Below are 111,055 nucleotides of genomic sequence, written 5' to 3'. Positions count from 1 at the left end.
AGGCGATCGTGATCGTCGGCAAGAAGCAGAAGGGGGATGACGGGCTCACGTCCAACATGACCGTCATCACCGGTGGCGGCGCGTTCGTCAACAAGCTGACCCAGCGCTCCGACCGCATCTCGCTGCGGTCGCGGCAGATCAAGATGGAGCCGGTCGCGCAGACCAAGAACGGCGTGACCATCCACCTCGCCGGCGTCGCGCTCGTGAAGATCGGATCCACGGCCGACCAGGTGCGCGCCGCCGCCGAGCGCTTCGCCTCGCAGGACCAGTCGATCGACGTCTTCACGACCGAGCAGCTCGAGGGCGCCCTCCGCGGCGTCGTCGCGAAGCTCAGCGTCGAGGAGGTCATGCAGGACCGGCAGAAGCTGGGCGACGAGATCGCCGAGGGCATCAAGGGCGACCTGCTCGCGCAGGGACTCGTCCTCGACTCGTTCGCGATCCAGGGGGTCACCGACCGCAACGGCTACATCGAGGCTCTCGGCGCGCAGGAGATCGAGCGCGTCCGCCGCGAGGCCGACGTCGCCCGGATCAACGCGGCGCGCGAGGTCAAGGCCCGCCAGCTCGCGACCGACGAGGCGAACCTGATCGAGCAGACCGCCTACGACAAGAACACCGCCGCCGCGAAGTCCGAGGTCGGCCGCGCGAACGCCGAGGCCGAGCAGGCCGAGAACCTGGCCCGCGCCGAGCGCGAGCAGGCCGTTTTGGTGCAGCGCGCCGAGAACCGCCAGGCCGAGCTCGACGCCGACGTCAAGCGCGTCGCCGACGCCGAGAAGTACCGCCGCCAGACCGAGGCCGACGCCGACGCCTACGGCCGCGCCAAGAAGGCCGAGACCGACCGCCAGGTCGCGCAGCAGGTGTCCGACGCCGAGGCCTACGCCGTTCAGCGCCAGGCCGAGGCCCGCCAGGCGTCCGCAGCAGCCGAGGCTGCAGCCGTGAGCGCCCGTGCCGAGGCCGAGGCGCACGCTCTGCGGGCCAAGGCCGGCGCCGAGGCCGAGGCCCTGCGTGCGAACGCGACCGCCGAGGCGGAGGCCATCCGCGCCAAGGGCGAGGCGAGCGCGGCGGCCATCGCGGCCGAGGCGGAGGCGCTCCGCGAGAACCAGGAGGCGATCCTGGGTCGCGAGCTCATCGGGCAGCTGCCCTCGCTCATGTCCGAGTTCGCCAAGGGCTATCAGAACGTCGGCACCATCACGCTGATCGGCGGCGACACCGCCGGCACGCACATCGCCCGCGAGCAGGCGGCGAGCCTCGCCGCGACCTTCGACAGCGTCAAGTCCGCGACCGGCGTCGACCTGGGGGCGATCCTTCAGGGCCAGGCGTTCGGCCGCGGCGTCGGTGCAGCTGCTCAGGGGTCGGGCCAGTCCGACCCGACCGCGGTGCCCTCCACGAGCTGAGCTCCGGTGGCAGGCCGCCCGACCCGGTGCCCGATGGTGGTGCCGGGTCGGGTTGCCGCGAGGACTCCGGGTCCGACCAGCCGCGGCGTCGTACGTCCGGGCACGTTCTGCGACGATCCATCTTCTTCGGCGCTTTCTGTCATACGATATTCGCCATGAACGACCGAGAGACGATCGAGGGCCGACCCGTGACCGAGCAGCAGATCGCGGACTGGGCGGCGGAGGCCGAGCGCGGCTACGATGTCGACGCCCTTCGCGCCCGCGGACGGGGTCGCCCAGGACGTGGCGCCGAGCCGTCGCAGGTCGTCGCCCTGCGCCTCACCGCCGAAGAGCTCGCGGCACTCGACGAGCGCGCTGCCCGGGAGCACAAGTCGCGCTCCGAGGTCATACGCGAGGCTCTCGCCGCTTCTGCGGCGTGAAGGTCCACGACGCCGCGCTCAAGCATGGAGTCGCGCCCGAGGATGCGGTCCTGGCGGCGAGCCAGGCGGTGTGGGTCGGAGACCTGGACGACGACTCGCCGGCGCGCCAGCTGCGGCTCGGTTTCGATTCGAGCGGCCGCCTGCTCGAGACCGTCGTCCTGACTTTCGACAGCGGCAACGAACTCGTCATCCATGCGATGAAGGCGCGGCCGGGGATGATCGACCTGCTGCCCTGACGGAGATGCTTCCGTTCACGGCCTCGGTACGAGGACCTGATTCCCGCACATGCGGGACGGTCATCGCGGAATCAGAGAGTGCCCAGCTCCTTCCGCATCTGCACCGCCGTCGTCTCGTAGCCGAGTGACTCGTACAGTCCGCGCGCGGTCGTGTTGAAGCCGAAGACGTTGAGGGCGAGCGCGCGGTAGCCGCGCGCGAGCGCATGCTCCTCCGCCAGGAGCATCGCGGCGCGACCGGACCCGCGCCCGCGGAACGGCCCGTCCACCTCGACGTCCCAGATCCACGCCACGCCCTCGAGCTCCTGCGGGTGCGGCCCCACCTATACCACGCCGACCGGGACGCCGTCGTCGAGGATCCGCAGCACGTCGTGGCCGGGTGCGAGGCGGCCCTCCGCGAAGAGGCGGTCGTGCGAGGCGTCCGCGTTCCGCTCCGCCGCTGCAGCGTCGTCGCCCGCGCGCAGGCGGTCGGCGACGTAGGACGCACGCTGCACCTTCATCCAGGCGGCGAGATCGGAGGAAGGGAACGGGGCGAGGGAGACGGACACCCCTCCACGCTCCCACGATGCGGATCGATCAGTCGCGCACAGACCCTGCGCGCGATCGATCCGTCACTGCCGGCATGAGGTCACTACTGATCCGTCACGGACGGCCGCTCATCCCGAGCAGGGACGACCGTCCGCGACGGATCGGATTACACCGCGTCGCCGTTGGACACGATCTGCGGTTCTAAGCAGCTCAGAGCCGCGGAAAGCGCCCAACGGCGGCGATCACGAGCGGTCCGCGTCCTCGCGCGCCGACACCTGGTCGGCGTGACGCTTCTTCCCGAAGCGCGTCGCCAGGAACAGCAGCGACCCGACCACGACGTAGCCCGCGGTGCCGAGCCATACCACTCCGGTCTGCTGGGTCAGGAGCACGATGCTCGCGATCGTCGCCAGGATCGGGACGACCCGCGGCACCGAGAAGTGCGGGTGGTCGACGCGGTCCTTCTTCAGCACGAGCACCGAGACGTTCGCCGAGATGAAGACCAGGAGCAGGAGGAGCACGGTGGTCTCGGACAGCGTGCCGACGTCGCCGAGGACGCTCAGCACCATCGTCACGCCGCCGACGACGATGATCGACACCCACGGGGTGCGGCGGTTCGGCAGGACGCGTCCGAAGGCGCTCGGCAGCAGGCCCGCCGTGGCCAGGCCGAAGCCGACCCGGCTCGCCATCACCATGAAGAGCAGGGCGCCGTTCGCGATCGCGACGAGCGCGATCAAGCCGAACAGCCACGGCGGCACCGCCACTCCGCTGGCCGCGACGACGTCGAGCAGGGGACCGGTCGACTCGGCGAGCTCGTCGATCGGCAGCACGATCACCGCGCCGAGGGCGATCAGGAGGTAGACGACGGCGGCCGTGAACAGGGCCGCGAAGAGGGCGCGCGGGTAGACCTTCGAGGGGTTCCGCACCTCCTCGGCCATGTTGGCCGCGGCCTCGAAGCCGAGGAAGGAGAAGAAGGCGACGATGGAGGCGGCGAACGCGCCCTGCAGCGGGGCGACCTCGGGGTTGAACTCGAGCACTCGCGAGAAGTCGCCGTTGCCGCCGCCGAAGAAGATCGCCGCGCAGACGATCACGATCACGAGGCCGCTGACCTCGATGACCGAGGCGACGAGGTTCGCGGTCAGCGACTCCTTCACTCCCCGCAGGTTCACGAGGGTGAGGATCGCGATGAAGACGAGGGCCGTGGGCACGGGAGGCACGTCCAGCAGAGCGCCCAGGTAGTCGCCCGCGAACGCGTTGGCGAGGGCGGCGGCGGTCGTGATGCCCGACGCCATCATCAGGAAGCCGACCAGGAACGAGAGGTACGGCTTGCCGAAGGCCCGGTCGACGTAGCGGGCGGCGCCGCCGGCGTGCGGGTACTTCGTGATCAGCTCGGCGTAGGTGCCCGCGGTCAGCAGCGCGATCACCAGAGCGATCAGCAGCGGGAGCCAGATCACGCCGCCCACGTCGTTCGCCATGGTGCCGACGAGGGTGTAGATGCCCGCGCCGAGGGTGTCGCCGACGATGAAGGCGAACAGGAGCGGGCCGGTGATGACCTTCTTGAGGGATCCCTTCTCGGATCCCTTGCCGGTCCCCGGGGAGCTCTCGCCGGTCGTGCTCGTCGTATCCGTCATCCGGTAACTCCACCCATGTGGGGGCACTCCGCGCAAGCCCTGGTGGTCGATCACTGCGAGATTTCTCACGGTCGAAACATTGCTCCGTCCTGTACCTCATTCGGGCTCGGCACCGTCGAGACGGACGGAATCCAGGGCGTGAGTACGTCGAGATCGGGAGAATTCAGGCAAGGCGAGCGCTCCATCCGATTCGTCCGGTGACGACACCGCGCGGTGGCGGCGGCGCACGGCGGCGTCGGTTCCGGGCGTTCCCTTAGTCTGAAGCGGCGTGCGGCGCTCCACGCAGAAGGCAGGTACGCGGTGCGGATCACCCATGTGACGGCGAGCAATTGGCGGAACTTCAAGACGCTCGACTTCCCCGTCGAGAACCGGCTCTTCGTCGTAGGACCGAACGCGTCGGGCAAATCGAACCTCCTCGACCTGTTCCGCTTCCTCGGCGACATCGCAGCGGCGGGCGGCGGTCTGGCCTCTGCCATCGAGCGGCGCGGGGGGATCAGCAAAGTGCGCAGCCTCTTCGCGCGCAACAATCAGGGCGGACGACTCGTCGTCGACCTTCAGCTCTCCGACGGGGACGATCGATGGAGGTACCGACTGTCCATCCGAGGTGAGAAGGGCGGGTTCAACCGACCGATCGTCGATGAGGAACTCGTCGAGAAGAACGGCGAACTCGTCCTGCAACGGCCTGATCCGGAGGACAAGTCCGACACGGTCCGGCTGACGCAGACACATCTCGAGCAGATCGCTGCCAACCAGAAGTTCCGGGTGCTCGCCGACTACTTCGCGAAAGTGCAGTACTTCCACCTCGTCCCGCAGATCATCCGCGATCCCTCTCGCATCGGTCTTGCGCCGGGAGATCCTTACGGTGGTGACTTCATTGCGCAGATGAACGCGGTCCCCACCGGCACGAGGAACGCCTGGCTTCGTCGGATGGAGTCCGCTTTACGATCCGCGGTCCCCGAGTTCCAATCGCTGAAGCTCGAGGTCGATCCTGCAGGACGTCCGCATCTCATCGCCGGGTACCAGAACTGGCGAGAGACGCCCGCGAGGCAGAGCGAAGCCGACTTCTCCGACGGAACGCTCCGTCTGATCGGTCTGCTCTGGACATTGATCAGCGCTCCGTCGAACGGAGGGGTGCTCCTCCTCGAGGAACCGGAACTGTCCCTCAACTCGGCGATCGTCCGCACTCTCCCGACCGTTCTGGCCGCGACCCAGAGGGACCGCGCCCTGCAGGTCGTCCTCTCCACGCACGCCCCCGAACTACTCGACGATGAGGGCGTAGGGGCGGGAGAGGTTCTCGTCCTCCGAGTGACTCGAGACGGCACGGTCGCCCAACTCCTGTCGACGATCGATGAGGTGAGTGGAGAAGTCGAAGCGGACCTTCCGAAATCGGACATCGTCGACGGTCTGATCGCACCTCAGAACCTGGCGGGCCTCGTCGCGGTCGGACAGGGCAAGAAGCGCTCGTGATCAACGTCGCTGTCGAAGGCGAGTCGGATCGGGGTGTCGCCGGCTCCGTTGTCCGCGCCGCGGGAAGGTCCGTGAGACTGATCCGTGTTGCAGGAGGAAAGTCGAGGCTCGACCCGTTGATCCCCAAGTACAACGCCGCCTCGATCCAGAATCCCTGGGTAGTGTTCCGCGACTCCGATTCCGACTGCCCCGTCGCACTCCGAACCCGCTTGACGTCGGGGATAGCGGTCCCGAGTCCTTCCTTCTGCCTGCGCATCGCGCATTCCATGTCGGAGGCATGGCTTCTGTCCGACCCTGATGCCTTCACCCGCTACTTCAAGGTCGCCCGCAGTCGGATTCCGTCCGCTCCGGAGTCGCTTCTCCATGCGAAGCGCACCCTGCTCGCTCTGTGCGCCGACTCGCGGTCGAGGGCGATACGCGAAGAAGTCACCGCGAGCGGAGGCGGTCCAGGACCCCTCTTCGTGGCCCACATGAACGACTTCGCGTCCGATCACTGGGATGCGAATCGTGCATCCGAGCGCAGCGAGAGTCTTCGCCGAGCTATCTGGGCCATCAGCACGCTTCCCGAAGCCGGATCCTGAGGCGGCGCGCCGCCTGAGTCCGGGCCTCACTGAGCGCCGCACGAGCGGATCGGTCGAGCGGATCGCCCTCTGCCACTTCGTTCCGGTTCAGGCATCCACCGCCGGCAGCTGCGCCCCGATCACCCGCAGCAGCTCGAGCTTCTCGTGGCTCGGTGAGCCGGGTGCCGCGGTGTACACGAGCAGCGCGTGGGAGTCGACCGGGTCGATCAGGGTCTGGCAGGCGAGGTCGAGCCGCCCGAGCTCGGGATGCTCGAACCGCTTGGTCTCGCCGGGCCGCACACCCACCTCGTGCAGTGCCCAGAGCCGGCGGAACTCGTCGCTGCGCTCGAGGAGCAGCTCGACGTAGCGGGCGGCGCGGGAACCGGGTCCGCGGCGGCTCAGCACTTCGCGCAGGCCCGACGCCCAGACGCGCGATAGCTGCTCGTGCCCCTCCTCGGCGTAGATCGCCCGGCTCGCCGGGTCCGTGAACCAGCGGTAGCCGATGCTGCGCTCGGGCCCGGTGAAGCGGGTGAGGTCGCCGGTGAGGGCGACGCCGAGCGGAGTCTGCCGCAGCGTCTCGCCGAGCTCCGTCACGATCTCGGCGGGCGTGTCCTGCAGGCGGTCGAGGATCCGGAGCAACCCCGGGCCGACGTGGCCGTCCGACGCTCCGCGCTCGGGCGGCCGGTGCCCGGCGAGGTGGAAGAGGTGGTCGCGCTCGGCGAGGGTCAGGTGCAGTCCCTGCGCGATCGACGCGAGCATCTGCTCGGACGGCTGGGGGCTGCGTCCGCGCTCGATGCGCGCGTAGTAATCGGCCGACATGCTGCAGCGGGCGGCGACCTCCTCGCGCCGGAGCCCGGCGGTGCGGCGGCGCGCCGTGCGCGGCATCCCCACGTCCTCGGGCTGCAGCGCCTCGCGTCGCGCGCGCAGGAACTCGGCGAGCCCCTCCCGGTCCATCGTGCGCATCGGTCCTCCTGACGTCGCTCCCTTTCTACCGGCGGCCGACGTGCTCAGCCACGGTCCGCCGATCCACGGTTGAGCGGGACGTTCCTCCGAATCGCCGTCGGCCGCACGCTGGCAGCGCTGCACCCGGCAGCCACGAGTCAGGAGCCCGCCATGCCACGCCGACCGATCGACCTCGACCTCCCCGACCTCTCGGGCCGCCGCGCCCTCGTCACCGGGGGCAGCGACGGCCTCGGGCTCGTCCTCGCCCGGCGCCTCGCCGCGGCGGGAGCCGAGGTGCTGCTGCCCGTCCGCAACCGAGCGAAGGGAGAGGCGGCGCTCGCCCGCATCCGGGAGCATCGCCCGGGAGCCGCGGTCTCGCTCCGCGACCTCGACCTCTCGTCGCTCGAGTCGGTCCGGGCCCTCGCCGACACGCTCCTCGCCGAGGGACGGCCGCTGCACCTCCTCGTCGCCAACGCCGGAGTGATGACCCCTCCCACGCGCTTGAGCACGACGGACGGCTTCGAGCTGCAGTTCGGCACGAACCACCTCGGGCACTTCGCCCTGATCGGTCGGCTGATGCCGCTCCTGCGCGAGGGGCGGGCGCGCGTCGTGTCGCAGGTGAGCGTCGCGGCGAACCGGAACGCTGTGCACTGGGAGGACCCGGACTGGGAGCGCGGGTACCACGCCTTCCGCGCATACAGCTCGTCGAAGATCGCGGTCGGGCTGTTCGGCCTCGAGCTCGAGCGCCGCAGCGCGGCGCACAGCTGGGGCGTCACGAGCAACCTGTCGCACCCCGGAGTGGCACCCACCAGCCTCCTCGCCGCCCGTCCCGAGACGGGTCGCGCCCGCGACGGAGTCGACGTGCGGCTGATCCGGGCGCTGTCGCGCCGAGGACTCCTGGTCGGCACCGTCGAGACCGCTCCGCTGCCGGCGCTGCTCGCCTCCGTCCTCGAGGGCGCGGGCGGCCGCTTCGTCGGACCGGGCGGCCCCGGTGGGCTCGGGGGAGCGCCGACGGAGCAGCGTCCGTTCTCGCGCCTCGTCGACCCCGAGGATGCGCAGCGCCTGTGGCGGCTGTCGGAGGAGCGCACCGGAGTGACCTTCCCGTGACGGCCGCGTTCACCTCGCCGTCACCTGCGCGGGTGATCCTCGAGGGCATGTCGATGGCAGAGCCGTTCCTCCCGTCCTCCCGACCCACCCGCGACGCCGAGCAGGCCGAGCGCGATCTCGACGTCGAGGCCGCCCCCGAGACCGCCGACCCCGAGGTGGAGCTCCCGCCCGCCGGGCCGTTCCGGACGCCTGCGCCCGGCGATCGGTTGAGCGCCGACGAGCTCGCCGCCGAGATCGGCGACGGCGAGCCCGCCGACTGCGACTGAGTCAGGAGCGCGTGTCGACCGCCACCACGACGGCGAGAGCGGCCGCGACGGCACAGATGCTGTTCCACGCCGTCCAGGTGCGGGCGTACGAGGTCCAGGAGCCGGGTTCGCGCTCGAGCCGGCGGTTCAGCGGCACGTTCACCGCCACCGTGATCGCGGTGCTCGCGAGGGACGCGGCCGCGACCGCTCCGTCAGCGGGGTCGGAGCGGACGAGCGCCGAGACTCCGAGCGCTGCCGCGGCGACGGCCGCCCCGCCGAAGAGCAGCAGGAACGGCCCGCGCTCGGCGACCCGGTTGATCCCGATCATGACGGCCGCGGCATCGCGCGGATCCTGTCGGCGCAGCGCGGGGATCACCATCGTGCTGAAGGCGGTGTAGACGCCGGCGAGCAGTCCTGCTCCGACGGCGGCGGTGGTGGCGAGGGCGTGAGCGGTTCCGGTCATGTCTTCATCCCACCGCGGGAGGCGTGGACGGAAAAGGGGCGCGACGCTCGCATCCCTCGGTGATCGTCTACGGTGAGGCCGTGGATCCGCTCGATCACCTCCTCGCCGGCCCTCGCGCGACACGGGCGTTCGCCCTGCTCGTGCAGATGGGCTCGCCGTGGGCGCTCGACGTCCGCGACGGCGCGGCCCTGACCGTGATCGCGGTGACGGCGGGAGCGGCGCGGATCGACGGCCGGCTGCTCGAGGCGGGCGACGTCGCCCTCGTGATCGGGCCCGAGCCGTACGTCGTCAGCGATGCGGACGGGAGTGCCCCCACCGTCGTGATCGAGCCCGGCCAGCTCTGCCGCAGCCTCGACGGCCGCGACCTCACCGACGAGTTCCGGCGCGGGATCCGCCGCTGGGGCAACCGGGTCGACGGCGGGACGACGGTGCTGGTCGGCGCCTACGACCGGGCGGACGACCTCGGCGGACTCGTTCTGCGAGCACTGCCGCGACTGGTCGTGGTGCCCTCCGCCGACGACGCGGTCGTCCCTCTGCTCGCCCGCGAGCTGCAGGGCAGCGGAGCCGCGGCCGGGGTCGTCGTCGACCGGCTGCTCGACGTCCTGGTGGTCTCGACGGTCCGCCGCTGGGCGGCGGAGGCCGACGTCGAGGCCTGGCTCTCGTGCCGCGATCCGGTCGTCGCCGCCGCTCTCGAGCTCCTGCACGCGGAACCCGCCGCACCGTGGACGGTCGCCGAGCTGGCCCGGCGCGTGAGCGTCTCGCGCGCGTCCCTCGCCGCTCGGTTCCGCACTGCGGCGGGGACGCCTCCGATGACCTACCTCACGCGCTGGCGGCTGACGCTCGCGGGGGATCTGCTGCTGGATCCGACCGCGACGGTGGCGGAGGTGGCGCGGGCCGTCGGCTACGAGGACCCGTTCGCCTTCAGCTCGGCGTTCCGGCGCCGCACGGGAGCGACGCCCACCGAGTACCGCAGGCGTTCGCCGCGGCTCGCGTGAGGGGCGACGGGCGCGTCAGCCGTCGATCCGCTCGGCCAGGGCGACGATGATCCCCTCGGGACCCCGGACGTAGGCCATCCGCCAGACGCCCTCGTGCTCGCCGACGCCGCCGACGAGCCCGTGGCCGTCATCGGCGAGCCGTGCGAGCACCGCCGCCAGGTCCTCGACCACGAACGCGAGACTCCGGAGCCCGGGCTCGGTCGCTCCGACCGGCGGCGGGACGGGAGGCGACGGGGGCCGGACGAAGCGCGAGAGCTCGACGGCCGTCCCACCGCCCGGAGGCCGGAGCATCACGATCTCGGTCCGCGCGCCGCTCAGGCCGATGACCGTGTCGAGGAACTCGCCCTCGACGGGAGTGCTGCCCTCGATCTCGAGGCCGAGTCCGACGAAGAACGCCGTCGCCGCCTCGAGATCGACGACCGTCACTCCGATGTGGTCGAACCCCGTGATCCCCGCCATGAGCGCCTCCTCGCGTCGGACCCAGTCAGGCACCGCCGCGGCGCCGTGTCAACGCACGAGGTCGTCGCTCCTGGTCGTTCCGAGATGCCGCCCGCCCCATCGCGAGGCGCCTTCGGCTCGCGGGAACTCGTTCGGCTCGCGAGAACCGCCTGATCCTGCGAGCCGAACCGACTCTCACGAGCCGGAGGTCGCCCTGGCGGATCGAAAGGATCCGAGGCCGCGCTCCTGACCCATCGCGGGGCGCCGCCGCCCCCGCGCGACGAGCCAGAACAGGTACGCCCCGCCGACCGCCCCCGTCACCAGCCCGACCGGCAGCTGGAGCGGAGCGAGCACCCGCTGCGCGAGCACGTCCGACGCCAGCAGGAGAGTCGCCCCGATCGCCGCCGACGCGGTCAGCGGGATGCCCGCCGAGCCGGTCGCTCGGCGGGCGAGCTGCGGCGCCGCGAGCGCGACGAAGCCGATCGGACCGCTGACCGCGGTCGCCGTCCCGGTCAGCCCCGCGGCGAGCAGGAGCAGCACCAGCCGGGTCCGCCGCACCGGCACTCCGAGCCCCGTCGCCAGTTCGTCGCCCAGCTCGAGCAGGCGCAGCCGCTCGCGCTGCGTCGCGAGCAGCAGTGCGAGCACTCCGCCGGCGACCGCGAGCAGCGCGGTGTCTCCCCAGTCGGTCGCCGAGAGCGATCCGAAGAGCCAGATCGTCGCCGATCGCGCCACCTCGGTCGGCGCCCGGGTGAGGAGGAACTCGTTCGCCGCCGCGAGCAGGGCCGCGAGGGCGACCCCCGCCAGGATCGTCCGCTCGCTCGCCAGGCCCGCTCCGCGGGTGAGGAAGAGGACGACGAGCACCGCGCCGACCCCGCCGGCCCACGCGCCGAGGGCCGGGTCGGCGGGCGGGGTCAGGAGCACCAGGCAGACCAGGGCGCCCGAGGCGGAGCCGGCGCTGAACCCCACGATGTCCGGACTGCCGAGCGGGTTCCGCGAGAGGGTCTGGAAGACGGCGCCCGCGACTCCGAGCGCCGCACCGACGAGGAGCCCGGCGAGGACGCGGGGCAGGCGCATGTCGACGACGATCACGCTGGTCCGCGCCGACGCCGTGCCGAGGACGGCGTCGCGCACGTCGGCGAGCGTCGTCTCGTAGGAGCCTCCGACGATGCCCGCGACGGCCGCCGCGAGCGCCAGCACCGCGGTGACGGCGATCACGCGGGTGCGGCGCGCAGACCGCCGCTCGGCGAGCGTCACCGCGCGTTTCTCCGCGTCGCCAGGTGGAACAGGAGGGGCGCTCCCAGCAGGGCCGTCACGATGCCGACCTCCACCTCGCCCGGAGCGGCGATCAGCCGGCCGAGCACGTCGCCGACGACGACCAGCACGGCCCCGCCCAGTGCCGCCAGGGGGAGTCCCGAGCGCAGATCCGGACCGGCGAGGCGCAGCACGAGGTGCGCGACCAGGAGCCCCACGAAGGCGAGCGGTCCGGCGGCGGCGGTCGCGGCTCCGCAGAGCAGCGTGATCGCGGCGCCCGCGCCGAGGATCACGGCGCCGGGGCGCACCCCGAGGGAGCGCGCGACGTCGTGCCCGAGCGCCAGCTGGTTCAACCCCGGCGCGACGAGCGCGGCGACGACGAGCCCGAGCGCGACGAACGGAGCGAGCTGCGCCGCGGTGCCGAGCTCGCGCCGCTCGAGGGAGCCCACGACCCAGAACCGGTACGACTCGAACGTCTCGGTGTCGAGCAGCGTGACGATGCCGATCAGCGCGCTCAGGCACGCCCCCAGCGCCACTCCGGCGAGCACGGTGCCGATCGGGTCGCGGCCGTCGCCGCCGCCGACGAGGTGGACGAGCACCGCGGCGACCGCCGCACCGCCGAAGGCGAACCAGACGTACTCGCCCGCGCTCGAGACGCCGAGGAACCCGATCGCGACGACGACCGCCGCGGAGGCGCCCGCGTTCACCCCGAGCAGCCCCGGGTCGGCGAGGCGGTTGCGCGTCACCGCCTGCATCAGCAGCCCGGCCGCTCCGAGAGCGGCGCCGACGAGCAGGCCGGTAGCGGTGCGGGGGATCCGCAGCTCCCGCACGATCAGCGCGTCGGCGGTGGCGCCGCCGTGCAGCAGCGCGTCGAGCGCGGCATCGACCGGGACGGGTCGGGAACCGACCGCGAGGCTCGCGGTGCAGGCGAGCACGAGCAGCACGGCGAGCAGCAGTCCGGCGCTGAGCGTCCGCCCGAGCGGTCGCCGAGGGGCGACGGGAGCCGTGGCGGGCTCCGGAGCTGCGGAAGGCGCAGGGGCGCGGTCGATCATTCAGGCAAGGCTATCCTTACCGGCGTGAACTCCTCGACCCGCACCGTCCTCGTCCGTCCGTCCCGCCTCCGGCTCGCCGTGCCGGCGCTCGCCGGAGCCGCTCTGCTCGCCCTGGCCGGCTGCTCGGGCTCCGCCTCGACCGCCGAGCTGCCCGACGCCGAGGCCGCCGCCGTCGGCGACTGGACCGTCTCGCGCACGATGGGCGAGGGCATGGGCGCCCCGGAGGAGGACGGCGTGTTCCCGCGCACCGTGGCGCACTACGCCGGGTCGACCGAGCTCGCCGCGGCCCCGGAGCGAGTCGCCGTCGTCTCGACGGGTCAGCTCGACGCCCTGCTCGCGCTCGACGTCGTCCCCGCCGCCGCCACCCGCGCCGAGAACAGCGGCCTCGTGCCGGAGTACCTCGCCGACCGTGTCGGCACCAGCGCCCAGATCGCCGACATCGGCGAGCGCACCGAGCCCGACATCGAGGCGATCGCCCAGGCCGATCTCGACCTCATCCTGATCAACTCCGTCCGCGGAACCGAGCTCTACGACCAGCTCAGCGCGATCGCCCCCACCGTGGTGACGCTCGGCAACGGCGTGAACTGGAAGAGCGACCTCCTCCTGCTCGCCGACGCCCTGGGCCGCGAGGGCGACGCGCAGGAGATGCTCGACGAGCTGCACGAGGACGCCGACGCATTCGCGACGACACTGCCCGATCCGGCGCCGACGGTCTCGTTCCTCCAGTCCACCGGGGACCGCACGCGGATCCAGGGCGTCCCGTCCTTCGTCGGAGGTCTCGCCGAGGACCTGGGGCTCGACCGGCCCGAGTCCCAGCGCTTCGACGACACCGCCCAGGAGATCAGCGCGGAGCAGCTCGAGCTCGCCGACGCCGACGTCGTGTTCTACGCCGGGCTCGGCGACGGCCTCTCACTGATCGAGGACGCGGCGCTCTGGCCCACGCTGACCGCGGTCGAGGGAGGCACGGCCGTCGAGGTCCCGATGGAGCCGTTCTTCCTGAACGCGGGGCCCCTCGCCGCCCGCCTCGTGGTCGACTCCGTCACCTCGACGATCGGCTGACACCGCACCGCTCTCCCTCGGCGGGCTCCGGTAGACTGGAGCGCTTCGCAGTCGAGAGTGGAGCGGTCGCGGAGGAACCATGGGCAAGAAGCGCAATCAGGGACGATCCGGCGGCGGCCGATCGGGTGGTCAGGGCGGATCCGGCGGCGGGCGCACCGCCGAGACGGCGATGATGGTGCGGTTCCGCAGCTGGTACCGCGCGCACCTCGCCGAGGTCGGCGTCCTCCACGAGCACCTCGACGTCGACGAGGCCATCGAGGTCCTCACCGACCTCTTCGCCATGACGCGCGATCTGCGCCCCCGCGGCTCCTTCGCCCAGCCCGACGCAGAGCTCCTCGAGGCGGTCTTCGACCAGATCGAGACCGACCTGTCGGGGGAGGAGAGCGAGGCCGATCTCGACGACACGCTCTTCACCGTCGCCGAGGTCATCGAGCACTTCCTCGACTTCCTGACCGACGAGGACCTCTGGACGGGCACCGACGAGGAGCTCGACGACTGCCAGGCGGTCCTCGACGAGGTCCTCGACCTCGCCGGCTCGTTCGTCGAGGCCGTCCTCGAGGATCTGACCGCCGTCGAGGACGTCCCCGCCTCCGAGCAGCTCGCCGCCGTGCGGGCCACCGCTCTCGTGCACGCCGCCGACGTCGTGGTCGAGCACCTCGCCGGTGCCGACGACGCGTCCCTCTCCGAGCGCGCGGCGCGCGAGATCGCGGTCGAGGCGGGCATCGCCTCCGCCGGGTCGACGCCCAGCGACGACGCCGTGCGGATCCCGGTCTCGGCCTGGTGGGACGCGCTGGTCGCCTCCTCCGTCCTCGAGACCGAGGGGTCCGTCGCGGTCCTCGGCGAGGCGGCTCCGCTCTGGCGCAGCTCCGACGCCCTCGAAGCCGCCGCCGAGCGCGTCGCGTACGTGGCCCGCTTCCTCGAGCAGTGGATCGTCAGCGCGCAGGCCGCGCTCGCCGCCGCCGACACCGAGAACGGGGCGTTCTCGCCCCGCGAGCGCGCCGTGACCACGACCGACGCCGTGCTCCTGCGCATCGCCGTCGCCTGCCAGTCGCAGATCCACCCCGGCCTCGTGGTCGGCGAGCTGGTCGACGAACTCGCGGCCGACGCCGACGTGGCCCTCGAGGAGGCGCTCGACGAGCGCGAGCGCATGGTGGGCTCGGCCGAGCGGATGCTCGACGACGCCGCCGAGCTCGGACTGCTCCTGCACTCGCCCGAGTTCGGCTACGTGGTGCCCGAGGGCCTGCAGCCGGTGCTCGCCTCCGTCGTCCGCGCGAGCATCGTGCTGCTCGGAGAGCGCGACGCCTCGCGCCTCGAGATCCTCGACGAGGCGACCCAGGACACCGCCTCGGCCTACACCCTCAAGGTGGCGCTGCTGGGCACCAAGCCCGTGGTCTGGCGCCGCCTCGAGCTGTCGTCGGAGTCGTCGCTGCGCGATCTGCACCTCGCGCTCCAGCTCTCGCTGGGCTGGACCGACGCGCAGCCGCACTACTTCAGTGTGGGGGTGCCCGACGAGGACGGCACCCGCATCGGCTCGCCCGCCGACGCCGAAGAGCTCGGGGCCGATCTGGTCGACGAGGCCTCCGTCGCGCTGGCCGAGGTGCTCGAGAACGTCCAGGACGAGCTGTTCTACGTCTACGACCTCGAGGACGAGTGGCGCCACGTCATCCGGCTCGAGGCCGTCTCGCCGCTCGGCGCGGCGCTGCCACGGTGCGTCGGAGCCCGTGGTGCGGCTCCGATCGATGCGCCCGGCGGCCCGGCGGCCTGGGCCGACACGGTCCGCGCGGCCACCGATGCGTCCTCGGCCGACCACGCCGAAGCGCTCGAGGCGCTCGGCCTCGCGGAGGGCGCCTCGTTCGACCCGGCCTCGGTCGACGTCGACGGCATCAACCGCTCGCTCGGGCTGCTCCGCTCCGGAGTCTGAGCCCGGGTCCCCTGCATCGGCCGGGAGTGCCCGTCAGCCGCGACTGACGGGCACTCCCGGCAGGGTTCCTGCGCGCCGCCGACCGGTCACGGCGTGAGCAGCAGCTTGCCGATGTGGCCCGACTCCCGCATCCGCTCGTGCGCCCGCTCGGCCTCGGCCAGGGGCACGACCTCGTCGATCACGGGCCTGATTCTGCCGTCGGCCACCAGCGGCCAGAGCTTCTCGCGCACCTGGGCGATGATCGCCCGCCGCTCCTCGAGCGGCCTCGCCCGCAGTGTCGTCGCGTGCACCGCGCCGCGCTTGCGCATCAGCAGCCCGATGTCGAGCGCGCCCTCCGTCCCGGACTGGTTGCCGATGAACACGATGCGCCCGCCCGTCGCCAGAGCCTCCACGTCGCGCGCGAGGTAGTCGCCGCCGATCGGATCCAGGATCACGTCGACCCCGCGGCCGCCGGTCTCCTCGCGGATCCGGGCGACGAAGTCCTCCTCGCGGTAGTCGATCAGGACGTCCGCTCCCAGCGCCCGGCACGCGTCGAGCTTGCGCGGGCTCCCGGCGGTGACGGCGACCCGCGCGCCGACCGCGAGCGCGATCTGGATCGCCGCGGTGCCGATGCCGCTCCCTCCGCCGTGGATCAGGACCGTCTCTCCCGCGCGCAGGCCCGCCACCATCACGAGGTTCGACCACACCGTCGCGGTCGCCTCGGGCAGCGCCGCCGCCAAGACGAGCCCGACCGAGGCGGGCACCGGCAGGAGGAGTCCCGCGTCGACCGCGACGTACTCGGCGTAGCCCCCGCCCGAGAGCAGCGCGCAGACCTCGTCGCCCACCGCGACGCCCGAGACGCCGGGCCCCACCTCGACGACCGAGCCCGACACCTCCATGCCGAGGATCTCGGAGGCGCCGGGCGGCGGCGGGTAGACCCCGGCCCGCTGGCCGAGATCGGCGCGGTTCACACCGGCGGCCGCGACGTGCAGCAGCACCTCGCCCTCACGGGGAGTCGGGGTCGGCACCTCCTCGAGCACGAGACGGGAGTCTGGTCCTGGTGCGACGACGCGGAGGGCATGCATGGCGCGATGCTACGCCTGCACCCCGCGAGCGGTCAGGGATGCTCCGCGAGGAACGCGAGCACCGCCTCCTTGAACGCGCGCGCGGGCACCGTGCTGGTGTGATCGCGGCCGGGCACCTCGACGAAGCGGGCGCCGGCCGCGGCGGCGAGCCGGGCGCCGTCGGGGGCGATCGGATCGGCTCCGCCCGTCACCAGGAGCATCGGGGCCGCCGGGTGCTCGCCCGCCACCGGGTGCGCACCGCCGCGCACGCCGTCGGCCACGGCGACGAGCGCTGCGAGGTCGTTGCCGGCGACGCCCTCGGCCATGCCGATGAACGCGCGGGTGAAGCGGTCGTCGATCTCCCCTCCGCTCGCCACCCGCGCCCGGGCCGCCTCGGCGTCGAAGCGGGAGAGCGGCTCGCCGACGGTGAGCCCGCCGAGGCTGAGCGTCGCGATGAGCCCGGGGTGTCGGAGGCCCAGCACCCAGCTCATCCGCGACCCGAGCGAGTAGCCGAGCACGTGAGGTGCGACCAGGTCGTACGACTCGATCACCCGCGCGAGGTCCTCCACCATGACGTCGACCCCGTACGCCCCGGTGCGGTGCGGCTTCTCGCTCGCGCCGTGCCCGCGCTGGTCGAGCGCGACCACGCGGTACCCGGCGCGGACGAGCGTGCGGAGCCAGCCCGCCGTCTCCCAGTTGAGGACGGCGTTCGACGCGAAGCCGTGCACCGCGAGAACGGTCGGCGCGCCCTCGTCGCCGACGGAGTAGGTGGCCAGTCGGGTGCCGTCGTCCGCGACGACGAAGACGGGGGAGGGGAAGGCGATCGGGGTCACCGCTCCACCCTGCCGCATCCGCTGCGGAGCTCAGCGCGGCGGGCGGGAGGAGCGGACGAACGGCACCGCGATCGGAAGGCGAACGGGCTTCCCGCGTCCGGAGCGGATCCCGAGCACGATGCACAGCACGAGGTTGAGCACCGCGAGCGCCAGTATCGCCGTGATCGTGACGACCGGCCAGTCGGCGCTGAGGGTGTCGCGCACCGAGACCAGCGCCAGGTGGAGGGGCACCAGCATCAGCTGCAGGGCGAGGTAGGTGAGCTGCCAGTTCACGGCGACGACGCCGTTGCGGTCGCTGAGGGCGCCGATCCGCCGCTTCGCGCCCCAGGTCATCACCGTCGCGGTGAGCGAGATCAGCGGAGAGAGGAGCACGAAGCCGGCGATCGCGCTCAGCCCGGCGAACCACACCGCGCGGGCGCCGCGGCTGTCGCGGGTCCGGTGCCGGATCTCGTCGTCGGTCATGGGTCACCGCCTCCTCGCGCGACCGGCGGAGCACCGGCGGTCCCAGTCTCGCACCCGCCCCCTCCCGCGTGCGGGGGCTTCCCCCCGTCGGCGGGGGGTTCACCGGATGGGGCCGTGCGAGCCGCGTCCGTAGCGTGGAGGCATCGCCGGAGACACCGGCCCACCCACGACGACCAGGAGCATCAGCCATGTCCAGCGACGAGACCACCCCCCGCAGCAGCACCGCCTCCGAGCAGCCGACCGAGGACCTCGGGATGCGCGCCACGGCCGTGCTCCCGGACCCGGTGGTCGAGGAGCGCGACACGCTCCGCATCGAAGGGTCGTCGCAGCACGACGAGCAGGTGCGCGCCGAGGACGTGCGCGCCGAGCACGTCCGCGCGTCCTACCCCGCGCCGTACGGGACCCCGAGCGTTCCGCCGCAGACCGTCCCCGCCGCTCCGTCGACGCCGTTCTCGCTCACCAGCCTGATCCTCGGCGTCACCTCGGTCTTCTTCGGCCTGACGGTGATCGCCCCGGTCGCCGGCCTCGTCTTCGGCCTCCTGGGGCTCCGTCGCGAGCCCACCGGGCGCACCCTGGCCATCTGGGGCATCGTCCTCAACGCGGTGATGATCGGGCTCGTCGGCCTGTTCCTCGCGTTCCTGATCGTCGCCGGGCTGCTGCTGCCGCTCGTCGCGGTCGCGACCGGCGACTACCGCTGATCCGGCGGCGCCGACCGGTCGCCTGACGGGTCCCGCACCTGTCCCGAAGCCCGGTTCGCGTCCACTCGCCGCGCGACTCCGCACCGAGTGGACCCGAGCCGGGCTTCGGCGTGCCCTTAGAAACCGGTCCGCGCCGACTCGCGGGAGCAGCGGCCGCGCCGACGGCTCAGCTCTCGGCCGCCCTGTCGCGGTGCCCGCGGGCCGCGGCGACGAGGCCGCTGAAGAGGCGGTCGTCGGCGGAGTCCTCCTCCGGGTGCCACTGCACGCCGAGGGCGAAGCGCCGGCCCGGCAGCTCGACGGCCTCGATCGTGCCGTCGGCCGTCCGCGCGGTGACGAGGAGGCCCTCCGCCACCCGGTCGACCGCCTGGTGGTGGTGCACCTTCGCGACGAGCGACCGGACGCCGAGCAGGTCCTCCAGTCGTGACTGCGGAGCGATGGCGACGTCGACGTGCGAGAAGACGCCGCCGGCCGCCTGGTAGCGGGTGTCGCCGACGACCTCGGGCAGGTGCTGGTGCAACGTGCCGCCGAGGGCGACGTTGAGCAGCTGGGCTCCGCGGCAGACCCCCAGCAGCGGCAGGTCGGCCTCGAGGGCGGCCGTCAGCAGGGCGTCCTCCCACGCGTCCCGGTCCGGGCGGGGGAGGTCGGTCTCGGGATGCGGCTCCTGACCGTAGAGGGCCGGATCGATGTCGAGGCCGCCCGTGATCACCAGGGCGTCGAGGCGGTCCACGACGGCGCGGGCCACGTCGGGAGAGGCGGGCTGCGGCGGCAGGAGGAGCGCGACTCCGCCGGCCCGGGTGACGGAGTCGAGGTAGCTCGCGGGGAGGTACGGCGCCTCGAGGTCCCAGACGTCCGACACGATGCGCTCGCGGTAGGTGGTCAGGCCGATCATCGGGCCGGGCGCGGTCGTCTGCTGCATGGGATCCTCCGATCGCGGCTCCCGTCGCGGCCGTGCGGGAGCCCTGGCGACGATGAAACCACGCCGCGGGGACGGCCGACGGACGGTTCCCGGGTGATCCGCCGCGAGTCCGGGGCGGGCGGGCGCACGATCTGCAGGGGATCTGCGAGCGAGGTGCGCACGATCTGCAGGGGATCTGAGGGGAAAAGCGCATTCCTTTCTATGACGCCCGTGCGGAGACCCCGGATCCCCTGCAGATCGCACAGGTACCCGCAGACCTTGCGGACCCCTGCAGGCCGTGCGGACCCCTGCAGACCGTGCGCGCCGCCGCGGCCGCTCCGCTCCTGCAGCCGCGACCCGCCTCCGGCGTAGGCTGGCGGCGCAGACCGCGGACCCCCTGCACCCCCGGGGCCGCACGACGACAGCAACGGAGCTGACGTGACCCTCTCATCGAGCACCCTCCCCGAGAGCGACCAGGAAGGACCGGCCGTGACCCGCACCGAGAGCGACTCCCTCGGCTCGCTCGAGATCCCGGACGACGCCTACTGGGGCATCCACACCGCCCGGGCCCTCGAGAACTTCCCCATCTCGAAGCGCCCGATCTCGATCTACCCGGATCTGGTCAGGGCGCTGGCGACCGTCAAGCTCGCCGCCGCGCGCGCGAACACCGAGCTCGGCACCCTCCCCGCGCACAAGGCCGAGCTGATCGAGGCCGCGTGCCGTCGGATCATCGACGGCGAGTTCCACGACCAGTTCGTGGTCGGAGTGATCCAGGGCGGTGCCGGCACGTCCACGAACATGAACGCGAACGAGGTCGTCGCGAACGTGGCGCTCGAGATCGCCGGGCGCCCCAAGGGCGACTACGGCACCCTCCATCCGCTCGACGACGTCAACCGGAGCCAGTCGACGAACGACGTCTACCCGACGGCGATCAAGATGGCCATGACCTGGTCGCTGCGTCGGCTGCTGGACGAGCTGGCGCTGCTCCGCGGGTCGTTCTCGCAGAAGGCGGTCGAGTTCGGCGGCGTGCTGAAGGTCGGGCGCACGCAGCTGCAGGACGCGGTGCCGATGACGCTCGGCCAGGAGTTCCACGGCTTCGCCACGACCCTCGGTGAGGACCACGCGCGCCTGTCCGAGACGATCTGGCTCCTCGCCGAGGTCAACATCGGAGCGACCGCCATCGGCACCGGCATCACCGCCGATCCCCGCTACGGCGCCGCGGCGGTGCGCCACCTCAACGACATCACCGACCTCGATCTCGAGATGGCGCAGGACCTCGTCGAGGCGACGAGCGACACCGGCGTCTTCATGTCGTTCTCGAGCGCGCTGAAGCGCTCGGCGATCAAGCTGTCGAAGATCTGCAACGACCTGCGCCTGCTCTCCTCCGGGCCCCAGGCGGGCTTCGGCGAGATCAACCTGCCGCCGCGGCAGGCCGGCTCGAGCATCATGCCCGGCAAGGTCAACCCGGTGATCCCCGAGGTGGTGAACCAGGTGGCGTACTCGGTCGCGGGCGCCGACGTCACCGTGACCATGGCGGCCGAGGCGGGGCAGCTCCAGCTCAACGCCTTCGAGCCCGTCATCGCCCACTCGCTCCTGCAGAGCATCACCTGGATGACCCAGGCCTGCCTCACCCTCCGCGTCAACTGCATCGACGGCATCACCGCGAACACCGCGAGGCTGGAGGCGATGGTGGCCTCGAGTGTGGGCGTCGTGACCGCGCTCACGCCGAGCATCGGCTACACGGCGTCGGCGGCGATCGCCAAGGCGGCCCTCGCGACCGGGCGCAACGTCGCCGATCTCGTCGTCGAGGCGGGGCTGATGTCGCGGGAGGAGGTGCTGCGGCTGATCTCGCCCGCGCGCCTGTCCGGCATCGAGGCGATGACGGCGGCCCTGCCGATCATCCCGCCCGCCGCGGACCAGTAGCCCGCCGCGGATCGTCGGCCGCGCGCCGCAGGTGCTCTCCGGCGTAGCTGCGCCAGGGAGCCCAGCGGCGTCCGGCCGCGGCGAGCGCGAGAGGAGCGGCAGCGAGGCCGAGCGCGGCGACTCCGCGTCGGACGCCGCGGTCCCCGGTCTGCAGGACGTCGGGATCGCCGGTGACGCGCATGGCCACGGCCACGGCGGTCCTGGCCGAGACGCCGGGGACCGCGAGCAGTCGCTCCGACAGCTCCTCGCGGCTCGCTCCGGCGTCGAGCCCCAGAGAACCGTCGGCGAGCAGGCCGCAGACCCGGCGGACGGTCTCGGCCGCTCGACCCAGCGCCGCGGCTCCCTCGGCCGCGATCACGGCGGAGGAGGGGAAGATGCGCGAGACGCCCGCGCCGGCGAGCGCCGGGGGCAGCGGATCGCCCAGGAGCGCGACCAGCCGGGCCAGCACGGTGGGGCGCCCGTCGAGCAGGACGCGCACCAGGGTCTCGGCGGGGTCGACGGAGCCGGGCAGCCGAATCCCGGGGGTCGCCGCGACGAGCGGGGCGAGCACCGGATCGGCACCGAGTGCCTCGTCGATCGCGCGCGCGTCGGCGTCGAGGTCGAGCAGTCGGCGCACCCGCGAGACGAGCGGAGCGATGTCGGCGACGGAGGCGAGGGTCGCCGTGCAGCGCACCGCGCCGCCGTCGACCTCCAGCCGGACGACGGCCGGCCCGCCCGGCAGCAGGAGCGAGCGCGTGTGACGGCCGCGGCCCCCCTCCTCCAGCCCCGGGATCGCCGACGCCGCGAGCGCGTCGAGGACGCCGGAGTCGAACGGAGCTCGGACGGGCAGCCGCAGCTCGAGCGTCGTCGCGCCGGGCTGCACGGCGACCCCGGTGCGGCCGCCGCGGGCCGAGGCGCGCAGCTCGCTCGGCGTCCGCTCGTACACCTCGGCGATCGTCGCGTTGAACTGGCGGATGCTCGCGAAGCCGGCCGCGAAGGCCACCTCCGACACGGGCAGCTCCGTCCCGGTGAGCAGCAGTCGCGCGGTCTGCGCACGCTGGGCCCGGGCGAGGGCGAGCGGAGGTGCTCCGAGCTCCTCGCGCAGGATCCGGCCGAGGTGACGCGCTCCGTAGCCGAGTCGCGACGCCAGGCCCTCGACGCCCTCCCGGTCGACGACGCCGTCGGCGATGAGGCGCATGGCGCGGGCGGCCGTGTCGTCGCGCAGGTTCCACTCCGGCGACCCGGGTACGGCGTCGGGCAGGCAGCGCTTGCAGGCGCGCAGCCCGGCCTCGTGCGCGGCGGCCGCGGTGGGGTAGAAGCGCACGTTCGCTGCGCGGGGCGTCGTGGCGGGGCAGCTCGGCCGGCAGTAGATGCCGGTCGAGTGCACCCCGGTGATGAAGCGGCCGTCGAAGCGGGCGTCGCGGGAGGCGACGGCGCGGTAGCGCTCCTCGAAGAGCGGATCGGAGACGGGCACGACCCGAGCCTGTCACGCGGACGGCCTCCGTGGTCGCGGGAATCGGACACGGCAGGCCGGCGCCGTCCTGTCAACCGCCGGAGGCGCTCGCCGCCGGTGCCCTACTGTCGGTCCCCATGAGCGCCTATCCGCCGCCGGCTCCCGGCCGCCCCTCGATCGTCCCGACCGTGCTCGGCGCCCTCGGAGTCGCGCTGCTGGGGGTCCTGCTGCTGCTCGTGCTCGCCTACGTGGTGCTGGGGCTCGGAGTGAGCGCCGCGGCGGTCTGCGCGGTCGTCGCGCTGGTGCCGCTGCTCGTCGTGCTGTCGGGAGTGCGCTGGGTCGACCGCTGGGAGCCGGAGGCGCCCCTGGGGCTGTGGTTCGCGTTCCTGTGGGGCGCGGCGGGATCGGTCGCGATCTCGCTGCTGGTCGACCTGGGCGTGCAGATCGCGGTCTACGCCTCGGGGGAGCAGCCGAGCGGATCCGACTTCGTCGGCGCCGTGGTCCAGGCGCCGCTCGTCGAGGAGAGCGCCAAGGGACTGGGCGTGCTGCTGATCCTGCTGATCTGGCGCCGCACCTTCGATGGACCCGTCGACGGCATCGTCTACGCGGCGGTCGTGGCCTCGGGCTTCGCCTTCGTCGAGAACATCCTCTACTTCGGCAGCGCTCTGGTGGAGGGCGGGCTCGGCTCGCTCGCGGTCACGTTCTTCCTCCGCGGGGTGCTCTCGCCGTTCGCCCACGTGCTCTTCACCTCGTGCACCGGAGCGGCGCTGGGCTTCGCCGTGTCGCGGCACGCGGGTGCGGCCGTGCCGATCGCGCTGCTCGGCCTCGCCGCTGCGGTGTTCCTGCACGCGCTGTGGAACGGCTCGTCGTTCCTGGTCGCCGACTGGTTCGGCTTCTACGGAGTGGTGCAGGTGCCGCTGTTCGTCGTCGCGGTCGTGGTCGTCGTGCTGCTGCGGCGGCAGGAGCGCCGGGTCACCCTCGAGCGCCTCGGCGACTACGCCGCGGCCGGCTGGCTCTCGCCCGCCGAGGTGCGCATGATCGGCACGGCGGAGGGGCGCCGGACGGCGATGCGCTGGGCGCGGACCGCGGGCGGCGACCGGCCGCGGGCGATGAGCGCGTTCCTCCGCTCGGCCACCCGGCTGGCCCACCTGCGTCAGCAGCAGGTGGCGGGGCGCGGCGGTCGTACGGGAGCGGTCGACGAGCGCGTGCTGCTCGAGGAGCTCGTGGCGCGTCGGACTGCCCTGACCGGGCGCTAGGCGCTCGCGGGCCGCACCGCGATCCGGCGGCGTCGCAGGTCGAGCAACGCGACCACTCCGGCCGCCACGCACAGCAGGGCGACCACGGGGGCGACGAGGTCCAGAGCGAGCTCGAGCCCCAGCGACGTCGCCAGCGCTCCGGCGGCGACCGCCGTGACGGCCTGGCCGAGGTAGCTGACGAGGTACACGGCCGAGATCATCGAACCGCGGTGCTCGGCCGGCGCCGCCCGGCCGACGAGGGAGAGCCCGCCCGAGAAGCTCAGGGAGTAGCCGACTCCGCTGACGACGCTGAAGGCGAGGAAGAGGGCGAAGGAGCCGCTCGACGCGGCCCACTCCATCAGCGCGAGCCCGGCGATCGCCGCGCCGGCGCCGGTGACGATCAGCGTGTGCGCGGGGACGCGCTGGATCGCGAGGGCCGTCACTCCGATCACGACCGAGGACAGGGCGAGGGCGGAGCCGATCACGAGCAGGTCGGTCGCACCGGTCAGCTCCCGGGCCATCTGCGCGCCCAGCGAGAGGACGAGAGCCCCGGTGGCGTAGGCGACCGAGACGGCGAGCGTGGCGCCGACGTAGACCGTGCGGAGCCCTGGAGCGACGTGCGGGAGCCGCGGGCGCCAGCGGGCCGCGCCCTCGGGGCGGTCGTCGCGGCTGAGGGCGAGCATCACGATCGTGAGCAGTCCCACCAGGGCGAGCACCCAGTAGCTCAGCTGCAGGGGCAGCGGCGCGTACTGCGCCAGCGCGCCCGAGACCAGGAGCGAGAGGGTGAGTCCTGTCGAGGTCGAGACCGTGGTCAGCGAGGACGGCAGCCGCGGGTTCGCCGAGACGTTGTTGTCGACGAGGGAGGCGCTCGCCGCACTGAGCGCGAGGGCCGTGCCGACGCCCTGCAGTGCCCGACCCGCGTAGAGCAGTGCGACTCCGCCCGCCAGCGAGAAGACGATCGCGGAGACCGCGATCAGCGCGATCCCCAGCAGCATCGTGCGCCGGCGGCCGATGACGTCCGACAGGTCGCCGACGACCAGGAGGCTCAGGAGCAGCGCCGCGGGGTATGCCGCGAAGACCGAGGTGACGACGACCGACGACAGGCCCCACTCCTGCGCGTAGGTCGGGTACAGCACCGACGGGGCACCGCTGGACCAGAGGCACAGCGCCAGCACCAGGGTGGACACCCAGAAGCTGCCACGACGGCCGAAGCGGCTCATCGGGGCGCGCGTCGTCGCGGGCGGCTCACGCGGCGGCCGCGCGCAGCACCCGGCGCTCGCCGGCGGTCACCGGCACGCCGAGGCGGTTCTGCGCCGGTGGCAGCGGGCAGTTGTAGTGCGGCGAGAAGCCGCAGGGCGGGATGTACGCGCGGTTGAAGTCGAGCAGGACCGGGCCGGGCGTGCCGGCGTCGGCCGCGCCGCCCAGGCGCTGCACCACGAGGAAGCGGCCGACGGGGTAGCTCTGCAGATCCGGGTCGTCCGAGCGGTTCGTCGGGTCGCCGAACGGCACCAGCAGCGTGCCTCCGTCGTCGAACGCGGCGACGGTGTACTCGTGCGCGCGCCCGTCGTCGACCAGCGAGAAGGTGATGTCGCCGGGCACGACGAGCTCGCGGCTCGCCCCGTTGTCCCGCAGGTGCTCGAACGGGATGGTCCGCTCCCCGTCGACCGGCTCGAACCAGGCCTCGAGCACCCATGCGGCGTCGAAGGGGAAGGTCTCGATGGCGTCGAACGTGCGGACGCCCTCCGAGGCGGCGTCCCAGACGCGGTAGCCGTACTCCTCCTCGCCGGTCTCGAGGTTCGGTCGGCGCATCCGCGAGAGGGTCGCGGTGGGTCCGTACCCGGCGAGCGCCGTCTCGTCGTCGACGCTCTCGCCGGACTCGAGCCAGCGGGTCTCGACCAGGGCGAGGTCGCCGCGGGGGCCGGTGACCCGCTCGGCGCGGCGCGCGAGCCACGACTCCCAGCCGGCTCGCGCCGACTCGGTGGTGTCGATCGAGGCGCGGGAGGGGGCGGTGGTGCTGCTGCTCGTCGAAGGCATGCAGCGTGCAACGCGGGAGGCGTCCGAACTGTTCCCGGCGAGGAGCGCGCAGATGAGACGCCTCTCATCCTCGTCTCACACCCGCTTTACGCCGCGTCACGAGGCTGTGAGCACGGGTCGAGGATCCGCCGCGGCCCCGGCCGCGACCGCCGCTGAGGGGAACGCCATGGTCATCCGCATCGCCCTGTACTCGCACGACTCCGTGGGGCTGGGACACGTCCGGCGCAACGTCGCTCTCGCGCACGCCCTGAACACCGCGCTGCCCGAGCTGCTCGGCGAGGAGGTGACCGGCCTCCTCGTGACGGGTCAGTCCTCCGCCACCGCGTTCGCCGCTCCGGACGGCTGGGACTGGCTCGCGCTGCCGGGCGTCACCACCGGCGAGCAGGGCTACCGCTCGCGGCACCTCGACGTCGAGCTGCGCACCCTGACGAGCCTGCGCGGAGGAGTGGTCCGGGCCGGGCTCGCGGCCTTCGCCCCCGACATGGTGATCGTCGACCGGCACGCGTTCGGCGTGCACGGCGAGCTCGAGCCGGCGCTGCGGGCGGTCCGCGCGGCGAACCCCGCCGCCGTCGTGGTGCTGGGGCTGCGCGACGTGCTCGACCGCCGCTCGGCGACCGCGGCCGAGTGGAAGGCCGTCGGGGGAGCGGCCGCCGTCCGCGAGCTCTACGACGCGGTCTGGGTCTACGGCGACCCGAGCGTCCACGACCTCGCGGCCACGGGGGAGATCCCGCCCGGGCTGCACGACCTCGTCGCCCACACCGGCTTCCTCGCGAACGGGCGCCTGGGCACCGGCCACTCCGTCGTCGACGAGCCCTTCGTGCTCACCACGGTCGGCGGAGGATCGGACGGGCGCGCGATCGCCGAGGCGGCCGTCGCGGCCGAGCTGCCGGCCGGCTACCGCCACGTCGTCGTCACCGGCCCGCAGATGCCCGCGGAGCACCGGCGCGCCATCCGCGCCGCCGCCGGCCCCGCGACCACCGTCGTCCGCTCGGTGCCGGATGCGCTCGCGCTGCTGCGCCGCGCCTCCGCCGTCGTCAGCATGGGCGGCTACAACACCGTCTGCGAGGTGATGAGCACCACCGTCCCCTCGCTCGTCGTGCCCCGCACGCACCGCCGCCAAGAGCAGCGGCTGCGCGCCGACGCGCTCGCCGCCCGGGGAGCCGTCGAGGTGCTCGACCCCGCCGACGTCACCGCCGAGCGGCTCGGCGCCTGGTTCGCCGCGAGCGTCGGCACCGAGGTGCACCGCACGGGGATCGACCTCGACGGCCTCGCCGCCGTCGGCCCGCTCGCCGCCCGCCTCGTCGCCGCGGCCCGCGGCACCGCTCAGGAGCAGGCCGACCGTGCCGTCTGACCCGCCCCCGTCCGTGACCGCGCCCACCGGAGGAATCCCGATGCCCCGCACCGCCTACGTCCTGAAGGTCTACCCCCGCTTCTCCGAGACCTTCGTCGTCTCCGAGATCCTGGCCCGCGAGGCCGCCGGCGAGGACCTCGTGATCTTCTCGCTCCGAGCGCCCGACGACCCCCGCTTCCACCCCGAGCTCGCCCGGGTGAGCGCGCCCGTGCGCTATCTCGGCAAGCCGCTGAAGGCATCCGCTCTCTGGCAGGGGCTGCGGACCGCGGAGCAGTCGCCGGAGCTCCTGGCCGCGGTCGGCCGCCTGCTGCCCGAGCTGCTGCGCGCGAGCCCCGAGGACGCCGTGCAGGCCGTGCAGCTGGCCGCCGCCGTGCAGCGCGAGGGAGTGACGCACCTGCACGCGCACTTCGCCTCCAGCGCCACGACCGTCGCCCGGCTCGCGTCGCTGCTGACCGGGGTGCCCTACTCCTTCACCGCCCACGCGAAGGACCTGTTCCACGAGTCGGTCGACTCCGCCGACCTGGCCCGCAAGCTCGCCGACGCGAGCTTCGCCGCGACCGTCAGCGACTACAACGTGCTGCACCTCGCGGCGCGCTTCCCCGAGGCCTCCGACCGGGTCCGCCGCGTCTACAACGGGCTCGAGCTCGAGCGGTTCGCCTTCTCGCCGCGCCCCGAGCGCACCGGCGCGCTGCGCGTCGCCGCCGTCGGCCGTCTCGTCGAGAAGAAGGGCTTCGCGCTGCTCGTCGAAGCGGTCGCGATGCTCGCCGCGGGCGGCCAGGACGTCGAGGTCGAGATCGCGGGCGGCGGCGAGCTGCACGGCTCCCTCGCCGAGCGGATCCGCTCCGCGGGCCTCCAGTCGCGCGTCCGGCTGCTCGGGCCGGTGCCGCAGAACGAGGTGGCCGCCCTGCTGCGCCGTTCCGACGTCTTCGTCGCACCCTGCATCGTCGGTGCCGACGGCAACGCGGACGGGCTGCCGACCGTGCTGCTGGAGGCCATGGCCACCGGGGTGCCGTGCATCTCGACGGCCGTCACCGGGATCCCGGAGGTGGTCCGCGACGGCGACACCGGTCTGCTCTGCCGGCCGGGCCGCGTCGACGACCTGGCCCGAGCGCTCCAGCGCGTGGCCGACCCGGCCTTCGACACCGCCGGAGTCACCGCCCGCGCCCGCGCGCTCGTCGAGCGCGAGTTCGACTCCCGCGTGCAGGCGCGGACCCTCGCGGGGCTCACCCGCGAGGCCGCCCGGACGGCGGTGGCGTGATGCGCGTCGCCGTCGTCTGCGCCGACCCCGGCGTGCCCGTCTTCGGGAGCAAGGGCTCCTCCGTCCACGTCCAGGAGATCCTCCGGGCCCTCCGCTCCCGCGGCGACGAGGTGCGCGTCTACTGCGCCCGTGCCGGCGACAGCGTCCCGTCCGATCTCGCCGACGTCCCGGTGCTCGAGCACCGCACTCGAGTGCAGGCCCCGGCCGAGCGCGAGCGCGCGGTCGCCGAGGCCGCCGTGCACCTCGCCGAGGCGGTGGTGCTCGACGGCTGCGACCTCGTCTACGAGCGCTACTCCCTCTTCAGCCGCGCCTCCGCTCTCGTCTCGCGCGCCCTCGGCGTGCCCGCGGTGCTCGAGGTGAACTCGCCGCTCGTCGAGGAGCAGCGCGAGCACCGCGTGCTCCTCGACGAGCAGGGGGCACTCGACGCGACCCGCGCGGTCCTGGCCTCGGCGGCGGTCGTCGCGTGCGTCTCCGCTCCCGTCGCGTGCTGGGCGTCGGAGCACGGCGCCGTCGCTCCGCTCGTGGTGCCCAACGGGGTCAACACCCGCCGCATCGTGCCGGGAGCCGTGCGCGGCGACGGCCCGCTCACCGTCGGCTTCGTCGGCACGCTCAAGCCGTGGCACGGAGTCGGCGCCCTGCTCGACGCGGTCGCCCGGCTCGATCCCGCGGTCGCTCGGCTCCTCGTGGTGGGCGACGGACCGGAGGGCCCCGCGCTCCGCGAGCAGGCCCGGCGCCTCGGCCTCGACGTCGAGTTCACCGGGGCCGTCGCGCCCGAGGACATGCCCGCGCAGCTCGCCCGCCTCGACATCGGAGTCGCCCCCTACCCGGCGCGCGCCGCCGAGGACTACTTCTCGCCGCTGAAGGTCTACGAGTACCTGGCCGCGGGGCTCCCGGTCGTCGCGACGGGCGTCGGGCAGATCCCGTCGATCCTCCGCCACGGCGTCACCGGTCTCGTCGTCGAACCGGGTCGGCCGGAGGCGCTCGCCGCGGCGATCGCGTCCCTCGCCGCCGATCCCGCCCGCCGACGCGCGATGGGGGAGGCCGCCCGGTCCGCCGCCGTGGCCGAGCACGACTGGGCGCAGGTGCTCGAGCGGATCCTCGCGGCCCTGCCCCGACCCGAGGAGGCCGCCGCGTGAGCCGCACCAGCCGCACCACCCCCGACCCCGGCGCCCTGCGCCGCAGCCTCCACATCGTCCGCCCGCACCTGCGCGAGCACCGGCTGCTGATGCTCGGCGGCCTCGTCGCGCTGCTGGCCGAGGTGATCCTCCGGGTCCTCGAGCCGTGGCCGCTCAAGATCGTGATCGACAGCGTCAGCGCGAGCCTGGGCGCGACCGCGGGTGCGAACGCCGGCACCCCGCCGGCGACGATCGGCCTGCTCGTGGCGTGCGGAGCGATCCTGCTGGGCCTCGTGGGCCTGCGCGCGATCACCGCCTACCTCTCCACGATCGCCTTCGCCCTGGTCGGCTCACGGGTCGCGACCTCGCTCCGGGCCCGCGTCTTCGCCCACGTGCAGGCCCTGTCGCTCCGGTACCACACGGTGTCCTCGGCGGGCGACACGGTGCAGCGCCTGGTCGGCGACATCGGCCGCCTCCAGGAGGTCGCGGTCACGGCGGGCCTGCCGCTGGTCGGCAACATCATCACCCTGGTCGTGCTGACCGTCGTGATGCTGTGGCTGGATCCGCTGCTCACGCTCGTCGTGGTCGCCGCCGCGGTCGTCTACTTCGTCTCGTCCCGGCGCAGCTCGACCTCGATCACGAGCGCGTCGCGGTCCACCCGCAAGGGCGAGGGCGCCCTGGCCGACACCGCCCAGCAGACCCTCGGCGCGATTCGCGTCGTGCAGGCCTACGGACTCGAGAAGGAGGTCGGCGGAGCGTTCGACCGCGGCAACGCGACCGCCCTGCACCAGGGCGTGAAGGCCCGCCGCCTCGCCGCCGCGCTCGAGCGCCGCACCGACGTCATCGTCGGAGCCGCGACCGCGCTGGTCCTCGTCGGCGGCGGCTGGCGCGTGCTCGAGGGCGTCATGACTCCGGGCGACCTCGTCGTCTTCACGATGTACCTCAAGATCGCCATGCGCCCGCTGAAGGACCTCGCGAAGTACACCGGCCGCATCGCGCGCGCGGCCGCCTCGGGCGAGCGCGTCGCCGATCTGCTCGACGAGCGGATCGAGGTGCAGGACCGCCCGGACGCGCGCGACCTGGTCACGACGGTCGGCGCCGTCTCGTTCCGGTCGATCGGAGTCGACGACGGCTACGGCCGTCCCCTCTTCTCCGGTCTCTCGCTCGAGATCCGCGGGGGCGAGAACGTCTGCCTCCTGGGTGCGTCCGGCGCGGGCAAGTCGACGCTCGTGAGCCTGCTCGTGCGCGCCTCCGACCCGCGCAGCGGCTCCCTCGCGATCGACGGCACGGATCTGCGCGACGCCACGCTGTCGAGCCTGCGCTCGAGCATCTCGCTGCTGCTGCAGGACTCGGTGCTGTTCGCCACGACGGTGCGCGAGAACATCCGTTACGGCCGGCTCGACGCGACCGACGCCGAGGTCGAGGAGGCGGCGCGCCGCGCGAACGCGCTCGAGTTCGTCGTCGCGCTGCCCGACGGCTTCGAGACCGTGCTCGGCGAGCGCGGCGGCACCCTCTCGGGCGGACAGCGCCAGCGCATCGCCATCGCCCGCGCTCTCCTGCGCAACGCCCCGGTCGTCGTGCTCGACGAGGCGACGACGGGGCTGGATCCGGAGGCGCGCGCGCAGGTCGCGCAGTCGCTCGCCGAGCTCACCCGCGGGCGCACCACGATCTCGATCACGCACGACCCGGCCGCGATCGCGGGCGCCGACCGCCTGCTCTGGCTCGAGGACGGCCGCATCGTCGAGGACGGCAGCCCCCAGGAGCTGCTGGGCAGCGACTCCCGTGTCGCCGCCTGGTTCCGCCGGGCCGAGGTCTCCTCGACCGCGGCGGAGGTGCGCGCATGACCGTCGCCACCGCTGCCGCCGTCGCCGATCTCGCCCGACGCGATCCGTCGCTCCCCGCGCTCGCCTCCCTCCTCGACCCGACCCGGCTCGCCGAGGCGCTCGACCACCCCGCCCTCGTCACCCGCCGCCGCTGGAAGCGGGGAGCGGACGTGGTCGTCGCCTTCGACGCGCCCGACGGCCCCGCGTGGATCGCCGCCTACGCCGATCCGGCCAAGCTCGAGAAGACCCGCGAGCGCGCCGCCCGCATCGGCGTCGTCCTGCGGGAGCACCCCGAGCTCGGCGCGGTCAGCGGTCCCGTGCGCGCCGACCGCGAGCTCTCGCCCACCCTCCGCCGCCTCGCCCGCCGCGAGCCGGCCCTGCTCGACGGCGCCCGCGTGCTCCGGCACAACCCGCACCGCCGCCTGGTGCTCGCCGACGGCTCCCGCGTCGTCAAGATCGTGGCTCCCGGAGCCGCGTCCCGCGTCGCGGACGTCGCCCGCGTGCAGGCCGCCCTGGCCGCGCGCGGCGTGCCGGTCCTCGTGCCGACGGTGATCGGCGACGGAGCGTCCGCCACCGAGTGGTGGGGCGACGGCGACCTCGCCGAGCGCCCCTCCGAGGACGCCGCGGCGGCCGCTGGAGTCGCGCTCGCCCGGCTCCACGCCGTGCACGACGTGCCCGTGGCGGACGGCTCGGTCGACGAGACGGCCGTCGCGGTCCGCGCTCTCGCCGACCTCGTCCCCGCCCTCGCCGTGCGCCTCCAGCGCCTCGCCGCGGCGCTGCCGGTGGTCGGACGGCGCCGCTGCGTCGTGCACGGCGACTTCTCCGCCGATCAGGTCCTCGTCGGCGACGGCGTCCGCCTGATCGACTTCGACCGCGTCCGGATCGACGAGCCCGAGCGCGACCTCGGCGGCCTCCTCGCCGCCGAGCCCCGCGGATCCGCCCTCGGCCCCGCGCTGCTCGACGCCTACCGCCGCGCCGGGGGAGTGGTCGACCCCGAGGCTCTCCGCCGCCGCACCGCCTCGAGCCTGCTGCTGCGCGCCGTCGAGCCCTTCCGCACCGCCCGGCCGGACTGGCGCGAGAGCGTCGAGGCCGCCGTCGCCCGCGCCGAAGGGGTGCTCGCATGCTGAGCGGCGTGCCGTCCGCGGTGATCGAGGACGGAGTGACGTGGACCGTGTCGCGCGCGTGGCCCGCTCCCGACGGCGCCGATCTCGAGGCGTCCGCCGAGGGGTCCGCCGATGTCCGCGGCGGCCACTGGAGCGCCGACCGCGGAGTCGAGCTGCTGCCCGCGGGGACCGACCGCCGCCTCCCCGCCCTCGCGCACGCCCGCCGCGAGGGAGCGGTCGTCGTCCACCGGCCGCGGCGGCGCGCCGTGATCCGGGCGGCCGACGGCCGCAGCTTCCTGAAGGTGCTCCGCCCGCACGCCGCCCCCGCGGTCGTGGCGGCCCACGCGAGCGCCGAGGCGTTCGCCGCCGGGTTCGACCTGCCCCGGGTGCTCCACCGCGACGACGATCCCGAGGGTCTCGTCCGCTTCTCGGCGCTGCCCGGCCGCACCGTGCTCGAGGTCGGCGCCGACCCCCGCACCGCGCCGGAGCAGTGGCGCGCGGTCTGGCAGCGCTGGGCCGAGGGCTGGGCGCTCCTGCCGGAGGCCGGCTCCGACCTGCCGGTGCACGGCCCGGAGGCGGAGGCCGCGGTCGTCGCGACCTGGGCGGCGCACGCCGCGACCCTCCTCCCGCCGGAGCGACGGGCCGACGTCCTCGCCGCCGCCGACCGCGCCGCCGGCTCCCTCCTCGCCGGCTCCGCCGAGCCGCTGGTCCTCGCGCACCGCGACCTGCACGACAAGCAGCTGCTCGCCTCCGACGACGGGCGCCTGGCACTGCTCGACCTCGACACCGCGGCGCGGGCCGAGGCCGCCCTCGACCTCGGCAACCTGCGCGCGCATCTGCGGCTGCGCACCGCCCAGGGGCTGCTGCCGGCCGCGTCCGCCGCGGCGGCGACCGCGATCGTCGACCGCGCCGCCGAGCGGGCCGGAGTGCCTCCGCACCGCCTCGAGGCGTACGAGAGCGCCGCACGCCTCCGCCTCGCCTGCCTCTACCTCTTCCGACCGGCGTGGCGCTCGCTCGCCGCCCGGTCGCTCGCCCGCACCACCGAGAGGATCCTCGCCCCGTGAGACGATCGATCACGTCCCTGTTCCGTCCGACGACCGACACCGGCCCCACCGGTCAGGAGAAGCCCATGACCCGACGCGGTCCCGTCCTGCTCGCCGTCGGCGCGGCCGTCTGCCTCGCCGCGATCGCCGGGGGCGTCGTGACGGTCGCCGGCGCGATGCAGCAGCCGCAGCAGGTGACCGAGATCGGCTCGACGCCGGTCATCGGCCCGAGCCGTGCGCCGGGCTCCGAGGAGACCCCCGGGAGCACGGCGCCCGCCACGGATCCTGCGGCCACGGACCCCGCGGCGCCTCCCGCGGCGCCGACGGCACCCACCGAGCAGGTCCCGCCGGCCGAGCAGAGCGGAGGCACCGCGCCCGTCCCGGTCGTCCCCGTCCCGGCGCCCGCACCCGCCGATCCCGACGACGACGACGGCGACGACGAGGACACCGACGACCCGGACGACGACGTCGACGACGACCTCGACGACTAGGACCCGACCTCTCAGCCCACCATCCGGTAGCCCATGCCGCGCACCGTCTCGATCCGGTCGGCGCCGATCTTGCCGCGCAGGTAGCGCACGTACACGTCGACGACGTTCGAGCCGGGGTCGAAGTCGTACCCCCACACGCGGCTGAGCAGCTGCTCGCGGCTGAGCACCTGCTCGGGGTGACGGAGGAACTCCTCGGCCAGGGCGAACTCGCGCGCCGAGAGATCCACGGTCCCGCCCTCCACAGTGGCGCGGCGCGAGCGCAGGTCCAGCGCCACTCCGCCGTGCACGAGGGTGCCGTCGTCCGCTCCCGATCCTGCCGCGGCGGACTCGCGCAGCCGCAGTCGGATCCGCGCGAGCAGCTCGTCGAAGCGGAACGGCTTCGCGAGGTAGTCGTTGGCGCCGAGGTCGAGCCCCTCGACCGTGTCGGTCACCGAGCTCCGCGCCGTCAGCATGATCACGGGGAGCGACTCGCCCTCGGCGCGGAGGGCGCGCAGCACCGCGAAGCCGTCCATCCCCGGCAGGCCCACGTCCAGCAGCACCAGGTCGAACCCGCCGCTGCGGAGGTAGGCGAGCGCGTCGTCACCGCGGGTGGCGCGCGTCGTGGTGTAGCCCGCGGAGCGCAGGCCCTTCTCGACGAAGGCGGCGATGCGCTCCTCGTCCTCGGCGATGAGGATGGTGCTCACTCGGCGCCTCCTGTCCTGTCGTGGTCGTCGGTGTCGTCGTGCGCGGGGGGCCGGAGGGGGAGCGAGAGGGCGAAGCGGGTTCCGCGGCCGGGGACGGAGTCGAGCTCCACCCGTCCGCCGTGCGCCCGGGCGATGGCCGAGACGATCGCGAGGCCGAGCCCGGAGCCGCGGATGCCGCGCCCGTCGTCGACGCGCCCGAACCGCTCGAAGATCCGCTCCCGCGCCGCGGCCGGGATCCCCGGGCCCTCGTCGGTCACGAACAGCTCCACCCGGTCGCCGCGCCGCTCGCTGCCCACGACGATGCCCGACCCCTCCGGGCTGTACTTCGCCGCGTTGTCGGCGAGCTGCAGCCAGGCCTGGGTGAGCCGGGCCGGATCCGCGTGCACCCGGACCTCGGCCACCGGCCCCGCCTGCCACTCGCGTCCCGGGATCACGGACACCTTCGCGACCACCTGGCGCGTGAGCTCGCCGACGTCGGTCGGTTGGGGGTCGAGCCGGTCCTCGCGCTCCGCCTCCGACAGCTCGGCGATGTCGCCCAGCAGGTGCCCCATGCGGTCCAGCTCGTCGAGGGCGATCGCGCGCGTCGACTCGACGTCGGCGGGGTCGTGCGGATCCACGAGTTCGAGGTGCCCGCGAACGATCGTGATCGGCGTGCCGAGCTCGTGCCGCACGTCGGCCAGCAGCCGACGCTGGGCTTCGAACGAGCCCTCCAGCCGGCCGATCATGTCGTTGACCGTGCGGGTGAGGTCCGAGACGTCGTCGTCGCCGCCGACCGGGATCCGCTCGCCGAGGTCGGTCGCCGTGATGCGCGAGGCGGTCCGCCGCAGCTCGCGGATGGGGGCGAGGAGGCGGCCGGCGACGAACCAGCCGACGAGCCCGGTCGCCGCCAGGGCCACGAGCGCGATCACCGCGTAGCTGAGCGACACGTCGCCGAGGTCCGCGAGGCGCGCGTCGGTGTCGATCGCCGTCACGTACACGCCCTCGGCGTCCGAGCCCTCGACGCGGAGGGGCACCGCGGCGTAGCGGAGGGTGCCGTCGTCGGTCTCGCCCCAGCCCAGCACCGTCGCTCCGGCGCCGGTCTCCTCCGACACTCGTGTCAGGAACTCGGGGTCGTCGTCCAGCAGGAAGCTGAGCGCGTACGGCTGCGGCTCCCACCGGGCGACCCCGTCGACGAGCCCGACGGTGCTGCCGTCCAGCCGGGGGAGCACCTGACCGAGCACCGTCCGCAGCAGCGCGTCGATGTCCGAGAAGCCGGAGCCGTCGGTCGGAGCCGCGGTGAGCGGGGCGCCGTCCGGTTCCACGATCGCCGCCTCCCCGGGCGACTCGACGATCGTGCGCACGCTCTCGACCTGCTGCCGCAGCTCCTCGTCGATCGACGCCAGGATCCGGTCGCGCTGCAACAGGAACGACGCACCGCCCGAGACGAGCAGCCCGAGCGCCGTCACGACCAGGATCGCCGCGAGGATCCGCACCCGCACCGAGCGCAGCCGCCGCACGGGCGCGGACGCGGGCGTCGGAGTCATGGGGGCTCCCGGAGGACGGGGCCGATCGACGGCCGGTCGGGCGGGAGCGCGGCTGGTCCCTCCGCCATCATCGCAGGAGCGCGCCGCCCAGTTCCTGGAGGGTGAGAGTCCTGACGGGCCCGGACAGAGATCGACCCCCGACGGCAGGGGCGGGGCCGCCTGCTCGGACCGGGGGTCGAACTCTTCTTGGGCAGAAGCCTCCTCCCGGAGCCGCCGTTCGTCAAGACCCCCGGGATCGCCGCCCGCGCCGACCGGACCCTGCGCGGTCGTTAGACTGGACCGCCTGTTTTTCTGCGGCCCCCGGAGTGCGATCCGCCTCCCGGCCGCGACGGCGATGCACGGGAAGGGCGCACGATGACGGACCAGAACACGATCCTCGAGTCCGAGCTCTCGCGCGAGCGCGAGTACGTGGCGGGCCTCTACGCCCGGCTGGACGAGCTGGTCGCGCAGGCGCGCGAGGCGCTGGACCGGGTCCGGATCCAGAGCGTGGGCGGCAACCACCAGAGCCGCTCCGAGCGCGACGCGTACGCCCGCCTCTACGAGGACCGCATCCAGACGCTCTCCGGAGCGGACGACCGTCTCGCCTTCGGGCGGCTCACCCTCGCCGATCAGGAGGCGGAGCACCGCTACATCGGCCGCATCGGCCTCCGCGACGAGGAGCAGGACACCCTGCTGCTCGACTGGCGCGCCCCGCAGTCCGCCGCCTTCTACCAGGCGACCGCCGCCCGCCCGATGGGCACGCGCGCCCGCCGCCATCTCACCACCCGCGGCCGCGAGGTCGTCCGCTTCGAGGACGAGGTCTTCGACGAGGAGCTGCTGCGCGAGGGCACGGCGCTCCAGGGCGAGGGCGCGCTGATGGCGGCGCTGGGCGCCGAGCGCACGGGTCGGATGCACGACATCGTCGCCACGATCCAGGGCGAGCAGGACCGCATCATCCGCTCCGACCTCCGCGGGGTCCTCGTCGTCCAGGGCGGCCCCGGGACGGGCAAGACCGCGGTGGCGCTGCACCGCGCCGCCTACCTCCTCTACTCCTACCGCGACCGCATCGCCTCCTCCGGCGTGCTGGTCGTGGGTCCGTCCCGCTCGTTCCTGCGCTACATCGAGGCGGTCCTGCCCTCCCTCGGCGAGACGGGCGTCGTGCTCTCGACCCTCGGGCAGCTCTACCCGGGGCTCGACCTCGTCGACGAGGACGACCCGGCCGTCGCCCGTGTGAAGGGCTCCGCCCGCATGGCGGAGCTGCTGCGCCGGGCCGTCCGCTCGCGTCAGATCGTGCCGGCCGAGACGCAGATCCTCGACGTCAACGGCGAGAAGCTGCGCCTCGAGCCGCACGACGTCGAGCGCGCGATCACCCGCGCCCGGGAGTCGCGCAAGCCGCACAACGAGGCGCGCGTGGGCTTCGTGAAGACCATGATCCGTGACCTCACGAAGCAGCTCGCCGATCAGCTCCGCAGCCACGGCAACACGGTCGACGAGGCCGACGAGGCGGTGCTCCGGGAGGACGTCCGCACCGCGAACGACGTGCGCATCGCCCTGAACACCGCGTGGATCCCGCTCACCCCCGAGAAGCTGATCCAGGACCTCTACGCCCGGCCGAACTGGTTCGCCGGCCTCACGCCGCGCTGGACCCCCGAGCAGCGCGCGCTGCTGCGGCGGGGGCGCGACGAGCCCTTCACGGTCTCGGACGTGCCGCTGCTCGACGAGGCCGCCGAGCTCCTCGGCGCCTACGACGACCACGCCGACGCGCAGAAGAAGGCCGAGAAGGAGCAGCGCCGCCGCGACGTCGAGAACGCCGAGCAGGCCATCCGCAACATGGGCGTCGACGGCCTCGTCAACGCGAAGGACCTCGCCGCCGGATTCGCGGAGCGCACGAGCCAGGGCACGACGGCCGAGCGCGCCGCCGCCGACCGCTCGTGGACCTACGGCCACGTCGTGGTCGACGAGGCGCAGGAGCTCTCGCCGATGCAGTGGCGCGTGCTCATCCGCCGCTGCCCGATGCGCTCGTTCACCATCGTGGGCGACACCGCGCAGGCGTCCGGAGCCTCGGCCGCGTCGAGCTGGGACGCCGCGCTGAGAGACGCCTTCGGCCGCCAGGGCCGGGACGGCGAGCCGCCGGTGTGGCGCATCGAGGAGCTGACGGTCAACTACCGCACGCCCGCGCAGATCGTGGCGTTCGCCGAGCGGACGGCGCGCGGGAACGGACTCGAGATCACCCCGAGCCGCTCGGTCCGGTCGACGGAGTGGCCCGTCCGCACGATCCGCGACCGCGGCGACGCGGCGCTGCCCGACCGCGTGCTCGGCGCGATCCGCGAGGACCGCGCCATCTCGACGGAGGGGACCCTCGCCGTCATCGCGCCCGACGCCGACCTCGACGCCGTCACCGCCCGCCTCGAGGACGAGTTCGGCCGCGCCGTCGGCCGAGGCTCCACGGGGCTCGACCGCGCGATCGCCGTCCTCTCGACCACCGAGGCCAAGGGGCTCGAGTTCGACTCCGTCGTCATCGCCCGCCCCCGCCTGATCGCCGCCGCCGGCGAGCGCGGCGCCGCCGCCCTCTACGTCGCGATGACCCGCCCCACCCAGCGCCTCACCCTCGTCGAGTGACCGCCGAGGGAACCCCGACCCGTCGAGGGAGCCGGCAGCACCGGGCTCCCTCGACGTCCCCGGGCTCCCTCACCCGCCCGCGCCCACCCGTGCTGATCGAGTAGCCCGCGCAGCGGGCGTATCGAGATCCACCGTCTCCCGGCCCACCCCTCCCCGCACACCCCGCTCCCGGCCGCCCCGCTCTAAGATCGATGACCATGAGCAGCGAGAACCTGACCAAGCCCGAGGTCGACGCCCCCGACGGCCCGGCCCCCGACTCCCTCGTCGTCGAGGACGTCGTCGTCGGCGACGGCGCCGAGGCGCAGCCCGGCTCGACCGTCGAGGTGCACTACCTCGGCGTCGAGTACGACACCGGCGAGGAGTTCGACTCCTCCTGGAGCCGCAACCAGTCGATCAACTTCCCCCTGAACAACCTGATCCGCGCCTGGCAGCAGGGCATCCCCGGCATGAAGGTCGGCGGACGTCGCAAGCTGATCTGCCCGCCGGCCCTGGCCTACGGTCCCGCGGGTGGCGGGCACCCGCTGTCCGGCAAGACCCTGATCTTCGTGATCGATCTGCTCGGCACGAAGTAGTCCCTCCGCACCGACGACGAAGGCGCAGCTCCCGTGCGGGGCTGCGCCTTCGTCGTGTCCGGGGCCGGGGAGTCGTCAGCTCGGCTGCGCCTTGCGCACCCGGTCGACCAGCTCCCGCCAGGCCCCGTCGAGCTCGGTCTCGCCGAGCCGCACGTGGTGGGTCTGCACCTGGATCTCGTACACGAAGCGATCCGGTCGGCCCGGGGCGGCAGCGGAGGCGGAGCGGCCGGCGGAGGCCTGCGGTTCGTCGTCCGCCTCCCACGGCAGGGACCCCAGCAGCTCCCGCCACGCGCGCTCGTCCGGCTGCTCCTCCACGTCGACCCGCCACACGCGCCGGAGTCCGGCGAATCCTCCGCTGCGCGACACGATGACGTCCATGCGCGCGATGGTACTCGCCCGCCCTCCGAAGGGGAGGGCGCGGCGCCCGCTCAGGCGGGGACGTCGACCCCCACCGTGCTCCAGCCGGTGCGCACCGCCGATTCGACGTCCGACCCGGCTCCGTAGCGCTCGGCCGCCGCGGCGACCGTGAGCCTCGCGAATCCCGCGAAGTCGGCGGTCGCCGTGAGCACTCCGCCGGTCAGCACGTCGTACCAGACCTGGCCTGCGCGCTCCCACGCCTTCCCGCCGAGCTCGATCGCGGCCACCGCGAAGGCCCGGTTCGGGATCCCGGAGTTGATGTGCACGCCGCCGTTGTCGTCCTCGGTGTCGACGTAGTCGTCCATCGAACCCGGCTGCGGATCCTTGCCGAGCACGTCGTCGTCGTAGGCGGTGCCGGGTGCGATCATCGAGCGCAGTGCCGTGCCCTCGACCTCGTCGGTGAAGAGCCCCTCGCCGATCAGCCAGCTCGCCTCCTCGGCGCTCTGCCCGGCTCCGAACTGCTCGAGCAGCGCGCCGAAGACGTCCGAGATCGACTCGTTGAGCGCGCCCGACTGCCCGCGGTAGACGAGATTCGCGGTGTACTCGGTCATCCCGTGCGCGAGCTCGTGCCCGATCACGCTCGGCGAGATCGTGAAGCGGCGGAACACCTGCCCGTCGCCGTCGCCGAAGACCATCCGGGAGCCGTCCCAGAACGCGTTGTCGTAGTCGTCGCCGAAGTGCACGGTCGCGTCCAGCGGCAGCCAGGCGTCGTCGATGGAGTCGCGGCCGTAGGCCTGCTGGAGGAACGCGGACATCGCTCCCAGCCCGTCGTACGCCTCGTCCACCGTGACGTCGCCGTTCGAGGGCTGCCCCTCGGTGCGGACGGTGACGCCGGGGAGCGACTCGGTCGTCTGCGCGTCCGAGATGGTGCGCTGCAGGGCGGCGACCCGGTTGCGGGGCGTCGGAGCGGCGGTGGCGGTCGGGCCCGGCGTCCCGCGGCCGGGAGACGGCTCGCCCGGGCGCACGCGCCGGAACGGCACGTCCTGCTCGAGGGAGCGGCTCGCGGCCCGGGCGGCCCGCGCGAACGCGGGGTCGTCGAGTCGGGCGATGCGGACGAGGAGGTACGGCGGCACGACGGTTCGTCTCATGCGCCGATCCTCGCACTCACCGCCGACACCGGCTCGGGCTCGCCCGAGGGCCCGCGATGGAGTAGCGCCGCGCCGCCGCGATAGCCTGACGATCGACGAGCGGTTTCCACCGAGCCGGGGCGCTGCCCCGAGGACGACGAGGGCGGACATGGGCATCATCACGCGGGGCTTCTTCGGCAAGCGCGCCGAGAATCCGGACATCCCGCCCGGGCAGTACCTCGAGACGGGCTTCCCCGTCCTCTCCATCGGGCCGACGCCGAACATCCACGAGTGGAGCTTCTCGATCGACGCGGGCCCCGCCGGCGTCCGGAGCTGGACCTGGGACGAGTTCCAGGCCCTGCCGCAGGAGGACGTGCACACCGACATCCACTGCGTCACCCGCTGGTCCAAGCTCGGCACCACCTGGCGCGGCGTCTCGGTCGACACCCTCCTCGAGGGCGTCGAGACCGACGCCGGCTACGTCATGGCGCAGAGCTTCGGCGGGTACACCACCAACCTGCCCCTGGCTGAGATCCGCGGAGGCAAGGCCTGGGTGGCGACCACGTTCGAGGGTGAGCCCCTCGCCGCCGAGCACGGCGGACCTGCGCGACTGCTGGTACCGCACCTCTACTTCTGGAAGAGCGCCAAGTGGGTGAGGAGCCTCCGTTTGATGCCCGGCGACGAGCCCGGCTTCTGGGAGCAGAACGGGTACCACATGCACGGGGACCCGTGGAAAGAGGAGCGCTACCGGTGATCTGGCAGGAGTCGACCGCCGAGGCGGTCGCCCCGCTCACTCCGACCTCCCGACTGATCACTCTGCGCGTGCCCGGCTGGCCCGGTCACCTCGCCGGGCAGCACCTCGACGTCCGGCTCACGGCCCCCGACGGCTACCAGGCCAGCCGCTCCTACTCGATCGGCGCGCCCGCCGACGGCGAGCACGTCGAACTGGCCGTCGAGCGCCTGGAGGACGGCGAGGTGTCGCCGTACCTCGTCGAGGGCCTCGAGGCGGGGGACAGCCTCGAGGTGCGCGGCCCGATCGGCGGCTGGTTCGTCTGGCGGCCCGAGCAGACCGAGCCCGTGCAGCTGATCGCCGGCGGCAGCGGTCTCGTCCCGCTGATGGCGATGGCTCGCGAGCACGGCCGGGTCGGCAGCGCGGCTCCGATGCGCCTGCTCTACTCGGTGCGCTCGCCCGTCTTCGCCTACTACCGCGACGACCTGCAGCGGCTGGCCGAGCTGCCGGCCGAGCAGGGCGGAGTGGCGACGGAGGTTGTCTACACCCGCGTCGCTCCGCCCGGTGCGGCCCGTCCGGCCGGCCGTCTCACTCCGGAGCTGCTCGCCGAGGCGGCCCTGCCGCCCTCGGCCGAGCCCACGGTCTACGTCTGCGGCCCGACCGCCTTCGTCGAGGCCGTCGCGACAGCCCTGGTGGCCCAGGGCCACGCCCCCGAGCGCGTCCGCACCGAGCGCTTCGGCGGTCCCTGACCCCATCACTCCGCCGCGAGATGCCACTCCGGGACGCGACACGCCGGACGAGGCGTACCGGAACGGCATCCCGCGGAAGGAGGCAGCAGGCGCGTCTACTCGAACGAGACGGTGCGGTTCTCACCCACGTCCGGCTGACCGCCCCGGACCGCGGCGGTCAGCACCTTGAACAGCACGACGGGCCCGGGCTCGTCCGACGCCCACAGCTCCACCGTCTCGGCGTCGACGCGGATCAGGGCGACGGTCGGGTCGTCCTTGCCGTCGGGGAACCAGCCCGAGACGGAGGGGCTCCACAGCTCGTCGACCTTCGCCGCATCGTGCACGACGCTCGCGGTTCCGGCCACCGACAGGTAGCCCTTCTTCGACTCGAACGCCACGTTCACGCTCGGGTTCGCGCGGATGTCCTCGACCTTGGGCGAGGGGTCCTGGGTGAAGAACCAGAGCACGCCGTCGAAGTCGGTGTCCTGGGCGGCGAGCGGACGGCTGACGAGCTGGCCCGTGGCGTTCACGGTCGTGAGCAGCCCGATCTTCGCGCTCTTCACGAGCTCGGCGATCTGGGCGACGTCGTCGGAGTCGGCGGGGGTGATGTCGGTGTCGGTCATGGAGGCGACGCTACGCGTCCACCCGAGCGCCGCAAGGGGTGGCGAGCGCCCCGCGGGCGTGCCTACCGTCGAGGCATGGACACCACCACGTACACGGCCATCCTCGACAGCGGCGCCGAGCAGGAGAGCATCCGCCTCGAGCTCGTCGACGGAGCCCCGCAGCCCACCATCACCCGGGTCGCCGACATCGACGGCGAGGAGGTCGAGGTCGTCTGGGAGCTGGAGGACGACGACGAAGGCTTCCACGTCTACCGCCCCACGCGGGTCGAGGGGCGCGACGACGACAGCGGCGCCGTCTCCGACGAGAACCTCACCGACGGCGGCGGCACGAGCGATTTCGCGGGGGAGTGACCCCGGGTCCGCCGCGCTCACCGGGCGCGGCGGGTCGGCTCACGCCGTCGGATGCAGCGCGTCGTAGCCGCGGAACGCCGGCCGCGTCCGCAGCACCGCGCCGAGGATCCCGATGATCGCGAGTCCGCCCGCCAGCGGCGGCAGCCAGAGCAGCGCCAGCGAGGCCAGCAGACCCGTGTAGAGGTCTCCGACCCGCGGACCGCCGGTCACCACCACGATGAACACGCCCTGCAGCCGCCCGCGCATGTTGTCGGGGACCGCGGTCTGCAGCATCGTCTGCCGGAAGATCGAGCTGATGTTGTCCGCCGCCCCGGCTCCGGCCAGGGCGACCGATGCGAGGGCGATGAGCGCGAGGTCCGGCGCCGAGTCCTCGTGCCCGACGAGCGCGGCGGTCAGCAGCACCGCGCCGAACGCCGCGATGAACCCGCCGTAGACCTGGATCGACCGTCCGATCGCGAGCCCCTGCTGCCGCACTCCCGTGAGCCGGCCCGAGAAGACTCCGCTGAGCAGCGCACCGACCGCGAACGCGGCCGTCAGGACCCCGACCGTGACCGCTCCGCCCCCGAGCAGGAGCGCCGCCGCCGCGGGGAAGACCACCCTCGGCTGCCCGAACGTCATCGCGACGATGTCGACGAGGAACGACAGTCGGATGTTCGGCGCCCCGCGCAGGAACCGCATCCCGAACCGCACCGACTCGAGTCCCGGCCGCTGCCGCTCGCCCTCGGGCACCAGCGCCGGGAGACCCACGATCCCCAGGAACGCCGCGAGGAACAGCACCACGTCGATCGTGTAGGTCGCCGGGAAGCCGACCCCGGCCACCAGCACACCCGCCAGCGCCGGTCCCACGGTCACCTCGACGCCGCTCGCGATCCCGCCGAGCGCGGCGGCCGCGGGCACGAGCTCCGGTCGGAGCAGCCGCGGGGCGAGTGTCATCCGGGTGGCCACGATCACGGTGGTCGCGACCGCGTTGAGCGCGGTGAGCAGGTACAGGGTCAGCGGAGTCTCGGCGCCGAGCCAGGCGAGCGCCGCGATCCCCGCGGTCGATCCCCACGCCACGATCGCCGAGAGGAGGAGGACCAGCCGCCGGTCGAACGCGTCGGCGAGCATCCCGCCGTAGAGCCCCGCGATCACGGTCGGCACGAGCGCGACGACCCCCACCATCGCGACCGCGAGCGTCGAGCCGGTGAGCTCGTAGATGTGCAGGCCCACGGCGACGATCGTCATCTGCCCGCCGATGCCCGAGATCACGTTGCCGGCCCAGAGCCGGGCGAAGGCGGGCGACTCCCGGAGCGGCGAGACATCGATGACGTGGCTGCGCCGGGGCGCGCGGGGGACCTGACTCACCCGCCCCATTCTGCTCGCCGGGCGGCGCGGTGCCCGAACGGACCCGCGGAGCCGACCCTCTAGGGTGGTGGGCATGAGCACGTCTCCCGACGGCGCGCCCCGACGTCCGGCCGCCCCCGCGTCGCGCGCAGCCGGATCCGCTTCCCCGCGCCGCTCGGCCCGCGGCGCCTCGCCCTCGTACCGCCCGCGGAACGCCGCCCGCCCGTCCTCCTCCGGCGGCCGAGCCTCCGGCTGGTGGCGTCGCTACGGTCCCGCGCTGGCCGGCTCGGCCATCGCGGTCGTCACGGTGCCGATCTCTTTCTTCGTCTGGTACTCGCTGATCTCGCTCGGGGCGTACCCGGGCGACCGCGCGATGAGCGACCTGATCGTCGGAGTCCTCTACACCGCCCTCATCCACGCGCTGCTGCTCGTGGGCGTCCTGCTCGGCGTCTCCTCCATCCGCGCCCGTCGTCGAGAGAAGCGCCCGCCGATCGCCGGGTGGATCGCCGTCGTCCTGAACGTGCTCGTCCTCGTCTACTGGGAGCTGCTCGTGTCGCCGTGGCTCGTCGTGCTCTGGAACAGGGCCGTCGGCGCCTAGGCGGTGTCGACCCGCCCCACACCGCTCCACCCTCTGGTAAGCTCGTGCAGTTGCCGTTCGACGGCCGCGGATCAAGAGAGCCCACGCATCAGGCGCCGGGCACCGCGCAACGAGAGAGAGGGGATCCACCTATGGCACTCGAAGCAGATGTCAAGAAGGCGATCATCGAAGAGTACGCGACCCACCCCGGTGACACCGGATCCCCCGAGGTCCAGGTGGCCGTCCTGACCCGTCGGATCAAGGACCTCACCGAGCACCTCAAGGAGCACAAGCACGACCACCACTCGCGTCGTGGTCTGCTGCTGCTCGTGGGTCAGCGTCGCCGACTCCTCGGCTACCTGTCGGACGTGGACATCAACCGCTACCGCGCGCTGATCGAGCGTCTCGGCCTCCGCCGCTAGTTCCTCACGGAGCGAGCGCGGGGTCTCGATGACACCGCGAACTTCTTGCCGAACGGGCCGTCCTCCTCGCGAAGGGCGGCCCGTTCCGCGTTCCCGGCGCGGCTCACGGGAGCCGCTGCGGTCGCTCCGCACCGCCCCAGGAGTACCCGCCCGCCGCCGCGAACCATCCCTCCGCCGCCCGCGCACGGGCCCGATCGTGCTCCAGCCGGTCCGGATCGCGGACCGCCGCGACGAGCGTGGGCAGCCGCCAGCCGTCCGCGAGCGCCCGTGATCCGGCGGCGCGCCACGCGCGAGCGCATCCCGCCGTCGAGGCGGCCCGTTCGAGTGCGTCGACGGAGGCGATCTCCCATCCTGAGGCGACCCCGCTCAGCGCGACGGCGCAGGTGAGCGCGGCCGATCGCAGCACCGCTCTGGGCGCCCGCGGGGGCAGCGTCGCCTCGGCGGCGTCCTGCGCCTCGACGATCGCCGTCAGGGCGAGGTGCAGTCGGGTCGCCTCCCGATCCGGCCGGGGAGCGATCCGTCCAGGCCCTGCCGAGACGGAGGCGGAGGCGCCCGGAGCGAGCAGCAGTCCCCGTCCGGAGCGCGACGCGTGGGAGCTGAGCAGCCCGCTGACGCCGCCCGCCTGATCGACGACGCCCGTCACCGACGGATCCCCGATCGCCCAGACCACCGGTGTGCGGTTGTGAATCGTCAGCCGGCGGTGATCCTCGTCGACGCAGGCGATCAGGTGACCGGGGTCGGCGCCCTCGAGTCCCGGCGCGGCGGCCAGCAGCTCCCGGGAATCCGCGCACTGCGTCGGCGCTCCGGCCGCGGAGGAGGGGAGCGAGGCGAGCGGAGCGATCGCCGCGAGCGCGAGGGCGAGCACGGCGGAGGCCGCTGCCGTCGCGGCCGTCGATGCGATCAGTCCGTGGGGCCGCGGAGCAGCCCGCCGCGAGCCCGACGCGGGTCCGGGTGTGCTGCGTCGCACCATCCGTCACTCCCTCTCGGCGCGAGCGTAACCCCGGAAACGCACGCTGAACAGGGCGTTCCCGGGCTCGGGGGCACCCCGTAGGAGATTTTTCGGAGAAATCCGCCACGAGGTGCATCCGTCGAGGGGGTTCGTCCGGAAGTAGTCCGTGAAGGCCCTTCTCGAGTACCCACCGACCCGCTCCGGGTCCCATCGTGAAAGAGGAACACCGTGACCACCTCCAGCTTCTCCCGCCGTCTCCTGACCGGTGCCTGCGTCGGCACCCTCGCCGTCGTCGGCCTCTCCGCCGCTCCGGCCAGCGCCGCCGACGCCGACTCCGCCGACCTGTACGTCCTGCACGCCGTCCCGGACACCACCGTGGACGTGTACGTGAACGGAGCACTGACGCTCGACGACTTCACCCCCGGCACCCTCGCCGGACCGCTGGACCTGCCCACCGGCACCTACTCCATCGCGATCACCGCGGCCGACGCGGCCGACGCGAGCGCTCCCGTCATCGGCCCGATCGACCTCGCGCTCGAGGCGGGCAAGAGCTACACCGCCGCCGCGCACCTGAAGGCCGACAACACCCCCACCGCGACGCTCTTCACGAACGACATCTCGACCACCGCCGCGGGAGAGGGACGGCTCACCGTCCGCCACGTGGCCGCCGCGCCCGCGGTCGACATCCTCGCCGGCGGCTCGCCCGTCCTGACGAACGTCACCAACCCGAACGAGGGCGTGCTGAACCTCGCTCCAGCGACGATCTCGACGGTCGTCGCGGCGACCGGCACCACGACCCCGGTCATCGGCCCGGCCGACGTCCAGGTCCAGGAGGGCGTCAACACGATCGTCTACGCCTGGGGCAGCCTCGAGAAGGGTAACCTCGCCCTCGCGACGCAGACCATCGACGGCCTGCACTCGACCCCGTCCGGCGTCCCCGCCGGTGAGGCCGGACTCGCCGCCGACAACCGCACCGACGCGGCCGCGGGCTGGTGGGGCGCAGCCGCCCTCGCCGCTCTCGGTCTCGCCGGAGCGACCCTGTTCGGCCGTCGCAAGGCCGCTGCGGGCCGCTGACCCGCGGACACACCACCGGCTCGGGCGTGCTGGAGCGCGCCCGAGCCGGTCACCCGATCACGACCCAGGAGGACGCCATGAGCCGGAACCCCTTCCCTCTGCGCGTCCTCGTCGTGATCGGGTCGATCGCGGTCGGCGCGGGTCTCGCCGGATGCTCGGCGCAGGCGGCTGGGGTCGTGCCCTCGCCCGACGCGAGCCTCTCGGTGCAGCAGCCCCCGCCCGCGCCGTCCGCGATCCCCTCCGCCGCCCCGCCCGCCGTGCCCCTCGCGGATGCGCGTCTGGGAGCGACCCCGGCTCCCAGCGTCATCGCCCCCACGCGGATCGTGGTCGACGGGCTGCCGGTCGACATGCCGCTCGAACCGGTCGGAGTGGCCGACGACGGCACCATGGAGCTGGTCCCCGACACCGCGACGGCCGGCTGGTACCGGTTCGGAGCGGGCCTGGACGAGCCCGACGGGACGATCGTCATCGCCGCCCACGTCGACTCCCTCGCCTACGGCCTCGGCCCGTTCGTCGAGCTGACATCGGCGCAGCCCGGCCAGATCGTCCGACTCACGAGCGACGACGGAGCCGAGCGCTCCTTCACCGTCACGACGGTCGAGACCACCGAGAAGACGTCCGTCGATCTCCCGGCCGTGTTCACCCGCGACGGTGCGCCCCGGCTCGTCCTCATCACGTGCGGCGGCGACTTCGACTACGACACGCGCCACTACCTCAGCAACGTCGTCGTCACGGCGGTGCCGTCCCCGTGACTCCGACCGCCCGATCGCCGCGCGTACGATGAGCGCAGCGACCGCCGCAGCGCAGCCCGACGCCAGGGTGCAGCGCCGTCCCCACCTCAGGAGCATCCCACTGTCCGACGCCCTCACCAGCGCACCCCTCGACGGGGCCGAGGACGAGCGCGCCGTCGTGCGCCGTCTCGGGCTCCGCTTCGCCGCGGGCGACGAGTCCTCGCTCGCGGAGGCCTACGCGCGGTGGTCCCCGCTGCTGTTCACCCTCGCTCTGCGCTCTCTCGGCGACCGGGGCGACGCGGAGGACGTGGTGCAGCGCGTCTTCGTCTCGGCCTGGACCGGCCGGCAGAACTTCGATCCGGACCGCGCCGCTCTGGGAGCCTGGCTGGTCGGGATCTCCCGCAACCGCATCGCCGACGCGCACGAGAACCGATCGCGCGAGCGCCGGCTCACCCAGGCGCTCGTCGCCGTCGCTCCGATCGAGGAGGGCGAGACCCCGGTCGATCTGGAGGCGAAGGTCCTGGTCGCCGACGAGCTCGCCCGACTCGACCCCGTGCCCCGCCGGGTGATGAGCCTCGCCTTCTACGACGACCTCACCCACACCGAGATCGCCGCTCGGACCGGGCTGCCGCTCGGTACCGTCAAGAGCCACATCCGCCGCAGCCTCGACAGACTCCGCTCCCGATTGGAGGTGAGCAGCACATGACCCACCTGGACCCCAACGAGATCGCGCTGCTCGCGCTCGGCGAGGAGTCGAGCGGCGAGGCCGACGCGCACCTGGCCGAGTGCCCGGAGTGCGCGCAGCAGCTCGTCGAGCTCGGCCACGTCGCCGAGGTCGGCCGCGACAGCCGCGGAGTCGTCCTCGAGACGCCGTCCGCCGCGGTCTGGGACCGCATCCGCGACGAACTCGGCCTCGAGGAGCACTCCGCGGCTCCCGTGCTCGCACCCGTCCCGGAGCGACCCGACACCGCTCCCGTCCCGGTCGCTCAGTCCGGCTCCACGGGCCGGCACCGTCCCGAGCGCCGTCGTCGGCGCACCGGCCGCGTGGTGCTCACCTCGCTCGCCGCCTTCTCCGCCCTCGCGGTCGGAGTGGCGGGCGGAGCGTGGTGGCAGGCGTCGCAGACGGAGGACGTGGTCGTCGTGGCGCGGGCCGAGCTCCAGGCGTTCCCCGACTGGCAGGGCGCGACCGGCTCCGCCGAGCTCGAGGACGTCGACGGCGGTCGCGAGCTGATCGTGCGGCTCGACGCGCAGGGTGGGGACGGCGGCTACCGCGAGGTCTGGCTGATCGCCGCCGACGCGTCCGGCCTCGTGCCGCTCGGAGCCCTCGACGGCACCGAGGGCCGCTTCGCCGTCCCGGCCGGCCTCGACCTCTCGGAGTACTCGCTGGTCGACGTGTCGGAGGAACCGCTCGACGGCGACCCCGCGCACTCCGGCGACTCGATCGTCCGCGGTCCCCTTCTCGAGGGCTGACGCCGACCGCTCAAGCGCTCCGCCGCTCCTGGAGGAGCGCGGTCAGCGCCTCCACCGCGGCGGAGGGTCGCAGCGCGGTCCCGACCGAGAGCTCCCACTCGAGCCCCGGGCAGTCCAGGGTGATCGAGCGCACACCCCCGAGCGCCGTCACGCCCACCCGCGGCACGACCGCCACGCCGAGGCCCGCCTGCACGAACCGCGGGATCCCGGGCAGATCCGCGACCTCGGTCGCCACGCGCCGGGGGACACCCTCGGCGAGGAACGCGCGGTCGACGCTGACCCGGTTGCCGAAGCCGGCCGGAGTGTCCACGAACGTCTCGCCCGCGAGGTCCTTCGGTCGGGGTGCGGTCGCGTCGGCGAGCGGGTGGTCGTCCGGTACCAGGAGCACGTAGTCGCTGCGCGCGAGCGGCGTGACGGCGAGATCCGGCATCCCGTCCGCGGGGAGCGCGAGCAGTGCGACGTCGAGCCGTCCGCGGCGCAGGTCCTCGGCCAGGCCCGTCGATCCGGTCGCCGAGGTGCGCAGCAGCAGATCCACGAGCGGATGCCGGCGCCGGTACGCGCCGAGCGCCCCGGGCAGGTCGATCAGGTCCATGCCCGAGAACGTGCCCACCCGCACCCGTCCGCGCAGCCCCGCGGCGTCCTCGGCGGCGAGCGTGCGCATCCGGTCGAGCCCGTCGATCGCCCGGCGCGCCTCCGGCAGCAGCGCCTCGCCCACCGCGGTGAGGGCGACCCGGCGCGTCGAGCGCTCGAACAGCGCCGCTCCGAGCTCGTGCTCGAGGGCGCGGATGCTGGCGGACAGCGTGGACTGCACCACGAACAGCCGCGCCGCCGCCCGAGTGAAGTGGAGCTCCTCCGCGACCGCGACGAACGCGGCCAGTTGTCGATCGTCCATCCCGCCATCATCCACCGGACTCGATGAATGCGACCGAGATCCTCCGTTGGACACGCTCAGTCCGGCGGAGGAACCTGATCGCGTGACCACTCCGGACCTCGACCACCGCCCCTCCCGGCCCGCTCCCGCGGGTCCGGCCTCCCGCCGACCCGAGCTGCCGCACGGCCCCGGCTTCTGGGTCATCGCCGCGGCGTTCCTCGCGGTCATGGCGTTCTCCACCGTGCCGACCCCGCTCTACGCGATCTACCAGGCCCGCGACGGCTTCCCGGCCTTCGTCGTCACCGTGGTGTTCGCCGCCTACGCGGTCGGAGTGGTCGCGAGCCTCTTCCTCGCCGGCCACGTCAGCGACTGGCTCGGCCGCCGCCGCATCCTGCTCGCGTCGATCCTGGTCGAGGTGCTCGCCGCGATCGTCTTCCTGCTCTGGCCCGAGGTCCCGGGCCTCCTGATCGCCCGCCTGCTGACGGGGCTCGGCGTCGGCGCCCTGACGGCCACCGCGACCGCGCACCTCTCAGAGCTGCGCGCCGTCGCCCGCCCCGAGGAGGGGCCCGGCACCTCGCGGGCGGTCTCGACGCTCGTGAACATGGGCGGGCTGGCGCTGGGCCCGCTGGTCGGGGGCGTGCTCGCCGTGACCGTCGACCGCCCGCTGGTCGTCCCCTACGAGGTCTTCCTCGTGCTGCTCGTGGTCCTCGGCCTCGGAGTCGCCCTCGTGCCCGAGACCGTCGAACGGCGCGAGGTCCTGCCCGCCTACCGCCCGCAGCGGCTCGCCGTGCCCGCCGAGTCGCGCGGCGCCTTCCTCTCGGCCGCGGTCGGCGCGTTCGCCGGCTTCGCCGTCTTCGGCCTCTTCACCTCGCTCGCTCCGACCTTCCTGGCCGGTCGCTTCGGTGAGACCTCCCACCTGGTCGCCGGCGCCGTGTCGTTCGGAGTCTTCGCCGCCGGCGCCGTGGCGCAGCTCCTCTCCGCCCGCCTCGCCGCCCGCCCCGCGCTCCTGCTGTCGGCCGCCGCCCTCGCCGTCGGCCTCCTGCTGGTCGCCGTCGGCGCCGTGACGGCCGTCCTCTGGCCGTTCGTCGCCGGGGGAGTGCTCGCCGGTGCCGGAGTCGGCCTGCTGTTCCGCCTGTCCCTCGCGGTCGCCGGCTCGCTCGCCTCGGACGCCGCGCGCGGCGAGGTCCTGGCCGGCATGTTCCTCGCCGCCTATCTCGGCCTCGCGATCCCCGTCCTCGCCATCGGAGCGGCCCTCGCGCTCCTGCCCGCCGTGCCCGTCCTCCTGGGCTTCGTCGCGGTGGTGCTGCTGCTGGTGCTCGCGGCGATCGCACGGATGCTCCGCTCCTCCCGCTCCTGATCGAGCCCCGGGGCCGCACCTCCGCTCGCGAGAGCCGCCCCGTCGCCGTCAGCGTCACAATGGGGGCATGAAGCTCTTCTCCTTCGGACGCGGACGCGACGACCAGAACCCCCTCCCCGCGAACGACCGCGGATCGGGCAAGCTCGACGACTACGACTACGACCTGCTGCCGAAGTCCCGGCGCGGGGAGACGCTGCTCGGTATCGCCGACAGCGCCTCGCACCAGGACGAGCTCGCCCGTGTCCTGGCGCTCGGCGAGGACGAGATCACGGCGGTGATCCCGCGCCGCACCCTCGAGGAGGAGCGCGTGGACGCCCCCATGCCGGTCCGTCTCTTCGCCAACCACCGCCCCTCCGACCTCGTCGGCTACGTGCCCCGCGGTCTCGAGAACGTCGTCGACGCGGCGCTCTCGCGGCTGTCGGAGGCGGGCAAGCAGCCGCGTGTGCCGGCGCGCATCGTCACGGTGAAGGGCGCGCTCCGGGTGCAGCTGCTGATGCACGAGACGCGCGGCTGAGCGCTCCTCCCGACGCCGGTCGAGCAGCCGCCCCGGAGCGTCCCGCCGCGCGTTCCTGGCCGTCCGGCACCCGTGCTGATAGCATGAACCGGTTCCGAATCCGCAGCGGCCGCCGGCCGTCACCGGATTCGAACCACGGAGCAGGCCGGCAGGAAGCTGGTCCTCGGTGGTGGAGTCCCGGTTCACAGGTGCGGCGTCGTCGCACAGGAGGCGACCCGGAGCTTTTCTACTGGTGGCCAGCACGAACGCCCTCCACACGACGGCACGGCGCGACGCCCTGCCGTGGAATCGTCTCGATTCCTGACCGGAACTCTGCTCCGACGAACGCCGGCGCCCAGAACGGGCGCCGCTGCATACGTTGAAGGAGACAGAACCTCTTGGAAGGTCCTGAAATCACATTCGCCGAAGCCGTTCTCGACAACGGCTCGTACGGCACCCGCACCGTCCGCTTCGAGACCGGCCGCCTCGCGCAGCAGGCTCAGGGAGCGGTCGCCGCGTACCTCGACGAGGACACGATGATCCTCTCGGCCACCTCGGCGTCGAAGAACCCGAAGGACAACTTCGACTTCTTCCCGCTGACCGTCGACGTCGAGGAGCGCTCCTACGCCGCCGGCAAGATCCCCGGCTCGTTCTTCCGCCGCGAGGGCCGCCCCTCCACCGAGGCGATCCTGGTCTGCCGTCTGATCGACCGGCCGCTGCGCCCCTCGTTCGTCGAGGGCCTGCGCAACGAGGTCCAGATCGTCATCACGGTCCTGAGCATCGCTCCGGACGAGTTCTACGACGCCCTCGCGATCAACGCCGCGAGCGCCTCGACCCAGATCTCCGGTCTGCCCTTCTCGGGCCCCATCGCCGGTGTGCGCCTCGCGCTCATGTCCGACGGCTCGGGCAACGACCAGTGGATCGCGTTCCCCAAGGCCTCGCAGCTCGAGAGCGCCGTCTTCGACCTCACCGTCGCGGGCCGCGTCGTCACCAACGAGGACGGCTCCTCCGACGTCGCCATCATGATGGTCGAGGCCGAGGCGACCGAGGGCTCCTGGAACCTCATCAAGGCCGGCGCCACCAAGCCCGACGAGACCGTCGTGGCCCAGGGCCTCGAGGCCTCCAAGCCCTTCATCCGCGCGCTCGTCGAGGCGCAGGCGAAGATGGCCGCGAACACCGCGAAGCCCGTCAAGGACTACCCGGTGTTCCTGCCCTACGCGCAGGAGACCTACGACAACGTCGCCGAGCTCAGCTACGACGAGCTCGTCCGCATCTACTCGATCGCCGACAAGGTCGAGCGCCAGGACGCCGACGACGCTCTGAAGGCGAAGGTCAAGGAGCAGATCGCCGAGCGCATCGCGTCCGGTCAGCTCTCGGCCGAGGCCTACAGCCAGGTCGGAGCGGCGTACAAGTCGGTCACGAAGGTGGTCGTCCGCGGACGCATCCTCCGCGACGGCGTGCGCATCGACGGTCGCGGCCTCGCCGACATCCGTCCGCTCGACGCCGAGGTCCAGGTCATCCCGCGCGTCCACGGCTCGGCGATCTTCCAGCGCGGCGAGACCCAGATCCTGGGCGTCACCACGCTGAACATGCTCAAGATGGAGCAGCAGATCGACTCGCTGTCGCCCGTCACGAAGAAGCGCTACCTGCACCACTACAACTTCCCGCCCTACTCGACCGGTGAGACCGGTCGCGTCGGGTCGCCGAAGCGCCGCGAGATCGGGCACGGCTTCCTCGCCGAGCGCGCCCTCGTGCCGGTGCTGCCCTCCCGCGAGGAGTTCCCCTACGCGATCCGCCAGGTCTCCGAGGCGCTGAGCTCCAACGGCTCGACCTCGATGGGCTCGGTCTGCGCCTCGACCCTGTCGCTCCTCAACGCCGGTGTGCCGCTGCGCGCCCCGGTCGCGGGCATCGCGATGGGCCTCGTGTCCGACGTCGTCGACGGCCAGACCCGCTACGCGGCGCTGACCGACATCCTGGGCGCCGAGGACGCGCTCGGCGACATGGACTTCAAGGTCGCCGGAACCTCCGAGTTCGTCACCGCGATCCAGCTCGACACGAAGCTCGACGGCATCCCGTCGTCGGTCCTCGACGCCGCGCTCAAGCAGGCGAAGGACGCGCGCAGCACGATCCTCGCCGTGCTCACGGCCGCGATCGACCAGCCCGACGAGATGGCCCCGACCGCGCCCCGCGTGATCTCGGTGCAGATCCCCGTCGACAAGATCGGCGAGCTGATCGGCCCCAAGGGCAAGACGATCAACGCGATCCAGGACGAGACCGGCGCCGACATCTCCATCGAGGAGGACGGCACCGTCTACATCGGCGCCGTCGACGGCCCGTCGGCCGAGGCCGCCCGTGCCCAGGTCAACGCGATCGCGAACCCGACGAACCCCGAGGTCGGCGAGCAGTTCCTCGGAACCGTCGTCAAGCTCGCGACGTTCGGCGCGTTCGTCTCGCTGCTCCCGGGCAAGGACGGATTGCTGCACATCAGCGAGGTCCGCAAGCTCGCCGGTGGCAAGCGCGTCGAGAACGTCGAGGACGTCCTCGGAGTCGGCCAGAAGCTGCTCGTCCAGATCACCAAGATCGACGACCGCGGCAAGCTGTCCCTCGCGCCCGTCGTGGCCGAGGAGGCCGGAGCCGAGGCGCCGATCGAGGCTCCCGTCGAGAGCTGATCCCTCCCGCACGTCGTGACGCCCGTCCCACTCCGGTGGGGCGGGCGTCCGTCGTTCTGCGGCGGATGGGGTAGCGTTGCCGCACCGTGCCGTCGCACCGCCCCGACCGGAGGAACACCGTGATCGACCCGACGCCCCTGGCCACCGAGCCGGAGACGCCCGCCGCTCCCCAGCGCACCCTCGGTCGCACCGGCCTCCCCGTGCATCCGCTCGCCCTCGACGGCTCCGTCTTCGGCTGGGCCGCGGGGATCGACGACACGACCGAGGCGCTCGACGCCTTCGCGGCGCTCGGCGGCACCCTGATCTCGACCGCCGACCACTACGCGACCGGCCGCAGCGAGTACATGATCGGCCGCTGGCTCGAGGCGAGCGGCGCACGCGAGCGGATGCTCGTCGCCACCAAGGTCGGCCGCCACCCCGACGCCCCGGGCCTCGCGCCGGCCGACGTCCGGGCGGCCGTCGAGGGCAGTCTCGAGCGGCTGGGCACCCGGATCGACCTCCTGTCCTTCGACAGCGAGGACCCGGAGGTGCCGATCGAGGAGAGCCTCGCGGCCGTCGCCCCGTTCCTCGCGAACGGCTCCGTCGGAGCGCTCGGCGCCGCCCACTTCAGCGGCGAGGCGCTCGCCCGCGCCGAGGAGGCCGCGACCCTCCACGGGCTGCCCGTCTTCTCGGTCGTGGTGGCCGAGTACAACCTGATGGAGCGCAAGGACTACGAGTCCGACGTCGCCCCGGAGGTGATCCGCCAGGAGCTCGGCACGCTGGCGCGGCTCCCGCTCGCGAGCGGCTACCTCACGGGCGCGCTGCGCCACCGCTCGGACGAGCCGCAGTCGGTCATGTTCGAGGCCGCGCTCGACTACGTGGGGCGCCACGGCAGCAAGGTGCTCGCCGCGCTCGACGAGATCGCCGAGGCCCACGGTACCAACCCCGGCACGGTCGCCCTCGCATGGGTGCTCTCGCATCAGGAGGTCTCCGCCGCGGTCGTCCGCGCCCGCGGAGCCGAGGAGCTCGAGTCGGTCTTCGGCGCGGCCGCCCTCCCGCTGACCCGCAGCGACCTCGCCCAGCTCGACCGCGCCTCCGCCTGACCGGTCCGACGGCTCCCGGGTGATCCCCGGAGCCGTCGGCACGAGGTCGGGGAGCCTGTCGGCCGACCGCGCTCCCGATCAGCGGCGCAGGACCCGCGCCTCCCACGGTTGGAGCGTCGTCCCGGTCGACCCCGGCACGTTGCCCAGCACCGTCTCGGCCCCCGCCCAGTCGGCCAGCAGCGACACCTCGAGCGGCTCGCTCGACACGTTGCCCACGGCGAGCAGCTCGCTCGCGCCGGTGCGCGTGAACGCGAAGAGCGTCGGGTGCTCGGGCTCGAGGAGCCGGAACCGGCCCAGCTGCACGGTCTCGTCGGCGTGCCGCAGCGCGATCAGGGCCCGGTAGTACTCGAACACCGAGCGCTCCGATGCCCGATCGGCCGCCACGTTCAGCTCGATCGAGTTCGGATTGACCGGGATCCACGGTTCGCCCGTCGTGAAGCCGGCGTGCTCGCCGCCGTCCCACTGCACGGGTGTGCGCGCGTTGTCGCGGCTCTGCGCCCGCAGACCCGCCAGGACCTCCTCCGGATCCTCCCCGCGGTCGCCGACCGCCTCGGCGTAGTAGTTCAGCGACTCGACGTCCCGGAAGTCCTCGATCCCCGAGAAGGGCACGTTCGTCATCCCGATCTCCTCGCCCTGGTAGATGTAGGGCGTGCCGCGCTGCAGGTGCAGGAGCGTCGCCCACAGCGTCGCCGATTCGTAGCGGTAGCGGCCGTCGTCGCCGAAGCGCGAGACCAGCCGCGGCTGGTCGTGGTTGTTGAGGTACAGCGAGTTCCAACCGCGCTCGGCGAGGCCGTCCTGCCAGCGTGCGAGGTTCGCCTTGAGCGCGACGAGGTCCAGCGGCACCGGGTGGAACTTGTCGACGCCGTGGTCGATGCCCACGTGCTCGAACTGGAACACCATGTCGAGCTCCCGGCGCTGGGGATCGGTGACCAGCGCGGCCTCCTCCAGAGTCACTCCGGGCATCTCGCCGACGGTGAGGTAGGCGCCCTCGCGCCCCGCGAACACGGCCTCGTTCATCTCGCGGAGGTACTCGTGCAGCCGCGGACCCACTCCGCCGACGATGCCCGTGCCGCCGCCCTCGCCGTCGACCTCGTCGAGGTTCTTCGACACGAGGTTGATGACGTCCATCCGGAACCCGTCGACGCCGCGGTCGAGCCAGCGGTTCATCATCGCGTGCACCGCGCGCCGGACCTCGGCGTTCTCCCAGTTGAGGTCGGGCTGCTGCACCGCGAACAGGTGGAGGAAGTACTCGTCGGTCACGGAGTCCCGGGTCCACGCCGGCCCGGAGAAGTACGAGCGCCAGCCGTTGGGCTCGGCGACGTCCAGTCCTGCGTCACCGGCGGCCTCGAGCTCGGAGGAGACGCCTGCGGCGGCGCGACCCTTCCGCCACCAGTACCAGTCGCGTCTGGGGTTCTCGATCGAGGAGCGGGACTCGACGAACCACGCGTGCTCGTCGCTCGTGTGGTTCACCACGAGGTCCATCACGATGCGGATGCCGCGTTCGTGCGCCTCCGCCAGCAGCAGGTCGAACTCCGCGAGGTCTCCGAAGAGCGGATCGATGTCCTCGTAGTCCGAGATGTCGTAGCCGTTGTCGTGCTGCGGTGACGGGTAGATCGGCGACAGCCAGACGACGTCCACTCCGAGGTCGGCCAGGTGGTCGAGCCGCGAGCGGATCCCGCCGAGGTCGCCGATGCCGTCGCCGTTCGAGTCCGCGAACGAGCGGGGGTAGATCTGGTAGACGACGGCGCTGGTCCACCAGGGCGTCGACGGGGGCGGGGTGAGGGGCTCCATGAGGGCGAATCTAGCCGCGACCCGGTGCAGCGGAGGAGTCGCAGCACCGCATCCTGGGGAGAGCGGAGCAGGTTCGCGGCGGGGGAGGAGACCTCCGTGTAACGATCTGATGAACCGTTCCGCACCGCCTCCGGAGCGGCGCTCGGCCCTCGGCTACTCTCGGTCCTGGCGGGTCCCGAGCCGCCGCAGGGAGAGTGGTGGCGTGCCGAGGCTGAAGGCCCGCGCGACCGTGAAGGCGACGCGTCACGGATCCCTCGGAGCGCTCCCGGAAGCGGGTTCCCCGGGAGACACCGGACCGGTCGTCGCCCACACGCTGCGCCGCTCGCTCGGCGACTCCGCGCAGTCCCTCTTCCCCCTCCTGCTCGACGCCGCCGTCCTCGGCCGTCGCGGCCACGACGCCGGTCCCGAGCTCCTCGAGCGGTTCGCGGCCTGGGGCGGCAACGGAGTCCTCGTCACCGACACCGCGGCGTCCGCCGCCGGCGAGGAGACCGTGGGCCGGTGGCTCGCGGGCCACCGGGATCGCGACCGCTTCCTCCTCCTCGGGCGCCTGGGATCGACCGCCGACGCCTCGCCGTCCCCCCGTGCCCTGGTCGCCCGCGTCGATGAGTCGCTCCGGCGCCTGCGCACCGACCACCTGGACGTCCTCGCGGTGCGGCCCGACAGCGCCGGGAGGCTCGACGAGCTGCTCAGCGCCGTCGAGGTCCTGCTCGCGCGCGGGAAGGTCCGGGCGGTCCTCGCCTCGGGGTTCGCGGCCGAGGAGCTCTTCGAGGCACGGGTGCTCGCCGGTCACGGCCTGCCGCGCTTCTCCGGGGTGGAGCTGCGCTACAGCCTGCTCGAGGGCTCGGACGCCGAGGGCGACCTCGGGCTCGTCGCGCGGGGCCAGGGGCTCTCCGTCGTGGCCACCGCGCCTCTCGCGCACGGCTTCCTGCACGGAGCGGCGCGCTCGAGGCGCGAACTGCGGGCTCTTCCCGACGGGGCGCTCGCGTCGGTGCATCTCGGCCGTCGCGGACGGCGGGTGCTCGCGGCGCTCGACGCGATCGGCGCCGAGCTGTCCGCGACCACGGCCGCCGTCGCCCTCGCCTGGCTGCTCGCCCGGCCGGGTGTCGCCGCGGCGACCGTCGAGCCCGGGTCCTGCGCCGAGATCGACACCCTGGTCCGCGCCGTCTCGCTCGAGCTCGACGCCGCTCACCTCCACGCCCTCGAGCGCGCTCGACGCTGACGTCGAGTCCTGCACGGATGGCCGCGGGCCGGGACAGCGCGTGCGGGTGACCTAGTGTGGGTCGGATGAACCACGGCGTCGCACTCCCTCTCGACCAGCCGGAGACGACGATCCGGGCCGCCGGTGGCTCGCTCGTCCGCCGCTCCGTCCTCTCCAGCGGTGTCCGCATCCTGAGCGAGGCCGTCCCCGGCGCCCGCAGCGCCACCGTCGGCTTCTGGGTCGCCGCGGGCTCGCGCGACGAGCAGCCCGCGCGTCCCGCCGAGGGCGGGCGTCCGGCGACCCCGTCGAACTTCGGCTCCACCCACTTCCTCGAGCACCTGCTCTTCAAGGGCACCCGGTCGCGCTCGGCTCTCGACATCGCCGTCTCCTTCGACTCCGTGGGCGGCGAGCACAACGCGCTCACCGCGAAGGAGTACACCTGCTACTACGCCAAGGTGCAGGACCGCGATCTCCCGATGGCCGTCGAGGTCATCGGCGACATGGTCACCTCCAGCCTGCTGGACCCGGACGAGTTCGAGACCGAGCGCGGCGTGATCCTCGAGGAGCTCGCCATGGCCGACGACGATCCGGCCGACGTGGCGAGCGAGCGCCTGTTCGAGTCCGTCTTCGGCGACCACCCGCTGGGGCGCCCGATCGGCGGCAGCCCGCAGACCATCGGCGAGGCCACCCGCGACGCCGTCTGGGCGCACTACCGGGCCGCCTACAGCCCCCGCGATCTCGTCGTCTCCGTCGCCGGCGCCGTCGAGCACGAGTCCCTGGTCGCGCTGCTCGAGCGCGTGCTCTCCTCCGACGGCTGGGACCTCTCCGTCCCGGCGGCTCCCGTGGCGCGCCGCGTGGGCCTCGAGGCGCACTACGAGCGGGGCAGTGCGCTCTCGATCGTGCATCGCCCGACCGAGCAGGCCAACATCCTCATCGGGTTCCCCGGCCTCGCCGCGGCCGACGACCGCCGGATGACGATGGGAGTGCTGAACTCGATCCTCGGAGGCGGGATGTCCTCGCGCCTCTTCCAGGAGATCCGCGAGAAGCGAGGCCTCGCCTACTCCGTCTACTCGTTCGCCCCGTCCTACTCCGACGCCGGCATCTTCGGCCTCTACGCGGCGAGCACGCCCGCCAAGGCCGGCACCGTCGCCGAGCTCCTCGTCTCGGAGTTCCACCGCCTCGCCGAGGACGGCGTCTCCGAGGACGAGATCGGGCGCGCCCGAGGCCAGCTGTCCGGCGCCGCCGCCCTCGCGCTCGAGGACTCGGACACGCGGATGTCCCGGCTCGGCCGCGCCGAGCTGACCTTCGGCGAATTCGTCGACCTGGATGAGAGCCTGCGCCGTCTTGCGCGCGTCGGCGCGGAGGATGTCCAGGCTCTCGCGGCAGACTTGGCGAGGGGGCCGTCGTCGATCTCGGCCGTCGGTGCGGTCGACGCATCGACGTTCGCCGGCATCGCCGAGATCGAGAGCGCTCCCACCGTCTGAACCGTTCTCGCGAACGACCGTTGACCGCGCACCGTCGCGCCGCACCCGGGGGAGCCCCACGTGTCCCATTACATCTACCTCGTCCGTCACGGCGAGCAGCAGGACGCCGAGCACGGCATGCCCGACGGGCCGCTGTCGGCGCGAGGGGAGCGCCAGGCCCGCCTCATCGCCGAGCGGCTCGGCGGCGTCCCGTTCACGGGCGCGTGGCACTCGCCGCTCCGGCGCGCGGAGGAGACGGCCGCCCGGTTCCGCGCGGTCCTGCCCGGACTCGCGATCGAGCCCTCCTCGCTGCTGTTCGACTGCATCCCCTCCGGCCCCACGCCCGACATGCCGCGCGCGTTCGAGCCGTTCTTCGGCAGCGTCACGCCCGCCGAGATCGAGGCGGGACACGCGCAGATGCAGGATGCGGTCTCCGAGTTCCTGGCCCCGTCGCGCGAGGACCGGCACGACCTCCTCATCACCCACAACTTCGTGATCGGCTGGTTCGTGCGGCACGTCTTCGACGCCCCGGACTGGCGCTGGCTCGGGCTCAACCAGGCCAACTGCGGGCTGACGATCATCCGCGTCCGATCGCGGAAGCCCCCGGTCCTCGTCGTGCACAACGACCTCGCGCACCTGCCCGTGGAGCTGCGCACCGGCCTGCCGGAGGCCCAGCCCTACTGAGCGACCGCCCCCGTGGGCAGCCGCGTTGTTACGCTGACGGAGTGACTACTTCCGTCGCCGTCGTCGGTGCGTCCGGCCGACTCGGCTCTCTGACCTGCTCGCTGATCGACGCCTCCGACGAGTTCGAGCTCGTCGCCCGGCTGGGCTCCCGGAGCGATCCGCAGGAGATGCTGGCGGCCGACGTGGTCGTCGACATGACGGTCCCCGCGGTCAGCCAGGGCGTCGTCGACTTCGCGGTCGCCCACGGCCGGAAGGTGCTCGTGGGCACGTCCGGATGGACCGGCGACCGCATCGCGGCGCTGCGCCGCACGGTCGAGGCCCAGCCCGACGCGGGTGTCGTCATCGTCCCGAACTTCTCGCTCGGCTCCGTCCTCGCGACCGCGCTGGCGACCGTCGCCGCCCGCTTCTTCGACGCCGTCGAGATCGTCGAGACGCACGGCGCCCGCAAGGTCGACTCGCCGTCGGGCACCGCCGTCCGGACCGCGGAGCTGATCCTGCAGGCCCGGGCGGAGCTCGGACCGGTGCAGGCACCGCACACCGACCAGCGCGCCCGCGGGCAGCAGGTGGCGAGCATCCCGGTGCACAGTCTGCGACTGCCCGGAGTCGAGGCCCGCCAGGAGGTCGTGTTCGGCGGCACCGGAGAGACCGTGACGCTGCGCCACGACACCTCCTCGCCGGCCTCCTACGAGGCCGGGATCCTGAGGGCGCTGCACGCGGTGCGCTCGACGACCGGGGTCGTGGTCGGGCTCGACGCCCTGCTCGATCTGCGTGCGGCGTTCGACGCGGCACCGCTGGCCGAGCGGGCTCCCGGCGAGTCGGCGCCGGTCGACGACGCGCCGTCCGGCCAGGCCGCGGCCGCGACGAGCGCACCGTGAGGACCCGCGTCGGCGTCGGGCTGATGGCGGTCCTGCTCGCCCTCTACCTCTTCGTCTGCCTGCAGTACTCCGTGGTCGCGTTCGCCGCGGGCACGGTCCCCGGCATCGTGATGGGGCTGGGCCTGCTCATCCTCGGCGCCGTCGGCGTCTGGGGGCTCGTTCGCGAGCTCCTGTTCGGGCTCCGCGCCGAGCGCCTGGCCCGCCGGCTCGAATCCGAGGACGCGCTCCCGAAGGAGGTCCTCGACTCGCGCGCCAGCGGCCGCCCGCTGCGAGAAGAGGCCGACACGCTGTTCCCCGGCTACGCGGCCGAGGTGGACGCCGATCCGCAGAGCTGGCGGGCGTGGTACCGCCTGGGGCTCGCCTACGACGCGAGCGGCGACCGCAAGCGCGCCCGGGGCGCGATCAGGACGTCGATCGCCCTCGAGAAGGACGCTCCGGCCTGAGCCTCCGGGGACTCCCGGCGCTCGTCAGGCCAGGACCCACTCCAGCGCCTGGGCGACCGTGCGGTGCCGGAAGACGAAGCCGTCCTCCAGCAGTCGCTGCGGCAGCATCCGCTGGCTCGAGAGCAGGAGCTCGTGACCCGCGTCCTGCAACGCGAGCTCGATGATCCGTCCCGGCACCGGCAGCTTGAACGGCCGGTGCAGCTGCTCGGCGAGCGTCTTCATGATCTCGTTCGCGGTCGCCGGGACGGGCCCCGCGAGGTTGACGGGACCGGACAGCGTCGAGGTGAGGAGGTGGCGGATGGCCGCGGCCTCGTCGTAGAGGCTGATCCAGGGCCAGGCCTGCTCGCCGCCGCCGAGCGGACCGCTGAGTCCGAGCTTCGTCAGCGGAAGCAGCGGCTTGAGCGCTCCTCCGTCGCCGAGGACCAGCCCCGTGCGCAGGGTCGCGACGCGGGTGGATTCCGGCGCGAGGTGCGCGGCCTCCTCCCAGCGGGCGACGACATCGGCCAGGAACCCTTCGCCCCGCGCGGAGTCCTCGGTCAGGTCCTCGCCCGGGCGGTCGCCGTAGAAGCCGACGGCGGAGGCGTTCAGGAGGATCGACGGGGGAGAGGTCGCCATCCGCATCGCGTCGGTGAGGGTGCGGGTCGCCTGGACCCGCGAGTCCAGGATCTCCCGCTTGTAGGACGAGGTCCACGGGAGCCGGCTGATGGAGGCGCCCGAGAGGTTCACGACCGCGTCGACGCGGTCGAGCACGCTGAAGTCGAGCATGTGCGAGGTCGGCGCCCAGTGGAACTCGTCCGCGCTCGTGGGCGCGTGCCGCACCAGGCGGAGGATCTCGTGGCCGTCGCCGCGCAGCTGACGGCTCAGCTCCGTGCCGATCATGCCGCTCGCGCCCGAGATCAGCACGGTCAGCGGCGCCACGGGCTCCGCAGCGGGGACGGCCGGCTGCGTCTGCGCGGGCGGCAGGACCGAGGGGCGGGCGGTGCTCTCCCGAGCGGAGCGGCGGGACGGAGCGCCTGCGCCGTCCGAGTCGGTGCGCGGTGCGGACGAGTCGCTCATCTGTGCCTCCCGAGGCCCGTCGCGGGCGGCCCGCGAGGTGTGAACGAGCCTAGAGCCTCACGCCCGTGAGGCGCCCGAGCGCCCGAGCACCCGGGCGCGGACCAGCAGCAGGTAGAGCTCGCAGCCCAGGCACAGGCCGAACACCGCGTTGAGGAACGCGGCGAGGAACGCCAGCGACGCGGCGACCGGCACCGCGTACGGCACGCCCGCGAGGTGCAGCACGACGCCGACGGCGGTCACCACGAGTCCGACGAGCTGGGCGAAGCGGGGCGGTCGGGCGTCCTCCCACTCGGTCGCAGGAGCGAGGCGTGGCCGCACCAGACGGCGGAAGACGACGGCCCAGGGCCCGGAGCCCACCCCTCGCGCGGCGGACCAGGCGAAGAGGGCGGCGATCAGCACGAGCGCGAGGAAGCCGGGCTGCGCCAGGCGGCCCGGCAGATCGGCTCGGGCCGGAGCCGCGAGCGAGAGCCCCACCGCGACGAGCAGGAGGAGTGCGGTGACGGAGGCGGCGAAGCGCGGCCCGCGCGGGTCGACGCGGTTCGCGGGGACGGGAGTGGTCACGGGGTCTCCAGGAGTCGGTCGAGCTCGTCCAGCACGACGCTGCGCGCCGGGGCGCCCGCGATGCGGCTGCGGGGGATCCCGTCGCGGTCCAGGACGAGCAGGGTGGGCGTCTGCAGCACGCGGAACCGGTCGGCGAGGTCGGCGCGGTGGGTGAGGTCGACGTCGAGGTGCTCGACGCCGTCGCGCTCGCGGGCGAGGCCGTCGAGCATGCGGTGGACGGCCGGGCAGCGGGTGCAGTACTCGGTCGAGAACTGCACGATCGTCGCCGTCCGGCCCAGCGCCGAACCGGGGACGAGCCCCGCGGGATCGATCCGCTCGCCCGCCTGCGCGGGCCGTGCGCGGACGCGCCCGAGCGAGCGCCGGTACACGAGACCGAGGCCTGTCGCGAGCGCGACGAGTCCGGCCAGCAGCACGGCGATCAGAAGAGGGTCCACGGAGGAAGGCTAGGCGCGAACCGAGCGTGCACGTCCGTTCATTGCGCGAGATGTCGATCCGCACGGCCCGGGCGGCCGGACCGGGGTGTGCTCTATCGTGATCCGGTGACCGAGCAGAAGAACGAGCCGAATCCCCCCGAGACCGGACCGTCGATCGAGTTCCGATCCGATGTCGTCGTGGAGCTCGTCCGCTCCAGCGCCCACGACTCCGACGTGCTCTTCGCCGCCCGGGTCTCGACCCAGGGTGAGCAGACCCTCGCCGGAGCGCTCGATGACGCCGACGAGGCCGACGCCGAGCTGCAGCGCAAGCGCGACCGCGGCCTCATCAACTACCTGATGCGCGACCGCCACGGCTCGCCCTTCGAGCACAACTCGATGACCTTCTACGTGCAGGCACCCATCTTCGTCTTCCGCGAGTTCATGCGGCACCGCATCGCCTCCTACAACGAGGAGTCGGGTCGCTACCGCGAGCTGCGCCCCGTCTTCTACGTGCCCGGCCCCCAGCGGAACCTCGTCCAGGTCGGCAAGCCCGGCGCCTACTCCTTCGAGCCCGGCACGCCGGAGCAGACCGAGCTCGTCGTCGCCGAGACGCGCCGCGCCAGCACGCAGGCCTTCGAGGCGTACCAGCGGATGCTCGGCGAGGGCGTCGCGCGCGAGGTCGCCCGCATCGTCCTGCCGCTGAACATCTACTCGTCGATGTACGTGACGCTGAACGCGCGCTCGCTGATGAACTTCCTGTCGCTGCGCACCAAGCGCGAGGACTCGACCTTCCCGTCCTTCCCGCAGCGCGAGATCGAGATGGCCGCCGAGCAGATGGAGCAGCGCTTCGAGGAGCTCATGCCCCTCACCTACGCCGCCTTCAACGTCAACGGCCGCGTCGCCCCCTAGCCCCTCCGGCCGCCGGTCCGCGCCCCACTCCGTCCCACCGCGCGCCCTGCAGGCACCCGCACGTTCTGCAGGTACCCGCACGCTCTGCAGGTACCCGCACGCTCTGCAGGCACCCGCACGCCCTGCAGGTACTCGCGCGATCTGCAGGTACTCGCGCGATCTGCAGGTACTCGCGCGATCTGCAGGTATCCCGCGGAGGAATGCGCTTCCCGCTGCTCTACCCGGTCCGGACGGGCGCGGATCCCCTGCAGATCGTGCGCTCGAGACGTCGCCGTCCTCCCTCCCCACGTCGCGGTCGTGCACGCCCATCCCCAGAAGGCCGCCGTCTCCTCATAGCACCGCGTCGAGGTCCCGAGACTGTCCCCGTGCACCCCTCCTCGACGACAGTGCTCCGCTCCGGCGGGGTGGTGAAGACCGAGCAGTTCCTCCGGGAGGGAACGACACCGCGCCAGCTGCGTGATGCGGTCGTCGCGGGCTCACTCGTCCGCATTCGGAAGGGCTGGTACAGCCTTCCGGGCCTCGACGGGCGAGTGGAGCAGGCGTTCCGCGTGGGCGGAGTGCTCGCCTGCGCCGATGCCGCGGTCTCCCACGACCTCTGGGTCCCTCGCTTCCGCGGTCTCCACGTCGCCGTCCCCGAGCACGCCTCCCGCCTGCGCGATCGCGAGCAGTACGCGCGACGGCTGCTCGCGGATCCGGACGTCCACGTGCACTGGTCCCTGTCGGCACCGCCTCCGCGCGCGCTCGTCCAGTCCCTCGAGGACTGCATCGTCACCGCCGCGTCGTGTCTCGGCACGGAGGCCGCGTTCGTGCTGCTCGAGTCCGCACTTCACCACCGACGGCTCGGCCCTGCGGGCAAGGCGCGGATCCTCGCGCGCCTGCCTCTTCCGGTGCGGGCTCTCCTCGAGTGGGCCGGCGCTCTCTCCGAGAGCGGACTCGAGTCGCAGGTGGCCTTCCGCCTCCGCCGCCTGGGCATCGCGTTCCGCCAGCAGGTCCGGATCGGCGGACGCCGTGTCGACTTCGTGATCGGCGAGGTCCTCGTGCTCGAAGCGGACGGCGCGGCCTTCCACGATGCGGACATCGACGACCGCAGGGATGCGGCTCTCGGATCCCTCGGATACCGGATCCACCGCCTGCGCACGTCCCTGATCGACGATGGCTGGGACCTCGCGGAGGCATACATCGTCGCGGCGCTCTCGCGCGGCGACCACTGGCGCAGCTGAGAGCTGCCGAGCGTCCCTCCCTCCGGAGCACGAGTGAACGATCTGCAGGGGATCCTCGCTGTCAGGGCGGGGCCGAGCGGAGGAATACGCCTTCCTCCGCCGACCCCCTGCAGATGGCACGATCCCCTGCAGATCGCACCGTCCCCTCCCGCGCCCTACGACCCTCCCGATCCTTCGGCTCCCGCCTCCGGCGCGCCGCCGCCGACCCGCTACCCTGGCCTCGTGTCAACTCCGGAGAATCCTTTCGGCCAGGTCCTGGTCGCCCTGGTCACCCCGTTCACCGCCGACGGCGAGGTCGATTGGCCCGGCGTCGAGAAGCACATCGACGACTGCATCGCAGCGGGCGCCGACGGCATCGTCGTCACCGGCACGACGGGAGAGACGAGCACGCTCACCGACCCCGAGAAGATCCGCCTCGTCGAGGTCGGCAAGTCGGTCGCGGCGGGTCGCGCCAAGATCATCACGGGCGGAGGCTCGAACGAGACCGCGCACGCGATGCAGCTCGCGCGGCAGAGCGAGAAGGCCGGCGCCGACGGCAACATGATCGTCACGCCGTACTACAACAAGCCCACGCAGGCGGGCATCCTCACGCACTTCCGGATGATCGCGGACGCCACGGATCTGCCCGTCATCCTCTACGACATCCCGGGCCGCACCGGCGTCCCCATCCGCTACGAGACGATCCTGCGCGCGGCCAAGCACCCGAACATCCTCGCCGTGAAGGACGCCAAGGGCGATCTGTCCGAGGTGAGCCGGGTCCTGAACCAGACCGATCTCATGTACTTCTGCGGCGACGACGCCAACGTGCTCCCCGAGCTCGCGATCGGCGCCACCGGGCTCATCGGAGTGACCGCCAACGTCGCGTCCGCGCCCTACCGCACGATCGTCGACGCCGTGAACGCCGGCGACCTGCGCGCCGCGACCCTCGCGCACCAGCAGCTCGAGCCCCTGGTCCGCGCCCTCATGACGCACGTGCCCGGCACCGTCGCGGTGAAGTACATCCTGCACGGCCTCGGGCGCATCTCGTCGCCGCGCGTCCGGCTGCCGCTGGTCGGTCCGGAGGAGTCGGAGGCCGCGCTGATCGAGGACGAGCTCGGTCTCGTCCGCGACATCCCGGGCGTCGACTTCCGCAACTTCCGTCCCGACCGCAACGCGGCCGCGGGCGGCGCACTGCCGAAGGTCGCCGGCACCACCCGCTGACGCCGCTCGAGCGGCAGCGCCCGGCGGGAGACGAACGAACAGGAGCACGCATGCCCAGTCCCGTGATCATCCCGCCGACGCTCGCAGCCGGGACCCTGCGCATCATCCCTCTGGGCGGTCTCGGCGAGATCGGCCGCAACATGACGATCTTCGAGATCGACGGCAAGATCCTGATCGTCGACTGCGGCGTGCTCTTCCCGGAGGAGAACCAGCCGGGCGTCGACCTGATCCTCCCCGACTTCGGCCCGATCAAGGACCGCCTCGACGACGTCGTGGGCGTGGTGCTCACCCACGGCCACGAGGACCACATCGGGGCCGTCCCGTACCTGCTCAAGCTCAAGCGCGACCTGCCCCTGATCGGCTCGACCCTGACGCTCGCCCTCGTCGAGGCGAAGCTGAAGGAGCACCGCATCAAGCCGTACACGCTGGCCGTGAAGGAGGGGGACATCGAGAACCTCGGGCCGTTCGAGCTCGAGTTCGTGGCGGTGAACCACTCGATCCCGGATGCGCTCGCCGTCGCGATCATCACGGACGCCGGCTCGGTGCTGCACACGGGCGACTTCAAGATGGACCAGCTGCCGCTGGACGGCCGGATCACCGACCTGCGCGCGTTCGCCCGTCTGGGCGAGGAGGGCATCGATCTGTTCCTGGTCGACTCCACGAACGCCGACGTGCCCGGATTCACGCCGAACGAGCGCGACATCGGCCCCGTCATCGAGAGCGTGATGGCGAAGGCGACCCGGCGGGTCATCGTCGCGAGCTTCTCGAGCCACGTGCACCGCGTGCAGCAGGTGCTCGACGCCGCGCACGCCACCGGCCGCCGCGTAGCGCTGCTCGGCCGCTCCATGGTCCGCAACATGGGCATCGCCGCCGACCTGGGCTACCTGAAGGTCCCGCAGGGCGTGCTCGTCGACGTCAAGAAGGCCGGTGACGTCCCCGAGGACCGCATCGTCTACATGTCGACCGGATCGCAGGGCGAGCCGATGGCGGTGCTCAGCCGCATGGCCAATCTCGACCACCAGATCCAGCCGGGCGAGGGCGACACCGTCATCCTCGCGTCGAGCCTCATCCCGGGCAACGAGAATGCGGTGTACCGCGTGATCAACGGACTCACCAAGCTCGGGGCGACCGTCGTGCACAAGGGCAACGCCAAGGTGCACGTCTCGGGCCACGCCGCCGCCGGCGAGTTGATCTACTGCTACAACATCCTCAAGCCGCTGAACGTGATGCCGGTCCACGGCGAGTACCGCCACCTGGTCGCGAACGCGAAGCTGGCGCGCGACACGGGCATCCCGGAGGAGAACACGATCATCGCGGAGGACGGCACCGTGATCGACCTGCTCGACGGGAAGGTCTCGGTGGTCGGGCAGCTCGACCTCGGCTTCGTCTACGTCGACGGCTCGACCGTCGGCGAGATCACCGACGCCGATCTGAAGGACCGCCGCATCCTGAGCGAGGAGGGCTTCATCTCGATCATCGTCGTGGTGGAGGCCGGCACCGGTCGCATCGTGGTCGGCCCCGAGATCCATGCGAAGGGCTTCGCCGAGGACGACCGCGTCTTCGACGAGGTCAAGCCGCGCATCGCGAAGGCGCTCGAGGAGGCGGTGCAGAGCGGAGTGAACGACCAGCACGCGCTCTCGCAGACCATCCGCCGCGTGGTCGGGCGCTGGGTGAACACGAGCTACCGCCGTCGCCCGATGATCGTCCCGCTCGTCATCGAGGCCTGACCCGTCCGGACGGAGGCGGCCCCGCCTCCTCCGTCCGCCGTCCAGCACCCGGGGGGAGTGCGCACCGTCCGCGGGGGACCGCCGTTCGAGCAGCCAGGAGGCCGCACGTGGACCACACGATCCGCACCGCCCGGAGCGAGGACGCGCCCTTCCTCGCCGACATGCTCGTCGAGGCGGCCAACTGGAACTGGACGACCGCGCGCACGCGGATCGACGTCCTCGAGGAGGAGTCCACGCGTCGCTACGTCGCCGGCTGGCCGCGACCGGGCGATCTCGGCTCGGTCGCCGAGACCTCCGAGGGCGAGCGGATCGGCGCCTGCTGGACGCGGCTGTTCACGTCGGCCGTGCCGGGTCGAGGCTTCGTCGCACCGGGAGTGCCGGAGCTGACGCTCGGCGTGCGTCCGGTCTGGCGCGTCCAGGGAGTCGGCCGCGCCCTGCTGAAGGCCGCGCTCGACCAGGCGCGCGCCGCCGGCTACGCGCGGGTGTCCCTGAACGTGGCCACCGACAACTTCGCCCGCCGGCTCTACCGGAGCGAGGGCTTCACCGCGGTGGACGACCGCGGCGATGCGGAGACGATGGTCGTCACCCTCCGCTGACGGCCCCCGTCCCGGCGCGGGTCCCCGGCGATGACGGAGGCGGCGGGTACGGTGGCCTCATGGCGACCAGTACCAAGACCACCTCCCGCGGGCGGGGGAGCGGCTCCGCGCGCTCCGGCGCCCCGCGATCCGGACGGGGCTCGGGGCGGGGAGCGGCCGAGACGAAGGCCACGGTCGCCTTCGACTCCACCCCGCGCACGAACGTCCTGGTCCGCCTGTGGATGACGCTGGCGCACGTCGTCGGCGGAGCCGCGCGCGCGCTGGGCCCCGAGCGGCTCGCGAAGGAGGAGCGCCGCGACGGCGTCCCTTTCCTCCTGGTGCTGCTGGGCGTCACCGGCGCGGTGGTCGAGTGGTTCCTCGCGGGCGATCCCGTCGCCGCGATCCTCGACGCCTGGAGCTTCGGCGCCCTCTTCGGACGGGTCGCCTACGTCCTCCCGGTCGTGCTCGTGCTGTTCGCGCTGTGGCTCTTCCGGCACCCGAGCTCCGTCGACGACAACGGCCGGATCGGCGTGGGCCTGTCGTTCCTGCTCATCGCCTCCGCGGGCATCTGCCACGCGCACCTCGGCACGCCGTACCCCGGCGACGGCATCCTCCCCATGGCGGCCGCCGGCGGCGTGCTCGGCTGGCTCGTCGGAGCACCGCTCGTCGCGATCGCCCAGGTCCCCGGCGCGACCGTGATCCTCTCCGCGGTCATCCTGCTCTCGCTCTTCATCATCACCAAGACGCCGCCGAACCGCATCGGGGCGCGGTTCCGCGACCTCTACTCCTACCTGTTCGGCGCCCCCGTCCTCGACGACGAGGAGCGCGCGCGCCTGAAGGCCGAGAAGGCGGCGGCCAAGGCCGCCAAGGCCGAGGCCGAGTCCTCCGAGGAGCAGGAGGAGGGCGGCGAGCTGCCCTGGTGGCGCCGCACCGAATCCGGTCGCGAGGACGAGCCCACCGTGCAGACGGAGCTCCCCATCGACTCGCTCACGGAGGTCATCGACGAGCCGAAGGGCCGTCGGGGCCGCTCCCGCACGAAGGGGTTCGACACCGCCCTCGAGGAGCACGACGAGCCGTCCGATCCGCCGACGCGAGCCTACGAGACGCAGGTGCTCTCCGACGCCGAGAACGCCGAGGCCGCGCTCGAGCGCTTCGAGCGCTCCGGAGCCGCGACCACTCCGGTCGGAGTCGTCGACGACGACGCGACCGGGGTCATCCACCTCGACGACCTCGACGTGTCACCGGTCGTGCCTGTCCCGGCCGCGATCGGCACCGGCCCCATCGCTCCCGTGCCCGCCGACGATCCGACGGCCGGTTTCGACTCCTCGTTCGAGGAGGACGCCCCCTACCGCCTGCCGTCCGCCGCGGCGCTCTCCACGGGCACCCCGTCGAAGGCGCGCTCCGCCGCGAACGACGAGATGGTCCGTGCGATCACCGAGGTGCTGCAGCAGTTCAACGTCGACGCGACGGTCACCGGATTCTCGCGCGGCCCCACCGTGACCCGCTACGAGATCGAGCTCGGTCCGGGCGTCAAGGTCGAGCGGGTCACCGCGCTGAGCAAGAACCTGTCCTACGCGGTCGCCAGCAACGAGGTCCGCATCCTCTCGCCGATCCCCGGCAAGAGCGCGATCGGCGTCGAGATCCCCAACACCGACCGCGAGATCGTCTCGCTGGGCGACGTGCTCCGCTCCGCCGCCTCGACCACCTCGACCCACCCGATGACGATCGGCGTCGGCAAGGACGTCGAGGGCGGCTACGTGGTGGCGAACCTCGCGAAGATGCCGCACCTCCTGGTCGCCGGCTCCACCGGCTCCGGCAAGTCCAGCTTCGTGAACTCCATGATCACCAGCCTCCTGATGCGAGCGCGTCCCCAGGACGTCCGCATGGTGCTGATCGACCCCAAGCGCGTCGAGCTGACGATCTACGGAGGCGTCCCGCACCTGATCACGCCCATCATCACGAACCCCAAGAAGGCGGCCGAGGCGCTGCAGTGGGTCGTGAAGGAGATGGACATGCGGTACGACGACCTCGCGTCGTTCGGCTACCGCCACATCGACGACTTCAACGCGGCTGTGCGCGGCGGCGAGATCGTCCTGCCGCCCGGCAGCAACCGGGTCCTCAAGCCCTATCCTTACCTGCTCGTCGTCGTCGACGAGCTCGCGGACCTCATGATGGTCGCGCCGCGCGATGTGGAGGACTCGATCGTCCGCATCACGCAGCTGGCCCGCGCGTCCGGCATCCACCTCGTGCTGGCCACCCAGCGTCCGAGCGTCGACGTCGTGACCGGTCTGATCAAGGCCAACGTGCCGAGCCGTCTGGCCTTCGCGGTGACCAGCGTCACGGACTCGCGGGTCATCCTCGACCAGCCCGGCGCCGACAAGCTGATCGGCCAGGGCGACGGGCTCTTCCTGCCGATGGGCACGAACAAGCCGATGCGCGTCCAGGGCGCCTGGGTCCGCGAGGACGAGATCGCCAAGGTCGTCGAGCACGTCACGAGGCAGGCGCAGCCCGAGTACCGCCAGGACATCACGGTGCAGGCGCAGCGCAAGGAGGTCGACTCCGACATCGGCGACGACCTCGAGCTGCTGGTCGCGGCCGCGGAGCTGGTCGTCAGCACGCAGTTCGGCTCCACCTCGATGCTGCAGCGCAAGCTCCGTGTCGGCTTCGCGAAGGCGGGCCGCCTGATGGACCTCCTGGAGTCCCGCGAGGTCGTCGGCCCCTCCGAGGGGTCGAAGGCGCGCGACGTGCTCGTCACGGCGGAGCAGCTGCCCGGGGTGCTCGCGCGGATGCGCGGGGACCAGCCCGGTGACGCTCCAGCCGCTCCCTCCGCGGTGGCGCCCGACGCCTACGCCGACCCGCTCGCCGAGCCGACCGGCCCCGTGGCGACGGACTACCACGACGACGACGAGGGCTCGGACGACGACGCCTGGCAGCTGACCGGCCGCTGAGCGATGCGCGGCACGCGGACGACCACGACGAACGCAGGAGAACGATGAGCAGTCCCGCCTCCGCCTCGGCGGCTCCGGTGAGCAACTGGAACCTCCCGAACGCGATCACGGTCGTACGGATCCTGCTGGCTCCGCTGTTCTTCTGGATGCTGCTCGCCGACGCCGGAGCGGACGGCGGTCTGCGCATCGCCGCGGCGCTGCTGTTCATCGTCGCCATCGCGACCGACGGCATCGACGGGCACATCGCCCGCAGCCGCGGACTGGTCACCGACCTCGGCAAGCTGCTCGACCCCATCGCCGACAAGGTGCTCACCGGAGCCGCTCTCGTCGGCCTCTCGATCCTCCTCGAGCTGCCGTGGTGGGTCACCATCGTCGTGCTCGTGCGCGAGATCGGCATCACGGTGTTCCGGATGGCCGTGCTCTCGGACCGGGTGATCCCCGCGTCCCGCGGCGGCAAGCTGAAGACGATCGTCCAGTCGGTGGCCCTCTCCCTCGCCCTCCTGCCGCTGTGGAACCTGCTGGGCGAGTGGGTGCACTGGGTGAACGGCATCACGATGACCGCCGCGGTCGTGCTGACCGTCGCGACCGGTATCGACTACCTGGCGGATGCGGCCCGCCAGAGCCGGGCCGCGCGCCGGTCGTGATCGCCGAGCGCCTGGTCCGGGCCCTCGAATCCCGGGGCCTGCTCCTCGCCGTCGCGGAGTCGCTGACCGGCGGAGCACTGAGCTCCGCCGTCGTGGAGGTGCCCGGCGCCTCGGCGGTGCACCGCGGGGGAGTGGTGAGCTACGCCACGGAGCTCAAGCACCTCCTGCTCGGGGTCGACGCGGCCCTGCTCGATGCCGAGGGTCCGGTGCACCCCGAGGTCGCCCTGCAGATGGCCCGCGGAGTCGCGGAGCGTCTGGGCCCGGTCGGCGCTCGCACCGTGGGCATCGCCACGACCGGGGTCGCCGGCCCCGATCCGCAAGGGGGCCGCGCGGTCGGCACCGTGTTCGTGGCCGTCGTGGTCGACGACGTCGAGGCGGTGCGCGAGCACCTGTTCGCCGGTGACCGCGCCGCAGTCCGCGCCGCCGCCGTCGAAGCCGCTCTGACCATCGCCGAGGAGACGGTCGCAGGACTGCCCGGATCCCTTTCCTGACTGTTCCGGAATCCGCTCCGGAACAAGGAATGCGGTGCGTTTCGCCCGGGTTACATCTGACGTCGCTCACACGCAAAGTCCAGTCATCCGGTATTAGAGTCGACTCACACGAACCGGGTAGTGAACAGCTATCCGGTTCCTTCGTACACACCCCCTTCGATTCCTGCTCCGGCATCCTTCGACGAGACCGTGGACGAAGAAGCGGTTGACGTGGAGAAGGAGGGTCCAGTGGTTCTAGTTCGTCAGGAGATCGGCGATGTCCTCAGGGACTTTCGCCTGCAGAAAGGTCGCACGCTCCGCCAGGTGGCGAGCAAGGCGAGTGTCGCTCTGGGATACCTGAGCGAAGTCGAGCGCGGTCAGAAGGAGGCGTCCTCCGAGATCCTCGCTTCGGTCGCCGATGCGCTCGACACCCCGATCTCGGTCATCATGCGCGAGGTCGGAGACCGACTCGCCGTGATCGAGGGGATCGACACCATTCCCGACACCATCCCGGCCGACATGGTCGCCGGATTCGACGCGGATCTCGTCACGCGGTAGACGGCTCCGTCCTCACCATCCACCACCCCCATTCCACGCGAAGGGCGCTCGGGCTCCGGCCCGGGCGCCCTTCGGCGTTCCCGGCCGGGCGCGCCTGCGGTTAGCGTGGAGGCATGAGGTTGAGCGACTTCCGGCAGCTGGTCGACGACGAGTTCGGGTCGGCCTACGCCCGCGTGCTGGTCTCGGACCTGGTCCTCACCGAGCTCGACGGCCGCACGGCCGACCGTGCGCTGAAGGACGGCGCGGAGCCCCGCGAAGTGTGGCTCGCGCTCTGCCGGGCGAACGACGTGCCCGAGTCGCGCTGGCACGGGATCGATCCGGCGAAGCGCCGCCGCTGAGCGGTGGCGACGCGTGTCGACCGAAGTCGTGTTCGACACGCCGTGACCTGGTGATCGAAGTCCTGTTCGAACGGAGATAAGCTCCTCCACAGAAGCAGGAACGCCGCCGTCTCCACGGTGGCGCTCGTGTCCTCCACCGATGTCGGTGGTCGGGCATACCGTCGAGACAAGTCAACGGACCTGCTTCACCGCCTTGTCGCATCCGGCCGGCGTCGTACTCGTACGGCGGCACCACCGGCACGACGCGACAGCCTGTAGGCGATACCCACCCCGACACGAGAGCGAGACGGCCATGCCCAGTTCCTCAGACCGCGAGAAGTCCCTCGAGACCGCACTCGCGCAGATCGACCGCCAGTTCGGCAAGGGCGCCGTCATGCGCCTCGGCAGCGACGAGCGCGCCCCCGTCGAGGTGATCCAGACGGGCTCCATCGCGCTCGACGTCGCGCTCGGCATCGGCGGGCTCCCGCGTGGCCGCATCGTCGAGATCTACGGCCCCGAGTCCTCCGGAAAGACGACCCTCACCCTGCATGCGATCGCCAACGCCCAGCGCAACGGCGGCATCGCGGCGTTCATCGACGCCGAGCACGCGCTCGACCCGGAGTACGCGAAGAAGCTCGGCGTCGACATCGACTCCCTCCTCGTCTCGCAGCCCGACACGGGTGAGCAGGCCCTCGAGATCGCCGACATGCTCGTGCGCTCCGGGTCCATCGACCTGATCGTGATCGACTCCGTCGCGGCGCTCGTGCCCCGCGCCGAGATCGAGGGCGAGATGGGCGACTCCCACGTCGGCCTCCAGGCGCGACTCATGTCGCAGGCGCTGCGCAAGCTCACCGGTGGTCTGAACACGACGAACACCACGATGATCTTCATCAACCAGCTGCGCGAGAAGATCGGCGTCTTCTTCGGAAGCCCCGAGACCACCGCGGGCGGCAAGGCGCTCAAGTTCTACGCCTCCGTCCGACTCGACATCCGCCGCATCGAGACGCTGAAGGACGGCACCGACGCCGTCGGAAACCGCACCCGCGTCAAGGTCGTCAAGAACAAGATGGCCCCGCCCTTCAAGCAGGCCGAGTTCGACATCCTCTACGGCATCGGCATCTCGCGCGAGGGCAGCCTCATCGACTTCGGTGTCGAGCACGAGATCGTCCGCAAGTCCGGCGCCTGGTACACCTACGACGGCGACCAGCTCGGACAGGGCAAGGAGAAGGCGCGCCAGTTCCTCATCGACAACCCCGACATCGCGGCCGAGATCGAGAAGCGCATCCTGATCAAGCTCGGCGTGGTCGCCGATCCGAACGCGGTGAAGGACGCCGCTCCGGTCGCGATCGAGACGAAGCAGCCCGTCGCCAAGCAGCCCGTCCGCAAGGGCGCTTGAGTCCGGTGAGCGGGTCGGAGGGACCGACGGGAGCGGGCCGCCCCGTCGCCTTCCTGCCCTGGGTGTCCGAGGGCGAGCGCGAGTCGGAGGCGTCGGTCTCCGCTCCTGCCGTCGCCGAGGCGGGCGACGAGCGGACGGATCGGATCGCCGAGCTGTCCGCGCACGTCGCCCGCCGCTCCGCGGTTCCTGCAGCGGTCGCTGAGGTCTCCGCGGACACTCCAGAGTTCCGGGACGCCGACGAGGACGTCTCGGAGCTCCCGGAGGAGCCCGATCCCGAGCAGATCGCCGATCGCATCGTGCGCGGGCTCGCGCGGAAGAGCCTGTCTGTCGCCGAGGTGGAGGCCCGCCTCTACACCGAGGGAGTCGCCGAGAAGGACGCGCTCGAGATCCTCGACCGGTTCGCCCGGTTCGGCTACCTCGACGATCACCGCATGGCAGAGCAGCTCGTCACGCAGCTGCGCGAGCGGAAGAAGCTCGGGCGCTCCTCGATCATGCAGGAGCTCCGCGCCCGCAAGCTCGATGCCGACGCGATCGCGACGGCGCTCGACGAGCTCGACGGCGACGACGAGTACCGCACCGCCGTGGAGCTCGCGCGGAAGCGCCTCCCGAGCCTGCGATCGCTGTCGGACGAGGTCGCCGAGCGGCGGTTGACGGGCTTCCTCGCCCGCCGGGGATACTCCGGTGCCCTCGTGCAGCGCGTGGTGCGCGAGACGGTGCGCAAGCCCGGCTCGAGCGTCCGCTTCCGCTGATCCGCCGTCCCGGGCGGTCGCCGCGCCGCTCAAGAGGGTCTCCGGGCGGCGCGTAGAATCCGAGACCATGACCACGCTCAGCCCCGCTCCGGTCCCCGCCGCAGGCAGCCGTCCGAGGACCTACGAGGTCCGCACCTTCGGCTGCCAGATGAACGTCCACGACTCCGAGCGCCTGAGCGGCTCCCTCGAGGCGGCGGGCTACGTGCCGGCCGACGGTGCCGAGGCCGACGTGGTGGTCATCAACACCTGCGCGGTCCGCGAGAACGCGGACAACAAGCTCTACGGCAACCTCGGGCACCTCGCCTCGGTGAAGCGGCGGCACGAGGGTATGCAGATCGCCGTCGGCGGCTGCCTCGCCCAGAAGGACAAGAACGTCATCCTCGACAAGGCCCCGTGGGTCGACGTCGTCTTCGGCACGCACAACATGGGCGCGCTCCCCAGCCTGCTCGAGCGCGCGCGGCACAATGACGAGGCGCAGCTCGAGATCCTCGAGTCGCTCGACGTCTTCCCGTCGACCCTTCCCACCAAGCGGGACTCGACCTACAGCGGGTGGGTGTCGATCTCGGTCGGCTGCAACAACACCTGCACCTTCTGCATCGTCCCGTCCCTCCGCGGCAAGGAGAAGGACCGCCGTCCGGGCGACGTCCTCGCCGAGATCCAGGCGCTCGTCGACGACGGTGCGATCGAGGTGACGCTCCTCGGGCAGAACGTGAACTCGTACGGCGTCGAGTTCGGCGATCGGCAGGCGTTCTCGAAGCTCCTCCGCGCCGCGGGGACGATCGACGGGCTCGAGCGCATCCGCTTCACGAGCCCGCACCCCGCGGCCTTCACCGACGACGTCATCGACGCGATGGCCGAGACCCCCGCGGTCATGCCGCAGCTGCACATGCCGTTGCAGTCGGGGTCCGACCGGATCCTGAAGGCGATGCGCCGCTCCTACCGTTCCGAGCGCTTCCTCGGGATCCTCGAGCGCGTCCGCGCGCGCATCCCGCACGCGGCGATCAGCACCGACATCATCGTCGGCTTCCCGGGCGAGACGGAAGCCGATTTCGCCGAGACGCTGCGGGTCGTCGAGGAGGCGCGCTTCGCGTCCGCCTTCACCTTCCAGTACTCGATCCGCCCCGGCACGCCGGCCGCGACGCTGCCCGACCAGGTGCCGAAGGAGGTCGTCCAGGAGCGCTACGAGCGACTGGTCGCCCTCCAGGACGCCATCAGCGAGCAGGAGAACCGCGCTGTCGTCGGGCGCGAGGTGCATGTGCTCGTCGCCACGGGGGAGGGACGTCGCGACGCCGAGACCCACCGGCTCAGCGGCCGCGCGGAAGACAGCCGCCTGGTGCACTTCGACGTGCCCGCGGGGTCGGAGCAGCCGCGTCCGGGCGACGTCGTCACGGTGCGGATCACCCGCGCGGCACCCTTCTACCTCCTGGCGGACTCCGCGGACGGAGCGCCGCTGCGCATCCGCCGCACGCGGGCGGGCGACGCCTGGGACCGCTCGCAGACCGAGTCCTGCGGAGTGCCCCCGACGTCCGAGGGGGCCGCGCCGCGGGTGTCCCTCGGCCTGCCGTCGCTCCGCGTGCGCCCCGCGGCGCTGACGACTCCGATCTACGACGCCCTCGATGGCGAGCGCTGAGCCTTCCGCGCCGGAGGTGATCGCGGTCGTCGGAGCGACCGGCACGGGCAAGTCCGAGCTCGCCCTCGACCTCGCCGAGTGGGTGCTCGGCTCCGGCCGCGCGGCGGAGATCGTGAACGCCGACGCCATGCAGCTCTACCGCGGCATGGACATCGGGACGGCGAAGCTCGCGCCCGAGGAGCGCCGGGGCGTCCCGCACCACCTGCTCGACGTGCTCGAGGTGACGGAGGAGGCGTCGGTCGCCCGCTATCAGGCAGAGGCGCGTCGTGTCATCGACGACGTGCTGTCGCGCGGAGCCGTTCCGATCCTGGTCGGCGGCTCCGGACTCTACGTGTCCAGCGTCGTGTTCGAGTTCTCCTTCGCCGGCACCGATCCGGACGTCCGCCGCGCTCTCGAGGAGACGGCGGAGCGCGAAGGCCCGGCCGTGCTCTTCGCGCGGTTGCGCGCGATCGACGCGGACGTGGCCGGTCGGATCGGTCCGCACAACCTGCGCCGGATCGTCCGTGCACTCGAGATCGCCGAGCTGACCGGTTCGCCGCACAGCGCACTCATGTCGGACGAACCGCAGCTGTGGCGACCGGCCGCGCTCCTGTTCCTCGAGGCGCCCCGCGAGGTGCTCGTGCCACGGCTCGACGCCCGCGTCGAGCGGATGTGGGCGGACGGGATGCTCGACGAGATCGACGCGCTGATCCCGCTCGGGATCGAGCGCGGAGTGACCGCGAGCCGCGCCATCGGCTATGCGCAGGCGCTCGCGCAGCGCGCGGGCGAGGCCACGCAGGAGGAGGCGATCGCTTCGACGCAGGCTCTCACACGGAGGTACGCGCGGCGCCAGAACAGCTGGTTCCGCCGGTACCGCGACGCCCACCGGCTGCCGTCGGGAGCCCCGGATCTGCTCGAGCGCGCGATCCCCGCCGCCCAGCTCGGCGGCCCGCCGTCTCGCTAGGCTGTCCGCCATGACGATCGAGCTGCACTTCACCAAGGGCCAGGGCACCGGCAACGACTTCGTGCTCTTCAGCGACCCGGACGGCGAGGTGGAGCTCACTCCTGCGCAGATCGCGATGATCTGCGACCGGCACTTCGGAGTCGGAGCCGACGGCCTCATCCGCGCCGTGCGCTCGAAGGCGATCGCCGAGGGGGCCGCCTCGCTGTCCGAGGAGCCGGAGGCCGAGTGGTTCATGGACTACCGCAACGCCGACGGCTCGATCGCCGAGATGTGCGGCAACGGCATCCGCGTCTACGCCGCGTTCCTCCTCGCCGGCGGCCTGGCCGAGCTCGAGCCCGGCGACACGCTGCCGATCGGCACCCGCGCCGGTGTGCGCGACGTCACGCGAAGCGGAGCGGGGTTCCAGGTGGACCTCGGGCGCTGGCGGCTGGCGGGCGGCGAGCCGCTGGTGCGCGCGAAGGAGCTCAAGGTCGCGCGTCCGGGCATCGGCATCGATCTCGGCAACCCGCACGTCGTCGTCGCGCTCAGCAACGACGAGGAGCTCGACTCCGCCGACCTGACCTACATCCCGCAGCTCGATCCCGAGCCCGTCGACGGGGCGAACGTCGAGTTCGTCGTGCCGGGGGAGCCGCTCATCCACGACGGCATCGGCCGCATCCGGATGCGCGTGCACGAGCGCGGCAGCGGCGAGACCCTGAGCTGCGGCACCGGTGCCGCTGCAGCGGCCCTGGCGGTCCGCTACTGGGCGGGGGAGCGCGCTCCGCAGTCCTGGCGCGTCGATGTGCCCGGCGGCACCCTCGGGGTGTCGATGTTCGCCACGGAGGAGGGCGAGCACGTGGGTCTCTCGGGGCCTGCCGATCTCGTCTACACCGGCACGATCCGGATCGACTGAGCCGGCTCCGTCAGATCCGGGTCGTCCGCAGCACGCGGAAGCCCTTGGAGACGGCGGCGCGCTCCACCTCCAGGCGATCGGCGAACGTCTCGGTCAGCCAGGTCTGGAGCGAGTCGGAGCCGAGGTTGCGCTGCACGACGAGCCAGGCGTCCGCTCCGGTCTCGAGGCGGGGGAGCCAGCGCTCGAGCAGAGCGTGGAGCTCGACCTTGCCGATCCGGATCGGCGGGTTGGACCAGACCGTGCTGAACCGCACGTCGTCGGGAACATCCTCGGGCAGCACGGCGTTGACATTGTTGACGCCGAGTTCCTCGCAGTTGCGACGGACCAGCTCGAGCGCCCGCTGGTTGACGTCGACCGCCCACACCCGGGCGTCCGGTGCGTCGAGGGCGAGCGCGAGGGCGATCGGGCCCCAGCCGCAGCCGAGGTCCAGCAGGTCCCCGCCGGCGGGAGGCTCGGGGACGGTGTCCAGCAGGACGCGCGTTCCCAGATCCACGTGGCCGGGGCTGAACACGCCTCCGGCGGTGGTGAGCTCGAGGTCGCGGCCCGCGAGACGGGCCGTGATCCTGCGGGGCCGGATGTCGCCGTCGGGAGTGCTCGTGAAGTAGTGCTCGGCGGCCATGGGAAGTGAACTTATCAACAGCTGAGGAGTTAGTGTTATCCGGATGACGGAAGACCTGAACGAGACCGACACGACCGAGGCCGTGGACGTCGTCTCGAGGGTCCTGGCGAACGCGCAGTCGCGGTCGGCGGGATACTCGCGCTTCGTCGCGGGCGGCGCACAGGCGCTGCAGACCTCGGGCCACGAGGGCGAGGACTCGGACGGCGAGCAGTTCGACCGTGCCGACCGCCAGGCCCTGCGACGCGTCGCCGGTCTGTCCACCGAGCTCGAGGACGTCACGGAGGTCGAGTACCGGCAGCTCCGCCTCGAGAACGTCGTGCTGATCGGCGTGTACTCGCAGGGCTCGCTCGAGGACGCGGAGAACTCGCTGCACGAGCTCGCCGCCCTCGCCGAGACCGCGGGCGCGACCGTCCTCGACGGGCTGCTGCAGAGGCGTCCGCACCCCGACCCGAGCACCTACCTCGGCAAGGGCAAGGCTCAGGAGCTCGCGGGAGTCGTCGCAGCCCTCGGAGCCGACACGGTCGTCGCCGACACCGAGCTGGCACCGAGCCAGCGTCGCGCACTCGAGGACGTCGTGAAGGTGAAGGTGATCGACCGCACCGCGGTGATCCTCGACATCTTCAGCCAGCACGCCAAGAGCCGCGAGGGCAAGGCGCAGGTCGAGCTCGCTCAGCTCGAGTACCTCCTCCCGCGACTGCGCGGATGGGGTGAGTCGATGTCGCGCCAGGCCGGTGGCCAGGTGGGCGCGGGAGCCGGTATGGGCTCGCGTGGACCGGGTGAGACGAAGATCGAGCTCGACCGTCGCCGAATCCACACGCGCATGGCGCGACTGCGCAAGCAGATCACCGCGATGAAGCCCGCGCGCGAGGCGAAGCGCGCGAACCGCAAGCGGAACGCCGTGCCCTCCGTCGCCATCGCCGGCTACACCAACGCGGGCAAGTCGAGCCTCCTGAACCGCATGACGCACGCCGGGGTCCTCGTCGAGAACTCGTTGTTCGCGACGCTGGACGCGACCGTCCGCAAGGCCCAGACGGCCGACGGCCGGCTGTACACGTTCGCCGACACGGTCGGCTTCGTGCGCGCACTGCCGCACCAGCTGGTCGAGGCGTTCCGCTCGACGCTGGAGGAGGTCGCCGACTCGGACATCATCGTCCACGTCGTCGACGGTTCGCACCCCGATCCCGCCGGGCAGATCGCAACCGTGCGCGACGTGATCGGCGAGGTCGGAGCGCGCGGGATCCCCGAGATCATCGCCTTCAACAAGTCCGACCTGGTCGACGAGGGCACGCGCCTCGTCCTCCGCGGGCTCGCTCCGGATGCCGTCTTCGTCTCCGCGCGGACCGGCGAGGGCATCGACGAGCTGCAGGCCAGGATCGCCGAGATCCTGCCCGAGCCCGACGTCGAGATCGACCTGCTCGTCCCCTACGACCGCGGCGACGTGGTGTCGCACCTGCACCGCAGCGGCCGCATCCTGGCGACCGAGTACGTCGACGGAGGGACGCGCGTCCAGGCGCTCGTCCACCAGGACCTGGCGGGCTCGCTCGCCGAGTTCGCCGCCCCCGCGGCGTCCGTCGAGGCCTGACCGCACGACGCGAGCGCCCGCTTCCCCCGCTGTGGGGAGGTGGGCGCTCCGTCGTCTCCGGAGCGCCGAGCGCCACCTCCGACGTCGTACTCCCTCACGCTCGTCCCGCTCCTCGACGGCGTGGCACCGCCCTTCCTCCGGTGGCCCCCGGAGGGCCGAGGGTCCACGCGTCCGTTCCGGCGCCAGCTCCCGATCGACCCGGGCTGCGGCCTGAAGACCCACGGCTAGGACGGCGCAGTGGCATCGCTGAGCACGAGGGTCGACGCGGCCGTCGAGGCGTGGTGAGGCCCCGTGGAGGCCGTGGTCGAGAAGTGGAACACGGAGGGGGCGGACGGCTCTCGGCCGTCCGCCCCCTCCTCCTGTCCTGACCGGGCTGCGTCGAGCACGGCCGCAGCGGCTCAGACCGAGCGGAGCACGGCCACGATCTTGCCGAGGACCTCGGCCTCGTCGCCCAGGATGGGCTCGAAGTTGGAGTTGCGGGGGAGCAGCCAGGTGTGGCCGTCGCGCTGCCGGAGGACCTTCACCGTGGCCTCCCCGTCGAGCATGGCCGCGACGATCTCGCCGTTCTCGGCGGTGCGCTGCGAGCGGACGACGACCCAGTCCCCGTCGCAGATCGCCGCGTCGATCATCGACTCGCCGACGACCTTGAGCATGAAGAGCTCGCCCTTGCCGACGAGCTGGCGGGGGAGGGGGAAGACCTCGTCGATCTGCTGGTCGGCGGTGATGGGGACGCCGGCCGCGATCCGGCCGACGAGCGGCACCATGGCGGCGTCGCCGACCGTGACGCTCGACTCGAACGACCCGTCGTCCTCGGTGGAGCTCGGGACGTCGATGAGGATCTCGAGCGCGCGGGGGCGGTTCGGGTCGCGCCGGAGGTAGCCGCTGAGCTCGAGCTGGTTGAGCTGGTGCGTGACGCTCGAGAGCGAGGCGAGCCCGACGGCGTCGCCGATCTCGCGCATGCTCGGCGGGTAGCCCCGGCTCGAGACGGAGCGCTGGATCACGTCGAGGATCGCGAGCTGCTTCGCGCTCAGGTTCTTCCGGCGTCGTCCGGTGCCCTGCTTCGCCTTGGCGGTCTGCGCGTCGCTCACATCGTCCTCTCTCGGCGCGCACCCCGCGTGCGCGCCCGCCCGGCTCCTCGTCGATCACCGATGTCGGTGGTCGCTGCTGTACTACCAGCGGGCTCTCGAAACTGTATCCGCCGGGGGTTCCCGTTCGGAACATTCGTTCGAGTGTGTCGCACGATCCGTCGACGGATACGACGCGACAGGCTCTTGCCTCTCGCTTTATTCGAAGATATATTCGGAACAGAGATTCGGGGCGGCCTCCCGGCCGAGGTCCGCCCCGAGTCCCTGCTGAAAGGAGCGATCCCCATGATCGACCAGCACATCGACCAGCACCGCGTCACCTCCGTCCAGGAGGCGCAGGTCTCCGTCATCGCGGCTCCTGCCGTCGCGTCGCCTGCCGTCGCTCGTGTGCGCCTGCGGATCACCCGCCGCGGTCGCGGCGTCCTGGCGGTGCTCGGCGCTCTCCCGATCGTCGCGGGAGCGTTCGTGTTCGGCCTCAACGGCGGGGGAGCGGTCGCCTCCGGCGAGTCCTCCGACGTGCAGTTCCAGTACGTGACGGTGCGTGCGGGGGAATCCCTCTGGTCGCTCGCCGAGGACATCGCTCCGGACTCCGACCCCCGCGACGTCGTCTCGGACCTCCTCTCGCTCAACCAGCTGGCGAGCGCCGGCCTCGAGCCCGGCCAGCGGCTTGCCGTTCCGTCCGGGTACGAGCTGGCCCGCTGATCCGGCGGCTGCCGCTTCGGCGGGAGCGGGCGCGCAGTATCCGGATCGGTTCCCCTGTCGCCGCTACCATTCCCTGGTGACGACTCTCGACGACCTCCCCCTCCGCGACGATCTCCGAGGGAAGCTGCCGTACGGCGCTCCGCAGAAGATCGTCCCCGTGGCACTCAACGTCAACGAGAACACCCACCCGGTCCCCGACGGGGTGATCGCCGACATCGTCGAGCGGGTGTCCGTCGCCCTGCGGACGGTCAACCGCTATCCCGATCGCGAGTTCCGGGAGCTGCGCGACTCGCTGGCCACCTACCTCGGACACGGTCTCACCGCGGACGGCGTCTGGGCGGCGAACGGCTCCAACGAGGTCCTGCAGCACATCCTTCAGGCCTTCGGCGGCCCGGGGCGATCCGTGCTCGGATTCGCGCCCACCTACTCGATGTACTCGATCCTCGCCTCCGGCAGCGGCACCGAGTGGATCGGCGCTCCGCGACAGGACGACTTCGAGGTCGGCGCCGAGTACGCGGCCGAGCAGGTCCGGCGTGCGCAGCCCGACCTCGTCTTCCTCTGCGCACCCAACAACCCCACCGGCACGCCCCTCTCCCTCGAGACCGTCGAAGCGGTCTACGACGCCACGGACGGCATCGTCGTGGTCGACGAGGCGTACGCCGAGTTCGGGGGCCCCGGCGCGCCCACCGCGCTAAGCCTGCTCGCAGGACGCCCCCGGCTGCTCGTCTCCCGCACGATGAGCAAGGCGTTCGCCTTCGCGGGAGTGCGTCTGGGGTACCTCGCCGCCGACCCCGCCGTCGTCGACGCGCTGCGCCTCGTCCGCCTGCCATACCACCTCTCTGCGCTCACCCAGGCGGCCGCGACCGCCGCTCTGGCGCACTCCGACGAGATGCTGGCGATGGTGGGCGACATCATCGAGCAGCGCGACCGCATGGTCGTCGGCCTCCGCGAGCTCGGGTACACCCCGCACGCGAGCGGCAGCAACTTCGTGCTCTTCGGGGGAGTCTCCGATCCGGGCGCGACCTTCGAGGCGCTCCTCGCCCGGGGCGTCCTCATCCGTGACGTCGGCATCCCGAACCACCTGCGCGTGAGCGCCGGCACCGCGGAGGAGACGACGGCGTTCCTCGACGCCCTCGCGTCCCTGCCCTCCCTCGACGCCGACCCCGCCGCAGCACTCGCGCACGAGTAGCGCCCGGCCCGAGGGCGGCCGCGGAGCGGCGAATAGACTGGTCGCATGACCTCTCCGAGCGCCGCATCCGGGCGCACCGCCTCCCTCAGCCGTGCCACCAGCGAGTCGAGCATCGAGCTCTCGATCGACCTCGACGGCACCGGCACCGCGGACCTCGAGACCGGCGTGCCGTTCTTCGACCACCTGCTCACCGCCTTCGCCAAGCACTCGCTCACCGACCTCCGTGTCCGGGCGACGGGCGACATCGAGATCGACATCCACCACACGGCCGAGGACATCGGCATCGCGCTCGGCACCGCCATCCGGCAGGCCCTCGGCGACAAGTCGGGCATCTCCCGCTTCGGCGACGCGCTGGTGCCGCTCGACGAGGCCCTCGTGCAGGCCGTCGTCGACATCTCCGGACGCCCCTACCTGGTGCACAGCGGTGAGCCGGAGGGCTTCGCCCTGCACCTGATCGGCGGGCACTTCACCGGCTCCATGGTGCGCCACGTCTTCGAGGCGATCGCCTTCAACGCGGGTCTCACCGTGCACGTCACCGTGCTCGGCGGACGCGATCCCCACCACATCGCGGAAGCCGAGTTCAAGGCGTTCGCCCGCGCGTTCCGTCAGGCCAAGGCGCTCGACCCGCTCGTCGTCGGCGTGCCCTCGACCAAGGGCGCCCTGTGAGCGCCCGTCCCTCGGTCGTCGTCTACGACTACGGATCCGGCAACGTCCACTCCGCCGTCAAGGCGCTCGAGCTCGCCGGCGCCGACGTCGAGCTGACGTCGGACCGCACGAAGGCGCTCGAGGCCGACGGACTGCTCGTCCCCGGCGTCGGGGCGTTCAGTGCGGTCATGGACGCCCTGACGACGGCGCGCGGTGGCGAGATCATCGACAAGCGCCTGTCCGGCGGGCGGCCCGTCCTGGGCATCTGCGTCGGGATGCAGGTGCTGTTCGAGCGCGGCGTCGAGCGCGGCGTCGAGAGCGAGGGTCTGGGCGAGTGGCCCGGCACTGTCGACCTCCTGCCCGCCGAGGTCGTTCCGCACATGGGCTGGAACACCGTCAGTGCTCCCGAGGGCTCGGTGCTCTTCGACGGCATCGCCGACGAGCGTTTCTACTTCGTCCACTCCTACGGCGCTCGGGAGTGGTCGCTCGACGTCATGCCGCCCTTCCCCGCTCCCGCGGTCACCTGGGCCGACCACGGCGGCCCCTTCATCGCCGCGGTCGAGAACGGGCCGCTCTCGGCCACCCAGTTCCACCCCGAGAAGTCCGGCGCGGCGGGCCTGCGCCTGCTCTCGAATTGGCTGGGCGGGCTCCGCACGAACTAGGATCGGCCGGTGGTCGGCGCCGCTCCCCGTGAGTGCCGCCTCCGCACCAGGGCTCCCGAGACTGAGGATGACGATGAGCGAGTTCACCAAGGCCCCGGGCCTTGTCCTTCTCCCCGCGATCGATGTGGCGGGCGGCAAGGCCGTCCGACTGACGCAGGGCGAGGCGGGCACCGAGACCAACTACGGGGACCCCATCGACGCCGCAGGCGACTGGGCCGATCAGGGCGCGGAGTGGATCCACCTCGTCGACCTCGACGCCGCCTTCGGCCGTGGCGACAACCACGGCATCATGAAGAAGGTGATCCGGCAGGTCAAGGGCGTCAACGTCGAGCTCTCCGGCGGGATCCGCGACGACCGCAGCCTCGAGTCCGCGCTCAGCGCCGGTGCGAAGCGCATCAACCTCGGCACCGCCGCCCTCGAGAACCCCGAGTGGGCCGCGAGCGTGATCGCTCAGTACGGCGACCAGATCGCCGTCGGTCTCGATGTGCGCGGCACCACCCTCGCGGCCCGCGGCTGGACCAAGGAGGGCGGCGACCTCTGGCAGGTCCTCGACCGCCTCGAGGAGGCAGGCTGCACCCGCTACGTCGTCACCGACGTGACCAAGGACGGCACCCTCAAGGGACCGAACCTCGAGCTGCTCGAGCAGGTCATGGCCCGCACCCGCCGCCCGGTGATCGCCTCCGGCGGGATCTCGAACCTCGACGACATCGCCGCACTGCGCGACCTCGTCCCGCAGGGCCTCGAGGGCGCGATCGTGGGGAAGGCGCTCTACGCCGGCGCCTTCACGCTCGCGGAGGCGCTGGATGTCGCGTCCGAGTGACGGACGCGCTCTCCCCTCGCATCTGACCGACTCCGCCGGCACCCCCTGGGCGGGCCGCCGTTTCGAGGCGGGCGCGGGGAGCGAGGACGACGGCCGCGCGCCGGAGCCGCTCGTGCGCGCTCTCGCCGCCTTCGCGGACGGATCGCGCGGCCCGGACGCCGTCGTCGACGCGCTGCGTGGATCCCGCCTGCTGATCCCGCTCGTGGCGCACCTCGGCGAGGAGGGTGACGAGGTCGCCGGTCTCCGGACCGACAAGACGCAGGAGCTGTCGATCGTCACGGTGGCCGGCCCGGACGGGCGCGACGTCCTGCCGGTGTTCAGCAGCGTCGACACGATGCGGCGCTGGGATCCGGCGGCGCGCCCCGTGCCCGTCGACGGGCGCCGTGCCGCGCTCGCCGCCGTCGCCGAGTCGACCGAGCTGATGGTGCTCGACCCGGCGTCCGAGCACGAGTTCGCGGTGCGCCGGCCCGCGCTGTGGGCGATCGCCGAGGGCACGCCGTGGCGCAGTGCCGCGGAGGACTCCGAGGTGCTCAGGGCGCTGCGGGCGTCCGCGGAGCAGGAGCCGGTGGTCGTCTCGGTCGACGTCCGAGCCGGAGATCCGCGTCAGCGGCTGCACGGTCCCGAGGTCGTCGTGGTGCTGGCACTCGCTCCCGGACTCGACCGCGAGGCGCTCGGCGCGCTCGTCTCCCGCCTGGGGGAGCGGTGGGCCGCCGACGAGATCGTCGCCTCGCGGGTCGACTCGCTCTCGGTCCAGCTGGCTCCCGCCCGCTGACTCAGGTGACCGGGCCCGTCCACTTCTCGCCCGGGCCCTTGCCGATGGGGTCGGCGATCGGCGAGGCCTCGCGGAACGCGAGCTGGAGGGTGCGCAGTCCGTCGCGCAGGCTGCGTGCGTGCATGTCGCTGATGTCCGGAGCGCCGGCGGTCACGAGGCCGGCGAGCGCGTTGATGAGCTTCCGCGCCTCGTCGAGGTCGACCTGGGCGCCCGGTTCGTCGGCGAGGCCGCACTTCACCGCGGCGGCGCTCATGAGGTGGACCGCCGCCGTCGTGATGATCTCCACGGCGGGCACCTCCGCGATGTCGCGGGCGGCCTCCACGTCGGAGGAGGCGTCGGCGTCGCCGAAGCGCCGCACGTAGTCGTCGTCGTACTGGGCCATGGGTCCTTCGTTCGGTGGATCGGGCCCGCGGAGGGGCCTCGCGCTGCGGCGGCGAGAGGCGACCGAATCCGCTCTGTCGCTCGGGCCGGGATTCTGCTAAGGTGATGCGGGCTCCGAGGCATGCCCTCGGTTCGAAAGTGGAGATTCTCCCACCCGCGCTTGACCGCTTCATTAGGTTACCGGGTCTGAAGCACTCCGCCCTCGGTGACGAGGGCAGGGCTGCGGCACCCGAGCGAAACCTCGGAGGCCGGGTCGCAGGGTGCGAGCACGTGCACGAGCACGTCAGGAATCTCCTCTCTCGGGATGCGCCGGATCAGAATCCGGCAGCAGAGCAGCTACTCACCGAGATCAGAGGAGAAACGCAATCAGCGATCCCCGTACCAACGACCGAATCCGCGTCCCCGAGGTCCGCCTCGTGGGTCCCGCCGGAGAACAGGTCGGCGTCGTGAAAATCGAGGTCGCCCTGCGACTCGCGCAGGACGCAGACCTGGATCTGGTCGAGGTTGCTCCCAACTCCAAGCCTCCCGTCGCCAAGATCATGGACTACGGGAAGTTCAAGTACGAGCAGGCCCAGAAGCTCAAGGAAGCCCGTCGCAACCAGGCGAACACGATCCTCAAGGAGGTCCGTTTCCGCCTGAAGATCGACAAGCACGACTACGAGACCAAGCGCAAGCGCGCGGAGGGCTTCCTGAAGGCCGGCGACAAGGTCAAGGCCATGATCCTGTTCCGCGGTCGCGAGCAGTCCCGCCCCGAGATGGGCGTCCGACTCCTGCAGCGCTTCGCGGAGGACGTGTCCGAATTCGGTCAGGTCGAGTCCACCCCGACCATCGACGGTCGCAACATGGTGATGGTCATCGGCCCGCTGAAGAACAAGTCCGAGGCGAAGGCCGAGGCGAACGCGGTCCGCGCGGCTCGCCGCGAGGCCAACACCCCTGAGGAATCGGCCGAGGCCGAATCCGTCTGATACTTCGCCGCCCCGGCCTCGGGGCCGGCGGACGCCCTGCTCGCGGGGCACCGGTTTCGCCCCGCTGACGCGGGTGCGACGTGACAAGGAGAGAACATGCCCAAGATGAAGACCCACTCGGGTGCCAAGAAGCGCTTCAAGGTGACCGGCTCCGGCAAGGTCATGAAGCAGCAGGCCGGTATGCGTCACAACCTGGAGTCCAAGTCCAGCGTCCGCACCCGCCGCCTGAACCAGGACCAGGTCCTCGCCCCGCAGGACGCCAAGGTCGCCAAGAAGCTTCTCGGTCTGTAGCCCGCAGCCGGCGCAGTCCGCTGCGCCGCGTGGCTACTCCACCGACCCGGATCGATAGGAAGAAAAAGAAATGGCAAGAGTCAAGAGGGCGGTCAACGCCCACAAGAAGCGTCGCGTCATCCTCGAGCGCGCGTCGGGCTACCGCGGCCAGCGCTCGCGCCTGTACCGCAAGGCGAAGGAGCAGGTCACCCACTCCCTCGTCTACTCGTACCGCGACCGTCGTGCGAAGAAGGGCGAGTTCCGCCGCCTCTGGATCCAGCGCATCAACGCCGCGTCCCGCGCGAACGGCCTGACTTACAACCGCTTCATCCAGGGCCTCGCCCTGGCCGGCGTCCAGGTCGACCGCCGCATCCTCGCGGACCTCGCGATCACCGAGCCCGCGACCTTCGCCGCCCTCGTGGCCACCGCGAAGAACGCGCTGCCTGCCGACACCTCGGCGCCCAAGGCCGCCGCGTAGTCCTCGCTGCTCCCGGAGGGGGTCACGACCACTGGTCGTGGCCCCCTCCGTCGTTCCCGGGGAGGCTCGACCGCGGGCGACGTGTCGCCGGGGCCCCCGTCCGCGCCGCCGATAGGCTCGCCGCATGCTCGACAACCCCCGTTCCCCCCGTGTCCGCTCCGTGGCCAAGCTCACCCGGCGCCCGGCCAGGCAGGAGGCGGGGCTCTTCCTCCTCGAGGGGCCGCAGGCCGTCTCGGAGGCGCTGCGCTACCGTCCGGAGCTGCTCGTCGAGTCGTTCGCGACTCCGACCGCTCTGGAGCGCCACCCCGAGATCGTCGCCGCCGCCGAGGAGGCCGACGTCGAGATCGAGTACGTGACCGAGGACGTCCTCGATGCGATGGCCGACACCGTCACGCCGCAGGGCTTCGTCTCGGTCTGCCGGCAGTTCCCGACCTCGCTCAAGGATATCGTCGCTTCGGAGCCGCGCCTGGTCGCCGTGCTCGAGGAGGTGCGCGACCCGGGCAACCTCGGCACGATCGTCCGCGCCGCCGATGCGGCCGGCGCCGACGCCGTGATCCTCACGGGGCGCTCGGTCGACCTCTACAACCCGAAGGTCGTGCGCTCGACCACCGGCTCCCTGTTCCACCTCCCCGTCGCGGTCGACGCCCAGCTCGCCGACGTGCTGCAGCGGCTCCGCTCGATCGGCCTGCGCTCGGTGGCCGCGGACGTGAAGGGCGAGGACCTGTTGGACGTCCGTGCCCGCGGCGATCTCGCCCAGCCGACCGTGTGGGTGTTCGGCAACGAGGCCCGTGGGTTGGAGGACGAGTCGCTCGAGCTCGTCGACAGCGTCGTCGCGGTGCCGATCTACGGAGCGGCCGAGTCGCTCAACCTGGCGACCGCCGCCTCCGTCTGCCTCTACGAGAGCGCCTTCGCCCTGCGATCCTGAGCACCAGGAGCGCACTCCTGGGTGCGAGCCGGGCGTTCGGCGCGGTTATTAACCTCTGATTAAGAAAACCCTCATGATTTGACCCACCCATTCGCGTGTGATTCTCTGGCCGAATGGAAGCACCTGTGCAGGACGATCGCTCGTCCGCTCCCGTCGGAGAACCCCTCGTCGTCCTCGACGGCGTGCAGAAGCACTACGGGGAGTTCCAGGCTCTGAAGGACATCGACCTCACCATCAACCGCGGTGAGGTCGTCGTCGTCCTCGGTCCCTCCGGCTCCGGCAAGTCGACGCTCTGCCGCACGATCAACCGCCTCGAGACCATCTCGGGCGGCACGATCTCGATCGACGGGCAGAAGCTGCCGGAGGAGGGCAAGGGCCTCGCCGCGCTGCGTGCGGACGTGGGGATGGTGTTCCAGTCCTTCAACCTCTTCGCGCACAAGACGATCCTCGAGAACGTGACGCTCGGGCCGATCAAGGTCCGCAAGCTCGCCCGGAAGGCCGCCGAGGCCGAGGCGCAGGCGCTGCTCGACCGGGTCGGCGTCGGTCACCAGGCGGGCAAGACCCCGGCCCAGCTCTCGGGCGGCCAGCAGCAGCGCGTGGCCATCGCCCGCGCACTCGCGATGAAGCCCAAGGTGATGCTCTTCGACGAGCCCACCTCGGCCCTCGACCCCGAGATGATCAACGAGGTGCTCGACGTGATGGTCGGCCTCGCCAAGGACGGCATGACCATGATCGTCGTCACCCACGAGATGGGCTTCGCCCGCAAGGCCGCCGACCGCGTCGTCTTCATGGCCGAGGGCGAGATCCTCGAGGACACCGACCCCGAGTCGTTCTTCACCGCGCCGCGCACCGACCGCGCCAAGGACTTCCTCTCGAAGCTCATCACCCACTGACTCCTCCCGCACCAGGAGGTGCGAGGGCCCGCGTCCGCACAGCACGCAGGACGCGGGGCCCCGCACAGCATCCATCCGACGGATCGACCCCCACCATCCCGGGGAGCGATCGGACACCGCCCGCTCAGACGGGCCACACCCAGGAAGGACGACCATGCGCACCAAGCTCATGTTCATGACCGCCGGGATCGCAGCAGCGACCCTCGCCCTCGCCGGCTGCGCCGGCGGCGACTCCGGCACCGGCGACGCCGGCGCCGGATCCGAGGAGAGCGGAGCGGCCTACGAGGTCGCCACCGACGTGACCCTCGAGGGCAGCCCCACCTTCGACGCGATGACCTCGGCCGACCAGGTCACCATCGGAGTCAAGGAGGACCAGCCCGGACTGGGCTACCTCGACGCCGCGACCGGTGAGCGCTCGGGCTTCGACATCGAGATCGCGAAGTGGATCGCGGCCTCGCTCGGCTTCTCCGAGGACCAGATCGAGTACACGGCGATCCCGTCGGCCAACCGCGAGGCGTCGATCGTGAACGGCGACATCGACTACTACGTCGGCACCTACTCGATCACCGACAAGCGCAAGGAGCAGGTCGGCTTCGCCGGACCCTACTTCGAGACCGGCCAGCAGCTGCTGGTCGCCGCGGACAACGACTCCATCGAGGGTCCGGACGACCTCACCGCCGAGACCACCGTGTGCTCGGCGACCGGGTCCACCCCGATCCAGAACATCCGCACCAACTACCCCGATGTCCCGACCGAGGAGTTCGACACGTACTCGCAGTGCGTCGACGCCCTCAACGACGGACAGGTCGACGCGGTCACCACCGACGGCGCGATCCTGATCGGCTACGCGGCGCAGAACCCGGACGAGCTCAAGGTCGTCGGCGAGCCCTTCAGCACCGAGCTCTACGGAGTCGGCCTCGCGAAGGACGACACCGCGCTGCGCGGCTTCATCAACGACATGTTCACCGAGGGCGGTGACACCTGGACCGCGATCTACGACGAGACTCTCGGCGAGTCCGGCACCGAGGTCGAGCAGCCCGCGGTCGACGCGTACTAGCAGGTCTCCCGGGGCGGCGCCGAGCGCGCCGCCCCGGGGCCCCGCCTCTCCCACCCACCTCCCGATGAAAGGGCTCGCCGCATGGATGTTCTGCTGAACAACCTCGACGTGTTCGTCCCGGCCTTCGGCAACACCCTGTTGCTCTTCGCCGTCTCGCTCGTCTTCGCCCTCCTCATCGGCACCGTCGTCGGCGCCATGCGCGTCTCGCCCGTCCCGATCGCCCGCGCGGTCGGCACGGTGTACGTCAACACCATCAGGAACACGCCACTGACGCTCCTGATGTTCTTCTTCGCCTTCGGCTACCCGAAGCTCGATCTGCCGGACCTCGACTACACGACGCTCGCGATCTTCGCCCTCAGCCTCTACACCGCGACCTACGTCGCCGAGGTGCTGCGCTCGGGCATCAACACCGTCCCGATCGGGCAGGCCGAGGCCGCCCGCGCCATCGGCCTCGACTTCGGCCTCACGATGACCCAGGTCGTCCTGCCGCAGGCCTTCCGGTCGGTGATCCCGCCTTTGATGAGCGTGCTGATCGCCCTCCTCAAGAACACCACCGTGGCGGCGGGCTTCTCCGTCGCCGAGGCCGGCACGATCGTCCGCGAGCTCAACGAGCGCGGCGAGAACAGCCTCATCGTGGTGCTCTGGGTCGCGCTCGTGTTCGTGGTCCTGGTCACCGTGCTCTCGCTCGTCCAACGCCAGCTCGAGAAGAAGTGGAGGGTCGCCCGATGAGCTCCGTCCTCTTCGACAACCCGGGCCCGCGCGCCATCGCCCGCAACCGACTGATCGGGGCGGTCGTCGTCCTCCTCCTCGCGGCCTTCCTCGCCTTCGTGCTCTGGCGATTCGCCGAGTCGGGGCAGTTCTCGGCCGAGAAGTGGCGCGCGTTCCAGTACCCCCTCGTCTGGCAGAGCATCGGAGCGGCGCTCGGGCAGACGCTCGCCGCCTTCGCCACCGCGGGAGTCGCCAGCATCGTGCTCGGCCTGGTCCTCGCCGTCGGCCGGCTCTCGGACCGCCGGTGGATCAACATCCCGGTCACGCTCTTCATCGAGCTGTTCCGCGCGATCCCCGTCCTCATCCTGATGATGCTGATGTACTACGGACTGCCGTTCGCCGGGCTCAAGCTCAGCCCCTACCTGGCGGTCGTCATCGCGCTGACGCTCTACAACGGCTCCGTCTTCTCCGAGATCTTCCGCGCCGGCATCGAGGCGCTGCCTCGCGGGCAGAAGGAGGCGGGCTACGCCGTCGGCCTGAGCAAGGCCGGCGTCATGCGGCTCATCCTGTTCCCGCAGGCGATCCGCTCGATGCTGCCGGTCATCATCGCGCAGCTCGTGGTGGCGCTGAAGGACACCGCGCTCGGTTCGATCATCACGTACAACGAGCTCCTCTACTACGCGAAGTACCTCGGCAACCAGCCGAGCCTGGACAGCCCGATCATCCCCGCCGCCATCGTCATCGGAGCGATCTACATCGGCATCTGCCTCGCCCTGTCGGGCCTGGCGAAGTGGGTCGAGATCCGCACCAAGAACAGTGGACGCCGAGGGACCGGCCACCCCGCCGCCCGTGCCACGACCGACACGGCGCTGCTGGCGGCGCAGGACTGAGTGCATTCGCGCCCTCGCCTGCGGCGACGGCGCCGCGGTCGGCGGGGCGCGTGGTGCGTTTTCGGGAGCGGGGTGCGTTCGGCTAGCGCGGATCGCTGGCACGCGATCCGCGCGTTCGCCTCCGGGGACGCGGATGGTCGTCCGCGAGGGGCTCCTTGCCCTCCGCTGGTCGAGTAGCCGCGCAGCGGCGTACCGAGACCGACGTCTCCGAGTGCTGCCCCCGCCTGCTGGTCGAGTAGCCGCACAGCGGCGTATCGAGACCCACGTCCCCCCGGCCTCGTCCCGTTCCGCTCTCTCCGGACAGGGACGAGCCTGACCGCCCCACAGGGCACGCGGGAAGCCCCGCGCGACCCCTCGCCTACACTGGGGGATCGTGTCCGACAGCAACCCGATCACCGACGAGGCCGTCTCCTCAGCCGTCGCCGAGGCGCTCACCGCTATCAGCGCGGCCGGCGACTCCGCTGCCCTGAAAGCGGCCCGCTCCGCCCACCTCGGTGAGGGCTCCGCCCTCGCCCGACTGAACGCGCAGATGCGCTCCGTGCCCCCCGAGGCCAAGGCCGCCTCCGGCAAGCTCGTCGGCTCCGCCCGCAAGCAGGTCGGCGACGCCTACACCGCCCGCGAGGCCGAGCTCGTCGCCGCGGAGGAGTCCGCCGCCCTCGACGCCGAGCGCGTCGACGTCACCGCCGGCGCGTCCTTCCGCCGCGTCGGCGCCCGGCACCCCCTCTCGCTCCTCCAGGAGACCATCGCGGACGTCTTCGTCGGCATGGGCTGGGAGATCGCCGAGGGCCCCGAGCTCGAGAACGAGTGGTTCAACTTCGACGCCCTGAACTTCGACGAGGACCACCCGGCCCGCGCGATGCAGGACACGTTCTTCGTCGATCCGGTCGACTCCCATCTGGTGCTGCGCACGCACACCTCGCCGGTGCAGATCCGCTCCATGCTCGAGCGCGACCTGCCCGTCTACGTCATCGCACCCGGACGCGTGTACCGCACCGACGAGCTCGACGCGACGCACACCCCTGTCTTCACGCAGTTCGAGGGGCTGGCCGTCGACCGCGGTCTGACCATGGCGCACCTCCGCGGCACGCTGGAGCACGTCGCACGACTCCTGTTCGGCGACGAGGCCCGCATCCGCTTGCGACCCAACTACTTCCCCTTCACCGAGCCCAGCGCGGAGCTCGACATCTGGCACCCGACGTTCGTCGGCGGCGCCCGGTGGATCGAGTGGGGAGGCTGCGGCATGATCAACCCGAACGTGCTGCGCGCGGCCGGCATCGACCCGGAGGAGTACTCCGGGTTCGCCTTCGGCATGGGCATCGAGCGCACGCTGATGTTCCGCAACGACGTGAAGGACATGCGCGACATGGTCGAGGGCGACGTCCGCTTCAGCGAGCAGTACGGGATGGTGATCTGATGCGCATTCCGCTGAGCTGGCTGGGCGAGTACGTCGATCTGGAGCCGGGCACGAGCACCGAGTCGGTGCACGCCGCGCTCGTCTCCGTCGGTCTCGAGGAGGAGGACGTCCACCGCTTCGACGTCTCCGGACCCGTCGTGGTCGGGCAGGTGCTCGAGTTCACCCCCGAGCCGCAGAAGAACGGCAAGACCATCAACTGGTGCTCCGTCCGCGTCGCCCCCGAGGGGGAGACGGCAGCCGACGGCGGCGAGGACGTCCGCGGCATCGTCTGCGGCGCGCACAACTTCGTCGCGGGCGACAAGGTCGTGGTCTCTCTTCCCGGTGCTGTTCTGCCCGGCCCGTTCCCCATCTCCGCGCGGAAGACGTACGGTCACGTCTCGGACGGCATGATCGCGTCGAGCCGCGAGCTCGGCCTCGGTGACGACCACGACGGCATCCTGCGCCTGGCGACCCTCGGCATCGATCCCGAGGTCGGCACCGACGCGATCGGACTGCTCGGCCTCGACGACGCGGCGGTCGAGGTCAACGTGACCCCCGATCGCGGCTACGCCTTCTCCCTCCGCGGCATCGCCCGTGAGTACGCGCACGCCACGGGAGCCGCGTTCCGCGACCCCGCCCTCGCGGTCACCGGCGTCGAGCGCTCCGAGCACGCTCCCGTGTTCCCCGTCTCGATCGAGGACGGCGCGCCGATCCGCGGCCGCGACGGCGCCTCGGTCTTCGTGACCCGCGTCGTCCGCGGCGTCGACACCGCGCGTCCCACCCCGCCCTGGATGGTCGCGCGCCTGCGCCTCGCCGGCGTGCGGTCGATCTCGCTCGTGGTCGACATCACCAACTACGTCATGTTCGAGCTCGGCCAGCCCCTGCACGGCTACGACCTCGACACCCTCCAGGGCGGCATCGTCGTGCGGCGTGCGCAGCCGGGGGAGACCCTCGAGACACTCGACGGGCAGACCCGTCGGCTCCACGCGGAGGACCTGGTCATCACCGACGACGGCGGAGCGATCGGTCTCGCCGGCGTCATGGGCGGCGCCCGCACCGAGATCGGCGGGGCGACCCGGGACGTCCTGATCGAGGCTGCGAACTTCGATCCGGTGTCCGTCGCGCGCACCGCCCGCCGGCACAAGCTGCCGAGCGAGGCCTCCCGCCGGTTCGAGCGCGGAGTCGATCCGCTGGTCGCCCCGATCGCCGCGGCCAGGGCCGTGCAGCTGCTCGTCGAGCTCGCCGGCGGCACGGCGGACGAGCTCGGCTCGTCCCTGACGGGCTCGGTCGCGCCGCCCGTCCTCGAGCTGCCCGACGGCTACGTGTCCGCCCTCATCGGGGTCGATTACACGCCGGAGGAGATCCGGAGCTCGCTCGTCGAGATCGGTGCGAGTGTCGAGGCCGGCAGCGCCGGGCTCCTCGTCACTCCGCCGAGCTGGCGTCCCGACCTCACCGACAAGGCGACGCTCGCGGAGGAGGTCGCCCGGATCACCGGGTACGACCGCATCCCGTCGATCCTGCCCGTCGCTCCTCCCGGCCGCGGTCTGACGACCGGGCAGCGCCTGCGCCGGACGATCGCGCAGACGCTCGCCGCCCAGGGGCTCGTCGAGGTGCTCTCGTACCCGTTCCTGTCGCGGTCGATCAACGATCGGCTCGGCTCGCCGACCGGCGATTCGGTGCAGCAGGTCACACTGGCGAACCCGCTCGACGCGACCGCGGCGCAGCTGCGCGTCACGCTGCTGCCCGGCCTCGTGCAGGTCGCCGCGCGCAACCGCTCCCGCGGGCTGACCGATCTGGCCCTCTACGAGACCGGCACCGTGTTCCTCCCCGACGCCGACGCGCCGTTCGGCTCGGCCGAGCTGCCGCGCGGCGCCGAGCGGCCCTCGGCCGAGGTCGAACGGTCTCTCAACGCCGGCATCCCGCCGCAGCCGCTGCACGTCGCCGCGCTGCTGACCGGCGCCGCCGTGGAGCGCCAGCCCGGTGTCGCCCAGCGCGACGTCGACTGGCGCGACGCGCTCGACGTCGTCCGTGCGGTCGGTGCGGCCGCCGGAGTCGAGCTCGAGATCCGCCAGGGCGCCCACGCGGCTCTGCACCCGGGACGCACCGCCGAGGTCCTGCTCGCCGGCGCCGTCGTCGGCTGGGCGGGGGAGCTGCTGCCCTCGCTGGCAGAGGAGCTCGGTCTGCCGCGCCGGGTCGCCGTCGTCGAGATCGACCTCGATCCCGTCCTCGCCCGCGCGGGTGGCGTCGTCGTCGCGCGTCCGGTCGGGGCCCTGCCCGCCGCGACGCAGGACCTGTCGCTCGTCGTCTCCGTGGAGGTGCCGGCGGGCGAGGTCCGCTCGGCCGTGGCCGAGGGGGCCGGGATGCTGCTGGAGTCGCTGCGACTCGTCGACGACTACCGGGGTGCGGGCCTCGAGCCGGGCACGAAGTCGCTGACCTTCGCGCTGCGTTTCCGCGCCGCTGATCGCACTCTGACGGCCGCCGAGGCGACCGCGTCGAAGGAGAGCGGAGTCGCTCTCGCGGCCGAGCGCTTCGGCGCCCGCCTGCGCGACTGAGCGGGCCGGCCGTCCGCCCCGCGGAGCAGGCGGCCGGACCGATCGCGTCGCCCGCACGGACTAGGCTGTCGGGCATGACTTTTTCCGTGGCGGTGGCCGGTGCGAGCGGATACGCGGGCGGCGAGCTGCTGCGCCTGCTCGCCGATCACCCCGAGTTCGAGGTGCGGACCGTCACGGCGCACGCGAACGCCGGCCAGCCTCTGATCGCTCTCCAGCCGCACCTGCGGTCGCTGCGTCACCTGACGCTGGTCGACACCACGACCGAGAACCTCACCGGTCACGACGTCGTGTTCCTGGCACTGCCGCACGGACGGTCCGGAGAGATCACCGCGACCCTCCCCGAGGACGTGCTCGTGGTGGACTGCGGCGCCGACCACCGGCTGAGCGACGAGCAGGACTGGGCCGACTACTACGGCGGCGAGTTCGCCGGGGCGTGGCCGTACGGACTCCCCGAGCTCCTGATCGGCGGCGGCGGACGCAAGCAGCGCGAGCTCCTCCGGGGCGTGCGGCGGATCGCGGTGCCCGGCTGCAACGTCACGGCCGTCACCCTCGGTCTCGCGCCCGGTGTGCACGCCGGCGTGATCGAGGCCGCGGACCTCGTCTCCGTGCTGGCGGTCGGCCCCTCCGGCGCGGGCAGGACCCTGCGGACGGATCTGCTCGCGAGCGAGCTCCTCGGCTCCGCTCACGCCTACGGGCTCGGCGGCGCCCACCGCCACAACCCCGAGATCCGGCAGAACCTCGCGCTCGCGGGCGCCGGCCCCGTCTCGATCTCCTTCACCCCGGTGCTCGTGCCGATGTCCCGGGGCATCCTCGCCACGTCGACGGCGCGGCTCGCGCCCGGGGTGTCCGCGCACGACGTGCGCGCCGCCTGGGAGGCCGCGTACGCGGACGAGACCTTCGTGCAGCTGCTGCCGGAGGGCGTGTTCCCACGGACGGCCGACGTGGTGGGGGCGAACACCGCCCTGGTCGGCATCGGCGTCGACGAGCGCGCCCGCCGGGTGGTCGCGGTGACCGCGATCGACAACCTCGTGAAGGGCACCGCCGGCGCGGCGATCCAGTCCACCAACATCGCCCTGGGCCTCCCCGAGTCCCTGGGCCTCAGTGTGAACGGAGTCGCCCCGTGAGCGTCACGGCAGCAGCGGGCTTCGAGGCGGCGGGCGTCGTCGCGGGTCTCAAGTCGACCGGAGCGCGCGACATCGCGCTCGTCCGCAACCTCGGCCCGCTGCAGAACGCGGCCGCCGTCTTCACGAGCAACCGGTGCAAGGCGAACCCCGTGCTCTGGAGCGAGCAGGTGATGCGCGACGGAGTCGTGTCCGCGATCGTCCTCAACTCCGGCGGTGCCAACTGCTACACCGGATCGCAGGGCTTCCAGGTGACGCACCGCACGGCCGAGCTCGTCGGCGAGCTGCTCGACGTCGCGGCTGGTGACGTTCTCGTCTGCTCGACCGGGCTGATCGGCGATCAGCTCGACCTCGCGAAGATCACCGGCGGAGTGACGGACGCGGCCGCGGTCCTCGCGGGAGCGACCGGCGACGAGGCGGGCGACGACGCCGCCCGCGCGATCATGACCACCGACACCGTGCCCAAGCAGTCGACGGTCCGCTCGGACGACGGCTGGAGCATCGGCGGCATGGCCAAGGGCGCCGGCATGCTCGCACCGGGCCTCGCGACGATGCTCGTGGTGATCACGACCGACGCCGTCCTCGACTCCGCCGAACTCGACGCGGCGCTGCGATCGGCCACTCGCGTGACCTTCGACCGGCTCGACTCCGACGGTTGCATGTCGACCAACGACACCGTCGCGCTGCTGGCCAGCGGAGCGAGCGGGGTGCGCCCGTCCGTCGACGCGTTCGCCGCCGCCCTCACCGAGGTCTGCCGCGACCTGACGCTCCAGCTGCAGGCCGATGCGGAGGGAGCCGCGCACGACGTGGCCATCCGCGTGCTGAACGCCGCGAGCGAGGACGAGGCCGTGGTCGTCGCCCGCGCCGTGTCCCGCAGCAATCTCTTCAAGGCCGCGATCTTCGGCAACGACCCGAACTGGGGCCGGGTCCTGGCGGCCGTCGGCACGACCGACGCCGAGTTCGACCCCTACGGCATCGACGTCGCGATCAACGGGGTGCAGGTCTGCCGTGCCGGCGAGCCCTTCGAGAGCCGCGACCTGGTGGACCTCGCACCGCGGGCGGTCTCGGTCGACATCGACCTGCACGCGGGAGGGGCCACCGCGACCATCTGGACGAACGATCTCACGCACGACTACGTGCACGAGAACTCGGCCTACTCGAGCTGAGGCGGACATGGACCACGACACGCACACCGAGGCGGAGGGCACCGCCCTGCGCGCCGACGCGGGCGCGAAGGCGGGCACGCTCATCGAGGCGCTGCCCTGGCTGAAGCGCTTCCACGGCCGCACGATGGTGATCAAGTTCGGCGGCAACGCCATGGTGTCGGAGGAACTGCAGCGCGCCTTCGCGCAGGACATCGTCTACCTGCGGTACGCCGGCATCCGGCCGGTCGTCGTGCACGGGGGAGGGCCCCAGATCACGCGGATGCTGGACAGGCTCGGCATCATGAGCGAGTTCCGGGGCGGGTACCGCGTGACGAGCCCCGAGGCGATGGAGGTCGTCCGGATGGTGCTCACCGGGCAGATCAGCCGCGACATCGTCCGCCGGATCAACGAGCACGGACCGCTGGCCGCCGGGATCTCCGGGGAGGACGCCGGGCTGTTCCTCGGCCGCAGGCGCGGTGTCGTCCTCGACGGTGTCGAGCACGATCTGGGGCTCGTGGGCGATGTGGTCGCGGTCGACCCTGCCGCCGTGCTCGCGCAGCTCGAGGCCGGCCGCATCCCCGTGGTGTCGTCGATCGCGCCCGACTCCGACGATCCGACGCAGTCGCTGAACGTCAACGCCGATGCGGCCGCTGCCGCGCTCGCGGTGGCTCTGGGCGCCGAGAAGCTGGTGATCCTGACGGACGTCCCCGGCCTCTACTCCGACTGGCCGAACCGCGACTCCCTCGTCTCGCAGATCTCGTCCGACGAGCTCATCGCCCTGCTGCCCTCCCTCGAGTCGGGCATGATCCCCAAGATGACGGCGTGCCTGGACGCGGTGCAGGGCGGGGTCCCCAAGGCGGCGATCATCGACGGTCGTCTGCCCCACTCCGTGCTCCTCGAGGTGTTCACGAGCGAGGGCGTCGGCACCGAGGTCGTCGCCTCCCCGCCGACGGTCGACCGGGAGCGAACGTCGGGCCGCTGACCTCTCAGCGGCCCCGGCTCCGAGCGCCGATCCATCCGGATCCGCGCACCGACGGCCCCCTCGGCCGGTCCGTTCGCTCAGAAAGGCTCGCCATGTCCTCCGACTCCGTTCTCACCGACTCCCGCACCGACGAGGCGCGCGACCGCTACGCCGCGGCGATGATGCGCACCTTCGCCGCTCCGCTCGCGGTCCTCGAGCGGGGCGAGGGCTGCCGCGTCTGGGACGTCGACGGGCGCGAGTACCTCGACTTCCTCGGCGGGATCGCGGTGAACTCGCTCGGTCACGCCCATCCGGTGTTCGTCGAGGCGGTGGCCCGTCAGGCGGGCGCGATCGCCCACGTCTCCAACTACTTCGCCACCGCGCCGCAGATCGCGCTCGCCGAGAAGCTCCGCGAGCTGAGCGGAGCGGGTGACGCGGGCCGTGTCTACTTCGCGAACTCCGGCACGGAGGCGAACGAGGCCGCGTTCAAGCTCGCGCGGCTGAACGTCCAGGGCGGTCCGCGGCCACGGATCCTCGCTCTGCACGGCGCGTTCCACGGCCGCACCATGGGCGCACTGGCGCTGACGGCCAAGGCGTCCATGCGGGCGCCGTTCGAGCCGATGCCGCCCGGAGTCGAGCACATCGACGCCACGGTCGAGGCGCTCGAGCGGGCGATCGACGGCTCGGTCGCCGCGCTCGTCGTCGAGCCGATCCAGGGGGAGGCGGGAGTCGTCCCGCTCCCGGACGGCTTCCTCCAGCGGGCTCGCGAGCTCACCCTGCAGCACGGCGCGCTCCTGATCGTCGACGAGATCCAGACCGGAGTGGGGCGGACCGGCCACTGGTTCGCCTACCAGAGCGCCGGGATCGTCCCCGATGCGATCACGCTCGCGAAGGGACTCGGCGGCGGCTTCCCCATCGGCGCGCTGGTCACCTTCGGTCGAGCGTCCGAGCTGTTCCAGAAGGGGCACCACGGCAGCACCTTCGGCGGCAACCCCCTGGCCACCGCGGTGGCAGCAGCCGTGATCGGCGAGATCGAGCGGGCCGAACTGCTCGACAACGCCCGGCAGCGCGGGGCGCAGATCGTGCGCGCCGTCGACGCCATCGGCTCGCCCCTGATCGGCGGCGTCCGCGGAGCGGGGCTGCTCCTCGGGATCGCCCTGACCGAGCCCGTCGCGGCCGAGCTCGCCGCCGCGGCCCTCGCCGAGGGCCTGATCGTCAACGCGGCGAACGAGACGAGCATCCGCCTCGCGCCTCCTCTCATCATCACCGTCGACGACGTCGACGACTTCGCCGTTCGCTTCGGCCGCGCTCTCGCGGCGATCACCTCCGACCACTCCTCCACCGAAAGCGACCCCCGCCCGTGACCCGCCACTTCCTCCGCGACGACGACATCACCCCCGCCGAGCAGGCCGAGATCCTCGACCTCGCCCTCGAGCTCAAGCGCGACCGGTGGTCGCGCACACCGCTGCAGGGTCCGCAGACCGTCGCCGTGATCTTCGACAAGTCCTCGACGCGCACCCGGGTGTCCTTCGCCGTCGGCATCGCCGACCTCGGCGGGTCGCCGCTGATCATCTCGACGGCGAGCAGCCAGCTCGGCGGCAAGGAGACCGCGTCGGACACCGCGCGCGTCCTCGAGCGGCAGGTGGCCGCGATCGTCTGGCGCACCTACGCGCAGTCCGGACTCGAGGAGATGGCGCGAGGCACACGGGTCCCCGTCGTCAACGCGCTGTCCGACGAGTTCCACCCGTGCCAGCTGCTCGCGGATCTGCTGACCATCCGCGAGCACCGGGGGCGCCTGGCCGGGCTCACCCTGACCTTCTTCGGCGACGGAGCGAGCAACATGGCGCACTCCTACCTGCTCGCGGGTGCGACGGCCGGCATGCACGTGCGCATCGTGTCTCCCGAGAGCTACTCTCCCGACCCCGCCGTGCTGGCCGACGCCCAGCGCATCGCCGCGGGCACGGGCGGCTCGGCGACCACGACGACCGATCCGGCCGAGGGAGCCGCCGGCTCCGACATCGTGATCACCGACACCTGGGTCTCCATGGGCAAGGAGGAGGAGAAGGCGGAGCGCGTCGCGACGTTCGGCGACTACCGGGTCGACGCCGGCACGATGGCCGCCGCCGCCCCCGACGCCCTCTTCCTGCACTGCCTCCCGGCAGACCGCGGCTACGAGGTCACCTCCGAGGTGATCGACGGGCCGCAGAGCGTGATCTGGGACGAGGCCGAGAACCGGCTGCACGCCCAGAAGGCGCTCCTCGTCTGGCTCCTCGAGCGCGCGGGCGAGCCCGCCGCCGCTCAGTAGACTCGACAGCCGACCCCGAGGAGAACCATGACGGAACGACCCTCCGCCCGCGCGGGCGAGGCCGGCGCTCTCTGGGGCGGCCGGTTCGCCGGCGGCCCGTCGCCCGAGCTCGCCGCTCTCTCGAAGTCGACGCACTTCGACTGGCAGCTGGCCGCGTACGACCTCGCCGGCTCCCGTGCCCACGCGCGAGCACTCGCGGCCGCGGGCTACCTCGACGACGCCGAGCTCTCCGGGATGCTGGCCGCACTCGAGCGGCTCGGCGCCGCCGTCGCCGAGGGCCGCTTCGTCGCGGAGGACTCGGACGAGGACGTGCACGGCGCGCTCGAGCGGGGTCTGATGCTCGAGGCGGGCCCCGAGCTCGGCGGCAAGCTGCGCGCGGGCCGCTCCCGCAACGACCAGATCGCGACCTTCGTCCGGATGTACCTCCGCGACCACGCCGCGGTCATCGCCGAGCAGGTCGTCCAGCTGATCGACGCGATCGCCGCACAGGCCTCGGCCCACCCCGGCGCGATCATGCCCGGACGCACGCACCTCCAGCACGCGCAGCCCGTGCTGCTCGCGCATCATCTGCTCGCTCACGCGTGGGCGCTGCTGCGCGATCTGGAGCGACTGCGCGACTGGGGCGTCCGCGCGGACGTCTCGCCCTACGGCTCCGGTGCCCTCGCCGGCTCGACGCTCGGTCTCGACGCCGAGGCGGTGGCGCTCGAGCTCGGCTTCGCCGCGAGCGTCCCCAACTCGATCGATGGCACCGCGAGCCGTGACCTCGTCGCCGAGTTCGCCTTCGTCGCCGCGATGATCGGAGTCGACGTCTCGCGGATCGCGGAGGAGATCATCCTCTGGAACACCCGCGAGTTCGCCTTCGTCACCCTCGACGACGGCTACTCGACCGGGTCCTCGATCATGCCGCAGAAGAAGAACCCCGACATCGCCGAGCTCGCGCGCGGCAAGGCGGGCCGTCTGCTCGGCAACCTGACCGGTCTGCTCGCGACGCTCAAGGCGCTGCCGCTCGCGTACAACCGCGACCTCCAGGAGGACAAGGAACCGGTCTTCGACTCGGTCACGACCCTCGAGGTCCTGCTGCCCGCGTTCAGCGGGATGATCGCGACGCTGACCTTCCACACCGAGCGGATGGCGGAGCTCGCTCCGCAGGGCTATTCGCTCGCCACCGATGTCGCCGAATGGCTCGTCAAGAAGCACGTCCCGTTCCGTGACGCGCATGAGATCACGGGCGAGCTCGTGAAGGCGGCGGAGCAGAGCGGCCTCGGCCTCGAGGAGCTCGACGACGAGGCACTCTCGGCCGTGTCGCCTCTGCTCACGCCGGACGTGCGCTCCGTGCTCTCCCTCGAGGGCTCCGTCGCGAGTCGTGACGGCGTCGGCGGAACGGCGCCGGACCGGGTCGCGGAGCAGCTCGCCCGGCTGACCGAGCGCGTGCGCGTGGTGCGCTCGTCGCTCCGGGGGGAGCGCTGATGACCCTGCGTCGCGACGACGACGACGATCAGCGTCCGACGCTGCGCCCCTGGCAGCAGCGCACGCTCGTCGTCGTGGCCTCGGTGATCATCGTGGCCGTCGTCCTCATCACCGTGATGACCGGCCAGAGCTTCTTCTAGAGCGTGCTTCCGCCGATCGACCTGAGCCGCTCCGCGGTGGACGTCGCGCCGGATCTGCTCGGCTGCACCCTCGTGCACCGCACGGGCGAGGGTTCGGTGGCGGTCCGTCTCACGGAGGTCGAGGCGTACCTCGGCGTGGGGGAGGACCCCGGCTCGCACGCCTACCGGCGGCGCACCGACCGGACGGCGCCCATGTTCGGCCCTCCCGGCACCGTGTACGCGTACTTCACCTACGGCATGCACACCTGCGTCAACATCGTCTGCGCTCCCGAGGGAACCGCGTCCGCCGTGCTCCTGCGCGCGGGCGAGATCGTGGGGGGAGTCGCGCTCGCGAGATCGCGGCGGGGCACCGCGCCCGATCGGGATCTCGCGCGAGGACCGGCACGACTCGCGCAGGCGCTCGGGGTCCTGCTCTCGGAGACGGGCGATCCCCTCGAGGCGTCGTTCGAGCTGCGGCCGCGATTTGGTCCGGTGAGGGTGCTGGCCACGCCGCGGACGGGGGTGGCGGGACCCGGAGGCGGCCCCGAGTTCCCGTGGCGGTTCTCGATCCCCGAGGAGCCGACGGTCTCGCCGTACCGGCCCGCTGTGCCGCGTCGGCGACCGGGCGGCACTCAGCCCGTCAGGTAGATCCGCCCCAGAACGCCCAGGGCCGCCGCCCAGGCCAGGCTCGCGAGAGTTCCGATGATGAACCGCTCGCGCGCCTCCGGTGAGGCGAGCTCGCTGAACCGCCCGACGCCCTTCACGGCGACCACGACGGCCACCCCCTCGGGGATGCCGCTCATCAGGGCGCCCGCGGTGGCGAGGCGCTCGAGAAGACCGATGGTGGTGCCGCCGCGCAGGACCTCGATGGGCTGGCCGATGGCGGTCGGAGCAGCGGTCGCCGGGCGCGGGGCGGCGATCATGATGCCGCCGTGGACGCCCGCCCGCGCATCGGCGGTCGCGAGATCGAGGGTCAGCAGCACGGCGGGTCCGCCCCCGAGGATCGCGAGGGCGAAGGCGAGAGTGGCGACGAGGAGTGCGACGGGCGCGGGGGCTGCCACTGCGCCCAGTCCCGTCAGCAGGAACGCCGCGGCGACTCCGCCGAGGGGGATCCACGCGAGAGCGGGTCCTCGCAGCCGCAGGGCGAGGACGGTTCCGACGAGCGCCGCGACGAGGACGAGGACGACCCCGGTCGTGGCGGCGGTCTGCACCGTGGCGGCCACGGTGTCGCTCAGTGCTGTGCGGGGCGGGATCATCGCTCGGTCCTTCCGTCGGTGGGGTCGAGCGTACGGTCGACCACCGTCAGCAGCCGGACGAGGGCGTCGGCGGCGGGTCCGTCGACCCGAGCGCTCGCCGCGCGGACCCGGAGGCTCACCGCCTGCGGAGTCACGGAGAGCTGTGCGGCGGCCTCCTTCTGGCTCCGCCCGGCTGCGAGGAGGTCGATGATCTCCCATCCGGCGTCCGATCGCGCATCGCGCAGGTGCAGCAGCGGATCGAAGAGCGCCTGGGCATCGGGGACCGAGGGGAAGGCCCCGCCTCTCGCGTCCGGGTCGAGCGCGAAGCGCGCCGGCCTGCTCTTGGCGCTCTCGACCGCGCGCCGGGCCGCGAAGAAGGCGTCGCCGGTCGCGGCTCTGATGGTGCGGGGGAGGGGGCGCTCGACGGGGCCGATCCCCAGGCCGATGCTCCAGTGGCCGCTGCGGTGGAGCGCGAGCACGAGGGGGACGACCGCGCTCGCCGATTCGAGGACGCACTGGAACTCGTCGCCGGCGGTGCGCTCCGGAGGCAGCACCAGGTCGTCGGGTCTGTCGGCGGTCAGTCGCGCGATCGCGTCGTCGACGCGGTCGGCGTCGTGGCGGCTGTCGCGCTGGTCGGCGGTGATGACGAACATGGGGGCCTCCGTGATCAAGTATCCACACTTGATTCGGCGGGATCAAGCCTCCGCGCTTGATCCGGCCCGCGGTCGGCGTCCGACCGACGGTACCCTTGACCGGTGATCGATCAGGCACCCACCGGCTCCGCTTCGCATCCCCTGCTGGACCCGAGCTTCGACAACGTCTGGGACGAGATCGTCTGGCGCGGCTCGGTGCACGTCTCGACGGATCGGGAGGCGCTCCGGGAGCTGCTCGCCGGCGACCCGATCACCTACTACTGCGGTTTCGATCCCACAGCGCCGAGCCTGCACCTGGGCAACCTCGTGCAGCTGATCCTGATGAGGCGCTTCCAGCTCGCGGGGCACCGACCGCTCGGTCTCGTCGGCGGGTCCACGGGGCTGATCGGAGACCCCCGCCCGACGGCGGAGCGGACGCTCAACACCCGGGAGACCGTGTCCGAGTGGGTCGAGAAGCTCCAGCGGCAGGTGTCCCGGTTCCTCGCGACCGACGGGGACAACGCGCTGCGCCTGGTCAACAACCTGGACTGGACGGCACCGCTCTCGGCCATCGACTTCCTGCGCGAGATCGGGAAGCACTTCCGGGTCGGCACGATGATCAAGAAGGACGCCGTCAGTGCGCGCCTCAACTCGGACGCCGGCATCAGCTACACCGAGTTCAGCTACCAGATCCTGCAGGGCCTGGACTTCCTCGAGCTCCACCGCCAGTACGGCTGCGTCCTGCAGACCGGCGGGAGCGACCAGTGGGGCAACCTGACGAGCGGCACCGATCTGATCCACCGCACCGACGGGGTGTCGGTGCATGCGATCGGCACTCCGCTGGTGATGAACTCCGACGGCACGAAGTTCGGGAAGAGCGAGGGGAACGCCGTCTGGCTCGATCCCGAGCTGACGAGCCCGTTCGCGTTCCACCAGTTCTGGCTCAACGTCGACGACAGCGACGTCGTCGACCGGCTCAAGGTGTTCACGTTCCTCCCCAGGACCGAGATCGAGCGCCTCGCCGAGGCGACCGCGACCGCCCCGTTCAAGAGGGAGGCGCAGCGCGCGCTCGCGTGGGAGGTCACGTCGCTCGTGCACGGCGAGGACGTCACGCGTGCGGTCGAGGCCGCCGCCTCCGCCCTGTTCGGTCGCGGCTCGCTCGACGGGATCGACGCCGGGATCCTCCGGGGTGCGCTCGCCGCCGTGCGCACCATCGAAGCGGACGCCTCCACGCCCGTGATTCAGGCGGTCGTCGAGGCGGGACTCGCGACGAGTCTCGGCGAGGCGCGTCGAGGCATCGCCCAGGGGGGGATCTCCGTGAACAACACCGTGGTGACCCAGGACTCCACCCTGCTGGGCGACCTCCCGCTGATCGACGGGATCGCCGTGCTGCGCCGCGGCAAGAAGAGCTTCGCCGGCGCGTTCGTCGCACCGGAGGCGTGAGGCGACACGCCCGGGTTGCGGGCGATTTGCGGCCCCGCGAAACATCGACGTAATGTAACTCCTCGTCACCCCAAAGGAGCGGCGAGCGAGAGTCGGACGCAGAGCGTCGAGACCAGTTCGTCGGCCTCAAGCGGGGACCATCCTCTCACTCCGAGGTCTGTTAGAGATTCGTCTCTTGAGGGCTGAGGATCGTGAGCGTAAGATGTACAGCCTCTGCAGGACTTTGGTCCCGGCTTCGAAGCGACATCGCCACCGGCAACGGCGGCGACGAGCGGATGAAGGCTTCGGAAGGCGATCGTGACGATCGTCGTGCTCCTCGTGAACACGGCAGTCGGATCGAAAGCTCCCGGCCGCTGACATCACAAAGAAGCCGATTTGACACGGCCTGCGGATGTGCTAAGTTAGTCGAGTTGCCACGGGGGCGATCGGAACTGCGGTTCTGATAAGCCTAACCGGTCTCGGCACAGGAAACAAATCGAGGGCCTTAGGGTCTTCGCTAATACTTCGATCACTCTCGTTGTGAAGCTCCTCTGTGGGGTGGAGGCGGGGTGTGTCCGATTCTTGAGAACTCAACAGCGTGCACTATGTTCAATGCCAATTTTATAACCCCGGCCGGGTTTTGTGATCCG

Annotated in this window: 113 protein-coding genes (1 of these 113 cut by a window edge); 81 read left to right on the top strand and 32 right to left on the bottom strand. The window is 72.3% G+C overall.

Going from position 1 to position 111,055, the window contains the following annotated elements; genetic code table 11:
- The 3 genes from ASF48_RS14965 to ASF48_RS14955 form a co-directional block, all read left to right on the top strand.
- Positions 1–1,391, top strand: the 3' portion of a protein-coding gene (locus tag ASF48_RS14965) for an SPFH domain-containing protein (protein ID WP_055793491.1). Its footprint begins 118 nt before the window's first position; 1,391 of the gene's 1,509 nt are visible here — the last part of the coding sequence; its start codon lies beyond the left edge, outside the window; its stop codon occupies positions 1,389–1,391.
- Between the two features lie 155 nt (positions 1,392–1,546).
- The gene (locus ASF48_RS14960; RefSeq protein WP_055793488.1) at positions 1,547–1,810 is read left to right on the top strand and encodes a ribbon-helix-helix protein, CopG family; all 264 of its coding nucleotides are present in this window, start codon (positions 1,547–1,549) and stop codon (positions 1,808–1,810) included.
- Complete coding sequence (locus ASF48_RS14955) at positions 1,807–2,046, top strand: hypothetical protein (protein WP_055793487.1); 240 nt, start codon at positions 1,807–1,809, stop codon at positions 2,044–2,046. The genes ASF48_RS14960 and ASF48_RS14955 overlap by 4 nt, the downstream gene beginning before the upstream one ends.
- 71 nt (positions 2,047–2,117) lie before the next feature.
- Here ASF48_RS14955 and ASF48_RS14950 read toward each other — a convergent pair whose 3' ends face one another.
- The 3 genes from ASF48_RS14950 to ASF48_RS14940 all read right to left on the bottom strand — a co-directional run bounded on the left by ASF48_RS14950 (position 2,118) and on the right by ASF48_RS14940 (position 4,199).
- Positions 2,118–2,336 (bottom strand): GNAT family N-acetyltransferase, encoded by a 219-nt coding sequence (locus ASF48_RS14950; protein ID WP_200931023.1) that lies wholly within the window; start codon positions 2,334–2,336, stop codon positions 2,118–2,120.
- 30 nt (positions 2,337–2,366) lie between these two features.
- Positions 2,367–2,591, bottom strand: coding sequence for a hypothetical protein (locus ASF48_RS14945; RefSeq protein ID WP_055793482.1), 225 nt, complete (start codon positions 2,589–2,591; stop codon positions 2,367–2,369).
- Between the two features lie 222 nt (positions 2,592–2,813).
- The gene (locus ASF48_RS14940; RefSeq protein WP_055793480.1) at positions 2,814–4,199 is read right to left on the bottom strand and encodes an APC family permease; all 1,386 of its coding nucleotides are present in this window, start codon (positions 4,197–4,199) and stop codon (positions 2,814–2,816) included.
- A 300-nt stretch (positions 4,200–4,499) separates the two neighbouring features.
- On the opposite strand from ASF48_RS14940, the gene ASF48_RS14935 reads away from it, so the two are divergent.
- Both ASF48_RS14935 and ASF48_RS19460 read left to right on the top strand, forming a co-directional pair.
- Entirely contained in the window at positions 4,500–5,666 is a 1,167-nt protein-coding gene (locus ASF48_RS14935; protein WP_055793478.1) for an AAA family ATPase, read from the top strand.
- On the top strand, positions 5,663–6,247 hold the full coding sequence (locus ASF48_RS19460) for a hypothetical protein (RefSeq protein ID WP_157603184.1): 585 nt from the start codon (positions 5,663–5,665) through the stop codon (positions 6,245–6,247). Before ASF48_RS14935 ends, ASF48_RS19460 begins: the two co-directional genes overlap by 4 nt.
- An 87-nt stretch (positions 6,248–6,334) precedes the next feature.
- Here the strand turns inward: ASF48_RS19460 and ASF48_RS14930 are convergent, their stop codons facing one another.
- A complete protein-coding gene (locus ASF48_RS14930; RefSeq protein WP_055793476.1) occupies positions 6,335–7,189 on the bottom strand; it encodes a helix-turn-helix transcriptional regulator in 855 nt (284 codons plus the stop codon).
- Positions 7,190–7,339: 150 nt separating this feature from the next.
- Here ASF48_RS14930 and ASF48_RS14925 point away from each other — a divergent pair, with 150 nt between their 5' ends.
- Positions 7,340–8,275, top strand: a complete 936-nt coding sequence (locus ASF48_RS14925; RefSeq protein ID WP_055793474.1) for an SDR family oxidoreductase — start codon at positions 7,340–7,342, stop codon at positions 8,273–8,275.
- Complete coding sequence (locus tag ASF48_RS14920; RefSeq protein WP_055793472.1) at positions 8,272–8,541, top strand: hypothetical protein; 270 nt, start codon at positions 8,272–8,274, stop codon at positions 8,539–8,541. The genes ASF48_RS14925 and ASF48_RS14920 overlap by 4 nt, the downstream gene beginning before the upstream one ends.
- Position 8,542: 1 nt before the next feature.
- Here the strand turns inward: ASF48_RS14920 and ASF48_RS14915 are convergent, their stop codons facing one another.
- Positions 8,543–8,983 (bottom strand): DUF1772 domain-containing protein, encoded by a 441-nt coding sequence (locus tag ASF48_RS14915; RefSeq protein ID WP_055793469.1) that lies wholly within the window; start codon positions 8,981–8,983, stop codon positions 8,543–8,545.
- 80 nt (positions 8,984–9,063) lie between these two features.
- Between ASF48_RS14915 and ASF48_RS14910 the strand changes: the two genes are divergently transcribed.
- Positions 9,064–9,978, top strand: coding sequence for a helix-turn-helix transcriptional regulator (locus ASF48_RS14910; protein ID WP_055793907.1), 915 nt, complete (start codon positions 9,064–9,066; stop codon positions 9,976–9,978).
- A 15-nt stretch (positions 9,979–9,993) separates the two neighbouring features.
- On the opposite strand, the gene ASF48_RS14905 is transcribed toward ASF48_RS14910, so the two are convergent.
- The 3 genes from ASF48_RS14905 to ASF48_RS14895 all read right to left on the bottom strand — a co-directional run bounded on the left by ASF48_RS14905 (position 9,994) and on the right by ASF48_RS14895 (position 12,719).
- Complete coding sequence (locus ASF48_RS14905) at positions 9,994–10,437, bottom strand: VOC family protein (protein WP_055793467.1); 444 nt, start codon at positions 10,435–10,437, stop codon at positions 9,994–9,996.
- A gap of 174 nt (positions 10,438–10,611) precedes the next feature.
- Positions 10,612–11,670 (bottom strand): FecCD family ABC transporter permease, encoded by a 1,059-nt coding sequence (locus ASF48_RS14900; RefSeq protein WP_055793465.1) that lies wholly within the window; start codon positions 11,668–11,670, stop codon positions 10,612–10,614.
- Complete coding sequence (locus tag ASF48_RS14895) at positions 11,667–12,719, bottom strand: iron chelate uptake ABC transporter family permease subunit (RefSeq protein WP_082481565.1); 1,053 nt, start codon at positions 12,717–12,719, stop codon at positions 11,667–11,669. The genes ASF48_RS14900 and ASF48_RS14895 overlap by 4 nt, the downstream gene beginning before the upstream one ends.
- A gap of 24 nt (positions 12,720–12,743) precedes the next feature.
- On the opposite strand from ASF48_RS14895, the gene ASF48_RS14890 reads away from it, so the two are divergent.
- Both ASF48_RS14890 and ASF48_RS14885 read left to right on the top strand, forming a co-directional pair.
- Entirely contained in the window at positions 12,744–13,778 is a 1,035-nt protein-coding gene (locus ASF48_RS14890; RefSeq protein WP_235577264.1) for an iron-siderophore ABC transporter substrate-binding protein, read from the top strand.
- A 79-nt stretch (positions 13,779–13,857) separates the two neighbouring features.
- The gene (locus tag ASF48_RS14885) at positions 13,858–15,699 is read left to right on the top strand and encodes a plasmid pRiA4b ORF-3 family protein (protein WP_055793463.1); all 1,842 of its coding nucleotides are present in this window, start codon (positions 13,858–13,860) and stop codon (positions 15,697–15,699) included.
- 86 nt (positions 15,700–15,785) lie between these two features.
- Here the strand turns inward: ASF48_RS14885 and ASF48_RS14880 are convergent, their stop codons facing one another.
- From ASF48_RS14880 to ASF48_RS14870, 3 genes are read right to left on the bottom strand one after another with little or no spacing between them, the layout of a single operon-like run.
- Positions 15,786–16,763 carry an NAD(P)H-quinone oxidoreductase gene (locus ASF48_RS14880; protein WP_055793461.1) on the bottom strand — a complete coding sequence of 326 codons (978 nt, stop codon included), beginning with the start codon at positions 16,761–16,763 and terminating at the stop codon, positions 15,786–15,788.
- Positions 16,764–16,795: 32 nt separating this feature from the next.
- Entirely contained in the window at positions 16,796–17,575 is a 780-nt protein-coding gene (locus tag ASF48_RS14875) for an alpha/beta fold hydrolase (RefSeq protein ID WP_055793459.1), read from the bottom strand.
- Between the two features lie 30 nt (positions 17,576–17,605).
- Positions 17,606–18,037: a DUF4870 domain-containing protein gene (locus ASF48_RS14870; protein WP_055793457.1), complete on the bottom strand. Its 432-nt coding sequence runs from the start codon at positions 18,035–18,037 to the stop codon at positions 17,606–17,608.
- A gap of 188 nt (positions 18,038–18,225) precedes the next feature.
- Here ASF48_RS14870 and ASF48_RS14865 point away from each other — a divergent pair, with 188 nt between their 5' ends.
- Positions 18,226–18,735: a DUF4190 domain-containing protein gene (locus ASF48_RS14865; protein WP_055793455.1), complete on the top strand. Its 510-nt coding sequence runs from the start codon at positions 18,226–18,228 to the stop codon at positions 18,733–18,735.
- Between the two features lie 166 nt (positions 18,736–18,901).
- On the opposite strand, the gene ASF48_RS14860 is transcribed toward ASF48_RS14865, so the two are convergent.
- Complete coding sequence (locus ASF48_RS14860; RefSeq protein ID WP_082481563.1) at positions 18,902–19,651, bottom strand: gamma-glutamyl-gamma-aminobutyrate hydrolase family protein; 750 nt, start codon at positions 19,649–19,651, stop codon at positions 18,902–18,904.
- Positions 19,652–20,068: 417 nt separating this feature from the next.
- On the opposite strand from ASF48_RS14860, the gene ASF48_RS14855 reads away from it, so the two are divergent.
- Positions 20,069–21,553, top strand: a complete 1,485-nt coding sequence (locus tag ASF48_RS14855; protein WP_055793453.1) for an aspartate ammonia-lyase — start codon at positions 20,069–20,071, stop codon at positions 21,551–21,553.
- Here ASF48_RS14855 and ASF48_RS14850 read toward each other — a convergent pair.
- Positions 21,528–23,006 carry a DNA-3-methyladenine glycosylase 2 family protein gene (locus ASF48_RS14850; protein WP_055793451.1) on the bottom strand — a complete coding sequence of 493 codons (1,479 nt, stop codon included), beginning with the start codon at positions 23,004–23,006 and terminating at the stop codon, positions 21,528–21,530. The genes ASF48_RS14855 and ASF48_RS14850 overlap by 26 nt on opposite strands.
- A 116-nt stretch (positions 23,007–23,122) precedes the next feature.
- Here ASF48_RS14850 and ASF48_RS14845 point away from each other — a divergent pair, with 116 nt between their 5' ends.
- Positions 23,123–24,241: a PrsW family intramembrane metalloprotease gene (locus ASF48_RS14845; RefSeq protein WP_055793448.1), complete on the top strand. Its 1,119-nt coding sequence runs from the start codon at positions 23,123–23,125 to the stop codon at positions 24,239–24,241.
- Here the strand turns inward: ASF48_RS14845 and ASF48_RS14840 are convergent.
- Both ASF48_RS14840 and ASF48_RS14835 read right to left on the bottom strand, forming a co-directional pair.
- Positions 24,238–25,440: an MFS transporter gene (locus tag ASF48_RS14840; RefSeq protein ID WP_055793446.1), complete on the bottom strand. Its 1,203-nt coding sequence runs from the start codon at positions 25,438–25,440 to the stop codon at positions 24,238–24,240. The two genes, ASF48_RS14845 and ASF48_RS14840, sit on opposite strands and share 4 nt — an antisense overlap.
- 25 nt (positions 25,441–25,465) lie before the next feature.
- Positions 25,466–26,254 (bottom strand): DUF1684 domain-containing protein, encoded by a 789-nt coding sequence (locus ASF48_RS14835; RefSeq protein ID WP_055793444.1) that lies wholly within the window; start codon positions 26,252–26,254, stop codon positions 25,466–25,468.
- A 166-nt stretch (positions 26,255–26,420) separates the two neighbouring features.
- Here ASF48_RS14835 and ASF48_RS14830 point away from each other — a divergent pair, with 166 nt between their 5' ends.
- The 7 genes from ASF48_RS14830 to ASF48_RS14800 are packed head-to-tail and all read left to right on the top strand — an operon-like array spanning position 26,421 to position 34,438.
- Entirely contained in the window at positions 26,421–27,605 is a 1,185-nt protein-coding gene (locus ASF48_RS14830; protein ID WP_055793897.1) for a glycosyltransferase family protein, read from the top strand.
- A gap of 40 nt (positions 27,606–27,645) precedes the next feature.
- Positions 27,646–28,863 (top strand): glycosyltransferase, encoded by a 1,218-nt coding sequence (locus ASF48_RS14825; protein ID WP_055793442.1) that lies wholly within the window; start codon positions 27,646–27,648, stop codon positions 28,861–28,863.
- Positions 28,863–29,999, top strand: coding sequence for a glycosyltransferase family 4 protein (locus tag ASF48_RS14820; RefSeq protein WP_055793440.1), 1,137 nt, complete (start codon positions 28,863–28,865; stop codon positions 29,997–29,999). Before ASF48_RS14825 ends, ASF48_RS14820 begins: the two co-directional genes overlap by 1 nt.
- A complete protein-coding gene (locus tag ASF48_RS14815; protein WP_055793438.1) occupies positions 29,996–31,822 on the top strand; it encodes an ABC transporter ATP-binding protein in 1,827 nt (608 codons plus the stop codon). The genes ASF48_RS14820 and ASF48_RS14815 overlap by 4 nt, the downstream gene beginning before the upstream one ends.
- A complete protein-coding gene (locus ASF48_RS14810) occupies positions 31,819–32,928 on the top strand; it encodes a phosphotransferase family protein (RefSeq protein WP_055793436.1) in 1,110 nt (369 codons plus the stop codon). Before ASF48_RS14815 ends, ASF48_RS14810 begins: the two co-directional genes overlap by 4 nt.
- Positions 32,922–33,968, top strand: a complete 1,047-nt coding sequence (locus ASF48_RS14805) for a hypothetical protein (RefSeq protein WP_055793434.1) — start codon at positions 32,922–32,924, stop codon at positions 33,966–33,968. The genes ASF48_RS14810 and ASF48_RS14805 overlap by 7 nt, the downstream gene beginning before the upstream one ends.
- Positions 33,965–34,438 (top strand): hypothetical protein, encoded by a 474-nt coding sequence (locus ASF48_RS14800; RefSeq protein ID WP_055793432.1) that lies wholly within the window; start codon positions 33,965–33,967, stop codon positions 34,436–34,438. The genes ASF48_RS14805 and ASF48_RS14800 overlap by 4 nt, the downstream gene beginning before the upstream one ends.
- 11 nt (positions 34,439–34,449) lie before the next feature.
- Here ASF48_RS14800 and ASF48_RS14795 read toward each other — a convergent pair whose 3' ends face one another.
- Both ASF48_RS14795 and ASF48_RS14790 read right to left on the bottom strand, forming a co-directional pair.
- The gene (locus ASF48_RS14795; RefSeq protein ID WP_055793431.1) at positions 34,450–35,121 is read right to left on the bottom strand and encodes a response regulator transcription factor; all 672 of its coding nucleotides are present in this window, start codon (positions 35,119–35,121) and stop codon (positions 34,450–34,452) included.
- The gene (locus ASF48_RS14790) at positions 35,118–36,644 is read right to left on the bottom strand and encodes a sensor histidine kinase (protein ID WP_055793429.1); all 1,527 of its coding nucleotides are present in this window, start codon (positions 36,642–36,644) and stop codon (positions 35,118–35,120) included. The genes ASF48_RS14795 and ASF48_RS14790 overlap by 4 nt, the downstream gene beginning before the upstream one ends.
- A 354-nt stretch (positions 36,645–36,998) precedes the next feature.
- Here ASF48_RS14790 and ASF48_RS14785 point away from each other — a divergent pair, with 354 nt between their 5' ends.
- Complete coding sequence (locus ASF48_RS14785) at positions 36,999–39,242, top strand: HelD family protein (protein WP_055793427.1); 2,244 nt, start codon at positions 36,999–37,001, stop codon at positions 39,240–39,242.
- 197 nt (positions 39,243–39,439) lie between these two features.
- Positions 39,440–39,814 carry an FKBP-type peptidyl-prolyl cis-trans isomerase gene (locus ASF48_RS14780; protein ID WP_055793425.1) on the top strand — a complete coding sequence of 125 codons (375 nt, stop codon included), beginning with the start codon at positions 39,440–39,442 and terminating at the stop codon, positions 39,812–39,814.
- Between the two features lie 75 nt (positions 39,815–39,889).
- Here ASF48_RS14780 and ASF48_RS14775 read toward each other — a convergent pair whose 3' ends face one another.
- Together ASF48_RS14775 and ASF48_RS14770 are read right to left on the bottom strand one after the other, a co-directional pair.
- Positions 39,890–40,192 (bottom strand): protealysin inhibitor emfourin, encoded by a 303-nt coding sequence (locus tag ASF48_RS14775; RefSeq protein WP_055793422.1) that lies wholly within the window; start codon positions 40,190–40,192, stop codon positions 39,890–39,892.
- A gap of 50 nt (positions 40,193–40,242) precedes the next feature.
- Positions 40,243–41,319, bottom strand: coding sequence for a M4 family metallopeptidase (locus ASF48_RS14770; RefSeq protein WP_055793419.1), 1,077 nt, complete (start codon positions 41,317–41,319; stop codon positions 40,243–40,245).
- 148 nt (positions 41,320–41,467) lie between these two features.
- Between ASF48_RS14770 and ASF48_RS14765 the strand changes: the two genes are divergently transcribed.
- Complete coding sequence (locus ASF48_RS14765) at positions 41,468–42,052, top strand: sulfite oxidase-like oxidoreductase (protein ID WP_055793416.1); 585 nt, start codon at positions 41,468–41,470, stop codon at positions 42,050–42,052.
- Entirely contained in the window at positions 42,049–42,777 is a 729-nt protein-coding gene (locus tag ASF48_RS14760; protein ID WP_327205446.1) for a ferredoxin reductase, read from the top strand. The genes ASF48_RS14765 and ASF48_RS14760 overlap by 4 nt, the downstream gene beginning before the upstream one ends.
- A 95-nt stretch (positions 42,778–42,872) precedes the next feature.
- Here ASF48_RS14760 and ASF48_RS14755 read toward each other — a convergent pair whose 3' ends face one another.
- Positions 42,873–43,379 carry a pyridoxamine 5'-phosphate oxidase family protein gene (locus ASF48_RS14755; RefSeq protein ID WP_055793409.1) on the bottom strand — a complete coding sequence of 169 codons (507 nt, stop codon included), beginning with the start codon at positions 43,377–43,379 and terminating at the stop codon, positions 42,873–42,875.
- A gap of 75 nt (positions 43,380–43,454) precedes the next feature.
- Between ASF48_RS14755 and ASF48_RS14750 the strand changes: the two genes are divergently transcribed.
- On the top strand, positions 43,455–43,730 hold the full coding sequence (locus tag ASF48_RS14750) for a hypothetical protein (protein ID WP_055793406.1): 276 nt from the start codon (positions 43,455–43,457) through the stop codon (positions 43,728–43,730).
- A 39-nt stretch (positions 43,731–43,769) separates the two neighbouring features.
- On the opposite strand, the gene ASF48_RS14745 is transcribed toward ASF48_RS14750, so the two are convergent.
- Positions 43,770–45,083 (bottom strand): MFS transporter, encoded by a 1,314-nt coding sequence (locus ASF48_RS14745; protein WP_082481562.1) that lies wholly within the window; start codon positions 45,081–45,083, stop codon positions 43,770–43,772.
- 64 nt (positions 45,084–45,147) lie between these two features.
- On the opposite strand from ASF48_RS14745, the gene ASF48_RS14740 reads away from it, so the two are divergent.
- Both ASF48_RS14740 and rpsO read left to right on the top strand, forming a co-directional pair.
- The gene (locus ASF48_RS14740; RefSeq protein WP_157603183.1) at positions 45,148–45,651 is read left to right on the top strand and encodes a hypothetical protein; all 504 of its coding nucleotides are present in this window, start codon (positions 45,148–45,150) and stop codon (positions 45,649–45,651) included.
- 131 nt (positions 45,652–45,782) lie between these two features.
- A complete protein-coding gene (gene rpsO, locus ASF48_RS14735; protein ID WP_055793401.1) occupies positions 45,783–46,052 on the top strand; it encodes a 30S ribosomal protein S15 in 270 nt (89 codons plus the stop codon).
- 103 nt (positions 46,053–46,155) lie between these two features.
- On the opposite strand, the gene ASF48_RS14730 is transcribed toward rpsO, so the two are convergent.
- A complete protein-coding gene (locus tag ASF48_RS14730) occupies positions 46,156–47,022 on the bottom strand; it encodes a hypothetical protein (protein ID WP_055793398.1) in 867 nt (288 codons plus the stop codon).
- A 207-nt stretch (positions 47,023–47,229) separates the two neighbouring features.
- Here ASF48_RS14730 and ASF48_RS14725 point away from each other — a divergent pair, with 207 nt between their 5' ends.
- From ASF48_RS14725 to ASF48_RS14710, 4 genes are all read left to right on the top strand, one after another.
- The gene (locus ASF48_RS14725) at positions 47,230–48,075 is read left to right on the top strand and encodes a DUF4397 domain-containing protein (RefSeq protein WP_235577262.1); all 846 of its coding nucleotides are present in this window, start codon (positions 47,230–47,232) and stop codon (positions 48,073–48,075) included.
- Between the two features lie 77 nt (positions 48,076–48,152).
- Positions 48,153–48,827, top strand: coding sequence for a class F sortase (locus ASF48_RS14720; protein WP_157603182.1), 675 nt, complete (start codon positions 48,153–48,155; stop codon positions 48,825–48,827).
- A gap of 28 nt (positions 48,828–48,855) precedes the next feature.
- Positions 48,856–49,512, top strand: coding sequence for an RNA polymerase sigma factor (locus tag ASF48_RS14715; protein WP_082481560.1), 657 nt, complete (start codon positions 48,856–48,858; stop codon positions 49,510–49,512).
- Positions 49,509–50,276 (top strand): anti-sigma factor, encoded by a 768-nt coding sequence (locus tag ASF48_RS14710; RefSeq protein WP_055793392.1) that lies wholly within the window; start codon positions 49,509–49,511, stop codon positions 50,274–50,276. The genes ASF48_RS14715 and ASF48_RS14710 overlap by 4 nt, the downstream gene beginning before the upstream one ends.
- 10 nt (positions 50,277–50,286) lie before the next feature.
- Here the strand turns inward: ASF48_RS14710 and ASF48_RS14705 are convergent, their stop codons facing one another.
- A complete protein-coding gene (locus ASF48_RS14705) occupies positions 50,287–51,168 on the bottom strand; it encodes a LysR family transcriptional regulator (protein ID WP_055793391.1) in 882 nt (293 codons plus the stop codon).
- An 82-nt stretch (positions 51,169–51,250) separates the two neighbouring features.
- Between ASF48_RS14705 and ASF48_RS14700 the strand changes: the two genes are divergently transcribed.
- The 4 genes from ASF48_RS14700 to ASF48_RS14685 all read left to right on the top strand — a co-directional run bounded on the left by ASF48_RS14700 (position 51,251) and on the right by ASF48_RS14685 (position 56,748).
- Positions 51,251–52,504: an MFS transporter gene (locus tag ASF48_RS14700; RefSeq protein ID WP_055793387.1), complete on the top strand. Its 1,254-nt coding sequence runs from the start codon at positions 51,251–51,253 to the stop codon at positions 52,502–52,504.
- A 67-nt stretch (positions 52,505–52,571) separates the two neighbouring features.
- Positions 52,572–53,018: a hypothetical protein gene (locus ASF48_RS14695; protein WP_055793381.1), complete on the top strand. Its 447-nt coding sequence runs from the start codon at positions 52,572–52,574 to the stop codon at positions 53,016–53,018.
- Positions 53,019–53,395: 377 nt separating this feature from the next.
- Positions 53,396–55,666: a polyribonucleotide nucleotidyltransferase gene (locus tag ASF48_RS14690; RefSeq protein WP_055793380.1), complete on the top strand. Its 2,271-nt coding sequence runs from the start codon at positions 53,396–53,398 to the stop codon at positions 55,664–55,666.
- Between the two features lie 119 nt (positions 55,667–55,785).
- The gene (locus tag ASF48_RS14685) at positions 55,786–56,748 is read left to right on the top strand and encodes an aldo/keto reductase (RefSeq protein ID WP_162238039.1); all 963 of its coding nucleotides are present in this window, start codon (positions 55,786–55,788) and stop codon (positions 56,746–56,748) included.
- A 78-nt stretch (positions 56,749–56,826) separates the two neighbouring features.
- On the opposite strand, the gene ASF48_RS14680 is transcribed toward ASF48_RS14685, so the two are convergent.
- Positions 56,827–58,539: a glycoside hydrolase family 13 protein gene (locus ASF48_RS14680; protein ID WP_055793377.1), complete on the bottom strand. Its 1,713-nt coding sequence runs from the start codon at positions 58,537–58,539 to the stop codon at positions 56,827–56,829.
- Positions 58,540–58,741: 202 nt separating this feature from the next.
- On the opposite strand from ASF48_RS14680, the gene ASF48_RS14675 reads away from it, so the two are divergent.
- From ASF48_RS14675 to ASF48_RS14655, 5 genes are all read left to right on the top strand, one after another.
- Entirely contained in the window at positions 58,742–59,758 is a 1,017-nt protein-coding gene (locus tag ASF48_RS14675) for an aldo/keto reductase (protein WP_055793374.1), read from the top strand.
- A gap of 65 nt (positions 59,759–59,823) precedes the next feature.
- Positions 59,824–61,221: a M16 family metallopeptidase gene (locus ASF48_RS14670; protein ID WP_055793371.1), complete on the top strand. Its 1,398-nt coding sequence runs from the start codon at positions 59,824–59,826 to the stop codon at positions 61,219–61,221.
- Positions 61,222–61,281: 60 nt separating this feature from the next.
- Entirely contained in the window at positions 61,282–61,884 is a 603-nt protein-coding gene (locus ASF48_RS14665) for a histidine phosphatase family protein (RefSeq protein ID WP_055793368.1), read from the top strand.
- Positions 61,885–61,925: 41 nt separating this feature from the next.
- A complete protein-coding gene (gene dapB, locus ASF48_RS14660) occupies positions 61,926–62,759 on the top strand; it encodes a 4-hydroxy-tetrahydrodipicolinate reductase (protein WP_055793365.1) in 834 nt (277 codons plus the stop codon).
- Positions 62,756–63,202, top strand: a complete 447-nt coding sequence (locus ASF48_RS14655) for a hypothetical protein (RefSeq protein WP_055793362.1) — start codon at positions 62,756–62,758, stop codon at positions 63,200–63,202. The genes dapB and ASF48_RS14655 overlap by 4 nt, the downstream gene beginning before the upstream one ends.
- Positions 63,203–63,226: 24 nt before the next feature.
- On the opposite strand, the gene ASF48_RS14650 is transcribed toward ASF48_RS14655, so the two are convergent.
- From ASF48_RS14650 to ASF48_RS14640, 3 genes are read right to left on the bottom strand one after another with little or no spacing between them, the layout of a single operon-like run.
- Positions 63,227–64,258: a TIGR01777 family oxidoreductase gene (locus tag ASF48_RS14650; protein WP_082481554.1), complete on the bottom strand. Its 1,032-nt coding sequence runs from the start codon at positions 64,256–64,258 to the stop codon at positions 63,227–63,229.
- Positions 64,259–64,315: 57 nt separating this feature from the next.
- Entirely contained in the window at positions 64,316–64,819 is a 504-nt protein-coding gene (locus ASF48_RS14645; protein WP_055793359.1) for a DUF4395 domain-containing protein, read from the bottom strand.
- A complete protein-coding gene (locus ASF48_RS14640; RefSeq protein WP_055793357.1) occupies positions 64,816–65,253 on the bottom strand; it encodes a thioredoxin family protein in 438 nt (145 codons plus the stop codon). The genes ASF48_RS14645 and ASF48_RS14640 overlap by 4 nt, the downstream gene beginning before the upstream one ends.
- Positions 65,254–65,358: 105 nt before the next feature.
- Here ASF48_RS14640 and thyX point away from each other — a divergent pair, with 105 nt between their 5' ends.
- The 15 genes from thyX to dapF all read left to right on the top strand — a co-directional run bounded on the left by thyX (position 65,359) and on the right by dapF (position 81,410).
- The gene (gene thyX, locus ASF48_RS14635; RefSeq protein WP_055793884.1) at positions 65,359–66,141 is read left to right on the top strand and encodes an FAD-dependent thymidylate synthase; all 783 of its coding nucleotides are present in this window, start codon (positions 65,359–65,361) and stop codon (positions 66,139–66,141) included.
- 365 nt (positions 66,142–66,506) lie between these two features.
- Complete coding sequence (locus tag ASF48_RS14630) at positions 66,507–67,361, top strand: type IV toxin-antitoxin system AbiEi family antitoxin domain-containing protein (RefSeq protein WP_055793354.1); 855 nt, start codon at positions 66,507–66,509, stop codon at positions 67,359–67,361.
- A 222-nt stretch (positions 67,362–67,583) separates the two neighbouring features.
- Positions 67,584–68,561: a 4-hydroxy-tetrahydrodipicolinate synthase gene (dapA, locus tag ASF48_RS14625; protein WP_055793351.1), complete on the top strand. Its 978-nt coding sequence runs from the start codon at positions 67,584–67,586 to the stop codon at positions 68,559–68,561.
- 50 nt (positions 68,562–68,611) lie between these two features.
- Positions 68,612–70,288, top strand: coding sequence for a ribonuclease J (locus ASF48_RS14620; RefSeq protein WP_055793349.1), 1,677 nt, complete (start codon positions 68,612–68,614; stop codon positions 70,286–70,288).
- 107 nt (positions 70,289–70,395) lie between these two features.
- Positions 70,396–70,884 (top strand): GNAT family N-acetyltransferase, encoded by a 489-nt coding sequence (locus tag ASF48_RS14615; protein ID WP_327205445.1) that lies wholly within the window; start codon positions 70,396–70,398, stop codon positions 70,882–70,884.
- 59 nt (positions 70,885–70,943) lie between these two features.
- Entirely contained in the window at positions 70,944–73,811 is a 2,868-nt protein-coding gene (locus ASF48_RS14610) for an FtsK/SpoIIIE family DNA translocase (protein WP_055793346.1), read from the top strand.
- A gap of 44 nt (positions 73,812–73,855) precedes the next feature.
- Positions 73,856–74,455 (top strand): CDP-diacylglycerol--glycerol-3-phosphate 3-phosphatidyltransferase, encoded by a 600-nt coding sequence (pgsA, locus tag ASF48_RS14605; protein WP_055793343.1) that lies wholly within the window; start codon positions 73,856–73,858, stop codon positions 74,453–74,455.
- Positions 74,452–74,946: a CinA family protein gene (locus ASF48_RS14600; protein ID WP_230674048.1), complete on the top strand. Its 495-nt coding sequence runs from the start codon at positions 74,452–74,454 to the stop codon at positions 74,944–74,946. The genes pgsA and ASF48_RS14600 overlap by 4 nt, the downstream gene beginning before the upstream one ends.
- A 228-nt stretch (positions 74,947–75,174) precedes the next feature.
- Positions 75,175–75,483: a helix-turn-helix domain-containing protein gene (locus tag ASF48_RS14595; RefSeq protein WP_055793878.1), complete on the top strand. Its 309-nt coding sequence runs from the start codon at positions 75,175–75,177 to the stop codon at positions 75,481–75,483.
- A 113-nt stretch (positions 75,484–75,596) separates the two neighbouring features.
- Positions 75,597–75,821: a DUF3046 domain-containing protein gene (locus tag ASF48_RS14590; RefSeq protein ID WP_055793340.1), complete on the top strand. Its 225-nt coding sequence runs from the start codon at positions 75,597–75,599 to the stop codon at positions 75,819–75,821.
- 292 nt (positions 75,822–76,113) lie between these two features.
- The gene (gene recA, locus ASF48_RS14585) at positions 76,114–77,196 is read left to right on the top strand and encodes a recombinase RecA (protein WP_055793336.1); all 1,083 of its coding nucleotides are present in this window, start codon (positions 76,114–76,116) and stop codon (positions 77,194–77,196) included.
- 5 nt (positions 77,197–77,201) lie between these two features.
- Complete coding sequence (locus ASF48_RS14580; protein WP_055793333.1) at positions 77,202–77,945, top strand: regulatory protein RecX; 744 nt, start codon at positions 77,202–77,204, stop codon at positions 77,943–77,945.
- Between the two features lie 67 nt (positions 77,946–78,012).
- On the top strand, positions 78,013–79,575 hold the full coding sequence (miaB, locus tag ASF48_RS14575) for a tRNA (N6-isopentenyl adenosine(37)-C2)-methylthiotransferase MiaB (protein ID WP_055793330.1): 1,563 nt from the start codon (positions 78,013–78,015) through the stop codon (positions 79,573–79,575).
- Complete coding sequence (gene miaA, locus ASF48_RS14570; protein WP_055793327.1) at positions 79,562–80,518, top strand: tRNA (adenosine(37)-N6)-dimethylallyltransferase MiaA; 957 nt, start codon at positions 79,562–79,564, stop codon at positions 80,516–80,518. Before miaB ends, miaA begins: the two co-directional genes overlap by 14 nt.
- Before the next feature lie 10 nt (positions 80,519–80,528).
- Positions 80,529–81,410 (top strand): diaminopimelate epimerase, encoded by an 882-nt coding sequence (dapF, locus tag ASF48_RS14565; protein ID WP_055793324.1) that lies wholly within the window; start codon positions 80,529–80,531, stop codon positions 81,408–81,410.
- 10 nt (positions 81,411–81,420) lie between these two features.
- Here the strand turns inward: dapF and ASF48_RS14560 are convergent, their stop codons facing one another.
- Positions 81,421–82,029: a class I SAM-dependent methyltransferase gene (locus ASF48_RS14560; RefSeq protein ID WP_055793321.1), complete on the bottom strand. Its 609-nt coding sequence runs from the start codon at positions 82,027–82,029 to the stop codon at positions 81,421–81,423.
- 43 nt (positions 82,030–82,072) lie between these two features.
- Between ASF48_RS14560 and hflX the strand changes: the two genes are divergently transcribed.
- Entirely contained in the window at positions 82,073–83,611 is a 1,539-nt protein-coding gene (gene hflX, locus ASF48_RS14555; RefSeq protein ID WP_055793318.1) for a GTPase HflX, read from the top strand.
- A gap of 398 nt (positions 83,612–84,009) precedes the next feature.
- Here hflX and lexA read toward each other — a convergent pair whose 3' ends face one another.
- The gene (lexA, locus tag ASF48_RS14550) at positions 84,010–84,699 is read right to left on the bottom strand and encodes a transcriptional repressor LexA (RefSeq protein ID WP_055793315.1); all 690 of its coding nucleotides are present in this window, start codon (positions 84,697–84,699) and stop codon (positions 84,010–84,012) included.
- A gap of 282 nt (positions 84,700–84,981) precedes the next feature.
- Here lexA and ASF48_RS14545 point away from each other — a divergent pair, with 282 nt between their 5' ends.
- The 6 genes from ASF48_RS14545 (at position 84,982) to ASF48_RS14520 (ending at position 89,486) form a co-directional block, all read left to right on the top strand.
- Positions 84,982–85,398 (top strand): LysM peptidoglycan-binding domain-containing protein, encoded by a 417-nt coding sequence (locus ASF48_RS14545; protein ID WP_055793313.1) that lies wholly within the window; start codon positions 84,982–84,984, stop codon positions 85,396–85,398.
- 76 nt (positions 85,399–85,474) lie between these two features.
- Positions 85,475–86,587, top strand: a complete 1,113-nt coding sequence (locus tag ASF48_RS14540; protein ID WP_055793310.1) for a histidinol-phosphate transaminase — start codon at positions 85,475–85,477, stop codon at positions 86,585–86,587.
- A gap of 45 nt (positions 86,588–86,632) precedes the next feature.
- Positions 86,633–87,253 (top strand): imidazoleglycerol-phosphate dehydratase HisB, encoded by a 621-nt coding sequence (gene hisB, locus ASF48_RS14535; protein WP_055793307.1) that lies wholly within the window; start codon positions 86,633–86,635, stop codon positions 87,251–87,253.
- Complete coding sequence (hisH, locus tag ASF48_RS14530; RefSeq protein ID WP_055793304.1) at positions 87,250–87,894, top strand: imidazole glycerol phosphate synthase subunit HisH; 645 nt, start codon at positions 87,250–87,252, stop codon at positions 87,892–87,894. The genes hisB and hisH overlap by 4 nt, the downstream gene beginning before the upstream one ends.
- Positions 87,895–87,967: 73 nt before the next feature.
- Entirely contained in the window at positions 87,968–88,714 is a 747-nt protein-coding gene (gene priA / locus ASF48_RS14525; RefSeq protein WP_055793876.1) for a bifunctional 1-(5-phosphoribosyl)-5-((5-phosphoribosylamino)methylideneamino)imidazole-4-carboxamide isomerase/phosphoribosylanthranilate isomerase PriA, read from the top strand.
- Positions 88,698–89,486 carry an SseB family protein gene (locus ASF48_RS14520; RefSeq protein ID WP_055793301.1) on the top strand — a complete coding sequence of 263 codons (789 nt, stop codon included), beginning with the start codon at positions 88,698–88,700 and terminating at the stop codon, positions 89,484–89,486. Before priA ends, ASF48_RS14520 begins: the two co-directional genes overlap by 17 nt.
- Position 89,487: 1 nt before the next feature.
- Here ASF48_RS14520 and ASF48_RS14515 read toward each other — a convergent pair whose 3' ends face one another.
- The gene (locus ASF48_RS14515) at positions 89,488–89,868 is read right to left on the bottom strand and encodes a DUF1844 domain-containing protein (protein WP_055793298.1); all 381 of its coding nucleotides are present in this window, start codon (positions 89,866–89,868) and stop codon (positions 89,488–89,490) included.
- A gap of 364 nt (positions 89,869–90,232) precedes the next feature.
- Here ASF48_RS14515 and infC point away from each other — a divergent pair, with 364 nt between their 5' ends.
- The 18 genes from infC (at position 90,233) to ASF48_RS14430 (ending at position 107,764) form a co-directional block, all read left to right on the top strand.
- Entirely contained in the window at positions 90,233–90,832 is a 600-nt protein-coding gene (gene infC, locus ASF48_RS14510) for a translation initiation factor IF-3 (RefSeq protein ID WP_077222490.1), read from the top strand.
- Between the two features lie 96 nt (positions 90,833–90,928).
- Positions 90,929–91,123 (top strand): 50S ribosomal protein L35, encoded by a 195-nt coding sequence (gene rpmI, locus ASF48_RS14505; RefSeq protein ID WP_055793295.1) that lies wholly within the window; start codon positions 90,929–90,931, stop codon positions 91,121–91,123.
- A 70-nt stretch (positions 91,124–91,193) separates the two neighbouring features.
- Positions 91,194–91,580, top strand: coding sequence for a 50S ribosomal protein L20 (rplT, locus tag ASF48_RS14500; RefSeq protein ID WP_055793292.1), 387 nt, complete (start codon positions 91,194–91,196; stop codon positions 91,578–91,580).
- Between the two features lie 124 nt (positions 91,581–91,704).
- Positions 91,705–92,505: a TrmH family RNA methyltransferase gene (locus ASF48_RS14495; protein ID WP_055793289.1), complete on the top strand. Its 801-nt coding sequence runs from the start codon at positions 91,705–91,707 to the stop codon at positions 92,503–92,505.
- Positions 92,506–92,630: 125 nt separating this feature from the next.
- Complete coding sequence (locus ASF48_RS14490) at positions 92,631–93,398, top strand: amino acid ABC transporter ATP-binding protein (RefSeq protein WP_230674052.1); 768 nt, start codon at positions 92,631–92,633, stop codon at positions 93,396–93,398.
- Positions 93,399–93,552: 154 nt separating this feature from the next.
- Complete coding sequence (locus tag ASF48_RS14485; RefSeq protein ID WP_055793283.1) at positions 93,553–94,455, top strand: glutamate ABC transporter substrate-binding protein; 903 nt, start codon at positions 93,553–93,555, stop codon at positions 94,453–94,455.
- A gap of 81 nt (positions 94,456–94,536) precedes the next feature.
- Positions 94,537–95,184 (top strand): amino acid ABC transporter permease, encoded by a 648-nt coding sequence (locus ASF48_RS14480; RefSeq protein WP_055793280.1) that lies wholly within the window; start codon positions 94,537–94,539, stop codon positions 95,182–95,184.
- A complete protein-coding gene (locus tag ASF48_RS14475; RefSeq protein WP_055793872.1) occupies positions 95,181–96,053 on the top strand; it encodes an amino acid ABC transporter permease in 873 nt (290 codons plus the stop codon). Before ASF48_RS14480 ends, ASF48_RS14475 begins: the two co-directional genes overlap by 4 nt.
- Positions 96,054–96,426: 373 nt before the next feature.
- Positions 96,427–97,467: a phenylalanine--tRNA ligase subunit alpha gene (pheS, locus tag ASF48_RS14470; protein ID WP_055793278.1), complete on the top strand. Its 1,041-nt coding sequence runs from the start codon at positions 96,427–96,429 to the stop codon at positions 97,465–97,467.
- A complete protein-coding gene (gene pheT / locus ASF48_RS14465) occupies positions 97,467–99,998 on the top strand; it encodes a phenylalanine--tRNA ligase subunit beta (protein ID WP_055793275.1) in 2,532 nt (843 codons plus the stop codon). The genes pheS and pheT overlap by 1 nt, the downstream gene beginning before the upstream one ends.
- Before the next feature lie 74 nt (positions 99,999–100,072).
- Positions 100,073–101,122: an N-acetyl-gamma-glutamyl-phosphate reductase gene (gene argC / locus ASF48_RS14460; protein WP_055793272.1), complete on the top strand. Its 1,050-nt coding sequence runs from the start codon at positions 100,073–100,075 to the stop codon at positions 101,120–101,122.
- Positions 101,119–102,285: a bifunctional glutamate N-acetyltransferase/amino-acid acetyltransferase ArgJ gene (gene argJ / locus ASF48_RS14455; RefSeq protein ID WP_055793262.1), complete on the top strand. Its 1,167-nt coding sequence runs from the start codon at positions 101,119–101,121 to the stop codon at positions 102,283–102,285. The genes argC and argJ overlap by 4 nt, the downstream gene beginning before the upstream one ends.
- A 7-nt stretch (positions 102,286–102,292) precedes the next feature.
- The gene (gene argB / locus ASF48_RS14450; RefSeq protein WP_055793259.1) at positions 102,293–103,246 is read left to right on the top strand and encodes an acetylglutamate kinase; all 954 of its coding nucleotides are present in this window, start codon (positions 102,293–102,295) and stop codon (positions 103,244–103,246) included.
- A gap of 92 nt (positions 103,247–103,338) precedes the next feature.
- Positions 103,339–104,589, top strand: a complete 1,251-nt coding sequence (locus ASF48_RS14445; RefSeq protein WP_055793256.1) for an acetylornithine transaminase — start codon at positions 103,339–103,341, stop codon at positions 104,587–104,589.
- Positions 104,586–105,530, top strand: coding sequence for an ornithine carbamoyltransferase (gene argF / locus ASF48_RS14440; protein WP_055793253.1), 945 nt, complete (start codon positions 104,586–104,588; stop codon positions 105,528–105,530). The genes ASF48_RS14445 and argF overlap by 4 nt, the downstream gene beginning before the upstream one ends.
- Positions 105,531–105,557: 27 nt before the next feature.
- Entirely contained in the window at positions 105,558–106,997 is a 1,440-nt protein-coding gene (gene argH / locus ASF48_RS14435) for an argininosuccinate lyase (protein WP_055793250.1), read from the top strand.
- Positions 106,997–107,137 (top strand): hypothetical protein, encoded by a 141-nt coding sequence (locus ASF48_RS19455; protein ID WP_157603180.1) that lies wholly within the window; start codon positions 106,997–106,999, stop codon positions 107,135–107,137. The genes argH and ASF48_RS19455 overlap by 1 nt, the downstream gene beginning before the upstream one ends.
- 3 nt (positions 107,138–107,140) lie before the next feature.
- Positions 107,141–107,764 carry a DNA-3-methyladenine glycosylase gene (locus ASF48_RS14430; RefSeq protein WP_055793247.1) on the top strand — a complete coding sequence of 208 codons (624 nt, stop codon included), beginning with the start codon at positions 107,141–107,143 and terminating at the stop codon, positions 107,762–107,764.
- On the opposite strand, the gene ASF48_RS14425 is transcribed toward ASF48_RS14430, so the two are convergent.
- Together ASF48_RS14425 and ASF48_RS14420 are read right to left on the bottom strand one after the other, a co-directional pair.
- Positions 107,749–108,372: a hypothetical protein gene (locus ASF48_RS14425; RefSeq protein WP_055793244.1), complete on the bottom strand. Its 624-nt coding sequence runs from the start codon at positions 108,370–108,372 to the stop codon at positions 107,749–107,751. The two genes, ASF48_RS14430 and ASF48_RS14425, sit on opposite strands and share 16 nt — an antisense overlap.
- Positions 108,369–109,004 (bottom strand): hypothetical protein, encoded by a 636-nt coding sequence (locus ASF48_RS14420; RefSeq protein ID WP_055793241.1) that lies wholly within the window; start codon positions 109,002–109,004, stop codon positions 108,369–108,371. Before ASF48_RS14420 ends, ASF48_RS14425 begins: the two co-directional genes overlap by 4 nt.
- Before the next feature lie 102 nt (positions 109,005–109,106).
- On the opposite strand from ASF48_RS14420, the gene tyrS reads away from it, so the two are divergent.
- Positions 109,107–110,426: a tyrosine--tRNA ligase gene (gene tyrS, locus ASF48_RS14415; protein ID WP_157603179.1), complete on the top strand. Its 1,320-nt coding sequence runs from the start codon at positions 109,107–109,109 to the stop codon at positions 110,424–110,426.
- Positions 110,427–111,055 lie beyond the last annotated feature (629 nt).

The sequence above is a fragment of the Rathayibacter sp. Leaf299 genome (assembly GCF_001423055.1).
Classification (GTDB): domain Bacteria; phylum Actinomycetota; class Actinomycetes; order Actinomycetales; family Microbacteriaceae; genus Rathayibacter; species Rathayibacter caricis.
Note: the sequence above shows the minus strand (reverse complement) of the source record. Positions and strands in the feature narration are given on the sequence as shown.

What these genes read in the sequence shown, in the direction of transcription:
- ASF48_RS14960 (WP_055793488.1), top strand. Translation starts at nt 1,547, where the DNA reads ATGAACGACCGAGAGACGATCGAGGGCCGACCCGTGACCGAGCAGCAG.
- ASF48_RS14940 (WP_055793480.1), bottom strand. Translation starts at nt 4,199, where the DNA reads ATGACGGATACGACGAGCACGACCGGCGAGAGCTCCCCGGGGACCGGC.
- ASF48_RS14930 (WP_055793476.1), bottom strand. Translation starts at nt 7,189, where the DNA reads ATGCGCACGATGGACCGGGAGGGGCTCGCCGAGTTCCTGCGCGCGCGA.
- ASF48_RS14925 (WP_055793474.1), top strand. Translation starts at nt 7,340, where the DNA reads ATGCCACGCCGACCGATCGACCTCGACCTCCCCGACCTCTCGGGCCGC.
- ASF48_RS14915 (WP_055793469.1), bottom strand. Translation starts at nt 8,983, where the DNA reads ATGACCGGAACCGCTCACGCCCTCGCCACCACCGCCGCCGTCGGAGCA.
- ASF48_RS14905 (WP_055793467.1), bottom strand. Translation starts at nt 10,437, where the DNA reads ATGGCGGGGATCACGGGGTTCGACCACATCGGAGTGACGGTCGTCGAT.
- ASF48_RS14895 (WP_082481565.1), bottom strand. Translation starts at nt 12,719, where the DNA reads ATGATCGACCGCGCCCCTGCGCCTTCCGCAGCTCCGGAGCCCGCCACG.
- ASF48_RS14885 (WP_055793463.1), top strand. Translation starts at nt 13,858, where the DNA reads ATGGGCAAGAAGCGCAATCAGGGACGATCCGGCGGCGGCCGATCGGGT.
- ASF48_RS14880 (WP_055793461.1), bottom strand. Translation starts at nt 16,763, where the DNA reads ATGCATGCCCTCCGCGTCGTCGCACCAGGACCAGACTCCCGTCTCGTG.
- ASF48_RS14870 (WP_055793457.1), bottom strand. Translation starts at nt 18,037, where the DNA reads ATGACCGACGACGAGATCCGGCACCGGACCCGCGACAGCCGCGGCGCC.
- ASF48_RS14865 (WP_055793455.1), top strand. Translation starts at nt 18,226, where the DNA reads ATGTCCAGCGACGAGACCACCCCCCGCAGCAGCACCGCCTCCGAGCAG.
- ASF48_RS14860 (WP_082481563.1), bottom strand. Translation starts at nt 19,651, where the DNA reads ATGCAGCAGACGACCGCGCCCGGCCCGATGATCGGCCTGACCACCTAC.
- ASF48_RS14845 (WP_055793448.1), top strand. Translation starts at nt 23,123, where the DNA reads ATGAGCGCCTATCCGCCGCCGGCTCCCGGCCGCCCCTCGATCGTCCCG.
- ASF48_RS14840 (WP_055793446.1), bottom strand. Translation starts at nt 25,440, where the DNA reads ATGAGCCGCTTCGGCCGTCGTGGCAGCTTCTGGGTGTCCACCCTGGTG.
- ASF48_RS14835 (WP_055793444.1), bottom strand. Translation starts at nt 26,254, where the DNA reads ATGCCTTCGACGAGCAGCAGCACCACCGCCCCCTCCCGCGCCTCGATC.
- ASF48_RS14830 (WP_055793897.1), top strand. Translation starts at nt 26,421, where the DNA reads ATGGTCATCCGCATCGCCCTGTACTCGCACGACTCCGTGGGGCTGGGA.
- ASF48_RS14825 (WP_055793442.1), top strand. Translation starts at nt 27,646, where the DNA reads ATGCCCCGCACCGCCTACGTCCTGAAGGTCTACCCCCGCTTCTCCGAG.
- ASF48_RS14820 (WP_055793440.1), top strand. Translation starts at nt 28,863, where the DNA reads ATGCGCGTCGCCGTCGTCTGCGCCGACCCCGGCGTGCCCGTCTTCGGG.
- ASF48_RS14810 (WP_055793436.1), top strand. Translation starts at nt 31,819, where the DNA reads ATGACCGTCGCCACCGCTGCCGCCGTCGCCGATCTCGCCCGACGCGAT.
- ASF48_RS14805 (WP_055793434.1), top strand. Translation starts at nt 32,922, where the DNA reads ATGCTGAGCGGCGTGCCGTCCGCGGTGATCGAGGACGGAGTGACGTGG.
- ASF48_RS14790 (WP_055793429.1), bottom strand. Translation starts at nt 36,644, where the DNA reads ATGACTCCGACGCCCGCGTCCGCGCCCGTGCGGCGGCTGCGCTCGGTG.
- ASF48_RS14785 (WP_055793427.1), top strand. Translation starts at nt 36,999, where the DNA reads ATGACGGACCAGAACACGATCCTCGAGTCCGAGCTCTCGCGCGAGCGC.
- ASF48_RS14780 (WP_055793425.1), top strand. Translation starts at nt 39,440, where the DNA reads ATGAGCAGCGAGAACCTGACCAAGCCCGAGGTCGACGCCCCCGACGGC.
- ASF48_RS14775 (WP_055793422.1), bottom strand. Translation starts at nt 40,192, where the DNA reads ATGGACGTCATCGTGTCGCGCAGCGGAGGATTCGCCGGACTCCGGCGC.
- ASF48_RS14770 (WP_055793419.1), bottom strand. Translation starts at nt 41,319, where the DNA reads ATGAGACGAACCGTCGTGCCGCCGTACCTCCTCGTCCGCATCGCCCGA.
- ASF48_RS14765 (WP_055793416.1), top strand. Translation starts at nt 41,468, where the DNA reads ATGGGCATCATCACGCGGGGCTTCTTCGGCAAGCGCGCCGAGAATCCG.
- ASF48_RS14755 (WP_055793409.1), bottom strand. Translation starts at nt 43,379, where the DNA reads ATGACCGACACCGACATCACCCCCGCCGACTCCGACGACGTCGCCCAG.
- ASF48_RS14750 (WP_055793406.1), top strand. Translation starts at nt 43,455, where the DNA reads ATGGACACCACCACGTACACGGCCATCCTCGACAGCGGCGCCGAGCAG.
- ASF48_RS14745 (WP_082481562.1), bottom strand. Translation starts at nt 45,083, where the DNA reads ATGGGGCGGGTGAGTCAGGTCCCCCGCGCGCCCCGGCGCAGCCACGTC.
- ASF48_RS14740 (WP_157603183.1), top strand. Translation starts at nt 45,148, where the DNA reads ATGAGCACGTCTCCCGACGGCGCGCCCCGACGTCCGGCCGCCCCCGCG.
- rpsO (WP_055793401.1), top strand. Translation starts at nt 45,783, where the DNA reads ATGGCACTCGAAGCAGATGTCAAGAAGGCGATCATCGAAGAGTACGCG.
- ASF48_RS14730 (WP_055793398.1), bottom strand. Translation starts at nt 47,022, where the DNA reads ATGGTGCGACGCAGCACACCCGGACCCGCGTCGGGCTCGCGGCGGGCT.
- ASF48_RS14720 (WP_157603182.1), top strand. Translation starts at nt 48,153, where the DNA reads ATGAGCCGGAACCCCTTCCCTCTGCGCGTCCTCGTCGTGATCGGGTCG.
- ASF48_RS14715 (WP_082481560.1), top strand. Translation starts at nt 48,856, where the DNA reads ATGAGCGCAGCGACCGCCGCAGCGCAGCCCGACGCCAGGGTGCAGCGC.
- ASF48_RS14710 (WP_055793392.1), top strand. Translation starts at nt 49,509, where the DNA reads ATGACCCACCTGGACCCCAACGAGATCGCGCTGCTCGCGCTCGGCGAG.
- ASF48_RS14705 (WP_055793391.1), bottom strand. Translation starts at nt 51,168, where the DNA reads ATGGACGATCGACAACTGGCCGCGTTCGTCGCGGTCGCGGAGGAGCTC.
- ASF48_RS14695 (WP_055793381.1), top strand. Translation starts at nt 52,572, where the DNA reads ATGAAGCTCTTCTCCTTCGGACGCGGACGCGACGACCAGAACCCCCTC.
- ASF48_RS14680 (WP_055793377.1), bottom strand. Translation starts at nt 58,539, where the DNA reads ATGGAGCCCCTCACCCCGCCCCCGTCGACGCCCTGGTGGACCAGCGCC.
- ASF48_RS14670 (WP_055793371.1), top strand. Translation starts at nt 59,824, where the DNA reads ATGAACCACGGCGTCGCACTCCCTCTCGACCAGCCGGAGACGACGATC.
- ASF48_RS14650 (WP_082481554.1), bottom strand. Translation starts at nt 64,258, where the DNA reads ATGAGCGACTCGTCCGCACCGCGCACCGACTCGGACGGCGCAGGCGCT.
- ASF48_RS14620 (WP_055793349.1), top strand. Translation starts at nt 68,612, where the DNA reads ATGCCCAGTCCCGTGATCATCCCGCCGACGCTCGCAGCCGGGACCCTG.
- ASF48_RS14610 (WP_055793346.1), top strand. Translation starts at nt 70,944, where the DNA reads ATGGCGACCAGTACCAAGACCACCTCCCGCGGGCGGGGGAGCGGCTCC.
- pgsA (WP_055793343.1), top strand. Translation starts at nt 73,856, where the DNA reads ATGAGCAGTCCCGCCTCCGCCTCGGCGGCTCCGGTGAGCAACTGGAAC.
- ASF48_RS14590 (WP_055793340.1), top strand. Translation starts at nt 75,597, where the DNA reads ATGAGGTTGAGCGACTTCCGGCAGCTGGTCGACGACGAGTTCGGGTCG.
- recA (WP_055793336.1), top strand. Translation starts at nt 76,114, where the DNA reads ATGCCCAGTTCCTCAGACCGCGAGAAGTCCCTCGAGACCGCACTCGCG.
- miaB (WP_055793330.1), top strand. Translation starts at nt 78,013, where the DNA reads ATGACCACGCTCAGCCCCGCTCCGGTCCCCGCCGCAGGCAGCCGTCCG.
- miaA (WP_055793327.1), top strand. Translation starts at nt 79,562, where the DNA reads ATGGCGAGCGCTGAGCCTTCCGCGCCGGAGGTGATCGCGGTCGTCGGA.
- dapF (WP_055793324.1), top strand. Translation starts at nt 80,529, where the DNA reads ATGACGATCGAGCTGCACTTCACCAAGGGCCAGGGCACCGGCAACGAC.
- ASF48_RS14560 (WP_055793321.1), bottom strand. Translation starts at nt 82,029, where the DNA reads ATGGCCGCCGAGCACTACTTCACGAGCACTCCCGACGGCGACATCCGG.
- hflX (WP_055793318.1), top strand. Translation starts at nt 82,073, where the DNA reads ATGACGGAAGACCTGAACGAGACCGACACGACCGAGGCCGTGGACGTC.
- ASF48_RS14545 (WP_055793313.1), top strand. Translation starts at nt 84,982, where the DNA reads ATGATCGACCAGCACATCGACCAGCACCGCGTCACCTCCGTCCAGGAG.
- hisB (WP_055793307.1), top strand. Translation starts at nt 86,633, where the DNA reads ATGACCTCTCCGAGCGCCGCATCCGGGCGCACCGCCTCCCTCAGCCGT.
- priA (WP_055793876.1), top strand. Translation starts at nt 87,968, where the DNA reads ATGAGCGAGTTCACCAAGGCCCCGGGCCTTGTCCTTCTCCCCGCGATC.
- ASF48_RS14520 (WP_055793301.1), top strand. Translation starts at nt 88,698, where the DNA reads ATGTCGCGTCCGAGTGACGGACGCGCTCTCCCCTCGCATCTGACCGAC.
- ASF48_RS14515 (WP_055793298.1), bottom strand. Translation starts at nt 89,868, where the DNA reads ATGGCCCAGTACGACGACGACTACGTGCGGCGCTTCGGCGACGCCGAC.
- rpmI (WP_055793295.1), top strand. Translation starts at nt 90,929, where the DNA reads ATGCCCAAGATGAAGACCCACTCGGGTGCCAAGAAGCGCTTCAAGGTG.
- rplT (WP_055793292.1), top strand. Translation starts at nt 91,194, where the DNA reads ATGGCAAGAGTCAAGAGGGCGGTCAACGCCCACAAGAAGCGTCGCGTC.
- ASF48_RS14495 (WP_055793289.1), top strand. Translation starts at nt 91,705, where the DNA reads ATGCTCGACAACCCCCGTTCCCCCCGTGTCCGCTCCGTGGCCAAGCTC.
- ASF48_RS14485 (WP_055793283.1), top strand. Translation starts at nt 93,553, where the DNA reads ATGCGCACCAAGCTCATGTTCATGACCGCCGGGATCGCAGCAGCGACC.
- ASF48_RS14480 (WP_055793280.1), top strand. Translation starts at nt 94,537, where the DNA reads ATGGATGTTCTGCTGAACAACCTCGACGTGTTCGTCCCGGCCTTCGGC.
- ASF48_RS14475 (WP_055793872.1), top strand. Translation starts at nt 95,181, where the DNA reads ATGAGCTCCGTCCTCTTCGACAACCCGGGCCCGCGCGCCATCGCCCGC.
- pheT (WP_055793275.1), top strand. Translation starts at nt 97,467, where the DNA reads ATGCGCATTCCGCTGAGCTGGCTGGGCGAGTACGTCGATCTGGAGCCG.
- argC (WP_055793272.1), top strand. Translation starts at nt 100,073, where the DNA reads ATGACTTTTTCCGTGGCGGTGGCCGGTGCGAGCGGATACGCGGGCGGC.
- argB (WP_055793259.1), top strand. Translation starts at nt 102,293, where the DNA reads ATGGACCACGACACGCACACCGAGGCGGAGGGCACCGCCCTGCGCGCC.
- ASF48_RS14445 (WP_055793256.1), top strand. Translation starts at nt 103,339, where the DNA reads ATGTCCTCCGACTCCGTTCTCACCGACTCCCGCACCGACGAGGCGCGC.
- argH (WP_055793250.1), top strand. Translation starts at nt 105,558, where the DNA reads ATGACGGAACGACCCTCCGCCCGCGCGGGCGAGGCCGGCGCTCTCTGG.
- ASF48_RS19455 (WP_157603180.1), top strand. Translation starts at nt 106,997, where the DNA reads ATGACCCTGCGTCGCGACGACGACGACGATCAGCGTCCGACGCTGCGC.
- ASF48_RS14425 (WP_055793244.1), bottom strand. Translation starts at nt 108,372, where the DNA reads ATGATCCCGCCCCGCACAGCACTGAGCGACACCGTGGCCGCCACGGTG.
- ASF48_RS14420 (WP_055793241.1), bottom strand. Translation starts at nt 109,004, where the DNA reads ATGTTCGTCATCACCGCCGACCAGCGCGACAGCCGCCACGACGCCGAC.